At 57.5% G+C, this 113370-nt stretch carries 103 protein-coding genes, 2 tRNA genes, 4 pseudogenes and 1 riboswitch (2 of these 110 running past the window's edge); of the genes and pseudogenes, 44 read left to right on the top strand and 65 right to left on the bottom strand.

The genetic code is table 11. From position 1 onward, the window contains the following. Positions 1 to 728, top strand: partial view of a GMC family oxidoreductase gene (locus tag ACR0NZ_RS14285; protein WP_480519733.1) — the 3' end only. It extends 892 nt beyond the left edge of the window; the window shows 728 of its 1620 coding nt (coding positions 893-1620); its start codon lies beyond the left edge, outside the window; the stop codon is at positions 726 to 728. 5 nt (positions 729 to 733) lie between these two features. Here the strand turns inward: ACR0NZ_RS14285 and ACR0NZ_RS14280 are convergent, their stop codons facing one another. Next, the gene (locus tag ACR0NZ_RS14280) at positions 734 to 1579 is read right to left on the bottom strand and encodes an SDR family oxidoreductase (protein ID WP_480519731.1); all 846 of its coding nucleotides are present in this window, start codon (positions 1577 to 1579) and stop codon (positions 734 to 736) included. Between the two features lie 87 nt (positions 1580 to 1666). Here ACR0NZ_RS14280 and ACR0NZ_RS14275 point away from each other — a divergent pair, with 87 nt between their 5' ends. After that, positions 1667 to 2299 carry a class I SAM-dependent DNA methyltransferase gene (locus tag ACR0NZ_RS14275; RefSeq protein WP_480519745.1) on the top strand — a complete coding sequence of 211 codons (633 nt, stop codon included), beginning with the start codon at positions 1667 to 1669 and terminating at the stop codon, positions 2297 to 2299. 22 nt (positions 2300 to 2321) lie between these two features. Here the strand turns inward: ACR0NZ_RS14275 and ACR0NZ_RS14270 are convergent, their stop codons facing one another. Next, positions 2322 to 3311, bottom strand: coding sequence for a sterol desaturase family protein (locus tag ACR0NZ_RS14270; protein ID WP_480519729.1), 990 nt, complete (start codon positions 3309 to 3311; stop codon positions 2322 to 2324). A 20-nt stretch (positions 3312 to 3331) separates the two neighbouring features. Beyond that, positions 3332 to 4087 carry a class II aldolase and adducin N-terminal domain-containing protein gene (locus ACR0NZ_RS14265; RefSeq protein ID WP_480519727.1) on the bottom strand — a complete coding sequence of 252 codons (756 nt, stop codon included), beginning with the start codon at positions 4085 to 4087 and terminating at the stop codon, positions 3332 to 3334. Between the two features lie 114 nt (positions 4088 to 4201). Between ACR0NZ_RS14265 and ACR0NZ_RS14260 the strand changes: the two genes are divergently transcribed. The 5 genes from ACR0NZ_RS14260 (at position 4202) to ACR0NZ_RS14240 (ending at position 9581) form a co-directional block, all read left to right on the top strand. Then, on the top strand, positions 4202 to 5071 hold the full coding sequence (locus ACR0NZ_RS14260; protein ID WP_480519725.1) for a LysR family transcriptional regulator: 870 nt from the start codon (positions 4202 to 4204) through the stop codon (positions 5069 to 5071). 139 nt (positions 5072 to 5210) lie between these two features. Then, positions 5211 to 7013: an adenine deaminase gene (gene ade, locus ACR0NZ_RS14255; protein ID WP_480519723.1), complete on the top strand. Its 1803-nt coding sequence runs from the start codon at positions 5211 to 5213 to the stop codon at positions 7011 to 7013. After that, a complete protein-coding gene (locus ACR0NZ_RS14250; protein ID WP_480519721.1) occupies positions 7010 to 8473 on the top strand; it encodes an AMP nucleosidase in 1464 nt (487 codons plus the stop codon). Before ade ends, ACR0NZ_RS14250 begins: the two co-directional genes overlap by 4 nt. 130 nt (positions 8474 to 8603) lie before the next feature. After that, a complete protein-coding gene (locus ACR0NZ_RS14245) occupies positions 8604 to 8891 on the top strand; it encodes an HU family DNA-binding protein (protein ID WP_117871130.1) in 288 nt (95 codons plus the stop codon). Between the two features lie 216 nt (positions 8892 to 9107). Beyond that, positions 9108 to 9581: a GNAT family N-acetyltransferase gene (locus tag ACR0NZ_RS14240; protein WP_480519719.1), complete on the top strand. Its 474-nt coding sequence runs from the start codon at positions 9108 to 9110 to the stop codon at positions 9579 to 9581. Between the two features lie 80 nt (positions 9582 to 9661). Here ACR0NZ_RS14240 and ACR0NZ_RS14235 read toward each other — a convergent pair whose 3' ends face one another. Continuing rightward, complete coding sequence (locus tag ACR0NZ_RS14235; protein ID WP_480519743.1) at positions 9662 to 10858, bottom strand: BCCT family transporter; 1197 nt, start codon at positions 10856 to 10858, stop codon at positions 9662 to 9664. A gap of 182 nt (positions 10859 to 11040) precedes the next feature. Between ACR0NZ_RS14235 and ACR0NZ_RS14230 the strand changes: the two genes are divergently transcribed. The 3 genes from ACR0NZ_RS14230 to msrA all read left to right on the top strand — a co-directional run bounded on the left by ACR0NZ_RS14230 (position 11041) and on the right by msrA (position 13009). Then, on the top strand, positions 11041 to 11925 hold the full coding sequence (locus tag ACR0NZ_RS14230) for a DMT family transporter (protein ID WP_480474612.1): 885 nt from the start codon (positions 11041 to 11043) through the stop codon (positions 11923 to 11925). A 125-nt stretch (positions 11926 to 12050) separates the two neighbouring features. Then, on the top strand, positions 12051 to 12500 hold the full coding sequence (gene msrB / locus ACR0NZ_RS14225; RefSeq protein ID WP_480474611.1) for a peptide-methionine (R)-S-oxide reductase MsrB: 450 nt from the start codon (positions 12051 to 12053) through the stop codon (positions 12498 to 12500). Then, on the top strand, positions 12497 to 13009 hold the full coding sequence (msrA, locus tag ACR0NZ_RS14220) for a peptide-methionine (S)-S-oxide reductase MsrA (protein ID WP_480519717.1): 513 nt from the start codon (positions 12497 to 12499) through the stop codon (positions 13007 to 13009). The genes msrB and msrA overlap by 4 nt, the downstream gene beginning before the upstream one ends. A gap of 39 nt (positions 13010 to 13048) precedes the next feature. On the opposite strand, the gene ACR0NZ_RS14215 is transcribed toward msrA, so the two are convergent. From ACR0NZ_RS14215 to ACR0NZ_RS14180, 8 genes are all read right to left on the bottom strand, one after another. After that, positions 13049 to 15052 (bottom strand): hydantoinase/oxoprolinase family protein, encoded by a 2004-nt coding sequence (locus ACR0NZ_RS14215; RefSeq protein ID WP_480519715.1) that lies wholly within the window; start codon positions 15050 to 15052, stop codon positions 13049 to 13051. A gap of 72 nt (positions 15053 to 15124) precedes the next feature. Then, the gene (gene queG / locus ACR0NZ_RS14210; RefSeq protein WP_480519713.1) at positions 15125 to 16162 is read right to left on the bottom strand and encodes a tRNA epoxyqueuosine(34) reductase QueG; all 1038 of its coding nucleotides are present in this window, start codon (positions 16160 to 16162) and stop codon (positions 15125 to 15127) included. Between the two features lie 77 nt (positions 16163 to 16239). Beyond that, positions 16240 to 16905, bottom strand: a complete 666-nt coding sequence (gene fzlA / locus ACR0NZ_RS14205; protein ID WP_480474603.1) for an FtsZ-binding protein FzlA — start codon at positions 16903 to 16905, stop codon at positions 16240 to 16242. A gap of 58 nt (positions 16906 to 16963) precedes the next feature. Then, entirely contained in the window at positions 16964 to 17698 is a 735-nt protein-coding gene (gene mtgA, locus ACR0NZ_RS14200; protein WP_480519711.1) for a monofunctional biosynthetic peptidoglycan transglycosylase, read from the bottom strand. A 39-nt stretch (positions 17699 to 17737) separates the two neighbouring features. Next, complete coding sequence (locus tag ACR0NZ_RS14195) at positions 17738 to 18652, bottom strand: Hint domain-containing protein (RefSeq protein ID WP_480519709.1); 915 nt, start codon at positions 18650 to 18652, stop codon at positions 17738 to 17740. 181 nt (positions 18653 to 18833) lie between these two features. Then, positions 18834 to 23366, bottom strand: a complete 4533-nt coding sequence (gltB, locus tag ACR0NZ_RS14190; protein WP_480519707.1) for a glutamate synthase large subunit — start codon at positions 23364 to 23366, stop codon at positions 18834 to 18836. After that, positions 23363 to 23800: a GFA family protein gene (locus tag ACR0NZ_RS14185; protein WP_480519705.1), complete on the bottom strand. Its 438-nt coding sequence runs from the start codon at positions 23798 to 23800 to the stop codon at positions 23363 to 23365. The genes gltB and ACR0NZ_RS14185 overlap by 4 nt, the downstream gene beginning before the upstream one ends. A gap of 24 nt (positions 23801 to 23824) precedes the next feature. Beyond that, positions 23825 to 25258: an NAD(P)-dependent oxidoreductase gene (locus tag ACR0NZ_RS14180; RefSeq protein ID WP_480519703.1), complete on the bottom strand. Its 1434-nt coding sequence runs from the start codon at positions 25256 to 25258 to the stop codon at positions 23825 to 23827. Between the two features lie 231 nt (positions 25259 to 25489). On the opposite strand from ACR0NZ_RS14180, the gene ACR0NZ_RS14175 reads away from it, so the two are divergent. Next, entirely contained in the window at positions 25490 to 26293 is an 804-nt protein-coding gene (locus tag ACR0NZ_RS14175) for an undecaprenyl-diphosphate phosphatase (RefSeq protein WP_480519701.1), read from the top strand. Here ACR0NZ_RS14175 and ACR0NZ_RS14170 read toward each other — a convergent pair whose 3' ends face one another. Further along, positions 26294 to 27277: a complex I NDUFA9 subunit family protein gene (locus ACR0NZ_RS14170; protein WP_480519699.1), complete on the bottom strand. Its 984-nt coding sequence runs from the start codon at positions 27275 to 27277 to the stop codon at positions 26294 to 26296. 201 nt (positions 27278 to 27478) lie between these two features. On the opposite strand from ACR0NZ_RS14170, the gene ACR0NZ_RS14165 reads away from it, so the two are divergent. Continuing rightward, a tRNA-Leu gene (locus ACR0NZ_RS14165) sits at positions 27479 to 27565 on the top strand. A gap of 229 nt (positions 27566 to 27794) precedes the next feature. On the opposite strand, the gene dxs is transcribed toward ACR0NZ_RS14165, so the two are convergent. The 6 genes from dxs to ACR0NZ_RS14135 form a co-directional block, all read right to left on the bottom strand. After that, positions 27795 to 29723, bottom strand: coding sequence for a 1-deoxy-D-xylulose-5-phosphate synthase (gene dxs, locus ACR0NZ_RS14160; protein ID WP_480474587.1), 1929 nt, complete (start codon positions 29721 to 29723; stop codon positions 27795 to 27797). 16 nt (positions 29724 to 29739) lie between these two features. Further along, positions 29740 to 30606, bottom strand: coding sequence for a polyprenyl synthetase family protein (locus ACR0NZ_RS14155; RefSeq protein ID WP_480519697.1), 867 nt, complete (start codon positions 30604 to 30606; stop codon positions 29740 to 29742). Beyond that, positions 30607 to 30849 (bottom strand): exodeoxyribonuclease VII small subunit, encoded by a 243-nt coding sequence (locus ACR0NZ_RS14150; RefSeq protein WP_120634800.1) that lies wholly within the window; start codon positions 30847 to 30849, stop codon positions 30607 to 30609. Beyond that, positions 30846 to 31772: a histone deacetylase family protein gene (locus ACR0NZ_RS14145; RefSeq protein ID WP_480519695.1), complete on the bottom strand. Its 927-nt coding sequence runs from the start codon at positions 31770 to 31772 to the stop codon at positions 30846 to 30848. Before ACR0NZ_RS14145 ends, ACR0NZ_RS14150 begins: the two co-directional genes overlap by 4 nt. A gap of 67 nt (positions 31773 to 31839) precedes the next feature. After that, complete coding sequence (locus ACR0NZ_RS14140) at positions 31840 to 32541, bottom strand: response regulator (protein WP_480474581.1); 702 nt, start codon at positions 32539 to 32541, stop codon at positions 31840 to 31842. Then, positions 32538 to 33050, bottom strand: coding sequence for a MarR family winged helix-turn-helix transcriptional regulator (locus ACR0NZ_RS14135; RefSeq protein WP_480474579.1), 513 nt, complete (start codon positions 33048 to 33050; stop codon positions 32538 to 32540). The genes ACR0NZ_RS14140 and ACR0NZ_RS14135 overlap by 4 nt, the downstream gene beginning before the upstream one ends. A 159-nt stretch (positions 33051 to 33209) precedes the next feature. Between ACR0NZ_RS14135 and ACR0NZ_RS14130 the strand changes: the two genes are divergently transcribed. The 4 genes from ACR0NZ_RS14130 (at position 33210) to ACR0NZ_RS14115 (ending at position 35992) form a co-directional block, all read left to right on the top strand. After that, positions 33210 to 34076, top strand: coding sequence for a branched-chain amino acid aminotransferase (locus ACR0NZ_RS14130; protein ID WP_480519693.1), 867 nt, complete (start codon positions 33210 to 33212; stop codon positions 34074 to 34076). Positions 34077 to 34185: 109 nt separating this feature from the next. Then, the gene (locus tag ACR0NZ_RS14125; protein ID WP_480519691.1) at positions 34186 to 35136 is read left to right on the top strand and encodes an AraC family transcriptional regulator; all 951 of its coding nucleotides are present in this window, start codon (positions 34186 to 34188) and stop codon (positions 35134 to 35136) included. 111 nt (positions 35137 to 35247) lie between these two features. Next, complete coding sequence (locus ACR0NZ_RS14120) at positions 35248 to 35613, top strand: SPW repeat domain-containing protein (protein ID WP_480519689.1); 366 nt, start codon at positions 35248 to 35250, stop codon at positions 35611 to 35613. Between the two features lie 172 nt (positions 35614 to 35785). Continuing rightward, on the top strand, positions 35786 to 35992 hold the full coding sequence (locus ACR0NZ_RS14115; RefSeq protein WP_480519687.1) for a hypothetical protein: 207 nt from the start codon (positions 35786 to 35788) through the stop codon (positions 35990 to 35992). A 34-nt stretch (positions 35993 to 36026) separates the two neighbouring features. Here ACR0NZ_RS14115 and cobO read toward each other — a convergent pair whose 3' ends face one another. The 5 genes from cobO to ACR0NZ_RS14090 all read right to left on the bottom strand — a co-directional run bounded on the left by cobO (position 36027) and on the right by ACR0NZ_RS14090 (position 39976). Then, positions 36027 to 36626 carry a cob(I)yrinic acid a,c-diamide adenosyltransferase gene (gene cobO / locus ACR0NZ_RS14110; protein ID WP_480519685.1) on the bottom strand — a complete coding sequence of 200 codons (600 nt, stop codon included), beginning with the start codon at positions 36624 to 36626 and terminating at the stop codon, positions 36027 to 36029. A gap of 56 nt (positions 36627 to 36682) precedes the next feature. Continuing rightward, a complete protein-coding gene (locus ACR0NZ_RS14105) occupies positions 36683 to 37618 on the bottom strand; it encodes a DMT family transporter (RefSeq protein ID WP_480474571.1) in 936 nt (311 codons plus the stop codon). Between the two features lie 45 nt (positions 37619 to 37663). Next, complete coding sequence (locus ACR0NZ_RS14100) at positions 37664 to 38326, bottom strand: HD domain-containing protein (protein ID WP_480519682.1); 663 nt, start codon at positions 38324 to 38326, stop codon at positions 37664 to 37666. Next, the gene (gene aroC, locus ACR0NZ_RS14095) at positions 38310 to 39410 is read right to left on the bottom strand and encodes a chorismate synthase (protein WP_480519680.1); all 1101 of its coding nucleotides are present in this window, start codon (positions 39408 to 39410) and stop codon (positions 38310 to 38312) included. The genes ACR0NZ_RS14100 and aroC overlap by 17 nt, the downstream gene beginning before the upstream one ends. 125 nt (positions 39411 to 39535) lie before the next feature. Next, the gene (locus ACR0NZ_RS14090) at positions 39536 to 39976 is read right to left on the bottom strand and encodes a 6,7-dimethyl-8-ribityllumazine synthase (protein WP_480494934.1); all 441 of its coding nucleotides are present in this window, start codon (positions 39974 to 39976) and stop codon (positions 39536 to 39538) included. Between the two features lie 130 nt (positions 39977 to 40106). Continuing rightward, positions 40107 to 40254: riboswitch (FMN riboswitch) on the bottom strand. Between the two features lie 54 nt (positions 40255 to 40308). Between ACR0NZ_RS14090 and ACR0NZ_RS14085 the strand changes: the two genes are divergently transcribed. Beyond that, positions 40309 to 40920, top strand: coding sequence for an FMN-binding negative transcriptional regulator (locus tag ACR0NZ_RS14085; RefSeq protein WP_480519678.1), 612 nt, complete (start codon positions 40309 to 40311; stop codon positions 40918 to 40920). Between the two features lie 19 nt (positions 40921 to 40939). On the opposite strand, the gene ACR0NZ_RS14080 is transcribed toward ACR0NZ_RS14085, so the two are convergent. Continuing rightward, entirely contained in the window at positions 40940 to 41386 is a 447-nt protein-coding gene (locus tag ACR0NZ_RS14080) for a c-type cytochrome (RefSeq protein WP_480519676.1), read from the bottom strand. Between the two features lie 460 nt (positions 41387 to 41846). Here ACR0NZ_RS14080 and petA point away from each other — a divergent pair, with 460 nt between their 5' ends. The 6 genes from petA (at position 41847) to ACR0NZ_RS14050 (ending at position 46161) form a co-directional block, all read left to right on the top strand. Beyond that, positions 41847 to 42431 carry a ubiquinol-cytochrome c reductase iron-sulfur subunit gene (gene petA, locus ACR0NZ_RS14075; RefSeq protein WP_267363183.1) on the top strand — a complete coding sequence of 195 codons (585 nt, stop codon included), beginning with the start codon at positions 41847 to 41849 and terminating at the stop codon, positions 42429 to 42431. A 15-nt stretch (positions 42432 to 42446) separates the two neighbouring features. Next, a complete protein-coding gene (gene petB / locus ACR0NZ_RS14070) occupies positions 42447 to 43778 on the top strand; it encodes a cytochrome b (protein WP_209506969.1) in 1332 nt (443 codons plus the stop codon). Between the two features lie 17 nt (positions 43779 to 43795). Continuing rightward, positions 43796 to 44587, top strand: a complete 792-nt coding sequence (locus ACR0NZ_RS14065) for a cytochrome c1 (RefSeq protein ID WP_480474560.1) — start codon at positions 43796 to 43798, stop codon at positions 44585 to 44587. 199 nt (positions 44588 to 44786) lie between these two features. Further along, the gene (locus ACR0NZ_RS14060; RefSeq protein WP_480519674.1) at positions 44787 to 45038 is read left to right on the top strand and encodes a PepSY domain-containing protein; all 252 of its coding nucleotides are present in this window, start codon (positions 44787 to 44789) and stop codon (positions 45036 to 45038) included. Between the two features lie 5 nt (positions 45039 to 45043). Next, a complete protein-coding gene (locus ACR0NZ_RS14055; protein ID WP_480519672.1) occupies positions 45044 to 45619 on the top strand; it encodes a cytochrome b/b6 domain-containing protein in 576 nt (191 codons plus the stop codon). Then, positions 45616 to 46161 (top strand): helix-turn-helix transcriptional regulator, encoded by a 546-nt coding sequence (locus ACR0NZ_RS14050; protein ID WP_480519670.1) that lies wholly within the window; start codon positions 45616 to 45618, stop codon positions 46159 to 46161. The genes ACR0NZ_RS14055 and ACR0NZ_RS14050 overlap by 4 nt, the downstream gene beginning before the upstream one ends. Here ACR0NZ_RS14050 and mtaB read toward each other — a convergent pair. Together mtaB and dapF are read right to left on the bottom strand one after the other, a co-directional pair. Then, entirely contained in the window at positions 46143 to 47399 is a 1257-nt protein-coding gene (mtaB, locus tag ACR0NZ_RS14045) for a tRNA (N(6)-L-threonylcarbamoyladenosine(37)-C(2))-methylthiotransferase MtaB (RefSeq protein ID WP_480519668.1), read from the bottom strand. The genes ACR0NZ_RS14050 and mtaB overlap by 19 nt on opposite strands. Then, complete coding sequence (gene dapF, locus ACR0NZ_RS14040) at positions 47396 to 48229, bottom strand: diaminopimelate epimerase (protein WP_480519666.1); 834 nt, start codon at positions 48227 to 48229, stop codon at positions 47396 to 47398. Before dapF ends, mtaB begins: the two co-directional genes overlap by 4 nt. Positions 48230 to 48449: 220 nt before the next feature. Here dapF and ACR0NZ_RS14035 point away from each other — a divergent pair. The 3 genes from ACR0NZ_RS14035 to ACR0NZ_RS14025 all read left to right on the top strand — a co-directional run bounded on the left by ACR0NZ_RS14035 (position 48450) and on the right by ACR0NZ_RS14025 (position 51267). After that, positions 48450 to 48525, top strand: a tRNA-Lys gene (locus ACR0NZ_RS14035). A gap of 134 nt (positions 48526 to 48659) precedes the next feature. Continuing rightward, the gene (locus ACR0NZ_RS14030) at positions 48660 to 49439 is read left to right on the top strand and encodes a hypothetical protein (RefSeq protein WP_480519664.1); all 780 of its coding nucleotides are present in this window, start codon (positions 48660 to 48662) and stop codon (positions 49437 to 49439) included. Beyond that, positions 49414 to 51267 (top strand): 7-cyano-7-deazaguanine synthase, encoded by a 1854-nt coding sequence (locus ACR0NZ_RS14025; protein ID WP_480519662.1) that lies wholly within the window; start codon positions 49414 to 49416, stop codon positions 51265 to 51267. The genes ACR0NZ_RS14030 and ACR0NZ_RS14025 overlap by 26 nt, the downstream gene beginning before the upstream one ends. A 239-nt stretch (positions 51268 to 51506) precedes the next feature. On the opposite strand, the gene ACR0NZ_RS14020 is transcribed toward ACR0NZ_RS14025, so the two are convergent. The 8 genes from ACR0NZ_RS14020 to ACR0NZ_RS13985 all read right to left on the bottom strand — a co-directional run bounded on the left by ACR0NZ_RS14020 (position 51507) and on the right by ACR0NZ_RS13985 (position 61122). After that, positions 51507 to 52103, bottom strand: a complete 597-nt coding sequence (locus ACR0NZ_RS14020; protein WP_480519660.1) for a hypothetical protein — start codon at positions 52101 to 52103, stop codon at positions 51507 to 51509. Positions 52104 to 52305: 202 nt separating this feature from the next. After that, positions 52306 to 52812, bottom strand: coding sequence for a helix-turn-helix domain-containing protein (locus ACR0NZ_RS14015; RefSeq protein ID WP_480519658.1), 507 nt, complete (start codon positions 52810 to 52812; stop codon positions 52306 to 52308). Next, positions 52812 to 53015 carry a helix-turn-helix domain-containing protein gene (locus ACR0NZ_RS14010; protein ID WP_480519656.1) on the bottom strand — a complete coding sequence of 68 codons (204 nt, stop codon included), beginning with the start codon at positions 53013 to 53015 and terminating at the stop codon, positions 52812 to 52814. The genes ACR0NZ_RS14015 and ACR0NZ_RS14010 overlap by 1 nt, the downstream gene beginning before the upstream one ends. A gap of 505 nt (positions 53016 to 53520) precedes the next feature. Next, the gene (locus ACR0NZ_RS14005; RefSeq protein WP_234219124.1) at positions 53521 to 54633 is read right to left on the bottom strand and encodes an aminomethyl transferase family protein; all 1113 of its coding nucleotides are present in this window, start codon (positions 54631 to 54633) and stop codon (positions 53521 to 53523) included. Between the two features lie 14 nt (positions 54634 to 54647). Continuing rightward, positions 54648 to 56687, bottom strand: coding sequence for an oxidoreductase (locus tag ACR0NZ_RS14000; protein ID WP_480519654.1), 2040 nt, complete (start codon positions 56685 to 56687; stop codon positions 54648 to 54650). Position 56688: 1 nt separating this feature from the next. Further along, positions 56689 to 57924: a Tm-1-like ATP-binding domain-containing protein gene (locus tag ACR0NZ_RS13995; RefSeq protein WP_480519652.1), complete on the bottom strand. Its 1236-nt coding sequence runs from the start codon at positions 57922 to 57924 to the stop codon at positions 56689 to 56691. 25 nt (positions 57925 to 57949) lie between these two features. Then, a complete protein-coding gene (locus tag ACR0NZ_RS13990) occupies positions 57950 to 60400 on the bottom strand; it encodes an FAD-dependent oxidoreductase (protein WP_480519650.1) in 2451 nt (816 codons plus the stop codon). Beyond that, positions 60397 to 61122 carry a helix-turn-helix domain-containing protein gene (locus ACR0NZ_RS13985; RefSeq protein WP_480519648.1) on the bottom strand — a complete coding sequence of 242 codons (726 nt, stop codon included), beginning with the start codon at positions 61120 to 61122 and terminating at the stop codon, positions 60397 to 60399. Before ACR0NZ_RS13985 ends, ACR0NZ_RS13990 begins: the two co-directional genes overlap by 4 nt. Before the next feature lie 150 nt (positions 61123 to 61272). On the opposite strand from ACR0NZ_RS13985, the gene ACR0NZ_RS13980 reads away from it, so the two are divergent. From ACR0NZ_RS13980 to ACR0NZ_RS13960, 5 genes are all read left to right on the top strand, one after another. Next, positions 61273 to 62214 (top strand): tripartite tricarboxylate transporter substrate-binding protein, encoded by a 942-nt coding sequence (locus ACR0NZ_RS13980; RefSeq protein ID WP_480519646.1) that lies wholly within the window; start codon positions 61273 to 61275, stop codon positions 62212 to 62214. A 67-nt stretch (positions 62215 to 62281) separates the two neighbouring features. Next, positions 62282 to 62818 (top strand): tripartite tricarboxylate transporter TctB family protein, encoded by a 537-nt coding sequence (locus ACR0NZ_RS13975; protein ID WP_480519644.1) that lies wholly within the window; start codon positions 62282 to 62284, stop codon positions 62816 to 62818. Positions 62819 to 62826: 8 nt separating this feature from the next. Beyond that, positions 62827 to 64350 carry a tripartite tricarboxylate transporter permease gene (locus ACR0NZ_RS13970; RefSeq protein WP_480519642.1) on the top strand — a complete coding sequence of 508 codons (1524 nt, stop codon included), beginning with the start codon at positions 62827 to 62829 and terminating at the stop codon, positions 64348 to 64350. A 3-nt stretch (positions 64351 to 64353) separates the two neighbouring features. Then, the gene (locus tag ACR0NZ_RS13965; RefSeq protein WP_480519640.1) at positions 64354 to 65841 is read left to right on the top strand and encodes an aldehyde dehydrogenase; all 1488 of its coding nucleotides are present in this window, start codon (positions 64354 to 64356) and stop codon (positions 65839 to 65841) included. After that, positions 65838 to 66821 (top strand): GlxA family transcriptional regulator, encoded by a 984-nt coding sequence (locus tag ACR0NZ_RS13960; protein ID WP_480519638.1) that lies wholly within the window; start codon positions 65838 to 65840, stop codon positions 66819 to 66821. Before ACR0NZ_RS13965 ends, ACR0NZ_RS13960 begins: the two co-directional genes overlap by 4 nt. A 10-nt stretch (positions 66822 to 66831) precedes the next feature. Here the strand turns inward: ACR0NZ_RS13960 and ACR0NZ_RS13955 are convergent, their stop codons facing one another. Beyond that, entirely contained in the window at positions 66832 to 67575 is a 744-nt protein-coding gene (locus ACR0NZ_RS13955; RefSeq protein ID WP_480519636.1) for an IclR family transcriptional regulator, read from the bottom strand. 486 nt (positions 67576 to 68061) lie between these two features. On the opposite strand from ACR0NZ_RS13955, the pseudogene ACR0NZ_RS13950 reads away from it, so the two are divergent. Next, positions 68062 to 68316 (top strand): annotated as a pseudogene (locus ACR0NZ_RS13950) (IS110 family transposase); the annotation flags it as partial. Beyond that, positions 68295 to 68435, top strand: a pseudogene (locus ACR0NZ_RS13945) (IS481 family transposase); the annotation flags it as partial. The pseudogenes ACR0NZ_RS13950 and ACR0NZ_RS13945, both read left to right, overlap by 22 nt. A 29-nt stretch (positions 68436 to 68464) precedes the next feature. Here the strand turns inward: ACR0NZ_RS13945 and ACR0NZ_RS13940 are convergent. Genes ACR0NZ_RS13940 through ACR0NZ_RS13930 form a run of 3 tightly spaced genes read right to left on the bottom strand, consistent with a single transcriptional unit; the run spans position 68465 to position 72550 of the window. Further along, positions 68465 to 69886 (bottom strand): FGGY family carbohydrate kinase, encoded by a 1422-nt coding sequence (locus tag ACR0NZ_RS13940; RefSeq protein ID WP_480495728.1) that lies wholly within the window; start codon positions 69884 to 69886, stop codon positions 68465 to 68467. Continuing rightward, positions 69883 to 71133 carry an NAD(P)/FAD-dependent oxidoreductase gene (locus ACR0NZ_RS13935; RefSeq protein WP_480519634.1) on the bottom strand — a complete coding sequence of 417 codons (1251 nt, stop codon included), beginning with the start codon at positions 71131 to 71133 and terminating at the stop codon, positions 69883 to 69885. The genes ACR0NZ_RS13940 and ACR0NZ_RS13935 overlap by 4 nt, the downstream gene beginning before the upstream one ends. Beyond that, positions 71123 to 72550 (bottom strand): FAD-dependent oxidoreductase, encoded by a 1428-nt coding sequence (locus tag ACR0NZ_RS13930; protein WP_480519632.1) that lies wholly within the window; start codon positions 72548 to 72550, stop codon positions 71123 to 71125. Before ACR0NZ_RS13930 ends, ACR0NZ_RS13935 begins: the two co-directional genes overlap by 11 nt. A 149-nt stretch (positions 72551 to 72699) precedes the next feature. On the opposite strand from ACR0NZ_RS13930, the gene ACR0NZ_RS13925 reads away from it, so the two are divergent. The 3 genes and pseudogenes from ACR0NZ_RS13925 to ACR0NZ_RS13915 form a co-directional block, all read left to right on the top strand. Beyond that, positions 72700 to 73461 carry a DeoR/GlpR family DNA-binding transcription regulator gene (locus ACR0NZ_RS13925; protein ID WP_480487289.1) on the top strand — a complete coding sequence of 254 codons (762 nt, stop codon included), beginning with the start codon at positions 72700 to 72702 and terminating at the stop codon, positions 73459 to 73461. 76 nt (positions 73462 to 73537) lie between these two features. After that, positions 73538 to 74776 (top strand): NAD(P)/FAD-dependent oxidoreductase, encoded by a 1239-nt coding sequence (locus ACR0NZ_RS13920; protein WP_480519630.1) that lies wholly within the window; start codon positions 73538 to 73540, stop codon positions 74774 to 74776. Positions 74777 to 74892: 116 nt separating this feature from the next. Then, positions 74893 to 75003, top strand: a pseudogene (locus ACR0NZ_RS13915) (tripartite tricarboxylate transporter permease); the annotation flags it as partial. 358 nt (positions 75004 to 75361) lie between these two features. Here ACR0NZ_RS13915 and istB read toward each other — a convergent pair. Further along, on the bottom strand, positions 75362 to 76117 hold the full coding sequence (gene istB, locus ACR0NZ_RS13910) for an IS21-like element helper ATPase IstB (RefSeq protein WP_170434935.1): 756 nt from the start codon (positions 76115 to 76117) through the stop codon (positions 75362 to 75364). Next, positions 76114 to 77601, bottom strand: a complete 1488-nt coding sequence (gene istA, locus ACR0NZ_RS13905; protein WP_480519628.1) for an IS21 family transposase — start codon at positions 77599 to 77601, stop codon at positions 76114 to 76116. Before istA ends, istB begins: the two co-directional genes overlap by 4 nt. Positions 77602 to 77957: 356 nt before the next feature. Here istA and ACR0NZ_RS13900 point away from each other — a divergent pair, with 356 nt between their 5' ends. Next, complete coding sequence (locus ACR0NZ_RS13900; protein ID WP_480519626.1) at positions 77958 to 80156, top strand: adenylate/guanylate cyclase domain-containing protein; 2199 nt, start codon at positions 77958 to 77960, stop codon at positions 80154 to 80156. A gap of 482 nt (positions 80157 to 80638) precedes the next feature. Here ACR0NZ_RS13900 and ACR0NZ_RS13895 read toward each other — a convergent pair whose 3' ends face one another. Further along, positions 80639 to 81517, bottom strand: a complete 879-nt coding sequence (locus ACR0NZ_RS13895) for a LysR family transcriptional regulator (protein ID WP_480519624.1) — start codon at positions 81515 to 81517, stop codon at positions 80639 to 80641. Between the two features lie 109 nt (positions 81518 to 81626). Between ACR0NZ_RS13895 and ACR0NZ_RS13890 the strand changes: the two genes are divergently transcribed. After that, positions 81627 to 81893: a hypothetical protein gene (locus tag ACR0NZ_RS13890; protein ID WP_480519622.1), complete on the top strand. Its 267-nt coding sequence runs from the start codon at positions 81627 to 81629 to the stop codon at positions 81891 to 81893. 46 nt (positions 81894 to 81939) lie between these two features. Further along, positions 81940 to 82665, top strand: coding sequence for a haloacid dehalogenase type II (locus ACR0NZ_RS13885; protein WP_480519620.1), 726 nt, complete (start codon positions 81940 to 81942; stop codon positions 82663 to 82665). 124 nt (positions 82666 to 82789) lie between these two features. Here the strand turns inward: ACR0NZ_RS13885 and ACR0NZ_RS13880 are convergent. The 9 genes and pseudogenes from ACR0NZ_RS13880 to ACR0NZ_RS13840 form a co-directional block, all read right to left on the bottom strand. Then, positions 82790 to 83421, bottom strand: a pseudogene (locus tag ACR0NZ_RS13880) (tyrosine-type recombinase/integrase). A 104-nt stretch (positions 83422 to 83525) separates the two neighbouring features. Further along, positions 83526 to 84689: a tyrosine-type recombinase/integrase gene (locus ACR0NZ_RS13875; RefSeq protein ID WP_480519618.1), complete on the bottom strand. Its 1164-nt coding sequence runs from the start codon at positions 84687 to 84689 to the stop codon at positions 83526 to 83528. Positions 84690 to 85364: 675 nt separating this feature from the next. Then, positions 85365 to 86240, bottom strand: a complete 876-nt coding sequence (locus tag ACR0NZ_RS13870; protein ID WP_480519616.1) for a hypothetical protein — start codon at positions 86238 to 86240, stop codon at positions 85365 to 85367. A gap of 63 nt (positions 86241 to 86303) precedes the next feature. Beyond that, a complete protein-coding gene (locus tag ACR0NZ_RS13865) occupies positions 86304 to 87791 on the bottom strand; it encodes an SIR2 family protein (RefSeq protein WP_480519614.1) in 1488 nt (495 codons plus the stop codon). Positions 87792 to 88251: 460 nt separating this feature from the next. Next, the gene (locus tag ACR0NZ_RS13860) at positions 88252 to 89418 is read right to left on the bottom strand and encodes a tyrosine-type recombinase/integrase (RefSeq protein ID WP_480519612.1); all 1167 of its coding nucleotides are present in this window, start codon (positions 89416 to 89418) and stop codon (positions 88252 to 88254) included. 670 nt (positions 89419 to 90088) lie between these two features. Continuing rightward, complete coding sequence (locus ACR0NZ_RS13855; protein ID WP_480519610.1) at positions 90089 to 91540, bottom strand: aldehyde dehydrogenase family protein; 1452 nt, start codon at positions 91538 to 91540, stop codon at positions 90089 to 90091. 32 nt (positions 91541 to 91572) lie between these two features. Continuing rightward, positions 91573 to 93171 (bottom strand): ABC transporter ATP-binding protein, encoded by a 1599-nt coding sequence (locus tag ACR0NZ_RS13850; protein WP_480519608.1) that lies wholly within the window; start codon positions 93169 to 93171, stop codon positions 91573 to 91575. After that, positions 93168 to 93983 (bottom strand): ABC transporter permease, encoded by an 816-nt coding sequence (locus tag ACR0NZ_RS13845; protein ID WP_480474542.1) that lies wholly within the window; start codon positions 93981 to 93983, stop codon positions 93168 to 93170. Before ACR0NZ_RS13845 ends, ACR0NZ_RS13850 begins: the two co-directional genes overlap by 4 nt. Continuing rightward, a complete protein-coding gene (locus ACR0NZ_RS13840) occupies positions 93980 to 94927 on the bottom strand; it encodes an ABC transporter permease (protein ID WP_480519606.1) in 948 nt (315 codons plus the stop codon). Before ACR0NZ_RS13840 ends, ACR0NZ_RS13845 begins: the two co-directional genes overlap by 4 nt. Before the next feature lie 263 nt (positions 94928 to 95190). Here ACR0NZ_RS13840 and ACR0NZ_RS13835 point away from each other — a divergent pair, with 263 nt between their 5' ends. After that, positions 95191 to 96195, top strand: coding sequence for a GlxA family transcriptional regulator (locus ACR0NZ_RS13835; RefSeq protein WP_480494956.1), 1005 nt, complete (start codon positions 95191 to 95193; stop codon positions 96193 to 96195). 8 nt (positions 96196 to 96203) lie between these two features. Here the strand turns inward: ACR0NZ_RS13835 and ACR0NZ_RS13830 are convergent, their stop codons facing one another. The 6 genes from ACR0NZ_RS13830 to ACR0NZ_RS13805 all read right to left on the bottom strand — a co-directional run bounded on the left by ACR0NZ_RS13830 (position 96204) and on the right by ACR0NZ_RS13805 (position 104111). Beyond that, positions 96204 to 96764: a sarcosine oxidase subunit gamma gene (locus ACR0NZ_RS13830; RefSeq protein ID WP_480519603.1), complete on the bottom strand. Its 561-nt coding sequence runs from the start codon at positions 96762 to 96764 to the stop codon at positions 96204 to 96206. Further along, positions 96757 to 99702, bottom strand: a complete 2946-nt coding sequence (locus ACR0NZ_RS13825; protein WP_480519601.1) for a sarcosine oxidase subunit alpha family protein — start codon at positions 99700 to 99702, stop codon at positions 96757 to 96759. Before ACR0NZ_RS13825 ends, ACR0NZ_RS13830 begins: the two co-directional genes overlap by 8 nt. Then, positions 99699 to 99986 carry a sarcosine oxidase subunit delta gene (locus ACR0NZ_RS13820; protein WP_480474536.1) on the bottom strand — a complete coding sequence of 96 codons (288 nt, stop codon included), beginning with the start codon at positions 99984 to 99986 and terminating at the stop codon, positions 99699 to 99701. Before ACR0NZ_RS13820 ends, ACR0NZ_RS13825 begins: the two co-directional genes overlap by 4 nt. A gap of 13 nt (positions 99987 to 99999) precedes the next feature. Then, on the bottom strand, positions 100000 to 101250 hold the full coding sequence (locus tag ACR0NZ_RS13815; protein ID WP_480519599.1) for a sarcosine oxidase subunit beta family protein: 1251 nt from the start codon (positions 101248 to 101250) through the stop codon (positions 100000 to 100002). Between the two features lie 245 nt (positions 101251 to 101495). Beyond that, a complete protein-coding gene (locus tag ACR0NZ_RS13810; protein WP_480519597.1) occupies positions 101496 to 102455 on the bottom strand; it encodes a ligand-gated ion channel in 960 nt (319 codons plus the stop codon). Between the two features lie 168 nt (positions 102456 to 102623). Continuing rightward, on the bottom strand, positions 102624 to 104111 hold the full coding sequence (locus tag ACR0NZ_RS13805; protein WP_480519595.1) for an ABC transporter substrate-binding protein: 1488 nt from the start codon (positions 104109 to 104111) through the stop codon (positions 102624 to 102626). 168 nt (positions 104112 to 104279) lie between these two features. Here ACR0NZ_RS13805 and panB point away from each other — a divergent pair, with 168 nt between their 5' ends. From panB to glpK, 3 genes are all read left to right on the top strand, one after another. After that, positions 104280 to 105119 carry a 3-methyl-2-oxobutanoate hydroxymethyltransferase gene (gene panB, locus ACR0NZ_RS13800; protein WP_480519593.1) on the top strand — a complete coding sequence of 280 codons (840 nt, stop codon included), beginning with the start codon at positions 104280 to 104282 and terminating at the stop codon, positions 105117 to 105119. Continuing rightward, complete coding sequence (gene panC / locus ACR0NZ_RS13795; protein ID WP_480519591.1) at positions 105116 to 105967, top strand: pantoate--beta-alanine ligase; 852 nt, start codon at positions 105116 to 105118, stop codon at positions 105965 to 105967. Before panB ends, panC begins: the two co-directional genes overlap by 4 nt. 69 nt (positions 105968 to 106036) lie before the next feature. After that, positions 106037 to 107515: a glycerol kinase GlpK gene (gene glpK, locus ACR0NZ_RS13790; RefSeq protein WP_480519589.1), complete on the top strand. Its 1479-nt coding sequence runs from the start codon at positions 106037 to 106039 to the stop codon at positions 107513 to 107515. Here glpK and smpB read toward each other — a convergent pair. From smpB to arfB, 6 genes are all read right to left on the bottom strand, one after another. Next, positions 107512 to 107988, bottom strand: a complete 477-nt coding sequence (gene smpB / locus ACR0NZ_RS13785; protein WP_267365868.1) for an SsrA-binding protein SmpB — start codon at positions 107986 to 107988, stop codon at positions 107512 to 107514. The genes glpK and smpB overlap by 4 nt on opposite strands. 58 nt (positions 107989 to 108046) lie before the next feature. After that, entirely contained in the window at positions 108047 to 108589 is a 543-nt protein-coding gene (idi, locus tag ACR0NZ_RS13780; RefSeq protein ID WP_480519587.1) for an isopentenyl-diphosphate Delta-isomerase, read from the bottom strand. Between the two features lie 200 nt (positions 108590 to 108789). Continuing rightward, on the bottom strand, positions 108790 to 109203 hold the full coding sequence (locus tag ACR0NZ_RS13775) for a c-type cytochrome (RefSeq protein WP_480474528.1): 414 nt from the start codon (positions 109201 to 109203) through the stop codon (positions 108790 to 108792). Positions 109204 to 109316: 113 nt separating this feature from the next. Further along, positions 109317 to 110333 carry a P1 family peptidase gene (locus ACR0NZ_RS13770; protein ID WP_480519741.1) on the bottom strand — a complete coding sequence of 339 codons (1017 nt, stop codon included), beginning with the start codon at positions 110331 to 110333 and terminating at the stop codon, positions 109317 to 109319. 82 nt (positions 110334 to 110415) lie between these two features. Beyond that, on the bottom strand, positions 110416 to 111162 hold the full coding sequence (locus tag ACR0NZ_RS13765) for an SDR family oxidoreductase (RefSeq protein WP_480474526.1): 747 nt from the start codon (positions 111160 to 111162) through the stop codon (positions 110416 to 110418). Positions 111163 to 111222: 60 nt separating this feature from the next. Further along, on the bottom strand, positions 111223 to 111642 hold the full coding sequence (gene arfB / locus ACR0NZ_RS13760) for an alternative ribosome rescue aminoacyl-tRNA hydrolase ArfB (protein ID WP_480474524.1): 420 nt from the start codon (positions 111640 to 111642) through the stop codon (positions 111223 to 111225). A 376-nt stretch (positions 111643 to 112018) separates the two neighbouring features. Here arfB and ACR0NZ_RS13755 point away from each other — a divergent pair, with 376 nt between their 5' ends. After that, entirely contained in the window at positions 112019 to 112390 is a 372-nt protein-coding gene (locus ACR0NZ_RS13755; protein WP_480519585.1) for a YybH family protein, read from the top strand. A 40-nt stretch (positions 112391 to 112430) separates the two neighbouring features. Here ACR0NZ_RS13755 and ACR0NZ_RS13750 read toward each other — a convergent pair whose 3' ends face one another. Further along, positions 112431 to 112880 (bottom strand): CBS domain-containing protein, encoded by a 450-nt coding sequence (locus ACR0NZ_RS13750; RefSeq protein WP_480474520.1) that lies wholly within the window; start codon positions 112878 to 112880, stop codon positions 112431 to 112433. 56 nt (positions 112881 to 112936) lie between these two features. Next, on the bottom strand, positions 112937 to 113370 hold the 3' end of the coding sequence (mgtE, locus tag ACR0NZ_RS13745) for a magnesium transporter (RefSeq protein ID WP_480494967.1). It continues 931 nt past the right edge of the window; 434 of the gene's 1365 nt are visible here — the last part of the coding sequence; the start codon falls outside the window, past its right edge; its stop codon occupies positions 112937 to 112939.

Below are 113370 nucleotides of genomic sequence, written 5' to 3'. Positions count from 1 at the left end.
TGCAGGACCACCTCGATTTTACACTGACCTACCGAACCAAAGACACGAACAACTTTGGGATCGGTGCGACAGCAGCGGTGCGACTGCTGAAGCACATCCGTCAGTGGCGCAAGACCGGTGTGTCAATGGCGGCCACACCGTTTGCCGAAGGGGCGGCGTTTCTGAAAACCTCACCCGAATTGGAACGCCCGGATATCCAGCTGCATTTCACCATCGCAATGGTCGATGATCACGCCCGCAAGCTGCATTACGGTTACGGGTACAGCTGTCATATCTGCAAGCTTCGCCCGGAAAGTCGGGGAACCGTTGGCCTGAGCAGCGCGGACCCAATGGCAATGCCTGTCATCGATCCGGGGTTTCTTTCAGATGCACGAGATCTGGACACCATGATCAAAGGCGCGCGAATGACGCGAGACATCCTGCAAGCGCCGGCTTTGGCCAAATATCGGCACAAAGAGATGTTCGGAACGGATACGGCGAAATCCGACGCCGATTGGGAGGGGCATATCCGCGCCCGTGCCGACACGATCTATCACCCGGCTGGCACCTGTAAGATGGGCACCGACGATCTGGCGGTTGTGGATCCTGAACTACGGGTGCGGGGGATCGAGGGGCTGCGTGTGGTTGATGCGTCGGTGATGCCAACGCTGGTATCGGGAAACACAAACGCGCCAACAATAATGATCGCGGAAAAAGCCTCGGATATGATTAAAGCAGCCGCGCAGTAAAGAACCTACCGGTCCTTCATCAGCGCCTCCAACCCCACCCGGTAGTTTGGATAGATCAATTCGACACCCAACTCATCCTTGATCCGGTCGTTTCGGACGCGTTTGTTCTCGTTATAAAAACTGCGCGCCATCGGTGTCAGGTCAGCCTTGTCAAATGAAACCGCCGGGGGCAGAGGAAGCCCCTGCAATTCGGCGGCATACCCGATGACATCCTGTGGCGGGACAGGTTCATCGTCGCATACGTTGTAAACACTGCCCGGATTCGGCCTTGTCATCGAGGCTTGCAGAACCTGCGCAATGTCATCCACGTGGATACGCGAAAACACTTGCCCCGGCTTGATGATGCGCCGCAGCCCACCGCGTGTGAGCTTGGAGAACGGCCCACGACCTGGGCCGTATATCCCTGCCAGACGGAAGATGTGAACAGGCAGGCCCGGCACAGCCGCCCATTGCTCTTCAGCCAGCATGCGCCACTTTCCACGCTTGGCGGTCGGTGTTGGCGGGGTGTCTTCGTCAACCCAGCCGCCCTGATGATCGCCATAAACAGCCGTTGTCGATAAATAGCCCACCCATGTGAACTGACTTGCCCGTTTTCGGATCTCATCGCCCAGCGCCGCCAGTACCGGATCGCCCGCCTCGCCCGGTGCTGTCGAGATCAGCAAATGCGTCACCCCATCCAGATTTGGGACCTCACCGGGCCAGATCAGCGGGTCCGCGCCAGAGGCACGTATCGCATCTGCGCCTTCGCCATCTCGTGTGGTGCCAAAAATCTGCCAGCCTTTCGGGGCAAGAATTCGGGAAAGGGCCTGCGCAGAATAGCCGTGGCCAAATGAGAAGAGTGTCTTGGTCATGCACCGTTGATGGGCTTCAACGTATCGGGATGCAAGCGCCGCATGGACGCACTTGAATCGAATCTTCTGATGCGCCTTTCTGTGGATATGAGCAAAAAGAAACCAGACCTGCATTCTGCCTACGCGCTGAGCTCTCCGGACGAAAACAAACGCCTTTATGCGGAATGGGCCGGGGATTATGACGACAGCTTTGCCGCGCGTGAGGATTATCAGCTTCATATCCATACCGCGCGGGCGTTTGTGGGCGCGGGCGGTCAGGGGCCGGTTCTGGATGTCGGTGCGGGAACGGGCCTGTGCGGCGCGGTATTGTCTGGGCTTGGCGTTGGGCCGATTGATGCCACGGATATCAGTTCGGAAATGCTGGAACAGGCTATGCGCAAGGATATCTACCGGGACGCGATCGAGGCTGACCTGACCCATGGCATCCCGGTTCCGCCTGACAGCTACTCCGGCATCGTGTCATCTGGCACGTTCACGCATGGCCATCTGGGTCCCGAAGTATTACCCGCCCTGCTTCGCGTCGCACGGTCAGGCGCGACGTTCGCCCTGTCAATAAACGCCCACCATTTCGAAAAGATGGGCTTCAAGGGCAAGCTGCACGAAATGGAACAGGATCAGATTCGCAACCTGACCCTGCCCGAGGTTCGCATCTACGGTGATCTTGCCGCGGGTCCAAACAAGGATGACACGGCCTTCATTGCATTGTTCGAACGGGTTTAGGCCCCGGACAGGTCCAGCCGCGTCAAGTATACATCTGCTTTTTGTAAGCGCGCGTGCGTGTCGTCGCCTCGGCCGAGCCATCGTGATAGGTGCCAAACCACTTGTCGAAAGGAATTTCGGATGTGCCGTAGTTGCACTCGAAATACCGGTGGTGGAGCTGGTGAAAAAAGTCGCCCGCCCGCGCGGCTTCGGTCTCACCGGCCTTTATCTTCTCGAACCCAGAATGGGACAGTATCGGGCTGACCTGCTGGAACGAGCTGTGAAACAACACATGCAGCGGATGGGATGGCACGATCAGGTGGATGAAATACGTCGTGAAATACAGCATGTTTTCATACCAGTGATTCGAAATCCCTGACCACGGCCCGGTATTGACATTGCGGTGATGGACCGCGTGCACATGTTTATAAAGCCTGGGATGATGTTCCAGCCGGTGCACCCAGTAAAAATGCAGGCCGGACCACATGGGAATGAACAGCATCCAAACCACAAACCACACCGGCGCGCTGGCCCAGGTAATCGTCGGAACCCAGCCATTTGCCATCGCCCAAAAGATGACCCACTGGTAAATGGTCGCCACCGTCATGGCGCTGCCCAGCGTCCACCAGATATTATCCCAGACCTGATTGCGGAATGTGAATGTTCCGTTGTCCCGCGTCAGGTCTCTTCGATCGAACTTTTTGTACATCCCCTGCCCTTTGCGCATGTACAGCCACCAGTGCAGGCTTCCTGCTATCAGAGTTTGCGGCACCATGTTCAGCAACCAAATCCTGAACATCCAGCCGGGTGCAAAGCTCTTCATCGTCTCTAACTCAGGGAAAAAGAACGCATAGGCGATGACGGCCAAAGTCATGCACAGGGTCAGGGCGGTGATTTGCAACCACGCTCCGCCGTACCATTTCAGCACGGCGGATGGGCACGGCGGCCAACTGAACAGCGGATTGAGGCCTACTGGCCCGTCGGGGTGGTAATGCCAGCGGGCGGCTTCAGGGTCCTGAGCGGTATCTCGCATGTCGGTCACTCTGTCTTGCATCAGGTTGCGTAATCTGAGCCTTCTGCATCGAGTATTGCCTTGATCTCTCGCAGATGCGCTTCGGCCTGATCGGGGTAGTCGTCCAGTTCCTGCGCTGTTTTCTCGGCAATCTCATCCGACAGCACCCGCAGGGGCAGACCTGTTTGCAGCGCCCGGATGTAAGTTTCGGCAGCGCGCTCGAAATAATAGAGCCTGTTAAAAGTATCTGCAGGGTCGCTACCGGTGATCAGAACCCCGTGGTTGCCCATGATCATGACCTTCTTTTTCGGATCAGCCAGCATCCCGGCGCACCGCTCGCCTTCGCTTTCAAAGGCCAACCCGCCAAATTCTTCGTCAACCACGTAGCGGTTGTAGAAGGTCGCGGTGTTCTGATCGATTGGCGGAAGCGTACTGTCGGCAAGTGAGGCCAGAACCGTTGCGAAAATCGAATGCACATGCATGACGCAACGCGCGTGCGGGCAGTGGCGATGGATCGAGCCGTGCAGGCCCCAGGCCGTGGGATCAGGGGCACCGGGCTGTGACATCACATCCGGATCGTTGGCGTCCAACAACAACAGATCAGACGCGCGAATACGCGAGAAATGCGCCTGATTGGGGTTCATCAGGAACTGCGTCCCGTCTTTGTTCACAGCAAGGCTGAAATGGTTGGCAACGGCTTCATGCATATTCAGCCGGGCTGTCCAGCGAAAGGTCGCGGCCATGTCCACACGTTCTGACCAATGATCGATATTGGGGCGAAGGCTAGTGAGGCTCATGTGTGGAGTCCTTTGACAACTGCGAATGACCAAAGCCTGCATTTGGTCCGGCAATTTGACCAACGAAAAAAACGCAACTATCCCATTAGCTGAACTTATGCCGGAGTTATGTCGATGCAAAACAGGCTTCCCCCGCTGGGCTGGCTGCGCACATTCGAAGCCGCAGCCCGCCATCTGTCATTCACCGACGCGGCGCGGGATCTGAACATGACGCAAAGTGCGGTCAGTCAGCAGATCAAATCGCTGGAAGGTCATCTGGGTCAGCCATTGTTCCTGCGACGCCCGAAGGCGCTTGAGCTGACAGAGGCCGGGATCACCTATTTGCCGGTGGTGCGCGAGGCGTTTCGGACGCTGATACGGGGCACTCAGGCGGTTACTGGCGCGCAACAGAACGCGGTACAGGTTCAGTGCAACATCAGTTTCGCCGTGAACTGGCTGGCCCCGCGCCTGCCGTTATTTCGGACTGAACACCCGGATGTTCAGCTGAACATCTTCACCGAACTGTGGGAGCCGCGCGAGATGGCCGAAGGCGCAGCGGTCGAGATCAGGTTTTCCCTTCGACCCTCTGATACGACCCGGACAGAGATGCTGCGCTCAGAGTATTACTATCCCGTCTGTGCTCCGGGGTATCAGGTGTGCCTGCAAGACCTTCAGGAAAAACCTCTGTTCGACTGTTCCAACCTGTTGACCAACTGGGCGACATGGGCGGAAGATCAGGCTCTGAATTGGCAGAATCCACCTATTACCTACGCGACAACCTATCTGGTTTGTTTGTCAGCCGCGATGGCCGGAGGTGGCCTGTGCCTGGCCCATGACGCCATCGCGGGTCACCTGATCGATCAGGGGCGGCTGATCGCACCATTTGAGCATCGCGCCCCGATGCCCGAGGCATATTATCTGCTGCTCTCCCCTCAGGCTGAGGATACGCCCGGGGCCGTCACCTTTGCGAACTGGATACGGCGAGAATTCGGGTCCGAAACGTAAACTCGACGGGTTCCTGGGCGCTGTCGGCGCCTATGTCAGCTTTCGATGGCCGGGTTGGGCAGATTTGCAGGATTGTGATCCGTCGGCAGTAGTGAAGAACCGGGGTTGCACCCGCGCGCGCATTCGTGAAAGTTGAGCCATGGAAAACGCACCCTTCCCAACTTGGCCCGATGTCGCCCCCCGATTGATCGCAGTTGCTGCCGGACGTGAGGCAGCAGATACGGTAATAAAGGGCGGGACTTGGGTAAATGTGCACAGCCGCGAACTGCTGCCGAACCATTCTGTTGCAATCGCCGCAGGCCGTATTGCATTTGTCGGTCCAGACGCCTCGCATTGTACCGGACCAGAGACACAGGTTATCGACGCGCAATGCCGCTATATCCTGCCCGGCTTATGCGACGCGCATATGCACATCGAATCGGGGATGCTGACCCCCGCCGAGTTTGCTCGCGCGGTGATCCCCCATGGCACAACCAGTATGTTCACCGACCCGCACGAGATCGCCAATGTGTTGGGGCTGGATGGTGTGCGCATGATGCATGACGAAGCAATGATTCAGCCGGTCAACATCTTCACTCAGATGCCCTCCTGCGCACCCTCTGCACCGGGGTTAGAGACGACAGGCTATGAAATCACCCCCGAAGACGTCGCCGAGGCGATGAACTGGCCCGGGATCATCGGCTTGGGTGAAATGATGAACTTCCCCGGCGTGATTCACGGCGATCCCAAAATGCTGGCCGAGATTGCGGCCACGCAGCGGGCAGGAAAGATTGTTGGCGGGCATTACGCATCCCCTGATTTAGGGCCTGATTTTGCGGCTTACGTGGCTGGCGGACCTGCCGATGACCACGAAGGCACCTGCGAAGCGGATGCCATCGCACGGGTCAGACAGGGAATGCGTTCGATGATGCGGTTGGGCTCGGCCTGGTATGACGTTGAAAGCCAGATTACCGCAGTAACCGAAAAAGGTCTGGATGCGCGCAATTTCATCCTGTGCACGGATGACTGCCACTCTGCAACGCTGGTCAATGAAGGGCATATGAATCGCGTCGTGCGCCACGCCGTTGCCTGTGGCTGTGACCCGCTTGTGGCCCTGCAGATGGCCACAATCAACACCGCCACGCATTTCGGTCTGGAACGCGAGATCGGATCGGTCACGCCGGGACGACGGGCGGATATCATCCTCAGCTCTGACCTGACCGAATTGCCGGTCGAACTGGTCATAGCGCGCGGGCAGGTTGTCGCGGAAAACGGGGTGATCAAGGTTGATTGCCCCCATCTAAACTGGCCCGACAAAGCACGTCGCACGGTTCATCTGAAGCATGCGCTGACCTCGACCGATTTTGAGATCACGGCGCCGAAGGGCGCAAACAAGGTAAGGGCCAACGTCATTGGCGTGGTAGAAAACCAGGCCCCCACTAAAGCGCTGAAAGCCGAATTGCCGATTATCGGCGGGCTTGTTGAAGGTGAGGGTGACGTATGTCAGATCTCACTGGTCGAACGACACCGGGCGACAGGGGGCGTCACCAATGCCTTTGTCTCGGGGTTTGGATATCAGGGAAAAATGGCCATGGCCTCGACCGTGGCACATGACAGTCACCACATGATCGTCGTCGGCACGGACCGTGAACAGATGGCGCTGGCCGCGAATCGACTGGCCGAGGTGGGTGGCGGCATCACGATCTTCCGGGACGGCCAGGAACTGGCGATGGTCGAACTTCCCATTGCCGGTCTGATGTCCGACAGCCCGGCCGCTGAAGTTGCGGCCAAGGCGGACAGGATGGTTCAGGCCATGCAGGAATGTGGCTGCAATCTGAACAACGCATATATGCAACATTCGCTGCTGGCGTTGGTCGTCATACCGGAACTCAGGATCTCTGATCTCGGGCTGGTTGACGTGCGCACATTCAAAAAAATTGATCTTCTGGAACCCTTGGCATGACGACACTCCTGACACCTGAAGCCCTTTCGCCAGAACAGTTCACCGATCCCGCAGCCGCAGTTGCGCGACTGGAGGAGCTTTACACTCAAGCAACAGAATTTCTGTGCGACAGCTTCTCGAAGGTACTGCAAAATGGAGCACCAACCGCCAGATACAGGGCCTATTACCCCGAGATTCGCATAAAGACGTCGACCTATGCTCAAGTCGACAGCCGCCTGAGTTTTGGGCATGTGGCGGAACCCGGTGTTCACGCTACAACCGTAACGCGCCCGGATTTATTTCGGTCCTACCTGACCCAGCAGATTGCCCTGTTGATCAAGAATCACGACCAACCGGTGACGATTGCAGCGTCGGACACACCTATTCCGGTGCATTTTGCCGTGGCGAATACGTCAGGTCTGGTTGTGCCGCATCAGGGGGCGGCTGCTTTCACCCTGCGCGATGTGTTTGACGTGCCGGATCTGACCACCACGAATGACGACATCGTTAACGGCGTGCACGATCATGAAGACGCCGTCGGACCCTTGTCATTGTTTACTGCCCAGCGCGTCGATTATTCACTTGCGCGACTGGCACATTACACAGCGACAGATGCCCGGCATTTTCAGAACCACGTTCTGTTCACGAACTATCAGTTCTATGTTTCGGAATTCGAGAACTACGCCCGTGAGCAGTTGGCTGATCCCAGCAGCGGGTATACCAGCTTTGTCTCGACCGGGAATGTTGAGATCACGGAGCCGGACGCAGAAATCGAGCAACCGCTGAAACTGCCGCAAATGCCAACCTATCATCTGAAGCGTGAAGATGGTTCGGGTCTTACTTTGGTGAACATCGGTGTTGGCCCCTCGAATGCGAAAACTGCGACCGACCATATCGCGGTTCTGCGCCCCCACGCGTGGTTGATGGTTGGCCATTGCGCCGGATTGCGCAACACGCAGGCATTGGGTGATTTCGTTCTGGCCCATGCATATCTACGTGATGACAAGGTTCTGGATGATGACCTGCCGGTCTGGGTGCCCATCCCGCCCCTGGCCGAGGTTCAGGTCGCGCTGGAACGCGCCGTGGCCCAAGTGACCGAGCTGGAAGGATATGAACTGAAGCGGATCATGCGGACGGGAACAGTTGCATCGGTCGACAATCGCAACTGGGAACTGCGCGATCAATCCGGACCGGTTCAGCGCCTCAGCCAGTCGCGGGCCATCGCGTTGGATATGGAAAGCGCCACAATCGCCGCGAACGGCTATCGCTTTCGCGTTCCTTACGGCACTTTGCTGTGCGTGTCGGACAAGCCCCTGCACGGCGAACTAAAGCTGCCGGGCATGGCCTCGTCCTTTTATACCACTCAGGTGGGGCGTCATTTGATGATCGGGATACGCGCTATGGAGCACCTGCGCGGCATGCCGTTGGAGCGTCTGCACAGCCGGAAATTGCGTTCCTTCGACGAAACTGCCTTCCTCTGACGCAAAAAAGCAACGTTTTCCCCATATTTTTAGGGGTTTCTGCGCTACTATTCGTTGTGTTTGGCCACAATATCCCGTTACAGTTACGCGGTGAGGCCCTATAGATCGGGCACGTTAAGGAGACCAAGAAATGGCAAAACCTATGACAAAGACTCAGCTGGTTGCTGCTCTCGCTGAGGAAATGGGAACCGATAAGAAATCCGCGAACTCTGCGCTTGAGGCCATCACCGGCCTGATCACGCGCGAAGTTTCCGCAGGTGGTGCAGTGACCCTGCCTGGCGTCGGCAAAATCTACTGCCGCGAACGCCCTGAGCGTCAGGTCCGCAACCCGGCAACCGGTGAAACCTTCACCAAAGAAGCCGACAAGGTTGTGAAAATGACCATCGCGAAAGCACTGAAAGACAGCGTGAACGGCTGATCTCAAGCGCTTGGAACCATATAAAGGGGTGGCGGTTACGCGGCCCCTTTTTTGTGCCTGAGCTTCACAATTTAAAGCCTGCGCACATGTGTCCTAAGGCATCAGCGTTCTTATTCAGACTGTAAATATGGGCTACAATCCAACACCGGATGTCCTTGGCACGTTTTTTACGGACAACCCTTTGATTTCCTGCTTGGCCCGCTAAATCCCAGTTCTATGGAACAGGATATTACATTCACGCGACTGCCCCTCGTCTCAGCACCTGAGATACTGGCGCATATGAGAAATCCAATTCTTGCCGAACACATGCCTCTCCTGACGCAGGATTGGGATGAGGAAACAGTCGCCAGTTTCGTTCATGCGAAAGAGTCGTGTTGGGCGCGGGACGGCCTAGGTCATTGGGCAATTCTGCACCGCGGACAATATGTGGGATGGGGCGGTTTTCAAAAAGAAGGTGAAGAGTGGGATTTCGGGCTGGTCCTGAAGCCCAGTGCATTTGGACTGGGTGCCAAAATAGCGCGTCAGGCCATCGCATTCGCAAAGCAGGACAATCGTATTCTGTTCGTGACATTCTTGCTGCCGCCTTCACGCACGAAACTGCGCGCAATGACTAAACTCGGCGCGTATTTTGTTGGGCAAGTAGACTACTCTGGCCACAGCTTCCTCAAATATCGTCTCGACACGGAATGAGGCGCGAACCGGGCATCGCCAAAACACGGCTGCGGGCCCCGATGTCGAGGCCCGCTTTTGTTTTGGTAGGTTAGAAACAATCAGTGAATCGTCTCAACCTTGTGGAAGTCCAGATCACGATCTTCCGGCATGGCGTCGATACACATCACTTCTTTGCGCTTGGTGACAAGGATATAGACCACACAAGCCAGGTAGAGACCGACTACGACGGCTCCGATCCATTGGATTTGCAGCCACTGGCTCTGGAACAGCAGGGTCAGGACAAACAGCAGCGCGACATTGCCGGCGACATAGGCCGCCTTGCCAAACCGCTCGGCTGTCATGTTCAGGTTGTCCGTGTAGAGCCTAATCAGCGAGTCCAGCGAGTTTATCACAAAGGTCACGCCGACGATTACCATCGCGATATTGGTGATGCCTGCGGTACTGATACCGTTTAGGTGATAGTAGTAGAGAACGGTGAACCAGATCCCCAGCGGGATGGACGGGAAGATCAACAACGCCGCCAACAGCTGCCAGGTCTTCAACCCGCCCACAAAGCGCGAAGTAAACTGGCCAATCATTATTGACCACGCAAACCACCAGAACAGGTAGAAGGCATGGTAGTCAGTCAGCGGCAGGACAAATTTGTGCATATTGGTGAAATAGGCGCCAATGTTACTGCCGGTTTCGACAAACCCGGTCATTCCCATACCAGCGGCCGCCCACATTCCCAGGATCAGGGCCATGAACAGGAAGGTCGAGCCCACCGACAGGATCCGCACATATTTCAGGTCGGTCGACGAGTATGCCGCCGCCAATATGACCACAAACACGATGACGTAGAAGGTGGTAACGACAGATTCGCCATCTCCGACCTCTGGCAGGTAGCCAGGCAGGTAGATCAGGAACAGGCTGGCGGTAAAGGCGCAGGTGCCAATAATGACCACGTTGTTGATCAGTTTGACCAGCGGGATCTCAAAGAAGTTCACGCGCGGTTCGATCACGCAGAAATAGAAGGCTGTCAGGAAGTAAAACGCCCAGATCAGAAAACCCCAGAAACCGAATTCGATCGCCAGTGGATTAGCAAAGGCATATGCCGGATCTTCGGCATACCCACCAAATTCTGTCAACGGGAACATGATCAGGCCAACATCCAGACCGGACGTAAACAGGATCGCGATGAATGTGAAAAGGTGAACAGGTGTCACGCCAACGCAGCGCAGGTTCCACCATTTCACGACGAAGAACGCGACCAGGCCCAACGCCAGTAGGACGCCAAAAGATAGAATGTATTCCAGAAGCACCGACAACCCTCCCTTGATATGTCAGATCCCGGAGCTGATAGCTTTAATTGGTCAGTCAATCAACGAAAACATAAGGGCGACTTTCCTGTCATCACATATGCGTCTTTTATGACGCGCAGCGCTTGCGACCGATCACAAAATCGGGGACAGTCCGCGCAAAGTGACAGGGGGTCTCCATGGATCTGCGCGCCATAGCCATGGGGCTGACATTTGCCCTGATCTGGTCGTCCGCCTTTACCTCGGCGCGGATCATCGTGGCAGACGCCTCTCCTTTGTTTTCGCTGGCTCTGCGGTTTTTGATCTCAGGGGTTCTGGGGGTTCTGATTGCCCGGGCGATGGGGCAAAGCTGGCACCTGACTCGGAACCAATGGCGGGCGACAATTCTGTTCGGTATCTGCCAAAATGCCCTGTATTTGGGTCTGAATTTTTACGCGATGCAAACGGTCGAGGCTTCGGTTGCGGCGATTATCGCGTCCACAATGCCCTTGCTGGTGGCACTGGCAGGGTGGCTTATTTTTGGCGAGAAACTGCGCCCTCTCGGTATTTTGGGTTTGTTTGCCGGATTCACCGGCGTCGCCCTGATCATGAGCAGCCGGATCAGTTCTGGTGTCGACATGTTCGGCGTCGCGCTATGCGGCATCGGAGCTTTGGCGCTGACCTTTGCCACCCTCGCGGTTCGCGGCGCAACCTCAGGCGGCAATTTCATGATGGTCGTGGGCCTGCAGATGCTTGTAGGTTCCGCCACGTTGTTCGTGGCCGCTCCGATCTTTGAGACCATTTACATCCACCCGACGCTGCCACTGGCATTGGCGTTCACTTACACAACCCTGTTTCCTGGGCTGCTGGCCACGCTGATCTGGTTCCTTCTTCTGGATCGCATCGGCGCGATCCGCGCAGCCACGTTCCACTTTTTGAACCCGGTATTTGGTGTCACGATTGCGGCCATATTATTGGGCGAAAAACTGGGCGCGATGGACGCAATTGGCGTTACCGTCACGACGCTGGGTATTCTTGCTGTTCAGCTGTCACGCCAACCTTCTGGCAAAACGGCTTCGGCCTAAAGCAAGGACCCAAATGTTTGCGTCTGACCGACTGCACGACTGTGAGAGCTGTTTGAAATATCGCTTTGCTTTCTACCCTGCAGCCCCCAGATAATGGCTCAAACGTCAAATCAGCCGGAGGATCCATGACACGCTACACCAAAGACCCCACGGTTATCGCGGCGCTTTCGCCCGAAGAGTTTCATGTCACCCAACGCAACGGCACCGAACGACCGGGGACAGGCAAGTATTTGGGGAACAAGGAACCGGGCATCTACGTGGACATCGTGTCAGGCGAGCCGCTGTTTGCTTCGACCCACAAATACGAATCCGGATGTGGCTGGCCCAGCTTCACCAAGCCGATCCTCCACGAGCATGTGGAGGAGTTTCGCGATACGACGTATGGTATGATCCGGACCGAGGTTCGCTCGAAACACGGCGACAGCCATCTGGGGCATGTCTTCCCCGACGGCCCGCGAGAACATGGTGGCCTGCGGTATTGCATCAACTCGGCCTCGCTCAGGTTCATCCATCGGGACGAGATGGAGGCTGAAGGTTACGCCGAATTCCTGATCCACGTGGAGGAAATCCAATGACTGAACAACGTGCTGTACTGGCCGGAGGCTGCTTTTGGGGTATGCAGGACCTGATCCGCAAGCTGCCGGGCGTCTTGCGAACCCGGGTGGGCTACACCGGAGGCGATGTGCCCAACGCAACCTATCGCAACCATGGCACCCACGCCGAAGGGATCGAGATCTGGTTTGACCCGTCGCAGATCAGTTACCGCGACCTGCTGGAATTTTTCTTCCAGATTCACGACCCGACCACGGTGAACCGGCAAGGCAACGACCGAGGCATGAGCTATCGTTCCGCGATTTACCACGTCGATGAAGCCCAAAGAGCAACCGCGCTGGATACTATCGCAGATGTGAATGCCAGCGGCTTGTGGCCGGGAAAAGTCGTAACCGAAGTCGAACCCGTCGGCGATTTCTGGGAGGCCGAACCCGAGCATCAGGATTATCTTGAGCGCATCCCGAACGGATATACCTGCCACTTCCCGCGCCAGGACTGGGTTCTTCCCAAACGTGCCAGCGCCGCAGAATAATGCACCACCTGCCCGGCCCCTCTGTACAAGTCAGAGGGGCTAGCCCGCCGCAACCCGCGGTCGCCCGCTTGCCTCGACCGTGATCATTGCTTCGACAAACACATCATTGGCCTCGACCCGCGCGGTTTTGATGTCGCGATCCACGATCACGCGGATATCTTCTGCACCGGCTTCGCGCACCGCACCTTCAGCTTCCGACCTCAGAACATTTTCCAGCAAAGCCAACGCGTCATCTGATGCGGAAAAATCCTTGGGCCCGCCCTTGAGATGTACACGATACCGCCCTTCGGCAGGGCTTGTCACCGTGCCCGATCGCCGTAAGGTCAACCGTCCCACGACGGCGCCAATCGCATTGGCTACACCCGCATGTTCCGGCAGGATCATCCGGCAGTGCAGCCGTTCACCAACCGCCCGGTAGTAGCTGGGGGCTGATGCCCCAAGCCCCACAACATCAACGTTTAGAGCTGCGGTCAGCGACAACAAACCGCGATGCCGCGCCAATCCGCGCTGTGTCAGGACATGCCGCGCCAACTCCTGTGGCGGCAGCCCGAAACTGTCCGGTTCCTCATCAAAAACAGCCTCTAACAAGATCAAACTGGTCTGTTCCGTCAACTGGTCCACGATCATTTGCGCCAGCGCCTCGGCGGAATTTGCCAACATATCCCCGGACCCGACCCGTTTGCGCGCAACCAGTTCTAGTGCCTTACGGGCGGCTTCAGCATCCCAGGCATCCACCCGCCCCAGTACATGGCTGGCATCCGACGGCGTCACGCCCGAGATCTGAACGATCCCGCGTTCCACCAACCGGGTCAATGCGCCGCTCTCCATTCGGGACCTAAGCAAGGAACCAATCGGCAGAACCTGATCTCCCAACCGCTCCAACAGGGCTTCTTCGCGCACATCTATACCGTCGTCACGTATTCCCGGCACGCGTCGGGCAAAGCGCGTATCGTGCTCACCCACCGTCGTGGCCCGCAATTGCTCGTCCAGAACGGCATGAACGATCTCGGGCGCTTCCGAGGCGATCAGGGACACCGGAAGAACGCGGCGCGGCCCCAGAAAAACACCGCCCTGCAACCCCTCGGTCACGACATGCACCTGACTGTCACCTCCAAGGCCATGGGTGCGCATCGCAACTGCCTCGACCATTGTGCGGAACCCGCCCACCTGTGCCCCTGCCGTGTCGATCGCGGGCTTACCGTCACGGATCAACGCCACGTCAGTTGTCGTACCGCCAATATCCGACACCAACGCATTCTCTGCGCCAGTCAACCAGCGCGCGCCGACAATTGACGCGGCAGGTCCGCTCAGGATCGTTTCAATGGGGCGTTCACGCGCCTGTTCAGCACTCATCAACGCCCCATCACCGCGAACAACCATCATCGGGGCCATAATCCCCAACTCGCGCAGCCGGTCCTGCGCCCGCCCGATCAAACGGTCGATCATCCCGATCAGCCGCGCGTTCAACACTGCCGTCACGGCGCGTTTCGGCCCATTCAGCTTTGCCGACAAGTGATGCGAACATGTTACCGGAGCCCCGGTTCTTTCCGAAACGATTCGCGCGGCTTCAAGTTCATGCGCGGGATTACGGGTGGCAAACTGAGCGGCTATGGCAAAGCCTGAAATCCCCTTGTGAGTGTCTAAAAACTGCTCCAGCGCGGCAACATCCAATGGTGCAGCTTCGCTGCCAGAATGGGAATGCCCACCAGACATAACCAGGGCCGGGTCCCCTTTTAACGCGTCCTTCAAACCGTGCTTTTCAAGGTCGCTGTCTTTGAACCCGATATAGATCAATGCAACGCGCCCGCCCTGCCCTTCGACCAAGGCATTTGTCGCCAATGTAGTGGACAAAGAGGCCATTGAAATCTGATCCGGCGCAACTTTTGCCTGCTCCAAAACGGCAGAAATCGCCTTGCCTACACCAATTGCCAGATCCGCACGTGTGGTCAGGGACTTGGCCGAGGCTATTACCTCTTTTTCATCCCGGATCAGTACCGCATCGGTATAGGTTCCACCCGTATCCACCCCCAAAGCCAGCGCCATCGGGTTCTCCTTACTGTTCGCTGCAGATTGGTGTAGCGATTGGGGCCGACACGTCCAGCCTGTTTGCGGCAATTATGAAAGTTGTTCCACCGCCCAGCGCGCTGCGTCGGCCACGGTTTCATCTGGGTCATCTGTCAAACTTTGGGCCGCGGCCCTCAGTTTCGACTGCCCCGAGTTTCCAATGGCATAAAGCACGTTGCGCACAAACCGGTCGCGCCCGATCCGTTTGATGGGTGAGCCCGAGAATTTCGCTCGGAACGAAGTATCATCAAGCGCCACCAGCTCTTCCAGCGCAGGCGCCGCCAGATCTTCGCGCGCTGCATAGCGCAGGTCGCTTGCGGCAACCGCAAACTTGTTCCACGGGCAAGCCGCAAGGCAATCGTCACAGCCGTAGATTCGATTGCCCAGCTTTCTGCGAAGCTCAGGCTTCACAGGGCCTTTATGCTCGATTGTCAGATAGGAAATGCACCGCCGTGCGTCCAACTGATACGGGCCCGGAAAGGCGTCCGTGGGGCAGCTGTCCAAACAGGCCCGACAAGACCCGCAGCGATCAATCTCAGCGGGATCCGCGGGTATATCCAAAGTTGAAAAAACAGACCCTATAAAGGCCCAATTACCCCACTCCCTGCTGACCAGATTCGTGTGTTTCCCCTGCCAGCCCAACCCGGCGGCCTGCCCCAAGGCTTTCTCCGGCACGGGTGCAGTGTCAACAAACACCTTAACCTCGCCGCCCGCCTCGGCAATCAGCCACCGCGCCAGGCGCTTCAGTCGCTTTTTGACCAGATCATGATAGTCTTTGTTCTGCGCATAGACAGAAATCGCCCCGTGGGCGCGTTGCTTCAAGACGTCTGTAGGATCATGTTCCGGCGTGTAACTCTCGGCCAGCATGATCACTGATCGCGCCTCGGGCCAAAGGGCCGCAGGATCACCGCGCCAATGCGTCCGCTCGGCCATCCATCCCATCTGCCCATGATACCCTGCGTCCAGGAACGCTGCCAAACGCTCGGGAACTTTTGGAACATCCCAGGGGCGGCAGACACGGCACGCAACAAACCCCTCTTCAAGGGCCTGCTGTACCAGCTTTTCCTTCAAATCTGATCCGCTCTTCATCTGGCCAAAAATATCCTCGGGGGGAATCGCGCAGATGCGCGATGGGGGGGGGCAGACAGCCCCCCTGGCACACCCTATCAGAAATCCAGATCCGCGTAATGGGGCGGCGGCCGGAAACCCGGCACCTGATCCGCCAGAATAGAGCGAAAAGCAGGGCGCGATTTGATTTTTGCATACCAGTCCTTGACCACCTGACTGCGGTTCCAATCCACATCCGAGATATAGTCCAGCGACGACAGGTGCGCCGCTGCCGCGAAATCAGCCAGTGTCATCTGATCACCGGCCAACCACCGGCGGTGATCCAACAGCCATGCCATATAATCCAGATGGTACTTGATCGCTTTGGCACCCTGTTTGACGTTCTTGCTGTCAGGATAGCCCTGACCCGTCACTTTTTTGTTCACCCGTTCGTACAGCAGCTTCGACGTCACCTCATGATGGAATTTGTCGTCAAACCAGCCGACAAGGCGCCGTACTTCGTATCGGGCTTCGGGACTTTTTGGCATTAATGATGGTTCGGGGCGGGTTTCCTCAATATATTCGCAGATCGCCGCGCTTTCCGACATCATTTGTCCGTCCAGACGCAATACTGGTACCTTACCCGCAGGGTTTCGGCGCAAAAAGTCGGGATCCTGCTCCCAGTATCGCTCTTCGACAAGCTCAACCTCGATCTTCTTTTCCGCCAAAGACAGCCGAACCTTGCGGCAATACGGAGAGAGGGGAACATGAAACAAACGCGCCATGGGCTTCCAATCGAACCAGTGAGTACCCGACAGATTTAGCCTTGGCAGGCGACGGGTTTCAATCCTCGAAACAATCTGCGCGACCATCTGCGCGGATGGTGGCCGCCCCATCCAGAATAGATGCCGCCCGTCTGCGCGTACGCGCCGTCGGATCTGTGACTGACCTGTTGCGCGGTGACGGCAGAATGGCGGCAATCCGCGCTGCCTGAACTGGGGTCAGTTTCGATGCGCTGGTGTTGAAATACTGTTGCGCGGCAGCCTCGACCCCAAAAACGCCATTCCCGGTTTCGGCAACGTTCAGATAGACCTCAAGGATGCGCCGCTTGCTCCAGAAAATCTCGACCACAGGTGTGATCGAAGTTTCCAGCGCCTTGCGTATCCAACTGCGCCCCTGCCAAAGGAATACGTTCTTTACCACTTGCTGTGTAATGGTCGAGGCACCGCGATTTCCGCCATCCTCAAGCGCATCTCGAATGGCCTCTACATCAAATCCCCAATGCAGGCAGAAATTCGCATCCTCTGCTGCCACAACCGATCGCGCCATGATCGGGGCCATGTCCTCGATCGGTACCCATTCACGCTCAACCTTTCCCAATCGGCGCCATTCTGACCAGATCGTATGGGTTAAAGGTGGGTTCACAACCGAATACAACAGGATTATCGCAAGCAAAGCTCCTGCAATTGCCGCAACCGCACGAGTCAGCCAACGGCGTATCTGACGCACCGTTGGTGATTTCCTGCTGGATGCCTTGTTTTTCTTACCGCTTGATTTGCGGGCTGCTTTCTTCGCCATACTTCAGCTATACGACGCGCGGTCCGGGTTTGAAACGGCCTAAATTGCGAAGGCGCGCGCTTCGCGCGGGTGAACAACCGGGCGTGCGGTTTCTACCGACATCGGATCATGACCTGCCAGTTCAGGGAACAGATGCAGGACCTCGCTCTGCGTTTCGCGGTCCGAGGCCGACAACGCATGCCCCGGATAATAGCTTTCGCTTTTGGCACCATTGGCGATGACGATCTCGTGCTGCTTGAACAAAAGGTGGAAATACTCCACCTCACCGCCTTCCACGCGGGTCACCGTTTTTCCATTGACCAGAGCATGTGCCGGAATCAGCGCTTCAGCGTGCCCGGACAGATACGAGGCTCGCCAGTCTTCAATCAGCATCCTATGCTGAGGCGAAACAAGCAGCGGACGATCCAGGTCGAACACTCCGGCCTCAAACCGGATCGGGGCCAGCTTTCCTTCGGCGGCTACCACTGTACGCCCAACCCAGATCAAAGGCTGAGGGCCATGATCCACGGTCGTGACCAGATCACCGACCTTAAGATCTTCCACCGTGCGTTCCCCATCCGGGGTCATTATCATGGTGCCCGGCGTGAAACAGGGCGGACCCAAATTGCCGACATTCAGCGGCCCCTGTGTGTTGACGAAGGTGGCTGAAACAAACGTTCCCGGCTGCAAGACCTGGCCGTCTGTCGGTGTAAAAACCCGAGATCCATCAGCCAGATAAAACGTGGTGCCGGTATAGGTTACATTCCCGACGCCCGCGACGTTGATGGTAACAGTGTCTCCCGGCCAGGAATTCGTAACGTCCTGGCCATTGACTGTATCACCACTCGGTGCATCAATTTCGTTGTCATCATCTGCATCGATCAAAGTGAAACTGCTAACCGCGACAGCCGTTCCCGCAGGCGGCGGGTTTGCTGGATCGAAAGTATAAAACTGATCCTGATACGGTGTTGGCATCCGGTTGCCCCTGTCTGCTTATCATCTGGTGCCTAGATCGGCCCATGATTATCGCCTGAGTGTGAAGAAAGATTGGCGATTTTCGGATAAACGGGCAAGACCAGCACTGAAACGTCGTTAATATACGAACCCCGCGTGGTGCAAATGACACGCGGGGTTTCGAGAGGCAAAAAGTTTCGGCTTATTCCGCCGGAACTGCTTTGGCTTCAACACTCAGTGGGTGGCTAAGTTTGTTCAGCATTTCCTTCGGGCAAACCTGCAGGAAGTTGCCTTTTTCCACATCCCAATGCTGAAGAATATCAGCAGCCTTGCGGCTTTGTGATTCAGCAGCGTGACGCATGATAAGCGTTTTTAACTGATCTTCCCAGTGATCCACAGTGACCCGGCAAGTGACCAGCGTTTCCCTGTTCATCAGCGCCTCGGCCTTGCCTTCGGGATCATACAGATAGGCCATTCCGCCTGTCATGCCCGCACCAAAGTTGGCTCCGATCGTTCCAAGGATAACGGCGACACCGCCGGTCATGTATTCACACCCGTTGGAACCGCACCCCTCGACAACAACCTTGGCGCCAGAGTTCCGCACCGCGAACCGTTCACCGGCGCGACCGGCGGCAAACAGATACCCATCAGTGGCCCCATAGAGAACCGTGTTACCAATGATCGTATTGTCATCTGCTTTCAGCGGGCTGACTTGCGGTGGGCGCACGACGATCATACCCCCGGACAGGCCCTTACCGACATAGTCATTGGCATCGCCCGACACTTCCAGCTTCAGACCCGGGGCCGCAAAAGCTCCCAGCGATTGCCCGGCAGAGCCTTGCAACTTCACATGCAGATGGTCGTCCTGAAAGGTGTTCCGCATCCCGAAATTCTGCACAATATGGCTGGACACACGGGTTCCAACGGTCCGGTGCGTGTTCTGCACGGCATAAGACAGCTGCATCTTTTCACCATCCTTCAGGAACCGGGCCGCATCACGAACGATTTCGGCGTCCAGCGTATCCGGCACCGCGTTGCGCTCTTTGTCGCGGTTGTAGACGATGTTATGTGCCCCATCGACAGTGATCAGCAGCGGATTGAGGTCCAGATCGTCCAGATTCGCCGATCCCCGGCTGACCTGAGCCAACAGGTCGGCTCGGCCGATGATCTCGTCAACCGAGCGCGCACCGAGGCTGGCCAGCAACTCTCGCACTTCCTGGGCATAGAAAGTGATCAGGTTCACCACTTTATCCGCATTGCCGGTGAACTTGGCGCGCAGGGATTCATCCTGCGTACACACGCCCACCGGACAAGTGTTCGACTGACACTGACGCACCATGATACAACCCATGGCGATCAGCGCGGCGGTACCGATGCCGTATTCCTCGGCCCCCATCATCGCGGCCATGACAATGTCGCGACCGGTACGCAGACCACCGTCGGTCCGCAGGGTGACGCGATCCCGCAGGTTGTTCATCGCAAGAACCTGATGCGCCTCGGTCAGGCCCATCTCCCACGGCAAACCGGCATATTTGATCGAGGTCGCAGGCGACGCGCCTGTACCGCCATTGTGACCCGAAATAAGGATAATATCCGCTTTCGCTTTGGCTACACCGGCAGCAATCGTGCCAACGCCCGAGGACGCTACCAGCTTGACCGTCACCTTGCAGCGCGGGTTGATCTGCTTCAGATCGTAGATCAGCTGCGCCAGATCCTCGATCGAATAGATATCGTGGTGCGGCGGCGGCGAGATCAGCGTCACGCCCTTGGTCGAATGGCGCAGGCGCGCGATCAGGTCGGTGACCTTCATACCTGGCAACTGACCACCTTCGCCGGGTTTTGCACCCTGAGCGACCTTGATCTCAAGCTCTTCACACTGGTTGAGGTATTCCGCAGTCACGCCAAACCGGCCCGAAGCCACCTGTTTGATCTTGGCCGAAGGGTTGTCGCCATTGGGTTCAGGCACGAAATGTGCCGGATCTTCGCCACCTTCGCCACTGTCGGATTTCGCACCGATCCGGTTCATCGCCACGTTCAGTGTTTTATGCGCTTCGGGCGACAATGCACCCAGCGACATACCTGGCGTGACAAAGCGTTTGCGGATCGAGGTGATCGATTCCACCTCTTCGATCGGCACCGGCTTGCCCAACGGTTTGAAATCCATCAGATCGCGCAAATGAATTGGCGGGTTCGACTGCATCTTGGCCGAATACTGTTTCCACAGCTCATACGAAGCCTTGTTGCAGGCCATCTGCATCATGTGCATCGAGGTCGCTTCCCACGCGTGGGTCTCACCTGACTTACGCGCCTTGTAGAAACCACCGATGGGCAGCACATCCAGACCGCTGTTCCAACCCTTGGCATGGATTTCTTCGGCCTTGGCCTGAATACCTTTGATACCGATACCGGAAATCCGGCTCGTCATACCGGGGAAATACTCGGCCACCATGGCACGGCTGAGGCCAACGGCCTCAAAGTTCAGACCACCGCGATAGGACGAAATGACCGAGATGCCCATCTTGGCCATGATCTTCAACAGACCCTGATCGATCGCCTCGCGATAGCGCGCGACGTTTTCTGTCAGGGTTCCGTCCAGCAAACCGCGGTCGATGCGGTCGGCCAAAGAATCTTCGGCCAGGTAGGCGTTCACCACAGTCGCGCCACATCCGATCAGAACGGCAAAGTAATGCGGATCCACACATTCGGCCGAACGAACGTTCAACGAACAGAAGGTCCGCAAACCCTGACGCGTCAAATGGGAATGCACAGCGCTGGTCGCGAGAATCATTGGTATCGCAATCCGATCCTCGCCCGACCGCATATCAGACAGGACAATATGCCCGGCACCAGATCGCACCGCCTCTTCGGATTCGGCTCTGATACAGGCCAAAGCTGCGCTCAATGCGCCTTGACCAGCCTCGAAGCTACAGTCGATTTCCGCCAGCGGCGCATCAAAGTTCTCAACCAGTTTGTCCCATTGCGCGTTGCCGACAAAGGGGCTTTCCAGAACCACGATCTCGGTCTGGCTGCTGTCTTCGTCCAGCACGTTCTTGAGGTTGGCAAACCGGGTTTTCAGCGACATCACGCGGTATTCACGCAGGCTGTCGATCGGCGGGTTGGTCACCTGGCTGAAGTTCTGACGGAAAAAATGGCTCAGCGGGCGGTATTGTTTTGACAAAACAGCCGAGGGCGTATCATCACCCATGGATGCCAAGGCTTCCTTGCCATCCTCCGCCATCGGAGCAAGGATTTGCTCCAACTCTTCTACCGAGTATCCCGCAGCAATCTGGCGCTTGCGCAACTCGCCACCCGCAAAGATCGGAGCTTCGGTCACACCCGCAAGCGTTTCGTCCAGGTCGTTTATCTTGCCAACCCATTCGCCGAATGGAAGCGCGCTGGCCAGTTTGTTCTTGATTTGGGTGTCCCGGTACAGCTTGCCTTTTTTCATGTCGACCGCCAGCATCTGACCCGGCCCCAATGCGCCTTTTTCGGTCACGGTGGCTTCGTTGATCGGCACCATTCCGGCCTCCGACCCTGCGATGACAAGGCCATCACCGGTCACGACGTACCGCATGGGGCGCAGCCCGTTCCGGTCCAGACCAGCGCAAACCCAGCGTCCATCGGTCATCGCCAGCGCGGCCGGACCATCCCATGGCTCCATCACCGAGTTGCAGTAGGAATACATGTCGCACCACGCTTGCGGCAGCTCGACCGCCTGCTTGGACCAGCTTTCCGGAACCAGCATGGTTTTCGCCATCGGGGCCGACCGCCCCGCACGCACCAACACCTCGAAAACCGAGTCTAATGCGGCGGAATCTGACGAACCACCAGCGATGATCGGCTTGATGTCTTCGGCATAGTCACCAAAAGTTCCGCTAGCCATCCGGATTTCATGGCTTTTCATCCAGTTGACGTTGCCCTTGAGGGTGTTGATCTCGCCGTTATGGGCCAGCATGCGGAATGGCTGTGCCAGCCACCATTGCGGGAAGGTGTTCGTGGAATACCGCTGGTGGTAAATCGCAAACGCCGATTCAAAGCGGTCATCCATCAGATCGGGATAGAATACAGCGACCTGTTCAGCCAGCATCATGCCCTTGTAGATGATCGACCGGCAGGACAGCGACGCAAGATAAAGGCCCGAAATGCCCGACGCCAAGGCCGCTTTTTCGATGCGACGACGGATGACATAGAGTTCGCGCTCAAAAGTTTCTTCGTCCACACCCTTGGAGTTCGAGATCAGGATCTGCTCAATCTCGGGGCGGGTCGCGTTGGCCTTTTCCCCCAGGCAAGTCACATCGACAGGCACGTGTCGCCAGCCATAGATGTAATACCCCATACGCAGAACTTCGCTTTCGACGATGGTCCGGCACCGCTCCTGTGCGCCAAAATCGGTGCGGGGCAGGAAGACCTGACCAACTGCAATCAGTTCATTCAACTTGGGTTCGTGGCCTGTGCGGCGGATCTGATCATAGAAGAAGGGAACTGGAATCTGCACGTGGATGCCCGCGCCGTCGCCGGTCTTGCCATCCGCGTCCACGGCTCCGCGATGCCAGATCGCTTTCAGGGCATCAATCCCGGCATCCACCACCTTGCGAGACCGTTTGCCATCAACGGACACAACAAGGCCCACACCGCACGAAGAATGCTCTTCTGCCTCGGAGTAGAGACCATTTTCGGCCATCCACTTGCGTTTTGCTTCTTCTGCCCGCACCCAATCGGCATCATATTTGGTCATTGGCTGTCTCCTTCGTCAGAGGGGGAATACATGGCTTCGACCTCGGCTTTGGTCATTTGCCGACGTTCACCTGCGAACGCGTATCCCTCGGGCTTTTTGTCGATATAAAGTTCAAGTTTCAGCGGGTTGCCTGTTGCATTTTCAAACAGGCCAGCCGCCATTTGTGTCTGTCCGTGCATCTCACCCGGCAGCGTGATCCGGTACCAGAGCGAGGATCCGCATTCGTCGCAAAAGGCACGTTCTGCCCAGTCGGACGAGGTAAATGTCTTGACCGGGCCTAGCGCGGCATAGCCTTCTTTCGCCTGAAACGTCACCAGCATCGAACTGGTCCACCGACGGCATTGGTCACAGTGACACGCCCCCAGCGCATCCCGCGCCGGTGTAGCTGTTACAGTGACCGCACCACACATGCATTGGCCTTGAAGTTCCGACATTTCGAACCCTCCTGAAAGCTGGGGTTATTCCGCTGCGACGGCAGTCTTGGCATTAAACCGGTCGATGATCGCGTCGGCGCAGTCGCGCCCGTCACGGATCGCCCATACAACCAGCGAAGCACCGCGCACGATGTCGCCAATTGCGTACACACCTTCCATTTCGGTTTCCCCGGTCTGGAATGCTGCCCGGACCGTTCCCCATCGGGTGACGGGCAAGTCGGGCTGCCCGAACAGCGTTGGCAGGTCTTCGGGCTCAAAACCCAATGCCTTGATCACCAGATCGGCGTCCTCGACATAATCCGCGCCTTCGATCACTTCGGGGGCCTGGCGACCAGATGCATCGGGTTGCCCCAGGCGCATTTTCTGCACCATCACGCCGGAAACCTTGTCGTCGCCCGTGAACCCCTTGGGTGCACTGAGCCATTCGAATACCACGCCTTCTTCCTCGGCATTCTGTGTCTCGCGCTGCGAACCCGGCATGTTTGCCCGGTCACGACGGTACAGGCATTTGACTGACGTCGCGCCCTGGCGGATCGACGTGCGCACACAATCCATCGCAGTGTCGCCACCACCGATCACGACAACCTTCTTGCCCTCGGCATTCAGCCGTCCGTTGTCGAAATCCTCAACAGCATCACCAAAGCTTTTTCGGTTTGATGCGGTCAGGAAATCGATTGCCTTCTCGATCCCGGCAAGACCACTGCCCGGCATGGACAGATCCCGCGACTTGTAAACGCCCGTCGCGATGATGACCGCGTCATGCTTGGCGTGAATTTCCGCGAATTTGGCAGCGTCCACGTCGCAGTTCAAAACGAACTCGACACCGCCGTCAGCCAACAGGTCGTTGCGCCGCTGGACGACTTCTTTTTCAAGCTTGAAGCCCGGAATGCCATACATCAGCAACCCACCCGCACGGTCGTAGCGGTCATAGACCGTGACCTGAATACCGGCCCGACGCAGCATGTCTGCCGCGGCAAGACCGCCCGGCCCGCCACCGATGATGCCGACGCTTTCACGGCGCTCTGCCGCAGGGACCACTGGCTTGACCCAGCCTTTTTCCCACGCCGTGTCGGTAATGTACTTTTCGATCGTTCCGATGGTAACTGTTCCATGACCGGATTGTTCGATCACGCAATTTCCTTCGCACAAACGGTCCTGCGGGCAGATGCGGCCGCAAATCTCGGGGAAGGTGTTTGTCGCCTGGCTGGTTTCGTAAGCTTCTTCCAATCGTCCGGTTGCAGTCAGCCGCAACCAGTCGGGAATGTTGTTATGTAGCGGGCAGTGCGATTGGCAGTAAGGCACACCGCATTGACTGCAACGGCTGGCCTGTTCTGCTGCTTTCTCGGCAGCGAATTCTGCATAGATCTCGTTAAAGTCTTCTCTGCGGTCATTGGCGGCACGCTTTTCCGGCATGACGCGGTCGATCTGCACAAATTTCAGCATCGGTTGCTTGGCCACGGGTCAGACTCCATGAATTGGCTTGGTTCGGTTTCTTTATGCGATGCGCAAACGGATGAAAAGTCATATATACTGACCTATTATGAGAATTTTTCGCCCTTCCACTCGAAATCGGCAAATTATGGAGGGAATTTTAGGTACGATACGGACCTATATGAAGACTTTCCTTTTCTCCACTGCCCTTATAGCCATACACCACAAGAAAATCGTGGCGACAGCACGGCAGGGCAGATGAGTCTTTTCCACCTGATTCTCGTGGCAATCATTCAGGGAATAACTGAGTTTTTGCCCATTTCGTCTTCGGGTCACCTGATCCTGCTGCCGAATTTGTCAGGCCTTCAGGATCAGGGTCAAGCCATAGACATCGCGGTGCACGTCGGAACCCTCGGAGCGGTCGTTCTGTATTTCTGGACGGATGTGAAGCAGGCCCTTGCCGGGTTGCCGCGCGCCTTGACCGGCCGGACAGATACGCCGCAGGCCCGTTTGGCTCTGGGCCTCATCATTGCAACAATTCCAACCGTGATTGCAGGTCTGATCCTGCATCTGACCGGGTTAAGCGAGGCCATGCGTTCGATCGCTGTAATCGGATGGACAATGCTGGGCTTTGGCCTGCTGCTTTATTGGATTGACCAGAAAAGCCCCCAGACGAAAGGGGCGGCCGATTGGGGTGTGCGCGATGCTTTCATCATGGGGCTGTGGCAGGTTCTTGCGCTGATCCCCGGAACATCGCGATCCGGGATCACCATTACAGGAGCACGTCAACTGGGCTATACCCGAGCAGACGGCGCACGGATTGCCATGCTTATGTCAATCCCAACCATTCTGGCCTCAGGCACACTGCTGGCACTGGATGTGATACGCGACGCTGATGCGCAACTGGCACGGGACGGGGCCATTGCCGCGGCATTTGCTTTTGTCTCGGCACTTCTGGCGCTTAGCCTTATGATGCGACTGCTGCGCAGTGTCAGCTTCACGCCCTATGTGATCTACCGCGTCATACTGGGCGCGGCATTGTTGTTCATGGCCTACAGCTGATCAGATACGCAGGTTCTTCGCCGAGTTCTGAATGTCGTCATACTGCCCCGATGGGCGGAATTTCCAAAGATATTCCGGCAGCACCGATTCCAGAGTGGTCGGCGCAATGCCAAGATCCGCAAAGGACTTGGCCCCGTCAGATACCACGTTGTCATGACGCAGATTCCTGACCTGGTCGCGGGTCAGAATGTTGTTCGGGAACAGCTGGAAGCTGACGAATTTCGCAATATCCAGCACGCCCGCCATAATCCGGGCAGCAAAAAACGGAAGACCGACAATGATGCGCCGCCGGTGGATCACTTCAAGCATCTGTTGCATCAGGGCGCGGAAGGTTTTCACTTCCGGCCCGCCAAGCTCGTACACGCCCGGCTCAGCCTGCCCCAGAATACCTTTGACCGCTGCCTGGGCCACGTCGTCCACGTAGACGGGTTGGAATTTGGTCTCAGCACCAACCACCGGCAGGAACGGACCCATGCGGGTCATCCCGGCAAATCGGTTAAAGAACTGATCCTCGGTACCGAAGATCACAGATGGGCGAAGGATCACTACATCCGGCATGTGCTTCAGCACACCCGCCTCGCCCAGCGCTTTGGTCCGGGCATAATCGCTGGCCGCGTTTGCATCTGCACCTATAGCCGAGATATGCACCATTCGACCAATGCCCTGCTGTGCGGCCAAGCGCGCAATACGCTCGGCCCCTTCGGTCTGAACGGCATCAAACGCGTTCTTGCCCAGTTCATTCAGCACACCCACACAGTTCACCACGACATCGGCGCTCTGCATTGCCAGCGCGACCGAGGCGTCATCGCGGATATTGCACAGCACAGGCTCAACCTGTCCCACGGCGCCGTAGGGTTTCACGAACATGGCTTCGTTCGGGCGTCGTACAGCCACCCGCACACGCCACCCCTCTCTCGCCATGCGCCGCGCGATGTAGCGACCGACAAATCCCGATCCGCCATAAATCGTCACCAGTTTCGACATGAGAGGGCTCCTGCTGAGAAATTGCGCCCTAGAACTAACGCCCGCAGGCCAGCCAAACAAGGCACTAATTCGCCGCGCCGGTCATGAAATATTCAGGCCAAAACTTCAGTTCGAAAACCGAACTTAAAAAACTTTCAAAATTCATTCAGAATCCGGTTGACGCCCCCCGCCAGTCAGCTTAAACGCCGCTCCACGACACCTGCCCAGGTGGCGGAATTGGTAGACGCGCTAGCTTCAGGTGCTAGTGTCCGTATGGACGTGGAGGTTCGAGTCCTCTCCTGGGCACCATTTCTTCCCAAAGAAAATATGGAAGCAGCCGCCTAATGAGCTGGTGATGTCTGAATCGGTGTCTTATCGCTTCAAATCATCTTTGAAACAGCGGCGATTCTGTCATGACAAGATAAACCGCAATAAAGGGTCCTCGTGGCGCTATGTATACCCGCTTGGTTCTGGGTCGCCTATCGCCTCCTGCTTTTGGTAAGCGGCAAAACCAAAGAAGGGTAAGGCAGCACCGGTATTACGCGCGCTTTTCACTGATCGAGGTTACGCCCAGAACATCCAGCACCCTGGCTTCGATCTGCTCGGCATTCATACCCGCAACGGCATACATATCCGCAGGGCTGGCCTGATCGATGAAGATGTCGGGCAAGACCATCGAGCGGTATTTCAAGCCCCGGTCAAAAACACCCTCATCCGCCAGAAGCTGTGCTACATGGCTGCCAAATCCGCCAACAGCGCCTTCTTCGATGGTGATCAACGCCTCATGATCCGCAGCCAGATCCAGGATAAGGTCCCGATCCAGCGGCTTGGCAAAGCGGGCGTCGGCGATGGTTGGGTTGATGCCTTTGGCGGTCAGAGACTCGGCTGCTTTCTGAACTTCAGCCAGCCGCGTGCCAAAAGACAAAAGTGCGACGCGCGCGCCTTTTCGGATCATGCGGCCTTTGCCGATCTCCAGTACCTCACCGCGTTCGGGCAAGTCCACTCCAACACCTTCGCCGCGCGGATAGCGGAAGGCGATCGGCCCTTCATCATGCGCAACAGCGGTTGCCACCATGTGCATCAATTCCGCCTCATCCGCAGCGGCCATGACGACCATGCCCGGTAGATTGGCCAAATAAGCAATATCGAACGACCCGGCATGGGTGGCACCGTCAGCGCCCACCAAACCTGCACGATCAATGGCAAACCGAACGGGCAAGCGCTGAATTGCGACGTCATGCACAACCTGGTCGTAACCCCGCTGCAAAAAGGTCGAATACATGGCGCAGAATGGTTTCATCCCCCCTGCCGCCAGCGCCGCTGAGAAGGTCACGCCGTGCTGCTCGGCAATCGCAACATCGAAACAGCGCGACGGGTACCGTTCGGCAAACAGGCCCAACCCGGTGCCATCGGGCATCGCGGCAGTCACTGCGACGATCTTGTCATCGTGCGTGGCCGCATCCACCAGAGCCTTGCCAAAGACAGACGTGTAAGAAGGCGCGTTTGACGGAGCCTTTTTCTGCTCACCCGTGACCACATCGAATTTGGCAGTCGCGTGGCCTTTGTCGCGGGCCTGTTCGGCTGGTGCGTACCCTTTGCCCTTCTTGGTCAAGACGTGGATCAGGATCGGCCCGGTTGCCCGCGCCTTGACGGTGCGCAGAACCGGCAGCAGCTGATCCAGGTCATGCCCATCAATGGGCCCGAGATAGGAAAACCCAAGCTCTTCAAACAGGGTTCCGCCCACGGCCATACCCTTGAGCATTTCCTTGGCGCGCTTGGCCCCTTCGCGGAACGGTTCGGGCAACAGTGAAACAGCGCCCTTGGCGGCCGCCTTCAGATCGTGGAATGGTGCCTCGGCGTAGATTCGGGACAAATAGCTGGACAAGGCACCAACCGGGGGGGCGATGCTCATTTCATTGTCATTCAGAATGACGATCAGGCGTTTCTTCAGGTGACCGGCATTGTTCATCGCCTCAAAGGCCATGCCTGCCGACATCGATCCATCACCGATCACGGCAATCGCGTCGCCCAACCCTTCCGGAGTTACACCGCCCAGATCACGCGCAACAGCAAAACCCAAAGCGGCGCTGATGGACGTACTGGAATGCGCGGCGCCAAACGGGTCATAGGGGCTTTCGCTGCGCTTGGTGAAACCGCTCAGGCCGTCTTTCATACGCAACGTGCGAATGCGGTCGCGCCGTTCGGTCAGGATTTTATGCGGATAGCACTGATGGCCAACATCCCAGATAATCTTGTCGCGCGGCGTGTCAAAAACTGCGTGCAGCGCGGTCGTCAGTTCCACAACGCCCAGACCCGCGCCCAGATGCCCCCCGGTGACAGAAACCGCCGAAATCGTCTCGGCCCGCAATTCCTGCGCAACCTGATGCAGCTGCGCGTCCGAGAACCGCTTGAGATCGGCGGGGCGGTTCACAAGGTCCAGCAGAGGCGTTTTGGGGCGGTCAGACATTTGGCGCGTTCCTGGCTTAGCTGTCCCGGGCAATAACGAAGCGAGCGGCTTCCTTCAAGGTTTCTGCCGTCGGGCCATACCCGTCCAGTGCGGCACAGGCCTGATCAACAAGTTCACTGGCACGGGTTCTGGCAGCATCCAAACCCAGAAGAGATACGAAAGTGGCCTTTCCCGCATCCGCATCTTTCTGAAGACGTTTGCCTGCCTTTGACGCATCACCTTCAACATCAAGGATGTCGTCTGCAATCTGAAAAGCAAGACCAAGGGCCCGGGCATATTGGCGCAAGGGCTCTGGATCCGCTTTTGCCAGACGCGCACCCGCACAGGCGGACCATTCGATCAAAGCGCCCGTTTTGCCGCCCTGAAGCCGTGTTATCGCATTCAATGTCAGAGGCTCAGAAGCGGTTTCTGCTGCGATATCAAGCGCCTGCCCCAAAACCATACCTTGCGCACCGCTTGCCCTGGCCAGTGTCAGTGCCAGATCAGCGCGAACGTCTGCATCTCCAACCTCGGGCCGGGTGCACAGCTCAAAGGCCAGTGTCTGCAGCGCGTCCCCGGCAAGTACGGCCGTGCCTTCGTCCCATTTCACATGAACCGTGGGGCGTCCGCGCCGAAGATCGTCGTCATCCATACAAGGCAGATCGTCGTGAACCAGAGAATAGGCGTGAAGGGCCTCGATTGCGGTCGCGGGCCAGATCGCGCGGGACTCGTTGATTTGGTGCAGGCGCGCACTTTCCAGAACCAGAAAGCCGCGCAGCCGTTTACCGCCACGGGTGGCATAGGCCATTGCCCGTGTCACATCCAGATCGGCCAGCGCGCCCATTGTCAGGTCAAAATGATCCTGAAGACACGCCGCGTCCTGCGCCAGTCTTTCCTGAAACATTTACTGACCTTCGACAGGTGTTGTCCCGGTCGGTTGGCCATTCGCGTCCAGAGTGATCGCGGCCACTTTTTCCTCGGCCCGCTTCAACTCGTCCTCGCAACGCTTTTTCAAAGCGGCCCCGCGTTCATACAGCGCAATCGACTGATCCAGCGCCACGTCGCCGCGCTCAAGCTGGCCAACCACGGCCTCAAGCTCTTTCATGGCCTGCTCGAATGTCATCTGCTCAACTGGGGTATCGGTCATCGTGCTGCCTTCATCAGTTCTTCCACATGGGCGCGTGCCGCCTCGGCCAGTGCGTTCAGATCATACCCGCCCTCCAGAGTCGAGACGATACGGCGCTGACACACCTCATCGGCTATCCCGCACAGCTCTGCCGTGATCCAGGCGAAATCGCCGGTCGACCAGTTCAGGTTGGCCAGCGGATCGTCCAGGTGCGCATCGAACCCGGCCGAGATGATGATCAGTTCCGGCCGGAACGCCCGCAAGCGTGGAAAGGCCTGCGTTTCATAGGCGGATCGCATCTCAGCCCCGCCGCTGCCCGGGGCCAGCGGGATATTCAGAACGTTATCGTAAGCGCCTGTCTCGTCCGGGCGGCCCGATCCGGGCCATAACGGCATCTGCTGGCTCGTGATCACCAGGGCCCGATCTTCATCCCACAGCAGGTCCTGCGTGCCGTTGCCATGATGTACATCGAAATCGACCACTGCGACCCGCTTCAGCCCGTGGTAATCCAGCGCATGTTTCGCAGCCAGCGCCGCATTGCCAAACAGGCAGAACCCCATGGCTTTCTCGGCTTCGGCGTGGTGCCCCGGTGGACGAATGGCACAAAAGGCGTTCGGCGCCTCACCGCCCAAAACCAGATCAACGGCCCGTACCGCCGCACCAGCCGCACGATAGGCCGCATCCACGGAACCCGGTGACATGAAGGTGTCCCCGTCGATTTGCGCAAACCCGTCAGTAGGGCGCGACGATCTGATGTCTCGGATATGGCTTTCGGGATGAACACGCAGCAAATCATCGTCTGCCGCCAGTGGAGCGGTCACGCGCTTCAGGTCAAGTCCTTCAAGCGCGTGCAGGATATGCTCCAGCCGCGCCACCTGTTCCGGATGACCCTGCGGTGTGACATGTCCAAGGCAATCGGCATGTGTCAAAAGGGCGGTTTTCATCGGGATCCCATCTTCATCTGGCTAAAATATCCTCGCCGAAGGCATAAATCGCCGCACAGCGGCTCATTCAATCGGGCGCCAGCATATAGCCCGCGCCCCGGACTGTCTGCAGATACCGGGGCTGTTTCGGGTCCTGTTCGATCTTCCGGCGCAGGCGGGTGATCTGCACGTCCACCGCACGTTCCTGTGCCTGTCCTTTATCCCGGCCCAGATCTTCCACCAGTTTTGCGCGGCTGATTGGCTCACCAGGTTGGGCCGAAAAGATTTTCATCAGCTGGCTTTCGGTCGCGGTCAGGCGGACTGGCCTTTCGCCCTGCCACATTTCACCGCGTTCAATGTCATACCGGATGGGGCCGAGATGCAGGATCTTCGCCGCTGTTTCCTCGGCCGGGGTTTCCGGCATCCGGCGCAGAATCGCATTGATCCGCAGTAGCAGCTCTTTCGGCTCGAAAGGTTTGGCGAGATAATCATCCGCCCCGGCTTCAAGCCCTGCAATCCGATGCTCGGTCTCGCCCTTGGCGGTTAGTAACAGGATCGGCGTCGTATGAGTGTCACGCAGCGACCTGGTCAGACTGACGCCATCTTCGCCCGGCATCATCACATCCATGACGATCATGTCGAAATCCAACCCCGACAAAACCCGCCGCGCATGGGCCGCATCCCGTGCCGCCGTCACCAGAAACCCGTTTCGCATCAGGAATTTCTTGAGTAGATCGCGAATGCGTTCGTCATCATCAACAATCAGCAAATGTGCATCTATTTCGCTCATGATGTCGTATCCCGCAATTTCGTATAGGCATGACGCATATCAGCATCCATCATTGCTTCAAGCACTTTGCGAAACCCGGCCACGGCCTCCGGACCGGCATCCTTGAAGGCCGCGCGCATTCTTGTTCGTTGCGCATCTGACAACGTGGCCTCCAACGTTTCGCCCTTTTCCGTCAGAAATAGATGCCGTTCGCGTTTGTCCACGGTTCCGACCCGGCTTTCCACCAGACCATCCTCGATCAACGTCCGAAGGACCCTGTTCAGAGACTGTTTTGTAACCCCGAGGATCGCCAGCAAGTTGTTCACCGTGGTGCCCGGGGCGCGATTGATAAAATGGATCGCGCGGTGATGGGCGCGGCCATAGGCCATTTCGGACAGGATACGATCGGGATCCGCGGTAAAGCCGCGATAGGCGAAGAACATTGCCTCGATCCCCTGCCGCAATTGTTCATCCGTCAAAAACAACAGGCTTTCGCCCCCATATCGCGGGGCCGGGCGGATTTCGGACATATCATGCCTCATTCGTTACTCGGGTTCGACTTTATGTCAGCGTTATTGACATTCCAAGGGCAGAGAGGTATCGAATCGCAGTTTTTGCGCAACATTGTGTCCGCATCGGACCTAAGTAGCGCAACAATCGGAAATTTAACCCGGTTCAGGAGGTTTCGCATGGCAGGGTATGATGATCGTGACGGTGTCATCTGGATGGATGGCAAGCTGGTGCCCTGGCGCGATGCCAATGTGCATATTCTGACCCACGCGATGCACTATGCCTCATCCGTGTTCGAGGGGGAACGCGCTTATAGCGGCAAGATCTTCAAAAGCCGCGAACATTCCGAACGTCTTATCGCCAGCGCCGAGGCACTGGACATGCCGATGCCTTATTCTGTCGATCAGATTGAAGCAGCCAAGGAAGAGACCCTGAAAGCCAGTGGCCTTCAGGATGCCTATGTCCGCGCATTGGTCTGGCGCGGGTCTGGCGAAGACATGGGCGTGGCGTCGGCCCGCAACCCGGTACGGATGGCCGTCGCGGTCTGGCCTTGGGGTGCCTACTATGGCGACGCCAAGATGCAGGGCGCAAAACTGGACATCGCCGAATGGAAACGCCCCAGCCCGGAAACCATCCCGGTTCACGCCAAGGCTGCGGGCCTTTACATGATCTGCACCATTTCCAAGCACAAGGCCGAAGCCAAGGGATGCTCGGACGCGCTGTTCATGGACTGGCGTGGTTATGTGGCCGAAGCAACAGGTGCCAACGTGTTCTTCGTCAAGGATGGAGAGGTTCACACCCCGCTGGCGGATTGCTTCTTGAACGGCATTACCCGCCAAACCGTCATTCAGATGATGAAGGATAAAGGCATCACTGTGCATGAGCGACGCATCAAGCCCGAAGAAATGGCTGATTTCGAACAGTGCTGGCTGACCGGAACCGCGGCCGAGGTCACTCCGGTCGGGCAAATCGGCGATTACACTTTCGAAGTCGGCGACCTGACCCGCGAAATCGCAGAAGATTACGAAAAGCTGGTCCGCTCGTAATAACTTGCAAAACCCCGCTTCGGCGGGGTTTTTGTTGCAGATCGTGCAAATTGTCGTGCAAAGCGTTCCGTGATCTGGACGATCGGGTCAATTCCCGTATCTTCGACACATGTTGGATTTACTCAGCGATATTCTCACCCGTCTGTCCCTGCGTGGCACGTTCTACTTCCGCACCTCGTTCACACCACCATTTGGTATTCAGGTGCCGGAATTCGAAAACGTCGCGCGGTTTCATTTTGTCCAACGGGGTGAACTCAAGGTCCATGTCTCATCCACCGGGGAAACGTTGCGGTTGCGGCAGGGGGACCTGATCCTGATCCCTCATGGGGCGCCACATGCGTTGTTGTGTGCCGAGGTCAGGCCACTGGATGCGCTTCCTCTGGAACAGGTACTTGAGATTGCCGGCTACAAGGGCGACGGCGTTCTTGTCTATGGCGGTGCAGACGAGGACCGGGACACACAACTGATCTGCGGTCATTTTTCTTTCACCGGCCCAGCAGGACGAAAAGGCTCTGGGCATATGCTGATCGACCGCCTGCCGCCCTACATTCTGATCGAGAATTATGGCGAAGAGGCCGGATCGTGGATGGAATCGACCCTGCGCATGATCGGATCCGAAGTGTCCGGGGCCCGTATTGGCGGCGATCTGATTGCCCTGAAGCTGTCCGAAGTTCTGTTTGCGCAGGCGATCCGAACCTACCTGGAACGGCAAAGCCCTCAGGACACCGCCCTTGCGGGCTTTGCGGATACACGCATCTCACGCGCATTGACGGCGTTCCACCAAGCGCCAGCGCAAGACTGGAGTGTTGCGACACTGGCGCGTGAATCCGGCATGTCGCGCACGGCCTTTTCTCAGTTGTTTGCCCAGAAGATGGGCACGACGCCGATGCAATACCTCACCGACTGGCGCATGCAGATTGCGTGCCATGGCCTTACAGAGGCACGATGGAACGTCGCAGATGCAGCAGCCGAAGTTGGATATGCCTCTGAGGCCGCGTTTTCCCGCGTTTTCAAGAAGCAGGTCGGCTTGTCACCAGCCGCATACAGGTCCATGCACTAAAACGCCGAATATTCTGTACGATCTGCAAGATTTTTGAAACGATCAAGAATTCAGCGTTCGGGTCAGGCTTTCTATCTTTCTTTCATCACTGATTGAAAAGAGGAAAATCTTATGTCCGTGCGTTTCGTTACCCGCTCTGTCCACGCGTATCTGGACTACCCGGTTGCCATTGCCCTGATGACACTGCCATTCCTGCTGGGATTGGGTCAGTCCAACCCGCTGGCGCTGTGGCTTTCGGTTGTCACTGGCGTCGCCGCCTTTGTCCTGACGGTTCTGACCGACCATCACTTGGGAATTTGGCGCGTTCTACCCTACAAATTTCACTTGGCCGTGGACCTTATTGTCGGCATCACCTTTCTGTTTGCACCTAGTGTACTGGGGTTTTCAGGATTGGATGCGGCGTTCTACTGGCTGAACGGTGCGGCTGTGGTTCTCGTCATCTCGCTCAGCGCGCCCGAGCAGGAAGTCGCTGCCTGAGCGCTGTGCCTCTGCATTGGCAACTTTGTCCAAATACTGCCGAAAAAGCTGAGCTGCCTGTTTTAGAAATCGGCGGCTCAGAGCAGAGAAGTGTATCGACCGGTCGGGCGAATTTACTTGAAAAAGCTGACTGAATTCATCAGATTTATCCCAGTGCGGGGTGAGGTCACAGATGACAGACACGCTTGACGAAATCATGGCCCGACATGATGCGCTGGTTGCGTGCGGGTGCAACTGTTGCGAAGGCGACTATTGCGCCTATGCTGATCGCCAGAACCGGGACACCGCAACCGCTGAAGAAGCCCGGGCACAAGACACCGTCCACCAACGCAAGTCGTTGCGATATATCTTTGAAACTGTGCTAAGCGGCAGAGGATAACTGCGCAGCAATACGGGCTGCGCTGTTGCAAGGTTCAGAAATCCACCCCGCGCTGGGCCTTGATTCTCGCCTGGAACGGATGCTTTTCTTCGGTCATCTCGGTGACCAGATCTGCATAATCACGCAGCGCCAGCGGTGCGTCGCGGCCTGTCAGGAACACACTCGTCTTGTCCGAACGCGCGTTCAGCCCGTCTATCACCTGCTCGACCGAGAGATATTCATAGCGAAGCGCGATGTTGATCTCGTCCAGAACCACCAGATCGTATTCGCCACTTGCCATAAGGGCGCAAGCCTTGTCGAAGGCGGCATTGGCGGCTGCAATGTCACGCTCGCGGTCCTGTGTATCCCAGGTAAACCCCTCGCCCATCGTGTGCCAGGTGACCAGATCACGTTCTTCGAAGAAACGACGCTCGCCGGTTTTCCACTTGCCCTTGATGAACTGAACCACGGCAACCTTCTGACCCCAACCAAGCGCGCGGATGACCACGCCAAAGGCCGCAGACGACTTGCCTTTGCCCTTCCCGGTATTGATCAGAACAAGGCCGCGTTCGGGATCAACGGCCTCGGACACTTTCTTGCGGTGCTGGGCCTGCACCTTTTGCATCTTTTCCTTGTGATCCTGTGCGTCGCTCATTGGGGAACCTCATTGATTGTCCGGCCCAACCTAGGGAAAGAATGCAAAAGGTAAAGTCACGCTTTGGGGTCTGTGACAGAACGCGCCTTGCCACGCTCAAGCCCCAGCTGGTGTTCGCGCCAGATCACAACAACATTGCCTGCGATCACCAATGCGGCCCCGATCAGGATCGCAACGGTAGGCAATTCATCAAACACGAAATAACCGATCACAATCGCAAAGAGCATTGTTGCATAGTCATAAGGTGCCAGCATCGATGCCTGTCCAAAGCGATACGAGGACGTGACCAAAATCTGCGCAACTCCGCCAATCAACCCCATGGTGATCAGTATTAGAGCCTGAGTCAGAGTTGGCATTGTCCATCCCCAGATCGCCGTCAGGGCCGAAAGCAACGTCGCGGTCAGCGAGAAATAGAACACGATTGCAGCAGGGTGATCGACCTTGACCAGTTGGCGGATGTGGATCTGCACAAAGGCCCGGGCAAAAGTCGCGCCCAGTACACACAGAGCTCCGATAGTTGCAGCCGTTTCCATCTGAGTGCTGCCAAGCCGGGGCCAGATCATGATCATCACGCCCAGCAGCCCAAGTGCCACGGCACCGATGCGAATCATGCGGATGCGCTCGCCCAGCATCACGGCGGCCAAAATCAGGGTGAAAATCGGGGTGGCATAACCGATTGCGGTAACTTCGGGCAGAGGCAACAGGCTAAGGCCAGTGAATGTCAACCCCATGGCGCTGGTCCCCAGAACACCGCGCCAGAAATGACCCATGGGTTTCTTGACGACAAAGCCTTGCGCCAGCTCTCGGCGCGCGATCAGCCACAGAATGATGACCGGAATAGCAAATAGGGACCGGAAGAACACCAATTGGCCCGGTGGGAATTCGTCAGATAAGGCTTTGACTAAGGCTGACATCGACGTGAACAGGAACAGCGCGCCAAGCTTCAGCGCTACAGCCAGCAAAGGTCGATGCGATGTTAAGGGTTTTGTCATCGGCGCGACCCTGCGCCTTTGCAGAAAAAAGATCAACGGGGTGGATCAGGTGATGGTCCACGAGTTCGGTACCGATGCGCCGATTTCCGCTGCAAAAGCCTCAAGGAACTGAAACATTCGGCCCGCCCTTGCTTGCGCGATCTGCTTGCCTGCATCCGTCAGCATGTCGTCCGGCAGGGTCAGCAGTTTGACCTTCCAGTGATCAATCGAATACCGCAGATCGTCCAGCGGGCGCGCCTCTGCGAATGGATCAGCCGGATCATAGAGAACACGCCCCAAAGCACCCGATACAGAAAATGTGCGCGCAATCCCGATGGCACCCAAGGCGTCAAGGCGATCCGCATCCCGCAGAATCCGGGCCTCCAGCGTTTCGGGTGGGATGTTGGCCGAGAAGCTATGGGCCGCGATCGCATGTTGCGCGGCCTGAACCTGATCGTCGGAAAAGCCCAGTTTTGCCAGAATAGGCCCTGATTCAGTCGCTGACTGACGTGAGGCAAACTGTCGTTTCGGGTCATTCTTGGGTAGGTTGACCAGATCATGAAGATAACAGGCTGCCAACAGGACGGGGATGTCCGCCTGAGCGCCTGCAATGGCCTGAGCATTGGTCCAAACACGATCCAGATGGGCCAGGTCATGGGCCGGATCAGTTTCCATGCGTTGCGCGACAACAGCACGCAAACGCGCGCGCAGATCAGCCGATCCGTCCACGGTTTTCTCCGATCTGACCACGGTGCAGCAGCAAGTGATCTAGGATAACACAGGCCATCATCGCCTCACCGACAGGGACAGCGCGGATGCCAACACAGGGGTCATGACGGCCCTTTGTGATGATCTCGGTCTCTTCACCGGATTTTGTAATGGTCTTGCGGGTGGTCAGGATCGAAGAGGTCGGCTTGACCGCAAAGCGCACGACAATGTCCTGCCCGGTCGAGATGCCGCCCAGAATCCCGCCTGCGTGGTTTGAACTGTATTGCGGGCCATCCTGACCCATGAAGATTTCGTCGGCATTGGCTTCACCAGTCAGTTCGGCGGCAGCCATGCCTTCGCCGATCTCGACACCTTTGACAGCGTTGATCGACATCATCGCGGCCGCAAGATCAGTGTCTAACTTGGCGTATATCGGCGCCCCAAGCCCTGGCGGGACACCGCGTGCCACAACCTCGACCACGGCCCCGACAGAATTGCCGGATTTGCGCAGGTCATCCAGATAGGTCGCCCAATCCCCGGCCGCCTGTTCATCAGGCACCCAGAACGGGTTCTGTTCAATCTGCGCCCAGTCGAATTTGGCGCGGTCGATCTTGTGCGGACCGATCTGGGTCATGTATCCGGTGATCTGCACATTCGGCGCGATCTGCCGGATGGCCTCGCGCGCCAGTCCACCCGCGGCCACGCGCGACGCGGTTTCCCGGGCTGAACTGCGCCCACCCCCGCGATAATCGCGGATGCCGTATTTCTGCCAGTAGGTGATATCAGCGTGGCCCGGACGGAACTTGTCCATGATATCGCCGTAGTCTTTCGAGCGCTGATCGGTGTTCTCGATCATCAGTTGCACGGGCGTGCCTGTAGTTTGGCCTTCGAACACGCCAGAAAGGATCTTGACCTGATCTGGTTCGCGCCGCTGCGTTGTGAACTTGTTTTGCCCCGGCTTGCGCTTGTCCAGCCAGTGCTGGATCATCGCCTCGTCAATCGCAACGCCCGGCGGGCAACCGTCGACAGTGGCGCCCAAGGCGGGCCCATGGCTTTCACCCCAGGTGGTGACGCGGAAAAGATGGCCAAAGCTGTTCATCGACATGGGGCGTGCTCCTTTGCGGATCGTGATTAGCGGGCAAGGCCCCCGGCCTCAAGCGGATTTGGCCGTTGACGGTTTGAACGCCACCCGTCGGGCGGCGTTTTTGAGTATTTTCGAAAAGATGAAGATCAGGCGGCCTGCGCGACTTTCGCACGGGTTTCCGAGATCATCAGCGCGGCCTGAGCCGCTTCGCGCCCTTTTTGTACGAAATGGTCGCGGTAGATCGCATTGTGATGATCAGTTTCCTGATATTGGTGCGGGGTCAGCGAGACCGAAAGGACAGGAACCCCTGTATCAAGCCCGGCGCGCATCAGGCCATCGACCACGGCCTGCGCAACGAAATCGTGCCTGTAGATGCCGCCATCAACGACAAAGGCAGCGCAGGCGACGGCGGCATAGCGCCCGGTCCGGGCCAGATCACGGGCCAGCAGGGGCATCTCGAACGCGCCGGGGACGTCGTAGACATCGACTTGTTCCGAGGGGACTAGTTCGAGGAAGCCGTCGAGCGCGCGGTCAACAATATCGGAATGCCAGTTGGCTTTGACAAAAGCATAGCGGGTGTGTGTCATCATGATCTCCTTTCAGTTTGGTGGCCTGCTGGCAGTCGCGAGAACCGGTTCCCACTTTTCGCTGCCAGCCCGGCATGACACGTCACCCAAGGCGATCACGAGCAGGCGCGCCGTATTACCGGCGCGGCTTGCACGTTCTCTTTCATCCGGACTGTAACCGTCGGCTCTGGTATCTCACCAGATCTGCTGACACCCCGAAAGCCGGGGCCGCTCGCGGGCTTACGGGCCGTGGCCCGCATACCGCCGGTGGGGAATTCCACCCCGCCCTGAGAACGAGGCGGACCTTGCCAAGAACTGTCCGACGCTGCAAGAGATTTGACAGGAGGACACTCATGCACCCTAACCCCGTTTTTCGCGCCGAGGATCGTGCGCGTCATGTTGAACTCGCCCGCGACCGGGCGTTTGGCGCTCTGGCACTCTCTGCGGAAGAGGGCCCGTTATTAAGTCATGTCCCGTTTTTGTTGTCCGAAGACGGATCAATGGCTGACCTGCATCTTGTGCGCTCGAACCCTATCGTGCGTGCGCTGCACGAACCGCAGCGCGCAAAGATCGCGGTGCAGGGGCCGGATGCATATATTTCGCCCGATTGGTACGGTGTCGAAGATCAGGTTCCGACATGGAATTATGTCGCCGTACACCTGATCGGAAAGCTTGAGCTACGCCCGCAGGACGAGTTGCGTGACGTACTTGACCGCCAATCTGCATTCTACGAAAAGCGGCTGCTGCCCAAGGCCCCATGGGTCACGGGAAAAATGTCCTCGGACGCGCTGAACAAGATGATGCGCATGATCGTTCCGTGCCGCATGCGCGTTGAAGATATTCAGGGCACCTGGAAGCTTGGTCAGAACAAACCTGAAGGTGCGCGAAATGCCGCCGCTGATCAGGTGTCCTCTGGCTTTGGCAGCGAAATCGCCCGGCTGGCCGCCTTGATGCACAAGGCTTAACCAGCATCAGGCGCCGGGTTTACTGGGGGCTGAAGGTCGCCAGATAAGCGGCAATATCGTCTGCACCCGTCTTGAGTTTGACGCTCATGTTCGGACGGGCAGTTTCGTCATCCAGAAATTCCCTGATGAAGTCGATCGGATCCTGCGCATAAGCAACGATGTTTTCCTCGGTCCAGACCAGACCCGCTTCGCCGGCACGGATCATGTCATCCGTGAACATGCCGATCGGCAGGCGCTCGCTGCCATAGCGATAATCGTTTTCGGACCCGGCCACGCGACCGACGACGCCGTACAGATTCGGGCCGGTGATTCCACCTTTGACCAGAACTTCACCATCCTTGATGATCGCATGACACGAAGAACAACGGTTATATATCGCCTCACCTTTCGCGGGGTCGCCCGCGGCAAAGGTCTGAGAGGGCAGGGCCATTGTGCACAAGGCAGCGGCCAGAATGATCTTTGACATTGGGGTCTCCTTGCGGGAGTTCGCACGCCTTTTGCGCTGTCCTTTATTCGCGCGGAAAGTGCAACAGGTGAGGCGCGTGCAATTTGTAACTTAAATCATCTATTTAGCGAGTATGTTTTTGCTGAAAACAATCCCCGTTTGGAAGTCTTGATTATGTACTTTAGGGCGCAAATCAGCGGCACCCAAGACAGGCTCCAGATACCTGATCCAAGTGACGGAAGACAGGGTGGGTAAGCGAATCAATGGCGCATGAATCGAAGTTGCCGATAAAGTCGCACGCAAGATTCACCAAAAAACACCGTCCGCAGCTGCTGGAAACGACACATGCGGCGTATTGCGCGTTTATGAACGCTGGACGAACACTATTCTCCCCGATAGTAAGCGCGGTTAAGACACCGCATTCGTGCGGTGCGCGAGCTATTTGCCCGTCCGCGGGCGCCAGACAATCGGAGATAACCTCGTGTCCCACGCAGAAGACCACGAAGGCACCCGCAGAGATTTCCTGTACTACGTCGCTGGCGGCGCAGGTGTCGTTGCAACGGGTGCAGCCGTATGGCCCCTGATCAACCAAATGAACCCATCGGCAGACGTTCAGGCGCTGTCCTCGATCCGTGTGGATGTGAGCGGTGTTGAGCCGGGTACGCAACTGACCGTCAAATGGTTGGGAAAACCCGTCTTTGTCCGTCACCGCACCGGTGCAGAGATTCAGGAAGCTCAGAAACAGGACGCCGAAGGTGTTGATGCGCTGCCCGATCCGCTGGCCCGCAACTTTAACCTGAGCGCCGATGCCCCTGCGACCGACGCAAACCGGGTGATGCCGTCGCCGGAAGGCGAAGCGCCGGGTGCATGGGTCGTCCAGATGGGTGTTTGTACCCACCTCGGTTGTGTGCCTCTGGGTGATGCAGGCGACTTTGGTGGCTGGTTCTGCCCCTGCCACGGTTCACACTACGACCTTGCCGGTCGTATCCGCAAAGGCCCCGCGCCTGAGAACTTGCCCATTCCGCCCGCAGAGTGGGTGGACAACGGCACAATCAAACTCGGCTAAGGGAGACCCAAACTTATGTCCGGAATTCCCCACGATCATTACGAGCCGAAGACAAACGGCGAGAAATGGCTGAACAGCCGCCTGCCTATTGTTGGCCTGCTGTATGACACCCTCATGATCCCAACCCCCAAGAACCTGAACTGGTGGTGGATCTGGGGCATCGTTCTGGCGTTCTGCCTGGCGCTGCAAATTGTCACCGGTATCATTCTGGTGATGCACTATACGCCGCATGTTGATCTGGCGTTTGCCAGCATCGAACACATCATGCGTAACGTAAATGGCGGTTACTTCATCCGTTACCTGCACATGAACGGCGCATCGCTGTTCTTTGTTGCGGTCTACATCCACATCTTCCGCGGCTTGTTCTATGGCTCATACAAAGCCCCGCGCGAGATCACGTGGATCGTCGGTATGCTGATCTACCTGATGATGATGGGCACGGCCTTTATGGGCTATGTTCTGCCATGGGGTCAGATGTCTTTCTGGGGTGCGACTGTGATCACCGGCCTGTTTGGCGCCATTCCGTTTGTGGGCGATGCCATCCAGACTTGGCTGCTGGGCGGACCTGCGGTGGACAACGCCACGCTGAACCGCTTCTTCTCGCTGCACTATTTGCTGCCGTTCATCATCGCGGCTCTGGTCGTGGTGCACATCTGGGCGTTCCACACTACCGGCAACAACAACCCCACAGGTGTTGAAGTGCGTCGCGGCTCGAAAGACGAGGCGAAGAAAGACACGCTGCCGTTCTGGCCGTATTTCGTGATCAAGGACCTGTTCGCGCTGGCCGTGATCCTGGTCGTGTTCTGGGCTGTTGTCGGTTTCATGCCGAACTATCTGGGTCACCCGGACAACTATATCGAAGCCAACCCGCTGGTTACGCCTGCTCACATCGTGCCTGAATGGTACTTCCTGCCGTTCTACGCGATCCTGCGTGCCTTTACCGGTGAGGTCTGGGTTGTACAGTTCGCGAGCTTCATCACCGGTGGCATCGTTGACGCCAAGTTCTTTGGTGTTCTGGCGATGTTTGGCGCGATCCTGGCCATGGCGCTGGCACCATGGCTGGACACATCAAGCGTGCGTTCCGGCAAGTACCGTCCGATGTTGAAATGGTGGTTCTACCTGCTGATCATCGACTTCTTTGCCCTGATGTGGCTGGGTGCGATGCCTGCGGAAGAACCCTATGCGACCTTCTCGCTGATCGCATCGGCCTACTGGTTCGCCTATTTCTTCGTGATCCTGCCGATCCTCGGCGTGATCGAAAAACCTCTGGCCCAGCCCGAGACCATCGAAGAAGACTTCAACGCGCATTATGGCAAGGCTGACGCCGACGCCACGCCGGCCGAGTAAGAAGAGGGACCGGAAACATGTTCAAGAAACTTGCAATCGGCGCCGCGTTTGCTCTGGCCCTGACCCCTGCTGCTTCCATTGCAGCAGGCGGTGGTGAGCAGCATATCGAAGATTTCGCCTTCTCGTTCGAAGGCCCGTTCGGCACCTGGGACCAGCATCAGCTGCAACGTGGCCTGCAGATCTATACCGAGGTCTGCGCGGCTTGCCACGGTCTGCAATATGTGCCGCTGCGCGATCTGAAAGCGCTGGGTTACTCGGAAGAAGAAGTCATCGCATACGCGGCTGGCAACTTCGAAGTCTTCGACCCCGAGCTGGACGATTTCCGTCCGGCGATCCCCACCGACCACTTCCCGGCCAATACCGGCGTCGGCGCACCTGACCTGAGCCTGATGGCCAAGGCCCGTGCCGGATTCCATGGGCCTTATGGCCTGGGCATCAACCAGCTGGTCAAAGGCATGGGTGGACCGGAATACATCGCGTCTTTGCTGCATGGCTACACCGGTCACGAAAAAGAAGAGGCGGGTGCGGTGCTCTATGAAAACACTGCCTTCCCCGGCGGCTGGATTTCGATGGCGCCTCCGCTGGCTGACGAGCAGGTCGAGTTCGCAGACGGGCACTCGAACACGGTCGAGCATATGGCCGAGGACGTTGCCGCATTCCTGATGTGGGCAGCCGAGCCAAAGCTGACAGACCGCAAGAACGCAGGCTTTGTCGGTGTGATCTTCCTGACCGTTCTGTCGGTGCTGCTGTACCTGGTCAACAAGCGTCTATGGGCGCCGCACAAGGGCAAACTCCGCAAGGAAGATTGATCCGATCCGTCCTACCGGATTTTACTAAATCAGCCCCCGCGCCGTCAGGTTGCGGGGGTTTTCTTTTGCCAAGCCGCCATCAGCGCGCGCTTATTTGGTCGAAATAAGCGCCGGGTCAATGGATTGGACAGCTTCACAGGCGCACATCAGCCACAACGGCTGATCAATTGCCGTTTGTCTGAAACACGGAGTCACGACAATGAAACTTCCTATTCTTTTTGCCTCAATTCTATTTGCAACGCCGGTATTGGCGCTGGATCTTGCACCCAATGCGGAACTTGGAAAATCCGAGGCCGAAATTCGGCAAACGCTGACGGGCATGGGATTCGATGTCCGCAAAATCGAGACGGAAGACGGCAAGATCGAAGCCTATGTCGTCAAGGATGGTCAATTGGCCGAGGTTTATGTCGACCCCGCAAGCGGCAAAGTCGTCAAGATTGAGGACCAGTAACCGGAATGTCTGAAACAGAATTGATGCATCGTGGGCGCACAGGCGCCCACGAAGTTCAGGTTTGGGATCCACTGGTCCGGCTGGTTCACTGGATCGTAGCCCTGTGCGTTCTGATCAATGGGGCGATTTCCAATCCCGAGGGCGCGTTCCACGAGTATGTGGGCTATGTTGTCCTGGCTTTGGTCTTGTTGCGGTTGCTTTGGGGGTTAACGGGTCCGGCTTTTGCCAGGTTCACCGCCTTTCCTTTCAGCCCCCGTGCGGCCCTTAATCACCTGCGGGACATGGGGCGGGGTGATCAAAGCGTGCACCTTTCACACAACCCTCTGGGGGCCCTTATGGTCTATAACCTCTGGGCGACGCTGCTGGCTTTGTGTGTGACAGGAATCATGATGGGAACAGTTCGATTCTTTGGCGTCGAATGGGTCGAAGACCTGCACGAACTGGCCTTCAACTGGCTGATGCTATCTGTTCTGCTGCATGTTGCCGGGGTTGTCATCGATCAGTGGCGAACAGGTGTCGCTTTGGCAAAGGCTATGGTAACAGGGCGGAAGAATATACCTGAGGACTGGTCAATCAAATGATCAAATGGATCAGAAGCTATTGGCGGCCCGGCGATGCAGACGCTCACCGGGCTGTACTTATGTCGATAATGATCGTTGTTCAGGTACTTTGCGTGGTGTTTTACCTTGGCGACGTCGCCCTGGATTTGAAGGAAGGCGAGGGACCTTCTCATGTAAGTCTTGAGGCTTTTGTCGCATTTGTTCTGCTTGCCGGAATTGTTTTTTTCATGATTGAACTTCGACGCCTGCTGGCAAGGGTGGAACAGACCAAGCTTGGCCTACAGGCCGCGCAGGGTGAAATGAGCGTGGTCATCAACACGTTTTTCGACCGTTGGGGGCTCACCGCTGCCGAGCGAGACGTGGGTCTTTTGGTTCTGAAAGGGCTGGATAACGAAAACATCGCGCGCATCCGGGGGCGGGCCGTAGGAACCGTGCGCGCGCAGACCGCCTCGATCTATGCCAAAGCCGGGGTTGATGGGCGTGCGCAACTGATAAGCGTATTCATGGAAGAATTGTTTGCCGCAGATGGTGAGGCTGCAGACCTTCAGACAACCAAACTGTGATCATTCGCCCCGATGGCTCGGGCGGTTACGATCTGACCTTCAGGCTGAGGTGTATTGAACGTAACTTCGGTGAATTGTTCGGTCCGCCCCATATGCGGGTTCTCCATCAGGATCCGATGGGTTTTGCCGATCTGTTCTGACAGGTGTTTCCTGACCTGAACGTCCCCAGCCGCACGCAGGCGGGCGGCGCGATCCTTGATTAGATTCCCGTTCACCTGCTGCGGGATGCGGGCTGCTGGAGTGCCTTCGCGTTTCGAATATGGGAAGACATGCAGCCAGGTCAGTTCGCAATCGGTAACCAGTTTCAGCGAGTTCTCGAAATGCGCTTCGGTCTCGGTCGGGAAACCTGCGATGATGTCGGCACCAAAGGTCATGTCGGGGCGCAGTTTCCGGGCCTCTTCGGTAAATCGAATGGCATCGTCGCGCAGGTGGCGACGTTTCATGCGCTTCAGGATCAGATCGTCGCCATGCTGAAGCGACAGGTGTAGATGCGGCATCAGGCGTGGTTCGGTTGCTATGGCCTGCATCAGATTCTCGTCCACTTCGATCGAGTCGATCGAACTGATCCTCAGGCGAGCCAAGTCCGGCACCAGTTTTAGAATACGCATCACCAGATCGCCCAGTTTCGGCTGCGCAGGCAGATCGGCCCCCCATGAGGTCAGGTCAACGCCGGTTAGCACCACCTCATGATAGCCCCGATCCACCAGCCGCTTGATCTGATCCACCACAACACCGGCAGGCACGCTGCGCGAATTGCCCCGGCCATAGGGAATGATGCAGAAGGTGCAGCGATGGTCACACCCGTTCTGAACCTGCACATAAGCGCGTGAGCGTGTGCCGAACCCGTCGATCAGGTGCCCGGCCGTTTCGGTGACAGACATGATGTCATCGACCTGAACGGCCTCGGTCTCGCCGATAAAGTCGGCGGCCATGCCTTTCCAGGTTTCTGGCCGCATCTTTTCCGTGTTGCCGATCACCGCATCGACCTCGGCCATCTGCGCGAAGGTGTTGGGTTCTGTCTGGGCAGCGCACCCGGTGACAATCAGCCGGGCGTTCGGATTTTCACGTCGAAGTTTCCGGATCTCCTGCCGTGCCTTGCGCACAGCCTCAGCCGTGACGGCACAGGTGTTTATCACCACGGCATCCGTCAGTCCGGCTTGTTGCAACAGCTCTTTCATCGCCTCGGTTTCATAGGCGTTCAGGCGGCAACCCAATGTGGTGAATTTAGGCGGGTTCATCCCAGCGTCCCTAGAAACTCGGGCGACAACGTGCCCGAGAAGACGTGACAGGTTGACCCGGTCATCCAGACGCCATCCTCGCGCCAGTCAACCCAAAGGGTTCCGCCATCAAGATCAATCTGCACCTTTCGCCCTGTCAGCCCACGCCGCGCCGCAGCCACCGCGGTTGCACAGGATGACGACCCTGATGCCAGGGTAATGCCCACGCCACGTTCCCACACCCGCATGCGGATGTGATCCGGACCCACGACCTGAGCCACCTGCACATTGGTGCGCTCGGGATACAAAGGATGGTGTTCATAGCGGGCGCCGAACTCGGCCAGCGGAATCGCCTCGGCGTTTTCAACAAAGAATGTGCAGTGCGGATTGCCCATACCCGTCGCTGTAGGGGCACCCTCGATTGGCAGTTCCAACGTGTCCATCTCTTCAGCCAACGGAATTTCGTGCCATTCCAACTGAGGAAGACCCATATTGACCGAGGTCAGCCCATCACCTGCGTCCTGCGCAACAAGCGTTCCACGTTCGGTTGTCAGCGTCAGTTGGGTTTTGCCCGTCTCATCCATCAACATTCGCGCGATGCATCTTGTGGCGTTGCCACACGCCGCCGAAGTTGATCCATCCGAATTGTAGAACACCAGATGCGCGTCGGCCGCACCGTTTTCGATTACGGCCAGCTGATCGAATCCCACACCAAAATGCCGATGTCCGATTCCTCGGGCCAGTGCCGGGGTAATCAGAGCATCCCGCGCACGCGCATCAATAATGACGAAGTCATTGCCCAACCCGTGCATCTTAACAAATGGCAAACTGATATCGCGTTTCTGTTGCATGGCGGCGATATAACGTCGGTCGGAACATGAATCCACCCTGTCGCGTAGAATCGTGAAAAAAGGGGTTGACCCCCCTGCGCCACCTGCCTAATTAGGCCGCCTATCGGGTCGCTGGAAACACAGATTGTTTCAGCGAAACGAGGCGCAAAATAAGGGCTTGAACCCGGTTGGGAAATTGCCGTAAAGAGCGCCACGGATCGAGAAGATCCAACAAAAGAGTGGGCCGTTAGCTCAGTTGGTAGAGCAACTGACTTTTAATCAGTGGGTCGCAGGTTCGAATCCTGCACGGCTCACCACTGTTTTCAAAGACTTATGAGACGATCTCACGCCTGGCACTCAGTTCGGGTAAGCGTGGGGTAAGCGGGTGCGTCCATTTTTTCCTTTACATTCGCCCGAGGGTTGCATGACTCTGCGGGCAAGGGAGGATCTGATGGGACACATCAGGCTCGGTACTTTGCCTCGGTCCAGGAAGTGGCGCGAGGTCGTTGATCTGATTGCAACCGATGCGTCTGTAGAAGAGATCGCCGAGGCCGCGGCGGATGCATCAAACAAAGATCTCTCACGCGCGAGTGGTGACCCCAGGTTTCAGTTCGTAAGTGATCTTCTTGTGAGGTTGCCTTTGCTTGCGAGGGCTCCTGGCTTCGAAGACGCACTGGCTGATCTTGGTATCGACGTATCGGAGCTTGCCTCTGTGCCAGGGCTGCTCGCAGAGTTGGATCGTGCCGTTGATCGCAAGAGCTTCGATCTCCGAAGTTCCTCAGATGCAGGAGAACTGGCCAAGGCCGCACTCTTGGAAAGCCTTTCCGTTCAGCTGCACGACCGGTTGCCATCCCTGTTTGAACCGACACCGCAAGAAATTCGCCAAGCACTCGCGAGCTTCGCCTCGGGCGATGCTTTTGCGAGACTCGCGCGGGATTTCTTTGCTCGGCTGACATACCGCTCTCTAGACTACTATTTGAGCCGGGAACTGGCCAATCACACTGGCGAGGATCGACGCTTTTCCACCGATGCACAGCGAGTGGCATTTCAACAAGCCCTCGCCCAGCACACATTTGAAGTGTCTAGAATTGTCGAAGAATATGCGGGCGGTTGGTACGGGAAAACCGTTTGGCAGAAGCAGGGGCTTGATCGAGACGCAATAGACAAGTTCACAGCTTACGCGTTCAAAAAGATGCGCTCGGAGTTTGGGCGCCGTCGCGCCGTTGCCTGAAGTTGAAGTCAAATGGCTGCCGTCTCTGACGAAAAGCGGCGGTGATGAAGTCCTGCGCCTCGACATTGCTGGCCGCGAAGTCGCAATGACGCTGCGGATTGGACAATTGAACCGTCAGTTGGTCGAGGGGCTACAGGATCGTGCGCTCGATCTGTTGGAGATTGCCGCGCTTGTTTATTGCGCTGATTCCGCCGTCAGTCGCGGCGGGCTGGCCGATCAGAACATGGGGGAGAAATGGCACAGGCGTTTCGTCGCGAGCATGCCCGTGCGCGATCCTGAGTTCTGGAGCGAAGTTAGAGTGAAGCAGGCGCTGGAAGAAACATTGATGTTTCTCTCGGGAGACCGCTTTGAGTTCTCCTTCTCAACAAAAGACGACCCGGAAGCGGAGCGAACGCGCTTCTTCAAATTTGGTACTGAGAGTTCATGGCAGCCGCAGCGCGTCCTGATGTTCTCCGGCGGACTCGACTCCTTTGCCGGGGCCATTGAGGAAATCGTGGAACAGAAGCATCGGGTGGCTCTAGTCAGTCATGCCTCTTCCACGAAAATTGCGCCGGTCCAGAAACGGCTGATCTCCGAATTGAGCAAAAAGTACGGAGCGGATACGTGCCGCCACATTCCTATGACCGCTCAGTTGAGCGGCCGATCAACTGCGGAGAGAACCCATCGTACACGCTCATTCTTGTTTGCGGTACTTGGGTCGATCACTGCAACGGCCTTCGGACTGGACCGCGTGTCGTTCCATGAAAACGGGGTTGTGAGCCTCAACCTACCGCCCGTTGGCAACGTCATTGGTACACGAGCGACGCGAACGACACACCCAAAGACACTGAAGCTGTTCACGGGACTGCTGCGCCTTGTTTTTGAAGATGACATGCGTGTCGACAATCCGTTCTTCGCGCGGACAAAAGCAGAAGTCGTTGAACGCATTGCGCAACTGGGGATGGCAGACCAGATTGTAAAGACGCGCAGCTGCGCTGATGTACACAACCAAACCCATCAATACTTCCATTGTGGGCGCTGTTCGCAGTGTATCGATCGGCGGTTCGCGATACTTTCAATCGGGCTTGAACGTTTTGACACTGAAGATGCGTATCGCATGGACTTGATGTCGGACGCTCGACTGAAAGGGATCGACCGGGAGATGGCGTTGTCCTATGTGCGCAATGCAGTGTTGTTTGAAAACGCCACGGCAGAAGCACTGATCCGAAATTTCCCCGTTGTGTTGGATGCGGTCAATCACCTCGACAATCCGCCGGGCACAGCCATGTCGATGATCGCAGATTTGCTGAACCGTCATGGAAAGGCTGTCACATCGGTGATGCGCAGAACTCTCGAAAGCAAGTCACCCAGTGAGTTCCCTGAACAGAGTTTGCCAAGGCTATATGGTGAGATGCAGAGTGGCTTAACCTTGCCGGCAGTGCCTGCTGCGTCAGTTAAAAAAAACGAGAAAGAGCAACCACCGCTGACCATAGAAATCGACAAAACCTCCCGCTTAGTTGTGATCGATCAACGTGTTGAGCTTAAGAAAAACGCCACAGTGGATCTATTGATCATTTTGGCTGAAGAGTGGCTCCGTTCTGTTGGTGAAGGGCTCGATCCGATGGACTATCCATGTACCCAAGCGGGAGAACTTGCCAAGAAATTGGGCGTTCAGTCAGATGAAGCCGTGAGGCGACGAGTGCAGAATGCGCATAGAACGCTCGCGAAAAGGTTCGAGTCCTCTGCTGTGGTGGTCGACAAGCCTGAGGAGCTGATCGAAAATCTCCCATGGCATGGCTATCGCCTCGCACCCGACCGTGTGGTTATTCGGGTCCGCACGCACAAGTAATCAGCTTTCACTGTCTTCGTCATCGTCGTGCATTGGTCCGCGTTTACGAAACCGTCCCATCAGTTCGATCTGGCGACCAGGTGAAACAGAGCCGTAGGAGCTGAACGTCGTCATCACACTGTCGTGTCCCATGTTCTGCGACCAGGCTTTGTAATCCTCTGGTGTCCTGCAATGATGCTTTGCCAGTTCAGCGATCGTATCTCGCACGCGGTGCGGCGAAAACGGTGGCAGACCTGCGTTTACAAAAGCCTGCTTGAAGATCCTGGCCGCAGACGACGGGCCGGCCCACGGCTCGCGCGCGATGCCCGCAGCCTCAAAGCGCCTGGATGGACCGACAGCGACCTTTGTCTTGGGGAAGAGAGGATCGCGTCTGAGAAGAGATGCGCTTGGCGAAGCTCCATGATCCAGTCGTGTAGGACCTTTTCGACATCTTTGCCGAAGGGAAAGAAGCTGGTCGTGAACGACTTTCCGAACTTTGTATCGACGGAGCGACCGTCAAACTGCACACATTTGTTGGCAAGATCGACATGACGCAGCCGCACCGTTATGGCCGCACCCTCACGCGAGCCGGTCAGGAACAGGAAGGCGATCAGGGCGCGATCACGGCGCTGGATCACTGTTTCTGCAGGCATGACGAACAACAGGTGTTTGATCTGTTCAGGCGATGGATGCGGCTTCCACAGGGTGCCGCGACGGGCCTGATCCGATTTGCGATCTGGTGTCAGATAGGCAATGTCCGCACGTGAGATCCTGGACTTGTAGCCCGGTTGATCGGCCATCCAGTCAAAGAACTTCATAACATCGCGCAGAACGCCGTTGATCGTAGCGGCCGACAATGGGGCGCCCGTGCGTTCATTGCATAGGCTTTCCAGATGGCGTTTGAAGGCGCGCGCCCTTTCTGAATGGAACGCCCTGTAATCCTTACCTTTGAGCCATTTATCATAGATGGCAATCGACGCTGCGGCTTTGTCGATCGAAGATTGCGACAGCCCCTTTGCGTCCTTCAGCCAGACAAGGTGTTTACGCTTGATGCGCAGGTTATCCGAGGTGTGTTTTGGCGTGGGTCTCTGGCTCCTCTTTCAAGGTGACTTTTGAATGGGGGTCGGTACAGGACACTAATCTTGGGGAGGCTTGTTGGATTGTGACTTCCAGTTTTGCCTGAATGGCCTCCAGATCAGTGCGGCGGATGATCTTGTTCATGACCGCCCCGCAGGTCGGACAGAGGGCCGTCAGGCGGCCGCTGGAAGCCGTCTCCTGGACGTAGTCTGCGATTCTGCCGTCAGGTTCACGCGGTCCTTTGCATCCAAGGCAATAGCAGTGATGCAAAGCCAGCTTGCACCGCGCGCTGTGTTGCTTTTGCCCGAGGAAGTCCTTGAGCACATGCCCTTCGATCAACCACGGTTTGCAGCTGGTATCGGCTGCGAGACCCTTGTGGCGGATCCAACGAATGACGGTCTGGCGGTGACAGCCTAAAACATCCGCCACCTCCCAGACCGTGTAGACAAGATGCGATTTGATTTTTTGTCCGGGGAAAGACTTGGCCATCACGTGTCCTCCCCGGAAATCGGTCCGCATGTGTTCTGGCAAACCTGTGCCTCTTCATAGGCTTCGATCACGCCTTCATCGTACAGAACTCGCGCTCCGATCTTGAGAAACCTGGGGCCCTTTCCGAGCCACCGCCACTGCTCCAGCGTCCGCGGCGACATGTGCCACCGCTCCGCCAGCTGATCTTGTGTCAACTTGGGCATATCAACCTCAACTGCTCACTGCGGCACGAGAAAGTTCGCTCCGCTTCTTCAATTGAGAATCTGAGTGTTCAGAGTTTGGAAGTATGTGGTCACAGCCCCGGAAAGCGTGACGAGTACCAAGGTTAAGCCATTGATACTAAATGCGCCGAGACGAAAAGGTGTGACGCATCCACAAATTGCGTGACCTTGCGATCCAAACCGCATGGAATCAGTGTCTGCCAATGGACGGAAAGCTGACGTTAATCAAAAATACTTCGAAGACGGCTTCGAGCCCAAGGGCGACTTTGGCGGCCGACGCAGCATCCGTCGCGATGGGTAGAAACCGGCCGTTTGCCGCACCATTCGTCAACGCCCGATCTGAACAAAATCTCCTGCCCACCGGAGTTTACCATGACCTGTTTCCGGCCCCAGTGCCGAGTATGGGCATGTCATGGCGTTGACGAAGATGAGCTATCATTCGACGGCCCCGCCGCAAACAGGCGGGGCCTTGGGGCTTGGATCGGCTTCAAATCCGCGACCGGCCGTTCTGTGGGTCGTAGACGGCGCCGGTTCGGATCGTCGCGACCACATCACCTGCCAGTTCAACCATTTCGCCATCACGCGCCAGTTCGGAAGGGACATAGCCCATCGCAAGAGCGCGACCGACGGAATGGCCCATGGCAGATGATGTGACATGGCCAATGGTCGCGCCGTCGACGTGAAGCTCTGCGCCGCCTTCTGGCGGGTTGGCACCTTCGGGCAGTTCAAGCAGAACAAGGCTGCGCGTAGCGCCGTCTGCTTTCAACCCTTCGACGATGCCTTTGCCAGGGTAGTCGACATCCTTCGCGCGCACGGTCCAGCCCAAGCCAGCCTCAACCGGGTTGTGTTCCTCGGTGATGTCACGCCCGAAGATCGGGTATTTCTTTTCGATCCGCAGGCTGACCATCGCGGCCACACCGCAAGGCACCAGGCCCTTGTCGGCACCTGCCTCAAGAATCGCCACATAGATGTCTTCGGCATTTTGGGTGGGGATGAACAGCTCATAGCCCAGCTCGCCCGTGAACCCTGTGCGCGAGATGATCACATCCTCGACTCCAGCCAGAGTGGTCTGCACGATTTCGAAGGGTTTCAGCGCCTCGTTAGACAGATCCGCTGGCGTCATCGGCTGCAGACAGTCGCGCGCGGCCGGGCCTTGCAGCGACAGCGAGGTATAGCGATAGCCAAGCGAGACAACGGTCACGTCCATGCCTGCGCCTTTTTCGTTCAAATGCGCCTCGATCACGCCAACACGATGCGGAGCAGGGCAGACCCAGAACTTGTCCATAGACACGCGCCAGGTGATCACATCATCCAGAAAACAGCCATCGTCCTTCAGGATGCCGCAATAGGTGCCCTTGTTGTCGGGCAGCTTGGCCATATCAGCCACGTGGGTTTCATTCACCAGCCGCAGCGCGTCGCGGCCCGAAACCTGCAACAGGAACTGGCCAAAGATCTCGAACAGCCCGGCCTTTTCACGGGTGGTCAGGTGTTCCGTTTTTGGGTCGGAGAATGCAATGGGGGCGTAGTATCCGGCGGCCGCGCGCACGTCGGCATTGCGCGCCATGAAGACGTGATACAGTGGGGTTTTCTTGGTGGTCATGAGGTGTCCTTCGGTCAGTGAAAGAGCGTCGGGCGCTCGCGTTTGAAGATGCGATCGGCGGGTTCGGAGCCCAGTATCTCGCGGGCATGGCGATGGCCGGAGTAGATCGCGGTCTGGATCGTGCCGGGCACTTCGGCGTCGCCGATCACCCGGTGGGCCGTGCCCCGTGCGGTGAGCGCATCCGACAGGCCGGTGTCGGGCAACCGCCGGGTGACGGCGATCAGGGTAGCGCCCGAGATGGCCATCTGCGGTTCGCCCGTATCGGAACGCACCACCTGCAATGCGTCCTCCTGCCAGCCAATGGCAGAGCTGTTGGGCGACATGCGCACGCCCGCGGCCAGAAGTTCTGCCACCATGCGGGGTTGTTCCAGCGTATTGCCCATCCACCCGGCCAGCGTGGGCATCGGCGTGACGATTTGAACCTCGTGCCCCTTGGCTGCCAGGTCCGCGGCCAGCGCGTTGGCCATGTAATAGTGGTCGTCGTCATAGACCACGACCGGACCCATGATCTCGGCCCCGTCCAACACATCGTCGGGGGTCAGGGCAGCATTCTGAAAACCAGGGATCGGGGACAGGTTCGACCGCCCCTGCCCATCGCGTAGCCAGTGCGATCCGGTGGCCAGGATGATCTGATCCGCCTCGAAATCGGCAATACCATCAGCGTCCAGTTCACTTTCCGGGAACAGATGCACATTGCCCATCTGTTGCAGCTGATACAGGCGATAATCAACCACACGGCCCCACGTGGCGAGGTTCTTGATTGTCGCCTCGCGGCGCACGCGTCCGCCCAACTGATCCGCCTTGTCGGCCACGGTCACCTCATGCCCGGCGCGCGCCAGGGTCAGGGCTGCTTCCAGCCCCGAAGGCCCGCCGCCGACGATCAGCACGTTTTGCGCAGCCGTGGTTGCAGGCACCTTTTCAGGGTGCCAGCCGCGCCGCCATTCCTCGGACATAGTGGGGTTCTGGGTACAGCGCACCGGCACCCCGGCTAGTTCGGTAGAGACACAGATATTGCAGGCAATGCATTCACGAATATCTTCGATCCGGCCTTCGCGGATCTTGTTGGGCAGGAACGGATCGGCAATCGAGGCGCGGGCCGAACCGATCATGTCCAGCACCCCGCGCTTGATCTGGCTGACCATCGTGTCGGGCGATGTGAAGCGGCCCACACCCAGCACGGGTTTGTTGGTGACCTGTTTGACAAAGGATGTGAATTCTTCCTGATACCCCTGCCTTGCGTAGCGCGAGGTGGTGCTGTCGACGCTCCAGCCAGACACGTTCACGTCCCACAGGTCGGGCAGATCGGCCAGGGCCTCGACCACGTGACGTCCTTCACCGTCACAGGTGATGCGTTTGGGACCCGAGGCCTCGTGCACCGCAAAGCGCAAGGCAATGGCCATGTCGCCTGCGGCCTCGTCCCGGGCCTCTTCCAGCACTTCGCGCAGCAGGCGAAGGCGGTTTACGAACGACCCACCGTATTCATCCGTCCGCTGATTGTAATGGGGCGACAGGAAATGCCACAGGATCGAGGCGTCATGGCTGGCATAGACATAGGCCATGTCATAACCCGCCCGTTTCGCCCGCCCGATGGCAGCCCGGAACGAGGCGCGCAGGCGTTTGATGTCCGCCTTGTCCATTGCCTTGGCTGAATAGGGCATTTCCGGCTTCAGGGTCGGCAACGACGATGGGCCCATCGCCGGGTATCCGTTTTCCGCCCCGCGCGATCGAAGCCCGGTATGGGCCAGCTCGATCGAGGCCAGCGCGCCATGGGCATGGATGCGTTCGACCGATTTGGCGTGAACCGCCACATCGCCCTCATCCCACAATCGTTCATAGGGAAGGCCAGACAAGTCTGAAGTCGGGTCAATCTCGCTCAGCTGCATCCCGATGATGCCCCACCCCCCCTCGGCGCGCATCTGGCGAATGCCGATGGCACCATTGGGCATCAGATAGCTGTGGCCATTGGCATAAGGCATCATCACGAACCGGTTGGGTGCGGTGACGGGGCCGATTTTCAGCGGCTCGAACAGGATGTCATATTGGCCGTTCAGCATATCAGCCCACCTTGATCGTGCCGTCCGCCACCCAGGCGTCGAAGACCGCCAGCACTTTGGTGACAAAGGCCTCGTCGTTGATATGGCAGTCCAACTCGCTGAAAATGATCGGGTCGGTCATGACCTTGCGCATCTCGTCGCAGAACTCGGCGAAGGCATCCGGGTCGTGGGCTTCCTGGCCGGGGCGGTCCCATTCCTCGATCCCTTGGTTGGTCAGGATCACATGGGCGGGTGTCTCGCTGGATTTGATCCGCTTGGCCATCTCCCGCGCAGTTTCGCGCCGTTCCTCGGCGTTCAAACCCGAGGATTTGATCAGACGGTTATGCGCATGGAAGGGCCGGTCCAGATAGCGTTCGGGGATTTCCTGCCAGCCCGCGAAATCAACCAGGTCGATACAGCCCGGCGCGATGATCTGCGGAATGCCCGCACGCCCGGCACTGAGCATCCGGTCACGCCCGCCATTGATGACCGAACCCACCATCAGGTTGCCCAGTTCGGGCAGGGCGAAATCCATGACGCAGGCAAAGCCACCCTCGGCGGCGATGCTTTCGAAGGCTGCGCCGCCCATACCGGTGGCGTGGAAAATGGCGACTTCAAAGCCGCGCTCCTCCAGCGCCGGTTTCAGCGCTTTCATGTATTTCAAGCAGGACGACCCAAGCGAGGTCATCCCCACCACCGGCTTGTCCCGGACCGGTGGTTCGACCAGACGCGCCGCGCCCAGCACCGCGCCCGCCGCTTGGGATAGCGAGGATTTGCAGACCGAGTTCAGCCCGTAAAGCCCGCCCGCCCAGAGGATCATCTGGATATCTGCCGACAGGCGTTCGGCGGGGATCAGCGGGCTGAAAGAGACAGTGGACACCACGTATTTCGGCACCCCAAGCGGCAACGCCTGACAGACGTCCAGCGCCAGATCGGTGCCCATCGTGCCACCCAGGATCACAACGCCGTCGAACTTGCCTTCGTCATAAAGCCGCCTGGCCAGTGCGCAGGCGCCGGTCGCCATGATCTGCATGGCCGAGTTTTCATCACCACTGTCGATCGCCTCCTGAATTGACGCGCCCCCCGCCTCGGCCACGTCGTGTTTGGAGTGGTCCGTCGGGTTGGCCGGGTCGCCCAACACGCTGACATCCATGGTCAACACACCGCCCCCGCCTGCGCGGATGCGGCTAGCCATATAGTCCAACTCGTCATTCTTGGTGTCATAGGTGCCGATGACCAGAATTGTCTTGTCAGCCATTTTCTTTCTCCTCCCTGATTGCGCTTCAGCCGCGCATGATGTCTCCCTTGGGGTCATAGAACGGGGCCAGTTGCGCCGTGATCGGATACATCTGCCCCGCGATCTGAACTTCGAAACCGCCTTCGTCGATCCAGGCCTTGGACACGCCTTCGGGGTTTTCCAGCGATGCCAGACCGACCATTTGTTCGATCCGCACGCCCCAATCGCCCGAGGTCACGTGGCCAACGATGGCCCCGCCTTTCCAGATCGGTTCGTTGTGGATCAGATAGGGGCCGTCCTGCGCCGTCAGACTTGGCACGATGATCGAAACCGTGCGGTGCTTGGTGGCGGGGCCTTTGGCCTTTTGCGCCGCCAGAACCTCGCGGCCCAGAAATTCGCCCTTGTCCAACTTCACGGCAAAGCCCAGCCCGGTTTCATAGGGCGTATCATCTTCGCCAATGTCATGGCCAAAGTGGCGGAAGCCCTTTTCCAGCCGGCAGGCATTCATCGCGAATATGCCCATATGACGCAGCCCATGGGGGGCACCGGCCTCGAGCAGGGCGTCATAGACCCCGGCCATGAACTCGGTCGAAACCATCAGCTCAAACCCCAATTCGCCCAGAAACGAGCGGCGAATGGCCCAGCCCCGCGCATAAGCGATGTCGATCTCGCGCGCTGCGCCAAAGGGGAAGGCATCGTTGCTGAGGTCGTCGCCGCTGATCGCTTGCAGGATATCGCGCGATTTCGGGCCATGGATGGACAGCAGGCCATAGGCGGCCGTCGCATCGAAGATCTGGAACTGCCAGTCGTCCTCGGCATGGCATATGATCCAATGTTGGTCGCGCATCTGGCTGGGGTGGCCGGTGACCACCATGAAGGCCTGATCATCGGTACGGGTCACGGTCACATCCGCCTCGATCCCGCCACGGGTGTTCAGAAACTGGGTATAGACCGAGGTGCCGACCGCCACGTCCATTTCGGCGCCGCAGACCCGGTTCAGCGCTTTCACCGCATCCGGCCCCTGGATCAGGATCTTGCCATACATGGATTGATCCAGCACCACCGCGGCATCCCGCGCGGCCTCGCATTCTTCGCGCACATGGTCGGACCAGGGTTTCCAGCGGATCGAGGGGGCATCGCGCCAGTCCGCGCCGTAATACATCGGCACTTCCCAGCCAATCCGCTCGGCGAATTGCGCGCCTGCGGCTTTCAACCGGCCGTGCAAGGGCACCTGCCGCACGCCACGCGCGCTGGTGACCTGCCGCCCGGCCCAGTGAATGCCATAGTGGAACCCCACCGCCTCGGCGGCGCGTTCAGCGTTATAGGCTGTGTTTTTCTGGAAAGGATGCGCGCGCACCGCCAAGAGCGGCAGCATCGAGCGTGAAGGCATCCCGTCGATCATCCATTCCGCCATGGTCAGCCCAACACCGCCCGAGTTCAGAATGCCGTTCGAGTTCATTCCCGTGGCCAGGAACACCCCATCGATTTCTAGGGACGGCCCTAGATAGGGACGCCCATCGGGGGTGAAGCTTTCCGGCCCGTTGAAGAAAGTCTGAATACCCATCTCGGCCAATGCGGGCATCCGGGCGAACATGCGTTCCAGCTCGGGCTCGACATGTTCCATATCAAAAGGCAACTCATCAAACTCGAATTCCGCCGGTATGCCATCACGCCCATAGGGCTTGCCCAGCGCCTCGAACCCGCCGATCAACAGCTTGCCGGCGTCTTCTTTCCAATAGGTGCGCTCTTCGGAAATGTTCAGAATAGTCTGATTGCGGGGCAGGTCGGCCACGGGTTCGGTGACGATATAGAAATGCTCTGCCGCGTGCAGGGGCACGGTGACGCCATGCGCCTTGGCGAACAGGTGGCTCCACATGCCGCCTGCGATCAGAACCTTGTCGGTGGCGATGGTGCCGCGATCGGTCTCAACCCCCGTAACCTTCCCCCCTTGCAGAACCAGGCGCGTGACGGTGGTGTTTTCGAACACCTGCGCGCCTTGTGCCCGCGCGCCCTTGGACAGGGCCACGGTTACATCGAGCGGGTTCACCTGCCCGTTTGAGGGCACGAAGAACGCCGATTTCACATCATCGACTTCGACCTGAGGCCAATGTTCCAACAATTCCTCGCGCGATAGCATCCTTGTGTCGATCCCCATGCGAGCGGCGTGGTCATGGCTGCGCAGCAGCTGTTCGTGACGCACTTCGCCCAAGGCAATGTTGATCGTGCCGTTCTGCTTGTATCCAGTGCCCTGGCCGGTCTCGACCTCCAGCGTCTGGAACAACTTGGCGGTGTATTTCCCCAGCTCGGTCTGTGAAGTGCTGTCGCGCAATTGGCCAACAATACCGGCTGCATGCCAGGTGGTTCCAGACGCCAGTTTCTTACGTTCGATCAGAACCGCGGGCACACCCCGGTGGGCCAGATGATAGAGGGTCGAAACCCCGATGATCCCCCCTCCGAGGATGACAACAGGAGCGCGATTGGGAAGCGGGCGGGTCATTGGAGTCTCCTGCTGGGGTGAAACTGCATGGGCTGGCCGCCGATGGCGACAGTTGCGGCTGTGGCCGTCAGGCAGAGGGCCGTTTCCTGCGTGTCGATGGAGTGGCCATGCGCGTCGGACGCTGGCAGGACAAGAGTGGCGACAAAGGCCAGGTCACCGCTACTGCCAAACACAGGTGCTGAAAGGGATTGCAACGCCCCGGCCTGCGCACCGGGCGTGCGGGCCATTCCCGCATGTCGGCAGTGCAGCACCGCATTCTTCAGAGCCTCGGGTGTGTCAAAACCATTTCCGAAGGCATGGCAGACGATACCCGTGCTGCTGCCTTTCAGGCTCAGGCGGGAGCCGATGGGCACCCGGCCTGCGTCCTCGGCGACGCCTTCGTGATAGAGTGCGACCGGGGTTGCAGACCCATCCGCAGCATCAAAGAGGATGGCCCAGCTGTTCAGCCGAGCGGACAAGGCGGCGACGATCGGCGCGATGACCTCACGTGCGCCCCCCCGCCGCTTGCGCCCTTGTGCAAGCCGCGTCAGGGCAGGTCCGACCCGGTATTTCCGTGTTTCATGATCCTGTTCAACAAAGGCGTTTGATTCGAGTTCGCAGAGGTAACGATAGACCGTCGCCTTGTTCTGGCAGCTGGCGCGGGCCAGGTCGCTCAACCCGATTCCTGCCGCATCCAGGGGAAAATGGTCCAGCATTTTCAGCGCGTTGGATACCGTTCCCATGTCCTTCCTCCCCCTGTGAACCTGGCCTGTTGCCGTCTTGGAATGCCTTGAGTGTTGACAGAAACCGTTCACACGTTCAATGTTTATTTGCACCACTGGTGACAATAATGAACCTATGAACCGCGCAAAGACAGACAGGGAGATATGAAAATGCTGAAGAAGACACTTGCCGCAAGCTTGCTTGCCATGGCCACGATCGCGCCCGGCGCGGCGCTGGCGGAATACCCCGAAAAACCCGTTGAATTTGTCGTGCCCTGGCCTCCGGGCGATCTGGAAGACGTGCTGACGCGCATGATCGCCGAGGATTTCCAGTCCGAATATGGCGTGCCAGCTGCCGTGGTGAACAAACCCGGCGGCGGCGGCGGGCCGTTCCCCGGCGCTGTGGCGGTCGCGGGGGCCGCACCTGATGGCTATACGGTGGGATCGTTCATCCTGGCCGTGCCGGTCGTCGGCCCGCAACTGGGCATTCCCGAGCTGAACCCCAACCCGTTTGAGCCGCTTGGCGCCTTCCTGACCTATCCCTTCGTGATCGTCGCAGGCAAGGATGCGCCCTATGACGACATCGACGGATTGGCCGCTCATGCAAAGGAAAATGACGTGGCGCTTGGCCATTTCGGTGCGCCTCTGGTGCCGACCCAGGTCACCTTGGCCCTGGCCAAGTCCAAGGGGTTCAGCTGGGGCTCGGACGCGGCCTTTGACATGCTCGACTGCAACTCGCTGGCGTCAGGCGACGTGGACGTGATGAACACCACGCTGCAACTGGTGCTGCCGTGCAAGGACGACATCAAGGTGCTGGCATCTATCGGTGGCGAACGCATCAGCCTGACCCCGGACACCCCCACCGTGTCCGAGATCGATCCGGCGCTGGATATTGCCCTGTGGAACGGGCTGTTCGTCCACAAGGACACGCCGCAGGACGTGCGCGACAAGATCATCGCCGTGGCGCAAAAGACCATGGCCACGGAGCGTGCGATCGAACTTGGGGCCCAAACCGGTGCGCTGGTCTATTGGCAGAGCGCCGACGAAACCACGGCCCAGGTCGAAAAAGATATCGCCACGCTCGACGCCATCGGAAAGATGCTGGCCGAGTGATGAGCGATCTCCCTGGAGCGGTCAGGGCTCTGTGCCCCGGCCGTTTTGGTAAGGATTGGAGGCTTCGATGATCCGCGCGAAGACATTGCAAGACCTGTTCAAACGCTATCGGCGCCCCGGCGATCTGGTCTTTGCCGTCGCCTTCTTGGGGTTCAGCCTGTTTCTTGCGCTGAACCTGGGCGACCAGGCGAAATGGGGCAACGGCAAACTGTTTGCCCAACCCGCGTTCTGGCCACATCTGGCTGTGTGGATGATGGTCGGCTTCGGCGGCCTGCATTTGATCGGCTCACTGGTCTCTCCCAAGCTTGATGGCCGCTGGGCCGAGGTTGCCTTCTGGGTCCGCTCGCTTGAATTTGCCGGGTGGTTTTTGGCCTATGTGCTGTTGGTGCCACGTTTGGGCTATCTGCCTTCGACCCTGCTGTTCATGACAGTGCTGGCCTTCCGGCTGGGCTATCGCCGCCCGGTTATGCTGGTTGGGGCTGCGGGTGTAGGGCTTAGTATCGTACTGGTCTTCAAGACCTTCCTGCAAGTCAAGGTGCCTGGCGGGCAGATTTATGAGCTGTTGCCCGATGCGCTGCGCAGCTTCATGCTGACGAATTTCTGAGGATCGATATGGAAGATTTCACCTCTGGCCTGGCCCTGCTGGCCAGTTGGGACGTGCTGGCCGCCCTGTTGATCGGATCAATCGGCGGTGTCGTCATCGGCGCGATCCCGGGGGTTGGCGCGGCAGTGGCGATTGCCATCCTTCTGCCCGCCACCTTCTCGCTTGAACCGTTGGTCGGGCTGACGATCCTGCTCGGGATCTATGGCAGTTCGATGTATGGCGGCGCGCTGCCCGCCATCCTGATTAACACGCCCGGCACCGCGGTCAATGCGCTGACCACTTATGATGGCTATCCGATGACCAAACGGGGCGAGGCGCGCAGGGCCTTGTCGCTGGCCTATTCGGCGTCGTTCTTCGGCGGGGTTTTTGCCATTCTCTGCCTGATCCTGCTGTCGCCACTTCTGGCCATGATCGCCCCCCATTTCGGATCGCGTGAGATCTTTCTGGCGGCCCTTCTTGGTATCATCCTGGTGGTGCTCGCCCACCGCGGGCAGGTGTTGGCCGCAGGCATGTTGGCGGGGTTCGGCATCCTCTTGCACACCATCGGGTTGGAGCCGGTCACCTATACCCGCCGCTTCACTTTCGATCAGACCTGGCTCGCGGGCGGAGTTGACCTGATTGTCGTTGTGCTAGGCCTGTTTGCCCTGTCCCAGGCGTTCCTGCTGCTGGCTGACAAGGATACAACTCCACATCCGCAACCGGTCAAGGGATCGATGTATGGCGGCATGAAAGAGCTTTGGATCTATCGCCGGGTCGCATCGGCCGCTTCAGGCTTTGGTGTGTTGATGGGCATGATCCCGGGCGTGGGTGAGTTCACTGCACAGTTCCTGTCCTATACCTATGCGCAAAAAACCTCCGACACGCCCGAGGCGTTCGGCGAAGGGTCCCCCGAGGGGCTGATTGCATCCGAGGCCGCCAACAACGCCGTGCCGGGAGCGGCGATGATCCCGCTTTTGGCTCTGGGCATTCCGGGCGAGGCACTGACCGCGATGATGCTGTCGGTCTTCTATGTGCACAACGTCATCCCTGGCCCGCAACTGTTCCAGAACCAGATGGATTTCGTCTATGCGCTCTATGCGGCGATGCTGATCCTGAACGTGATCGTCATCGTGTTCCTGCTGTTTTCAACCAACATCCTGACCAAGGTGATCCAGATCCCGACCCGCTTTTTGGGCCTGATCATCCTGACGCTCAGCTTTGTCGGGGTCTATTCGCTGCGAAACTCGGTTGTGGACTGCGTAATTGCCAGCGCCTTCGGCATCCTCGGCCTGATCCTGAAACGGCTGAACCTGCCGCTGGTGCCGATCATCCTGGGTATGGTCCTGGGGGGCATCATGGAGGCCAAGCTGCGCACTTCGATGATGCGAGTGAAAACCCCTTGGGATTTTGTCGACCGTCCGATTGCGGCGATCCTGGCTTTGATGATCTTTTTGGTCATCGGGTTGCACATCCGCACGCTTGTCAAGGAACACCGGCATCGGATCGCCGAAATGGACCACGATCACGATATTCACACGTCACAACAGGGGTAGGCCATGCTGGACCAAGGCGAAATCAATGCGCTGCGCGCTCAGCCCGTGGCCCCGCGCGGCCATTTGATCAACGGTGAAATCTGTCCGTCACAGACCGGCGAGGTTGCCGAGGTTCTGTCACCCATCGACGGTCGGGTGCTGACCACCACGGCGGCGGGTACGGCCGAGGACGCCGCCCGCGCCATCGCCGCCGCGCGCGCGGCATTCGAGGACGGTCGCTGGTCGCGCATGGGCCCGGCGGGCCGCAAGAAGGTCATGCTCCGCTGGGCCGATCTGATCGAGGCGCAGGCGCTTGAACTGGCCGTGCTGGGGGTGCGCGACAACGGCACCGAGATCGCCATGGCCTTCAAGGCCGAGGTCGGGTCCGCCGTGAACACGATCCGCTATTATGCCGAAGCGATCGACAAGGCTTACGGCCAGGTCGCGCCGACCGCGCCCGATATTCTGGGGCTGGTGCATCGCGAGCCGGTCGGCGTGGTCGCCGCCATCGTGCCCTGGAACTTCCCCCTGATGATCGGCACCTGGAAACTGGGGCCAGCCCTTGCGGCGGGCAATTCGGTGGTTCTGAAACCAGCGGAAACGGCCTCGCTGTCACTTTTGCGTATCAGTGAACTGGCGCTTGAGGCCGGGCTTCCCCCCGGTGTGCTGAACGTCGTGACCGGCGCGGGCCGCGTGGTGGGCGAGGCGTTGTCGATGTCGATGGATGTGGACGTGATGGTGTTCACCGGCTCGGGCGGGGTCGGGCGGCGGCTGTTGGAAAACGCGTCGCGTTCGAACATGAAACGCTGTTACCTGGAACTGGGCGGCAAGTCGCCCAACATCGTTTTTGCCGATGCGCCTGACCTGTCCAAGGCAGCCAAGGTCAGCGCCGCCGGGATCTTCCGCAACTCGGGGCAAGTCTGCGTGGCGGGATCGCGCCTGTTGGTGCAACGTTCGATCCACGACGAATTTGTTGCAGAGCTAGCCAAACACGCAGGCGCGATGAAGGTTGGCGATCCACTTGACGTTGCCACTGACGCAGGCGCTATAAACAATCTCACCCAGTTGGAGCAGAACCTACGATTTGTCGAGCTTGCAAGGTCAGAGGGCGCACAACTGTTCCAGGGTGGGCAGCGCATCCTGGAAGACACGGGCGGATATTACATGGAGCCCACTGTGCTGACCGGTGTCAAACCCGACGACAGCGTGGCCCAGCAAGAGGTGTTCGGCCCGGTTCTGGCCGTCACCCCGTTTGAGGACGAGGCCGATGCGATCGCCATCGCCAACAGCACAGACTATGGGCTGGCCGCCGGGGTTTGGACCGCGGATCTGTCGCGCGCGCATCGCATGGTGCGAGCGGTGCGGGCCGGAGTTGTCCATGTGAATACCTACGGCGGCCCGGATATCACTGTTCCGCTGGGCGGCGTCAAGCAATCGGGCAACGGGCATGACAAATCCCTGCACGCGCTTGAGAAATTCCATGACCTCAAGACTGCGTGGATTCAGCTGTGAGGCATGATCGGCATATCGAGTGCCAAACGAAGGCGGCGCAGGATCAGACAATCCGCTTTACCTTTGTCCTGTTTGACGGGTTCTGCCTGATCGACCTGGCCACCGCGATCAGTGCGCTGGGTGCGGCAAACCGTGTGGCAGGACGGGAACGCTATTCCTGGACCATCGCGTCGGCGGATGGCCTGCCGGTCAACTGCTCCAATGGCGTGGCCTATCCGGTCGACATGGTCCTGGCCGATGTGCCGCCCCGGGTCCGTGCCGTTCTGTTCGCCTTTGATGCGCCCCTGCGCCATGACGCGCCCGCCACTTTGGCCTGGCTGCGCAAGGCCGCGCGGGGTGGCGTGATGATAGGGGCGTTCGGTACCGCCGCCGTGATCCTGGCGCGGGCCGGCATTTTGTCGGGACGTGAGTTTACCCTGCACTGGACGGCCCAGCCCCTGTTTGCTGAGCTGTTCCCCGATTTGCGCCCGCAAAACACGTTGTTCACCATCGACGGGCGCGTCTTCAGCTGTGCGGGAGGACAGTCGACCGGGGATATGATGATTGCGATCCTGTCGCAGGATGTGGACCACGCCTTTGGCGTGCGGGTGGCAGACTACCTGCTTGGCCCCGCGCCGCGTCCTGCCGATACACCGCAACGGCAGGCAACGGCCAACCGCTATGGCACACGCAATCCGCATTTCCTGGCCATCATGGATGCCATCCACGCCGATGAAATGTGCGAGTTGACGATCAATGACCTTTTGGAAACACAGCGGGTTTCACGACGCCAGTTGGAACGCCTCTTCCGGCAATACTGTAACTCGACCCCGGCACGGTATCTGAAAGACCTGCGCCTGGATCGGGGGCGTGATCTGCTGGACCAGACCAGCATGAGCGTGCTGGACGTGTCGATTGCCGTCGGCTTTCCGTCGGTGTCGAATTTCTCGAATTCCTTCGCGAAGAAATTTGGCTGTACGCCGTCACGCTACAGGCTCTGACCAGGCGGAATCAACCGCCGGTCAAGGCCAGTTCGATGCGCGCAATCGCTTCGCGCAAGGGTGGCAGCAACTCCGCCAGGCGGGCATCATCCATGTTGGCGTCCGGAACCGCGATGGCCACGGTGCCCGCCGGGTCCGCGCCGCCGGTGAAAAATGCCATCCCGACCGAGGCCACGCCGACTTCCAGCGCGTTACGGCTTTGTGAATACCCGTCGGCGCGGGTCTGTTCCAGCTTGGCCATCAACTCGGGTTTCGAGGTCAGCGTGAAGTCGCTTTCCTTCTTGCGCTTCAACCCCAGAACGTGCTTTCGCGTCGCATCGCTGGCAAAGGCCAGAAACGCGATGCCCGAGGCAGTTGCGTGATACAGCAACACCTGCGAGCGGATGATGTTGATGCAATTGCCCTTGTTGGGTAGCCGGTACCCAACCGTGGTCATGCCTGTTGCGCCCGGTATGGCAACGTGGGCGGTGTCGTTCACTTCCAATGCCAGCCAATCCGCGACTTCCTGTGCGGCGCGCTCCATCGGCACAGTGTCCTCGCGCAGCCGGGCGAGGCGCAGAAAGCCGTGTCCCAAGCGATATTTGCGTGTTTCGGCCACTTGTTCAATAAACCCGTGCTTGGCCAGGGCCAACAGCAGCCGCCGGGTCGCGGCCTTGTCCAACCCGGCCATCAGCGAAAGCTCGGTCAAACCGATCTCCAGATGCTCGGCCGAGAACTGGTCCAGCACGTTCATGGCTTTGTCTACTGTTTTCACGTGCTCACCTATTGCAACGAAGTCATCTGATATCTGTGTCGCACTTAGATCAAGTGGTGACAATAGTGAACCGTCCGTTGCGTGGGGCTGTGAGAAATCAGTGCCTGTCGACTTATTACAAAAACTGCGCATTTGAGGAGCGGCAACACTGGTCTCAGAAGGTTTTAAGTAGCTGCACGCTGAACGTAGGATGAAGGTCAGCTCTGGGCCGGAAGCGCAAGTTGAGACTAATTCGGCCGAGGTCAGCAGTGTCCGCAAAGCAGAACTTCCGGTAGTTTTCCTAAATAACGGCTTTTCACAGAAGCTGACATTCAAGCTGACGAAATCGGGGCGACGCTGCGCGATGTCTGCTTTCACCGAGACCGGACGTTCATCAAAATGGGCTCTATGTCCGAGTCGCGGATGGGGTGGATGGCGTCTGCAGCCAACCGTCGCGCTTTGCGGCAAACTGCAGAAGACATCTTCTGCAAGGAAAGGAGCCCCACCATGGAAGTCACGACAATAGGATTGGATCTCGGTAAAGACGTCTTTCAGGTCCACGGAATCGCTGATGACGGTACGGTTGTCTTCAATCGTTCGATCCGCCGCAGACAATTGCTGAAGTTCTTTGAGACCCTGCCGAGCTGCCTCGTCGGAATTGAGGCGTGTGGGTCGGCACATCACTGGGCGCGTGAGCTGACTGAAATCGGCCATGACGTGCGCCTCATGCCGGCGACTTACGTAAAGCCTACAACTTCGCGCGTCGGCTCAAAACTCTGAGCGGTCTCACTCCCTACGAATGCATCTGCAAAATCTGGACATCAAAACCAGTTCGTTTCATTCTAAATCCGATCCACCAGATGCCGGGACTGAACACCTAGCATGAAGTTGAAATACGTTCTTTGCCAAATCACTCCCTTCCCCATTCCTGCGCGAGGGCAATCGCTTTGGCGAAGGTATTTTGGTGGTTTTGAGTTCTGTCGGGGTTGATTTGGCGGTTTAGTTGCGCCGGGACGTTTTGCATGCCGATGACCTCACCGGCAAGACATGCGGTGCCCAGCGCGGTCACTTCGGCATTCTTCTGAAGGCGCAGGGATTGCTGGAATGCATTTACCAAAACGTGACAAAAATAGGGATTGGCCGTCAAACCCCCATCGATTGAAAACATGCTGCGGGCAGCCGTGGTTTCTGTCATTGCGCGCATCACCTCAGCGGCGCGAAAGGCGATTCCTTCCAGCAAGGCTTGCATCAAATCCTTGGGCCCATCGTCAAGCCCAAGCCCAAGCCATGTTCCACGTGCACGCCTGTTCCAATGGGGGCAGCCAAGCCCGGCAAGTGCCGGAACAAAGGCAAGGCCACGGGAAATGGCACTTGGTTTATCGAAGGCGTTGATTTCGTCGAATTGGTTGAACAATCCCAATCCGCGGGCCCAATTAACGGCGGCTCCAGCCGCAAAGACGCCGCCATCAACGGCATAATTTACCGCTTGCCCTTGTTTGCGCCAGGCAATGGTCGGCAATAGGCCTTTGCTGTGTTCCCGACAGATTGTGTCGCCGGTTAACATCAGCGCAAAAGCACCGGTGCCAAAAGTCACTTTTCCTTTGCCCGGCAGGCGACAGCCAGCGCCGTAAAGCGCCGCCTGTTGATCCACGATCAACGCGGTCAGAGGGGCCGTGGTTTCGCTGCCTTGGATCTGTCCAAAATCACCGGTATTCGAAACAATCTTGGGCAAAGTATCGATCGGGACGCCAAAAAGCGCGCAAAGATCCGGATCCCAATCGCAGGTCTCAAGATTCATCAATGCGGTGCGGGAGGCCGTCGAAACATCGGTGATGCAACGCCCGGCCAGACGATCAACGAAAAATGCATCACTCGTTCCCAACCGCAAGCTACCACGCCTATGGGCCTTTTGCGCCTTTGGTTCGTTTTCAAGGATCCAGCCCAGTTTGCTTGCCGAGAAATAACTATCAAGCGGCAATCCGGATCTGGAAAGTGTAAGGTCTTGGGCGCCGTCGGCCTTCAGCCGGGCCACCACATCATTCGTCCGTTCATCCTGCCAGACAATGACGGGGCTTAGGGCCTCTTTGGTGATGGCATCCCAAGCAAGGCAGCTTTCCCCCTGATTGTCGATCCCGACCGCGTCCAGTGGCCCGGCCGCGTCAAGACAAGCTTGAATATTCCGGATCAACTCTTCCGGATCATGTTCAACCCAGCCAGGTTTTGGCAATATCTGACGATGCCCAATCGCCTTGGCAATATGGGTTTTTCCTGTGCTGTCGTGAACCAGAATGCGGGTGCTTGTAGTGCCCTGATCAATCGCGCCTATTCTCAATCCTGTTCCTCCAGCCCGATAGTGATGCTTGTGGTCGCGCCATGCGCCAGAAGGGGGGCAATCGGCACGAGAATCCGGCGCTCGGGCACGGAATTTATGGATCGCGACCAGATGGTTTTGCCATCCGCCGAAATCACAAGCCGCCCACGCGCGGGGCGGTTCAGGCGAAGTTGTAGATTGGGCATATGCGCCCCGAGACAAGCTGTGGACAGGTGCTGAGGCAGAACATAGCGTATTGCCGGGCTCGTGATCCGAATTGGCGTTTGGCGCCGGGGCTCGGCCCTGTCCGGTTGCCCAAGCGCCTGAACAATAATCCGCGCGGCTTGCCGTCCCTCTTCACCGCACCATCCATGGGTTTCAATGGGTCTAAGCAGATTGCCCGCACATAAATAGCTGGGATCAGAGGTCGTCATGAATTGATCGATCAAGGGCCCGCCCGTTTTCGGGTCAATCGCAAGATGGCCATTGCGCATCAAGCTTGCTTCGGGGCGGAACCGGCCTGTGCAAATGACACCATCGGCATCCAAAACCTTTTTACGGCCATCGGCGCGCTCGATTTCTATGCCCTCGACACGGTTTTTGCCCAAAATCCGCGTCAATTTGGTCTGGGACAGAATGGGAACACCCAAGACAGCAGGCAAAAGGCGGCTGAATGCCCGCGCTGTGATTCGCGGGTTTTCCTCGATCATCGCGACGGGCTGAATGCCCGCATGTCGGCAGGTCAGCAATGCAGAAAAAGACACAAGCTCGGTCCCCAGAATCGCGGGTTTTTTGAAGGGGACAAGACCTTCAATATAGCTGAAAGCCTGAAGCGCGCCGGTGGTGATAACCCCTTGGGGGCGGCTTCCTGAAATGAACCGCTGAGGGCGGCTTGCTTCACGCGCGCCCGTACACAGAACAACGCGCCGCGCTGTGATCGTTGCGGTTCCTGCATGGCTGCTTAGCTCGAGCGTGCCGCCCGGGTGAAGCGCGGTCACGGTTGTGCCGGTGCGCAGATCGACCCCTTTACGTTCGGCATCTTCGACTTTGCACCGCGCATAATCAGGGCCCTTCAGAAGGCGGTTATATTCGGTGATCCCGAACGGATAATGGCCACAATGGCGGGGAATACCCCCGGCCTCGGCCTCGCGTTCAAGGACGATCACCCGCTCGACACCAAGATGCCGCAATTCAGCCGCCAGTGTCAAACCGGCGGGGCCGCCCCCCACGATTGCAACATCACACAGCTCTTTACGCTCAACGGTCATGGGGATTTTGGCCTTCTACGCATATAGGAACATCAAGCACATCACCTGTGGCCGCCGCAACTGCGGCCATGCAATAGAAGCCTTGGCAAGTTCCCATGCATACACGGGTCCGGCGCTTCAATCCGGCAAAACTGCGAGGGGCCAAAGGGCCAGCAAGGGCGTTTTGGATATCGCGATGGGTTACTTTTTCGCAATGGCAAATGATCCCGCCATTACCGGGCCGTTGCCAATCCCGCTGATGATAATCGGACAAATGTTGCAAGGCGATTTTTTCAGGCATAGAAACCGGTGGGTTTGCAAAATGTTGTGCGCCCAAAGCGTCACCATGGGTTTTGATAATATGTTCCGCCAGCCCCAGTGCCGCACTCAGACCGGTCGAGCGGATGCCGCCAATATTGACATAGCCCATATCAGGCCGCGCGATGATACGATATTCCTTACGTTCCGTCGCGGGACGGATGCCCGCATAGACACTTGTCACTTCGCTATCGGCCAAAGCTGGCAGGATATCAATCGCCTGCGCCCGCAAGCTAAGAAGCGTCTCTCGTTCGACCGAGGCATCCTCGCGGCTGTCTTGTTCTTCGGCTGTTGGCCCCACAAGGATATTGCCAAAAATCGTGCGGCACAGAACAACCCCCTTGGTCCGGTCAGTCGGCACCGGAAGAATGATCGAGCGCAAATGACGCGCGGCAGCCTTGTCGAAAATGACAAACTGGCCTTTGCGGGGTTTGATCTTGAACGTCGCCGTGCCCAAAAGCCTTTCTTCGACGATATCGCCATATAAACCGGCGGCATTCACCACCGCTTTCGCCTTGATGCACCCGCGCAAGGTATTCAGCGACCATATGTCATTGTCGCGCCTTGCCGACATGATTTCGGCGCCTGGAATAAATGATGCACCATGGGCCAAGGCTTGCGTCAGATAAGCATAAGGGGTTGTCCAAGGGTCTATTATATGCTCGCCAGGTACCTCGAACCCGGCGATGACCCGATCGGATAAGGCCGGTTCGCGCGCCAAAATATCGTTGCGATCGATCCATGCTGCATCATCGACACCGTTTTCATGGGCTTGTTGCAAAAGACCAGATAATTTTTCGGCCTCTTGATCGCTCCAGGCCAAAACCATCGCGCCGGTTTCATGCAGGGGAAGGCCAAGATCTTCACGTATCGTCAGATAAATCTCGCGCCCCCGGGCAACACATTGCTGTTCGAGCGATCCAACCGGCGCGTCAAAACCCGTATGCAAAATGGCGCTATTGCCCTTCGAGGCCCCGTCCAAAGGGTCCATAGCTTTTTCAAGGACAGCCACGCGCGCCCCTTCCAAAGCCAAGCCACGGGCAATCGCCGCCCCGATAATGCCCGCCCCTATGATGGCAATATCAAAACAGTCCTCGGGCATTTCTTCACGCTTAAGCATTCGCACTACCGTTGCGGTGAACCCAGAAATTACTTGTTTCGGTCATATTTTTCGGTATATTTCGAGTCAATAACACGTATTCGGTCAACTTACTACCGTTTTTTGCAGAAGGGGGCGAGCGTGTTTTTGATATCTGTTCGGACAGGAATTTGACCGCACGCGCAACCGAGCGGCGGAAACACATATCCGCCATGGTGGCCACATTGGGAGAGGTCAGCGTAGAGACATTGGCCCATGAGCTCGGTGCCTCGCCCGAGACTATACGCCGCGATCTATCGGTGCTGGAAGATGCCGGAAAGCTTTTGAAAATCCATGGGGGCGCAAAACAAGTCCCCCAGAATGATGAAGGCCCGTTCTACGCGCGCATGAAGGCCAATTTGGCGGAAAAGCGGGCCATCGCCGATAAGCTTTCCGCATGGTTGCAGGGCGATCAGATGGTCTTTTTGGACACGGGCTCGACAACACTTATTGCCGCCGAAGCGTTGGTCAGGAAAAACTCGTTAAAAATCGTCACGAATTCCCTGAAGATTGCCGGGCTTCTGGCCGCAAAACCTGACGGGCCCAAGGTTTTCATGCTTGGAGGCTGGGTTGAAGGCGATAATAGCGAAACCATTGGCAGCGCGACGGTCACGGAAATCAACCGTTTCAACGCCGATTACGCGATCATCACGGCCGGAACCATCTGTCCAAAAAGTGGGGTTTGCGATTTTAGTTTTGACGAAGCCGAAATTGCACGGGCGATGACACGCAAGGCAAAACGAACCGTCATATTGGCCGATGCGTCAAAGCTCGGGCGGCGTGCCGCCTATCCGGTATGTGCCTTGGCGGAAATCGACATTCTTATATCCAATGCTCTGCCAAGTGCAAAAATGCGTGATGCGCTGTCACAAGCCAGGGTTCAGGTGCTATGACCGGCGCGCCCGAACGCCTTCTTGCACCGCTGCTTCATCCCCGCACAGACCTATTCTCTCCCCTTTCGAGGTTCTAATGGACGTTTTTGATCATATCATTGTTGGCGGCGGTGTGATTGGCGCGTCAATCGCCTATCACTTGGCCTGCAAAGGCGCTGGAAAAATCCTGTTGCTAGAGCGCAATGAGCTTGCAAGCGCAGCATCAAGCCGGGCGGCAGGATTGCTTTTGCAAGCATCAACCAAGCCGGCAAATACACCAATGGCAAAGCAAACCATTGAAACCATACGTAAACTTGAAGACGAGCTGGGCGAAAACGCGGATTTTCATCAGGTCGGCTCGTTGCGTATTGCCGTGTCACAAGCGCGTGTGGCGGAGTTGCAGACCACGGCCAGGGATGCGCTGAAATGGGATATTCCGGTGCAATGGCCCAGCATTGCCGAAATTGGCGAAATGGTGCCGTGGTTGAATACCGATACCATTCTAAAGGCGGCCTTTATGCCTACCGATGGCTATATTGATCCTTATCTTCTGACGATGTTCTATATTCGGGCCGCGCGAGCGCGTGGGGTCGTGATCCGGCCGCGCACCAATGTGAAAGATGTTCTGCGCGACAAAGGAAGGGTTGTGGGTGTCTTGACCGATACCGACAGGATTGCCTGTCGCACCGTTATTGATGCCTGTGGCGCTTGGGCGGCCGTATTTTCGCAACACGCGGGTTTTCCCTTGCCCATGGCCCCGGTACGCAGCCATTATTGGATGACCGAACCCTCGGATATCTATGGCCTAGAACACCCGATAACGATCCTTGCCGATATTGGCGCCTATACACGCCCCGAAGTTGGGGGATTGGTCCTTGGCGTGCAAGAAACCCGTTCCGCAACATTTGACGCTCGCGCGCTGCCAGACGACCCCGCCACATTTTCGCCCACAAAAGGCGAAGAGCATTGGGATGTCCTTGCAGATGCCTATCAGGGCCTTGCGCAATTCTTCCCAGCAATCGAACATGCCGAATTTTCCCATTACATGGCCGGACTATCTTCATATACACCGGATGGAAAAATGCTGCTTGGACCTGTTCCAGAGATCTCTGGCTTTTATGCCGCGGCGGGCGCTTGCGGTCACGGCATCACGCTTTCCGCCGGAATAGGCGACGCGATCAGCGATTTGATCTTAGGGCAACAACCCGCTTTTGATATCGACCCTTTCCGCACGGATCGATTTGGTAAGGTAAACCCTTTTGAGGAAGCCTTTCAATTGCGCTGCGCCGCTGCCCGAGCCTCAAAAACCCGCGCCGATATAGCTAACCCGACATAAATTGATTCAAATTTTGTGCTTGAAGAGTTGTTCTGGTGATTGTCCTGTTTTCCGTCTTAAGACTTTTACCTTTGCCCATTTTTGTTCGATTGGGTTGAGGTCTGGTGAGTATAGGGGAAGGTATCGCGGCGGCGGAATGTGCCAATAATGCTGACGTCGCGGCGACATTGATCCCAACCCTGACATTAGGGGTCCCGGGAAACTCCGTGGCCGCCGTCATTATGGGCCTAACTGGCCTGAAGCTGTAAAATCGGACAGATTTTGGAACATTTGTGAACAAGGCTTGTCTTCTGAAGGGGCCTTGTTGCGTAAATCGCGTAAGGGATTCACTGTGTAAATCCAGCATGATAGCGTGAGGGCATGAGCAGTTGGGCCCCTACGAAGTACAAGACCACGAACTGGTCGGCTTACAATGAAACGCTGAAGCGACGAGGATCGCTGTGTCAACGGCGGTGAGAAAGTCTGCCATTGGGCGGAGCAAAAGTCGTCCACTGTTTGGGTGACCGGCGCCTTGGCAAACGCGCTCCCAAATAGCTGGCGGTTGCCAAGGCGTCTTGGTCCGTCAGGACCAATCTCTTCTGTGCCTTAGGAGTTCTGCCGGGCCCTGCTCTGTGCCAGGCGATAGCTTTCTCCGTTCATCTCCAGAATGCTGACGTGGTGGGTCAGCCGGTCGAGCAAGGCACCAGTGAGGCGCTCCGATCCGAATGTTTCGGTCCATTCATCGAAGGGCAGGTTCGAGGTGATCAGGATCGAGCCGCGCTCGTATCGCTGAGAGATCAGTTCGAACAACAGTTCGGCGCCGGTTTTGCTGAGGGGCACGAAGCCCAACTCGTCGATGATCAGGAGCTTCTGCTTCACGAGTTGCTTTTGAAGGCGCAGGAGCTGGCGCTCGTCGCGGGCTTCCATCAACTCGTGCACGATGGCCGCGGCAGTAGTAAAGCGAACCGCCAGGCCTTTCTGGCAGGCGGCCAGACCGAGGCCGAGCGCCACGTGGGTCTTACCGGTGCCGCTGGGGCCGAGAGCGATGACGTTCTCTCCGCGGTCGATCCATTCACCACGCGCCAACTCCAGGACCTGCATCTTGTTCAAAGAAGGGATCGCGGCAAAATCGAAGCTATCAAGGCTCTTGGTCGCCGGGAATTTCGCGGCCTTGATCCGGCGTTCGATCATCCGCCGCTCCCGGTCGATGAGCTCGAGCTCGATCAGACGGGCCAGGAACTGGACATGGTCGCGGCCCTCGGAGGCACACAGCCGAGCCTGTTTGTCGTATTCCCGCAGGATGGTCGGCAGCTTCAGCTTCTTGAGTTGGTGGTTCAGCAGGATCTGTGGTGTCTCCGTCATGTCGAGGCACCTGTTGTCAGGCACATGTAGCTGGCCGGAGATGTCGTCGCCACCTTGGCCCGCGGCAGGAACGGGTAGACATCCAGATCGAGCCTCGGCGGCCGCCGCTCCACCCGACACAGCACCAGATGCTTCACGGCATCAAAACTGATCGCACCCATCTGGAGAGCCGTCTTCACGGCAGCATGAACCTCCTCCATCTCGAAGCTTTCGAGCAGCCGTAGGACCTGCACGTATTCGCGCCGTCCGGCTTTCAGCATGCGTGCCTCCATTAGCTTCTGAAGAGTATCAAACGCCTTGGGAAGCTCCCATCCGGCCAGCGGAGCTGCCTGTTCGAAAGCGTTTATCTTCTTCTCAATCAGCGGCAGGTAATGAACCGGATCGAAGACCATGTCCTCGCGGTTGTAGCTGCGAACATGCCGCGCGATGACCTCGCCGCCACATCCGATCACCAGTCGGTCGACATAGGCGCGGATCCAGACATCGCGGTGTCCAAAGGCAACCGGTACGGAATAATCATTGGTCTTGTAACGTACCAACGCGAGCGAACTGACCCGACCCGTTGCCTGGTCACAGGCTTCGAAAGACCGGGCGGGAAGCGGCGCCATGATCTCCAGATCGCGTTGAAGTCGCTCTCCAATCGTCTCATTGTGCCCGCGCAGCTTGTCGTTTTGGCGCTTACGGCACTGCTCTTCGAGCCAGTTGTTGAAGGCATCCCAAGTCGGAAAACTCGGGACCGGCACCATGAAGTTGCGCCGGGAATAGCCAACCAGCCCTTCGACGGACCCCTTGTCGTTGCCCTTGCCGGGACGCCCGTAGCGGTCCCGGATCACGTAGTGGGACAGCATCTCGCTGAACAGCCGCGCGCGTCTGCGAGTTCCGTCGGGCTCGATCTTCGCCACAAGGCACCGGTCGTTGTCGTACAGGATCGACTGCGGAGCCGCCCCGAAAAACCCAAAGGCATGGACGTGGCCATCCATCCAGGCCTCTGCGGTCGCCGCCGGATAGGCCCGGACGTAGCAGGCGTCGCTGTGCGGCAGATCCAAGGCAAAGAAGTGGGCCTTCTGTTCAATGCCACCGATCACAACAATCGCTTCGCCGAAGTCGGCCTGAGCATGGCCGGGTGCATGGTTAAGCGGCACGAACATCTCGCGATGCCGTCGACCGTGTTCCCAAACATAATCCTTGATGATGGTGTAACCACCCTCGAAGCCATGCTCATCGCGCAGGCGTTCGAAGATCCGCTTGGCCGTATGCCGCTGTTTGCGCGGTCGCTGCCGATCTTCTGACAGCCATTGATCGATGATCCCGGTGAACCCATCCAGCTTGGGCCGCCGGATCGGTGCTGACCGCCGGTAGCCGGGCGGGACCGAAAACGCCAAGATCTTGCGAACGCTGTCACGTGATATCCCAAAATGCCGGGCCGCTTCTCGCTGGCTCATGCCCTCGGCACAGGCCAGACGCACTTTACGATACAAATCCACGGAAAAGATCCTCCCGCCCCCCCCCCCCGTTACGAAAAGAAGGGCAAAGATGGACGACTTTTACGCCGCCCGCAGCAGGGTTATCCCGCCGCTACCGTGGTCGACTTTCTCACCGCCGTTCTCAAAGCAAGATGCTGCACTCGAAGCCCACCTAGCGGATTTTGGCCGCTCCTGCGCGGTTTTCACGCTGTCAGATGACAGAAGGGCGGGAAAAGCCAGCAGTTCGGCCTTCGCTTACCCATGACTTGTGTTTGCAGCTCGCGACCGGGATGTTTGCGAATATTCGAAAGGGATTGAACGACGCGAACAGCTAGGGCAACCTGAAAGGCATAGCTTGTATCACAGCGGAATTCTGGATGGAGCGGCGCCTAGCAGCCATTCTTGTTGCCGACCTGGTCGATTTTTCGCGCCTCATGCACGAGGACGAGGCTGGCATTCTTGCCCGGCTCGAGGCACTCGACACAGGCATCATCACGCCATTGGTCGAACGCCACGGGGGACGGATCGTTAAGCGGATGGGCGACGGCTATCTGATTGAGTTTGCCAGCGTCGTAGATACGGTGAACTGCGCTTTGGACTGGCAGGACCGGATCAGGCCTCGCGCGGACGAGCCGGACGCCCTGCAATTTCGGATCGGGATAAACCTGGGTGATATCGTTGTCAGGGACAATGATATTTTCGGAGACGGCATCAACGTAGCCGCGCGGCTGGAATCCATCGCTGAGCCGGGTTCGGTGCTGGTATCGCGCACGGTCGTCGATCATGCCAGCGGCAAGCTTGAGGCGGCGTTCGGCGATCTGGGCGACAAGACGCTGAAAAACATCCCCGAGCCTGTCCGTGTTTATCGTGCCACAAGACGCACCGAACCAACCGTCGTTCGGCCATCCCGCGGGCGCTACGGTAAAGCAAGCGCGGTCATAGCCGCGCTTTTTGGCCTTCTGGCCATCAGTGCTGGAGCGGCGTACTGGCTTCAACCCCGTCCGGTGAAGGTCGAACCGGCCTCCATCGAAGCGATGGCATTGCCGTTGCCCGACAAGGCCTCGGTTGCGGTTCTGCCGTTTGACAATCTCAGCGGCGAGTCCGAACAGGAACCTCTGGCCGACGGGATAACTGAGGATCTGATCACCGACCTGTCGAAAGTTTCGGGCTTGTTCGTCATCGCGCGCAATTCGACCTTCATTTACAAGCGCAAGTCAGTGAGCATCAAAGACGTCGCCGAAACCCTGGGCGTGCAATACGTGCTCGAAGGCAGCGTGCGGCGCTCGGGCACCACATTGCGCGTCAACGCTCAGTTGATTGACGCCACTACCGGCAACCACGTCTGGGCTGACCGCTTCGACGGCGACGCCTCGGATGTTTTTGCGGCACAGGACGCGTTTGTACTGAAGATCATCAACGCGCTGAAGGTTGAACTGACCGACGACGAACTCGAGGAGGTGAACCGGGCCGATACTAAAATCGTCGCCGCCCGCGAGGCATTTCAACGTGGCTGGGAGTTGATGTCGAACTTCAACGAACGCGACAATGCCCGAGCTGTGGATCATTTCGAAAGGGCGATTGAAATTGATCCCGACTATGGCCGTGCCCATGCCGCACTGGCGCTGGCCTTTCAACGAGATGGCGTGTTCCGGTGGAACCAGAAAATTCGCGGTAACTCCCGCGCCCACCTCTATACCGTTCTGATCCCCGATCATCTTGAAAAAGCCGGCGACAGAGGCGGGTCGATGGTGCACATTATTCGCGCCATGCGGCAGCTTAACTTCCGTGACCAGAACACTGGCGAAACTGGCGCCGCGCGCTCGGCAAAGGCCATCGAAGAAGCGGCCAGGGCGATCGAGCTTGGCCCAAATGACCCCGAGGCGCATGTCACTATGGCCTGGGCGCTAATCGCTTCGGGCAATCCCGAGCAGGGTCTAGACGAGATTGCGATTGCCAAGCGGCTTGACCCCAGTGTGCCCGCCAATGTCGTTATTGTCGAGGCAGCTGCGTATTATGCGTTAGGGCAGTTGTACAGGGCAGCCGAAATTCTGGACGAGGCGACTGCCAGAACGAAAAAGTCGCTGAACCTGATCATCACCGCGGCGTCGATTCACGCGCAGTTGGGCGACCGCCGGAAAGCCGACGACCTGATGTATGCCTGGGCGCGCGACAAGGATCGGCTGGCGCTTGCCGAAAACTATCTGCTGCCGATGCAATGGGACGGCGATCACGAGGAACTGAACCGAAAGATGGCCGACGGGTTGAAACTCGCAGCGCTCAGGCCGACCACTACCGTGACATCCCTACTGGAAGATCTCAAGACGCAGGAAGGACCAGCTCAGATCGAAACGCTGCGGATGTTGGGCTGGTTCGGTCCCCAGGCGGCCAACGCGGTCTCCGATCTGCTCGGTGTTCTAGAAACTGGCGGTAAGCGCGCACGCCGCGAGGTCGTAATCACGCTCGGAAAGATCGGCGCGCCAGCCAGTGCAGCTTTGCCAGCGCTGGAGGCCGTCACTGAGGAGCCCATAATAGGGCTTCGTGCCAAGAGGGCGATCACGCGCATCTCAGGCGAGTAGAAAGCTGACTCCCAGCCCTGCTGGGAAAGGCATGAACGGTCTGGCTCAGGCCGTCTATCCGCCCGCGATTGTCCGCTTGCCGCACTATTGATCAGTTCGAGCATGCCCCAGAAAATGTCAATGGGGCTCGGAGCCGACTTGCGTTGATGCAGAACTATGCCTGCATGCAGTCCAAATTGAGTGTCAGCTTTTGCTAATGCAGTCCGGTTGGTTCGCGCGTGCGGAGAATGACCGGAATCCGCCCACCTTACTAGTTCATGCGTTCCGCAGCATTTGGCACTTTGGGCTCGACCCGGTCATCCGAGCCTTTTCCTCAGGTGGCTGATTGGAAGCGTATAACTGACGTTCAGGGCGAAAATCTCGAAACTTCGACGAAGAAAGACTGCTTTTCACGGGAGCAGACGTCAGCAAAAATCAAGACTATGACCGGGTCGCGGACAAACCAACCGTAAGGTTGTTTGCTGTGAATGTCCGCAATGCGGTTATTCAGCGGCGCTCAATGAGGCAGGTGCACGAAACTCGCGTGCGATTTCTGAGACCAGTGCCTTGACTGGAGCAGACCTGCTTTTGGGATTGACCCGTGCAACGAATGTAATGCTAGGCGGCGATGGGAACAGGTTTTCGATCACATCCATGTCTTCTGTCACATGCATTCCGTTCAACAAGGCGATGCCAAGCCCTGAACGAACACCCGATTGAATGCCTGCAGCGCTTGGGCACTCAAGGACTTTCTCAAAGGATCGCCCTTTTTGCAGCACCTCCGAAAAACCCCATTTCCGATAAAAGCAATTGGTATCGAAAGACAGAAACGGAATTGGTCGAGCGAGGTCTAGTTCATAGTCTTTCGATTTGACCCAATGAAGGGTGTCATCAAAGAGAGCCTGATCTTGGGGCTCTATGTCTGCTGTGAACACCTGCATCATCGCAAGATCAAGCTCATCTGCTTGCAGCCAGGCTTGAACATTCAGGCTTTGGCTGGTCCGCGTTCGCACACTTACAGAAGGGTACAACCGCGTAAACCGACCAAGGATTCCAGCGATGTCGCTGGTCGTAGCATCTTCGGTCATGCCCAGACGAATGGCTCCATTCAAGTTTTTCTTTCCCAAATCTGAAAGCGCTTCGTCATGCAGATTGATAATACGCAAGGCATAATCATGAAGGCGTTTTCCGGCATCCGTGAACAGTGGTCCTCCGGATTGCCGTGCTAAGAGGGTGCAATCCAACGCACTTTCTAACCGTTTGATTTTGTGACTAACGGCTGACTGCGACACACCCAACTGTCTCGCCGCATTGGTAACACCGCCACTGGTGCCAATGGCGCACAACGCACGCATTGCATCGATTTCCAGCCTCTCAGCCAAGGTTGCTCCTCATATGACAAACTAGCATCAAAATATGACAATCATTCATTTGTGTCATATTGTAGCCTTGGTTATCCATCTTGCAAAGCCAAATTTGCGAGGACACCCAATGACCGACATTAGCCATCAAAACGCTATAACGCGCGACAATCGCAAGCTCACTTCTCTGTTCGAAGTCATCGGCTCCATTCTGGCCATGGTCTATGCGATGTCGATTGCGATGAACATCGGCGCGGAGATGCTTGGGTTTTCCTTGCTCTTGGTGTCGTCGGCACTGTTTGCAGGATGGGCTTTTTTAGACCGGCGTTGGACGTTCCTATTGCTCCAAGTGTTCTACGCTACGTCAGCAATTATTGGGTTGATCCGATGGGCCTGAGAACAATTCAGCGAAATCGTCCATACCGACAAGAAGGAGAGAAACTATGAAACTGATGGACTTCAAGGTTCTGGCATTCGACGTTTATGGCACGCTGATCGACTGGGAAAGCGGCATGGTCACAGCTCTCAAACCCTTGACGGACAAGGTCACTCAAAACCTGACACGCGACGATATTCTTGAAGCGCACGCCTATCATGAATCCACGACGCAACGTTGGACACCCAACAAAAAATACTTTGATCTCCTTGCAGTCGTTTATCGTCGTCTGGCTGAAGAATGGGGTGTCGAAGTGACTTGGGAAGAATGCCAAGCATACGGCCTGTCCGTGCGCCAGTGGCCTGCATTTGACGACAGCCGTGAAGCACTCGCCTATCTCAAACAACACTACAAACTGGTCGTCTTGACCAATACCGACAACACGAGTTTTTCAGGCTCGAACGCTCGGCTCGATGTCCACTTTGATGGTGTTTACACCGCTGAAGACGTTGGCAGCTACAAACCATCTGATCGAAACTTTGACTACATGCTGGAAACGCTTGCGCGGCAAGGTGTCGCCAAAGAGGATATTCTTCATACAGCAGAAAGCATGTTCCACGATCATGGCCCTGCCAACAAATACGGGCTCTCTAATTGCTGGATTTACCGCCGTCACGAAAAAGAAGGATTCGGGGCAACAATGAACCCCGGAGAGATGCCCAGCTACGACTTCTGCTTCAACAGTATGGCGGAGCTGGCTGCTGCACATAAAACGGAACTGTCAGGCGCGTAACTGAGAAGCAGTCATTCGCGGCGGTGCAGAATATCGGAAGGTTGGGCTCTGAGCGGAAGATGAATGAGAGACTTCGAATGTCTGCTTGGGAGCGGCGAGCGGACGGTCCCGCCCGCCTAACACTTTAAAGATCGATACCTTCGGCAATACTAAGAGCGTCTTCAAGCTCGACGCCAAGATAACGGACTGTGCTGTCCACCTTGCTGTGACCGAGCAAAAGTTGAACGGCACGCAGCTTTCCAGTCTTTCTGTATATAATGCCGCCTTAGTGCGCCCTAGCGAATGCGTGCCATAGCTGGACGGATCGAGACCTATCGCTGAAACCCATTCCCGGACAAGCCTAGCGTATTGCCGGGTCGAAAGATGCGGCAAAGCATGCATACGACTTGGAAACAGATACCGTTGTCCACGCATGACCGGCGAAGAGACCCATTGCGACACGACTTCACGTGTATTCTCTGTCACTTCAAACTGGACCGGCTTCGCCGTTTTGCTTTGAACAACGGACACCCGATCGCGCACAGTATTGCCAACAGCCAGATCACTAACCCTCAGACGGACGAGATCGCATCCGCGTAACTTGCTGTCGACGGCAAGATTAAACAGCGCAAGATCTCTCTGCTTGTTTGCGAGTTCGAGCCGGGCGCGAATGGCCCAGACCTGCTTTGGCTGCAATGGCCGCTTCTGTCCGACCAGTCTGCCTTTGTTCCAGGGTGGGCGACGCGTTGCGACAACGGGAAGTAGAGTATTGGACATCTTCGGTCTCCGTCCATTCCCTTCCGTCCCAAACATCGGCACCGTGCCGACAGCTGCAGTCTAATTGTGCTCGCGGACCTGCAGTACTGGAAAGATCGCGTGTTTCAGGAATTAACTCCGCTGATCTTCTTTCCCATTACATCCGCTGCCTGCCGCAACGGGTCGTCTGCAAGATGGGCGTAGCGTTGTGTGGTGGACGGGTTCGTGTGTCCCAAAAGTCTGCCCACTATCGGCAAGCTCAAACCACTGGAAACCAGATGTGACGCGTGCGTATGCCGATTGTCGTGGATACGGTAGTCTTGAAGACCTGCAGATGTGGTGACTGATCTCCAAAATTTCTTCAGATCCTTGTACGGTTGGTCCGAAGAGCGTCCTGGAAACAACCAGCGACTTTTGGGAGATTCCCCTGCGCTCATTGCCGCAAGCAAATCAAGGGTTGCTGACGATATCGGCAAGTGTTCTCTTCGCTTTTGCTTCGTGTGGTGCGACGGCTTTGTCCAGACCGCGCGATCCAAATCAAAGTCTTCCCATTTTGCTGTAAGGACCTCGCCGATCCGTGCACCTGTGAGAAGCTGCAAGCGTATGGCGTTTGCCGCAACCTGATTGGGATGCTCTGACAGAGCCACCAACAGCCTTTGAAGCTCATCATCTGACAACCAGCGGTCACGCTTTTCCTCGGGGAACTTTTCTACGCCACGCGCCGGATTGTCAGAACGCTGACCCCAGCGCACAGACAGTTCGAACATTTTTGACATGAGGGCCAGAGTGCGATTGGCTTGATATGGCGTATCACGCATTTGATTATGCAGCTTCTGAACATGCTGATGCGTCACTTCAATGACTTTGAGGTCCCCAAGCCTGGGGAGAATGTATCGGTCCAGCATCGACTGATCATTCCGAACACTGCCGGGCCTCTTCTTCGGGATGGCATGTTCGGTCATGTATTGCTGGGCAAATGCGTTCACCGTTGGTGAATGCTTGAGCGTTTGAGCATCCGCGACCGGATCTCCGCCACGCACCACGTCAGCAAGGAGTACGCGTGCCATTTCTCGGGCAGCGCCCAAAGACAAAGTCGGCCCATATCGCCCAAGAGTCTTGCGTTTTGACCGACCGGTTTGTTTGTTGCGATATTGAACGACGAAGCTTTTAACACCGGTCGTTTTTACGCGCAGCCCAAAGCCCGGCAAACCGTCGTCCCAATAGATAGTGTCTCGGTTTGTGGGTGAGAGGCGATCGACGCTTGATTTCGTTAATCTGACGTTGGGCATAATGCTTCTAGGTGAGCTGGGTAAGCACAAGGTAAGCAAAATGCAGTGAGTTGGGAAGGGACTTATAGAAATCTCATCACGCAAATACTCCTGTTATTAAAAAGAATAAACTGCCCAATCGAACTGTCTACAATGCTATAGAAAATAGGGTAATAAGACTTTTAATCAGTGGGTCGCAGGTTCGAATCCTGCACGGCTCACCACTTTTTTCAATTAAAACAAGTATTTACACGGAGTCGTTGAGAACGCGATGCGTGACGTGCGGCTTGCCGGAAGCAATACGGAAGCACCGTGACAAAGATTTAAGTCTACCTATTGGATCACTATCGCGCGGCTCGGTTATTGGCAGTGGCTATAGCATGCCGTGACCTTTGGGACGCAGGGACACAACATTTGGGGCAGGTCAAATGGTCACTGAGCTGCCATTCACTATATACGCGGCGTTGGTGGCTAATGACAGCAGCCATGTGCGGGAAGCAGATTTGACAATTTCCCGAGTTCGGCCCAATGCCGCCATCTACTTCACCAAGAACTTGACTGGCCAACTTCCCCAGAGCGATCGTTCATGCATCCTGCAGCATTTTGTGGGTGAAACGTCGGACAGCAGACAACGTAGAGTGAAGCGGTACTTAAGCAGGACAGATCCAGACTCAACGAAAGTTTGGTTGATTCTGTTTAGACGGTTTCGAGGTCCCCAACGACGCGATCAAGAGTGGCTATCGCTTTTTCCATTGAGTCATAAATGAAACCTTCCGGCTGTACCTCTTGCTTCTTGTTCACAGTCGCCTTCAGATCCCGAAGTAACACAAGAACCATAGTCTTGTGTTGTGGGATTAACTTGTTCGAGGCTTTTTCAAAAAACTTATCAAAAGATTTCACTGTTTGATAATTATGTGAGGTTACGGGACCAGTTTTCATTGAGCGATTGAGCAATTCACAGACTTCCTTTGTCGCCCTAAAAAAGTCTGCTGACTTTCCAGAAATCGAAACGGAATCAAGAAGCAGGCCAGCCTTTTGATCGTCGAGGTGAGATGTGTCAAAGTAGTCACGTTCTTTTGCCTGACCGTACGCTTCTTCGAGATACTGCCAAGCCCTAGGCCATTGGCCGTGGTCACGCATTGCCATCGACCATTGTAATTTAAACAAGACATGCTTGTTACAAAACCAAATTTCCGATAGCCGGTCAAAAAAGCGATCTTGTTGATCGAAGTCAGTTACGACCTGTTTTAGCTGAGTGTAGCGCATGAACTCTATGAAAACACGGTTAAACGCCGGTTGGAACCTGACATTCTCAATATTTTTTACAGCCTCCACAATTGTATCTGTTACGAATCTTGGATCGAAGAACTGTCTGAGAGCCTCTCTGGCATTCACACTTGGAAGAACATCGAAGCTTTTCACTTCAGGCTTATATTTTATAAATGCAGCCGAGCTTGGCACTTCGGCAAACACACGTACCGAATCTCGCCCAAGTAGTTCACTTAGAACACTTTCTTGAACATTCTCACCGATGTTCTTTAGGTACAAAGCTAAAACTAGAGCCCTCTCCACTGAAGCCCCTGAAGTACGTATCAGGTCCAGCTCTGACGAAAATCTGTTCTTGATATGAGGCGACTAGAAAATTCCCAAGAGAAAACCAGAAAGCCGCGAGCTGTGGTCCCTTTCCAAAATTTTCCGTTTCTGGCTCAGGCCCGACACATTTGATCCCCAGCCGGAAATTCGGTCGGTACAATCAATTATGGTCAATCCTTCTTCTCGATCCAATATCTCTGTATCGAACACTCTAAAGCGGCTTTGGTCACTAAGTAGCGTTCTTAAATCTTCCTCGGAGTCGTGAGCTAGAGTTCTAGAGGCAAGAAGCAAACGCGTACCAGCTGCTTCAGCTAACTTCACTATCTCACGAAGATCAGAACGAAGTGAATAACAACTATCAATGGCTAAGACCGCGGCCGGGTTGGCCTCGATGATCTTTCGAGCTTCAGACAAAAGATCAGAAAATTTCGACTGCAAACTAAAGACTGTTTCGCCTTCAGTTTGCAGTAGAAGTATGACCTCTTCAAAGAGCATTGTTTTTCCGGAGCAAATTCCTCCTAAAATCAGTGCAATGGAGTTCTCTAGCTTCAAGAAGGAAACAATTTCCGGGGCCAATGTCCGTTCAGCACGGTAGCTGTGCGATCTGTCAACGATATCGCGGAACTGAAGCTCAAGCGATGTTTTCCCTGAGATCATCAGACTTTCTTGCTGCAAAACACTCGCTCTTTCGGGGCTTGCCTCAGGCAACTCTCTGCGGGCAAAACTGTGCAGCCTTAGTTCAGGCACTGGCCCACGAGCTAATATTTCGCGAATCTTCTCCGCGAAATTTTCCTTTCCAATTGCCAAACTTTCACCGAAGTTCTTCTGTTTCGCTTTTAGCTCCCGATCGTTCGCGGAACGTTCACTATTAATAAAGAAAACTTTGTTCTTCGATGCAGCGGCGGAAAAGAGATGTTCCGCAAGATAGAAATCACTATTTGAAAAACCCACGAAAAATACAGCATGTGCTCGAGCATAGTCTTCCCGAAGCGTGCCAGTCCAATTTGAGTTTCCGCTTACTCTCAGATAGCTTTCACGCCCAAGAACGCAACTTGATGAGAAGCTATTAATTTCCCATTTGCGCAATGCCCCATGAAGGTGAACTACTAATTTCTTGCCATTACTATGCTTAGAAATATCGAAAGGTCTTTCGCTATTGTTCGCGACATAGTGCGGAATGCCTTGGTCAGTGAGTGACTGAGAAATCACATCGTCATAGTTGGTGGTATAAATACGGTCCCATGGATACTTAAGCACTTGGTCGACTGCGCGGGTTCTTTTGGAGATCGAGTACTTTTCAGCCAAAAGCTTCATGAGGCCGTGTTCACCAAATTTTTCCAAGTATTCATCCGCGGCTAGCTGCATATCGGAATAGTTATGCCCAACCGCTGTGTTTAGTAACTGGTGCAAGGGAGACGCTGAACCGACTTCTTCTTCATCAAAATTTAGGCAGTCAGCGCTGAATCCAGCTCCGCAAAACAATAGATTTCCTCCTTCAACGCCAAGCTCTAAGAATTTTTCCGCACTCATAGTTTGCACCTTATCAAAATGGCGATCTCAACGAGAGGTCGCTGCCCTCGCGGAAGTCATGCTAGTGCGCTAGTGCGGTTTTTGTTCAGCGGAAAGGGATGTGTTTGTATTTTGCAACCTTCAAAGAATCTGGCCTTGGGTACTTCTAGTTTGCTTGGCCTCCCGAATGGCTGAAAACTCTCGCGGCAAAGGACAGCTGCTCTTGATTGCTGCGTGTCTTCACCCACAGAAAACTCAACTTCCCCAATTAGCCCAATGTCAGCATCCAAGATTCACGCAAGATTTATTGCCCGCGCGGCGAGTTTCCACCGTTCGCCCGAGGCGTGCGGTAATCCTGTCTTCTCTGGGCTGCAAGCAGCCCAATTCGCTCACAGCACAAAGTTTCTAAATGAAGGTTCGGTTGGGGTCCAAACTGCCTAAATGGACTCTGCACAAATGAAGGCGAGTGCTCGTCAGGGATTTACGCAATAAACCGATATCTGTTCTTCGCTTCATGCAGCTTGTTTGCGGCGCGCTCAGCCGCGCGCTGAACGGCATCGTCGGCAAGGTGAGCATAGCGCAGGGTTGTAGTCAGATTCTTGTGACCCATGATTTCTTTCAGGGTGAAAGGGTCGATCCCGTCTTTCATGGCAACAGACGCATAGGTGTGCCGCAAGTCGTGGATGCGGACATCTTCCAACGCGGCAGCCTTACGTATACGCCGCCACGGCTTTTGCAGGTTGTTGAGCGGCCCGGTGTCTGACTCTCCTAGTATTACATAAGTGTTCCCCGGTTGCCGGGGCAACTCCATCAGGATGTCATAGGCTTCCCGCGGCAACGGAATACGGCGACGGCCGGTCTTGCTGTCCGGTAACTCCAAATGGTGCGACGTAACATAGTCCCACCGCAGCGTCAGAATCTCGCTGAGGCGGCATCCAGTGTAAATCAGCAGCAGCAGTGCCGACACCACGTAAACGGTCTCTGTGCCGTCTTCCAGCGCTTCGGCCAGCACTTCACCAAGCCGTATCTGTTCCGCGTCAGACAGGTAGCGTTTCTTTTCTTCTTCGCGAAACTTTTTGATCCTGCGCGCGGGGTTCGATCCCGGTTGCCGCAACCCCCAATCCTCGGCCAGATTGAACAGCTTCGACAGCATCGCCGCCGCCCGGTTTGCCTGATAAGGCGTCTCGCGCAAACCGTGATGAAATGCCACCACGTCGGCACGGGTTAATTCGGCAATTGGGATAGGTCCAAGTTTGGGTCTGATGAATCGGCGGATGACGCTGTGATAATCGCGGGCTGTGGTCGGCTTACAATGCTGATCGACATATTCTTCAAGGAACCGGTCACACAGCCCGGCAACGGTCGGTGCGCGCCGCTTGGCCTGCTTCTCGGCAGATGGGTCCGATCCGCGTGCAACGTCGCCCAGAAGCTGCTTGGCCTGTGTCCGCGCTTCCTCAGCCGTCAGAACGCCATGCTGGCCGATAGTGATCCGCCGCGTCCGGCGACCGGCTCGATACTGGACCAGATAAGTCTTTTTGCCGGACGGATAGACCCGCAGCCCAAAGCCGCGCATGTCCCGGTCCCAGACAAGGTATTCCTTGGTCTCAACGGCAAGCCCCTCAACTGCCCGTTTGGTCAATTTGAACATATCAAGAACGCTCCCTGCTTCCGGCCCGCTTCCGGAAGCTATACGGAAGCAAATGGCGGCGAATTCTGGAGTAATTCATGAATTCAAGGCGCAACGAAGGTCAACGTAAATAATTGTTTTTGCATCGTTTTTGTCAGTGTGGCGAAATCCGGAGAAATACAGCGAAATGGCTCTGGCCGTTCTTTTAATCAGTGGGTCGCAGGTTCGAATCCTGCACGGCTCACCACTTTTTAACAAAAAAATATATTGCGATGCGCATGCCATTGCTTTGCGGATAAGTACGTCCGGTTTTTCGAACTAATCACGTGCGACGCCGATGCGACGGGCCAGTATCACTTTGCTTACCGCTTTCTCCGGTGTCGGTTGGGGCTGCGCAATCCTCCTTGGAATGCTCAGAGCGAACCAGATCCATCCAGTGTTGGGGGTGGGGGTACCTCGTTGGTAGGAGTTCCGTTTACGGATTCATCTCCTATGCCTTCAGACCGTGCGAAACCGTTTCTCAAAATTGCTGTCCTCGTGCTGAGTCACCCGCGCTTTGGTGATTTCACCGCGGGTTACAAACTTGCGCGTAGTCTCGCCACCTTCAGCGGTTCCACACCTTGCGAATTCATCAACAAATCTGGGGCGCGCATGCGCCAAAGAAACGATGATCTGACAGGTCGGGCGCTTGTTACCCGTGATAGGCGGCCACTGTCTTGAGTTGTGAAAAGCCATAAAGCGCCTCAAAGCCTTTCTCGCGGCCGTGGCCGGATTTGCCCACGCCGCCAAAAGGCAGTTCAACGCCGCCACCTGCCCCATAGTTGTTGAGGAAGACTTGACCCGCGTGCAGCCCTTTCGCCAACCGCATCTGCCGCGCACCGTCGCGTGTCCAGACGCTGGCGACAAGGCCGTAGTCTGTGCTGTTGGCGATGGTTAGAGCCTTTTCTTCGGTGTCAAAGGGGATCAGAACCTGGACCGGGCCGAAGATTTCATCGCGGGCGAGCGGGTGATCCGGTGGCACGTCCGCGAACAAGGTGGGCCGGACATATGCCCCGGTTTCCGGCGCGTCCTTTGTGATCGTCCCTTTTGCCGCAATGGTCAGATCGGCACCTTTGTCCAGAAAGCTGTTTACGATATGCTTCTGCCGCTCGGAAATCAGCGGCCCAACGCGAAGATCCTGCATCGCGGGCCCAACGCTAAGCTGTTCATAGGCCGCGGTCATGCGGGATTTGACCTGATCATAGACACCGCGCTGTACCAGTATGCGGGAGGAGGCCGAGCAGGTCTGCCCCGCGTTTTGAATGCCCGCATTTACTAGAAATGGCAGAGCGGCATCCAGATCGGCATCGTCAAACACCAACTGCGGGGATTTTCCGCCCAGCTCCAGCGTCACAGGCACAACGTTTCGCCCCGCAGCCTGTTGCACCAGGCCCCCCGTGGCGACCGAACCAGTGAACGAGATATGGTTGACCCCCGGATGCCCGGACAGTGCGGCTCCGGCCTCGGCCCCCAGACCGGGCACAACATTCAGTGCACCTGCTGGCAGACCCGCTTGCTGTGCGAGATGGGCAAAGGCCAGCGCGGTCAGGCAGGCCTCCTCTGCCGGTTTCAGAACACAGGCGTTGCCCATGGCCAACGCCGCCCCGACCGAACGCCCGATAATCTGCATCGGATAGTTCCACGGCACGATGTGGCCCGTCACCCCATGGGGTTCGCGCAGGGTATAGACGGTATAGCCATCGAGATAGGGGATGGTCTCACCCATCACCTTATCCGCTGCACCGCCGTAGAATTCACAATAGCGCGCCAGCGCAATGGCATCGGCGCGAGCCTGCGTCAGGGGCTTACCCACATCCATCGCCTCAAGCCGCGCCAGATCGTCCACGCGCTCCAACACCAATTGTCCCAGCCGGGTCAGGATGCGACCACGCTCCAAGGCCGCCTTGCGCCCCCAGTCGCCCTTTAACGCAGATCTGGCGGCGGAGACCGCCGCGTCAATATCCGCGCCCGAGCCGCGCGCGATCCGGCAGATCTCGGTCCCGTCTGACGGGTTGGTCAACGGCAATGTTTCGCCCGATGCCGTAGGCGTCCAGTTTCCACCGATCATGCAAAGGGTGGGGTCAAACCAGAGTGGTTGGGTCATTTTGGCCTCCATTCAGGCTCTAACAAAGGGTTTTACGCCGACAACTTCCCGATTTCAGGCAATTGGGGCGCGGCGGCGATCAAGGTTTGCGTGTAGGGATGCTGCGGGTCCGAGAATACCTGTTTGGTCTTGCCTTGTTCGACAATTCGTCCGGATTGCATCACCAGAACATGATCGGTGATGGTACGCACCACACTCAGATCGTGGCTGATGAACAGGTAAGTCAGATCATAAGCCTCGCAGAGTTCGGCAAGCAGATCGAGGATTTGGGCGCGCACCGAAACGTCGAGGGCTGAGACCGCCTCATCGAACAGGATCAGTTCCGGCCGAATGATCAGAGCGCGGGCAATGGCGATCCGCTGGCGTTGCCCGCCCGAGAACTCGTGAATGTATTTGCCCGCATCATCGGGGCCGAGGCCCACTGCCGTCAGCATCTCTGCGATCCGGTCCTGGCGTTCGGAACCCTTTGGTGGCGTTTCCAACAGGTGAAAGGGTTCGGTAATCAGGCGCGCGACACGGTGGCGGGGGTTGAAGCTGCCATAGGGATCCTGAAACACGACCTGCATCTTGCGACGCACCGCAAGGTTGGGCCTGTGGCCGGTGAAAACCGGCTGACTGTCCAGTAGGATCTGACCGGATTGGATCTCTTCCAATCCCAGAATAGCCCGTGTTAGGGTCGATTTTCCGCAACCAGACTCGCCCACCAGCCCCAAACGCTCCCCTCGGTTGAGGGTAAAGCTGACACCATCCACCGCGCGGTGGTGACGCGGCGGTTCCAGCAGACCTTTGCGGGGAAGGCGGTAATCCCGGACGACCTGCGAAACCTCCAGAAGCGGGCGTTGCTGTGTAGGTTCAGGCAGTGTGACCTGATGACCCGAAGCTTCGAACAACATGCGGGTATAGGGGTGCTGCATATCTCGAAACAGGTTTCGGGTCGCGCCACTTTCGACGACCTCGCCGTGACGCATGATGACAATCTGATCGGCCATGTCCGAGACCACAGCCAGATCATGGGTGATCATCAGCAAGCCCATATCATATTCGCGAACCAGCCCTTTCAGCAGATCAAGGATTTGCGCCTGCGTTGTGACATCCAGTGCCGTCGTCGGCTCATCCGCGATCAAAAGCCTAGGGCGCAATGCGATGGCCATTGCAATGACCACACGCTGACGCTGCCCGCCCGACAGCTCATGCGGATACCGCGACAGAGGGAACCTGTCGGGCGGCAGGCCAACCCGAGTCAAAACCTCTGCGGCACGGGTCCGAGCCTGAGCAGGAGGCATTGCCTTGTGGATCAGGATGGTCTCCATCACCTGATCGCCGATGGTTTTCACCGGGTTGAGTGCCGTCATCGGTTCCTGAAACACCATCCCGATAGACGCGCCACGCAAGGCGCACATCTCGGCCTCGGATTGGGTCAGCAGGTCAGTGCCGTCCAGTCGGATCACGCCGTCTGCCGTTGCCCCGTTTGGCAGAAGCTGCATCACAGCCAGTGCTGTCATGGATTTGCCCGAACCACTTTCACCTGTCACCGCCACGATCTGGCCTGGATCGATAGACAGGTTCACCCGTTTCAGGATCGACACCCCGTGGATCGACAGGGACAGGTTTTCGACTTGCAGCAACGTCATGCCCGCGCCACCCTGATCCTTGGATCCAACCAGTCGCGCAGACCATCACCCAGCAGGTTCAAACCCAGCACGGTGACAATGATGGCCATGCCCGGAATCAGAGCCAAATGCGGGGCAAAACTGACCATTGTCTGCGCGTCCGCCAGCATCCGGCCCCAGCTGGGCGTCGGCGGCTGTGCGCCCAGACCGACATAGGACAGGCCCGCCTCGGCCAGTATGCCCAATGAAAATTGGATGGTGCCCTGAACGATCAGCAAGTTAGCGACATTGGGCAGGATATGTTCGGCTGATATCCGTGCTGCGCCTTTGCCCGACACACGGGCGGCAAGGATGAACTCGCGCTCCCACAGCGACAATGCGGCCCCGCGGGTGATGCGGGCGAAGACGGGGATGTTGAAAATACCGATCGCAATGATCGCGTTGATGGCACCGGCACCGAACACAGCCGTTATCAGGATGGCGATGACCAGCGAGGGAAAGGCAAAGACCAGATCGTTGCCACGCATGATCACCTCATCCAACCACGATCCTTTGCGCGCGGCGGCTGTCAGGCCAAGGGGTACGCCCAGCGCCATGCCGATCCCCACAGCCACCAACGCCACCGCAATCGAAGTGCGCGCTCCGACCATGATCATCGAGAACATGTCGCGGCCGAAGTGATCCGTCCCGAACCAGTGCCGTGCATCGGGCGTCTGAAGTTTGTTGGGGATATCCAGCGCGGCATAGTCGTAGGGTGTCCAGACAAACGAGATCAGCGCCGCCAGCACCACCAGCGACGACAGCGCCGCGCCCAGAATCAGGTTGCGGCTCATGACCGGCTCCTTAGCCTTGGGTCAACGGCTGCATAGGCCAGATCCACCAGAAAATTCACGGTGATCACCGCAAAGACCAGCAGCATCACCACCGATTCGACCACGATCAGATCGCGGGCCGAAATGGCCTGAAACACCAACCGCCCGAGGCCGGGCAGGTAAAACACCTGTTCGATGATGATCGACCCGGCCAGCAGGAAAGAAAACTGCAAGCCGATGATCGTCAGCACCGGGATCAGCGCGTTTCGCACCCCATGCCGCCACAGAGCCTGACGACGCGACAACCCTTTGGCTCGCGCGGTGCGCATAAAATCCTCGCCCAGAATATCCAGCAGCGCGGATCGCATGACGCGGGCCAGGATCGCGGCCTGAGGAAGGGCCAACGCAATGGCGGGCAAAGTCAGCGAACGCAGCCCCGCCCAAAGGCCCTCGCCCCAGCCAACAAACCCACCGGCATTGAACCAGCGTAGGTTTATGGCAAAGATCAGCACCAGCATCATCGCGAACCAGAAATTCGGCACCGCGATACCAAGCTGTGTCGCCCCCATCACCGCCAGATCCCCGGGCTTGCCCCGACGTGCGGCGGCATAGATCCCGGCGGGAAAGGCGATCAGTGTGGACAGCGTGAGCGCATATAGCGCCAAAGGCAACGATACCCACAGCCGGTCCGCAATCATCTGCGACACCGGTGTGCGGTAGGTATACGAGGTGCCGAAATCTCCGGCTACCATCCCCCCGACCCAGTTGAGATACCGCTGTACCCTGGATCCGTCCAGACCCAGTTCAGCCCGCAGCGCGGCCAACGTATCCTCCTGCGCGTTGACACCCAGCATGAACGAGGCCGGGTCCCCCGGCGCGACCTCGATCACGGCGAAGATAACCACCGAGGCGACGGCAAGGCTGGCAAGCAATGAGATCAGTCGTTTAAGGGTATAGCGAAGCATTGAGGCCACGTTAGGGTTTCAGCCGTCACGGGTCCAGCATCTACGGCATCGGCAGACCTGCAAATGGACCTGCGAAACCTTTGTCCCTTTCAGCCTGTCAATCCGAATGAGGCCCCTGACCCCGATTTTCGCCATGTTTGTTGCGTGTTTTTTCGATTTCGCACGGTCCGTGTTTTGCTACACTTGTTCGAACCGTTTCCGCAGGCCAGAGCGGCCAAGGACCAATTCGGGCCGAACCAGGATTTACTGATAGTGTAGCGCTCATGCTGACAGAAAATAGAATTGAGATCGGGTTTCTGCTGTTCGATGGCTTTCCGATGGCTTGCCTGACCTCGGTCATCGAACCGCTGCGCGCTGCAAATGAGATCGCCGGGCAAGAGGCATTTCGCTGGTCTCTTGTGGCGGAAAACGGGGGAAAGGTCAGCTCCAGCGCTCATGTGCGATTTGAGGCTGAACGCAACCTCTCAGACTGCCAGCCGATTGATATTCTGTTCCTGCTCAGCAGTCCGACCTCGGACTTCAGAAACCCGACCCAGGGGAATGGTGCGTTGCGGGCCTTGTCACGACACGGGACAATTCTGGGCGGTATCAGCGGCGGCGTTTTCCCGCTCGTGCGCTCGGGGGTCATGACCGGCCATCCGGTATCGGTGCACTGGTGTTACGAGGCTGCATTTCTGGCCGAGTTTCCCCAGATCGATGCGCGGCGCGAAGTGATCGTGTCGGATGCCACGCGGTATACTGCGGCCGGGGCGGCGGCCGCGTTTGATCTGGCCCTGCATCTGATCCAGGACCGGTTGGGCGGCGAAGTCGCACATGAGGTGGCCTGCTGGTTCCAGCATCCGATGATGAGAGGGGAGGGTGTTCAGCAACAGGTGCCCAGTGCAAGCAAACCTGCCACGGGTGAAAAGCTGCCGCCGCTTGTGGCGCGATGTGTCGACCTGTTCGCAAGCCGTATCGGCAATCCGATCTCGATCGCGGACATAGCGGATCAAACGGGCGTCACCTCCCGCCAGGTCGAGCGCGCCTTCAAACAGGCCACGGGGCAAAGCCCCAGCCATTATTTCCGGTCCATGCGGATGAAGGCGGCCCGTCAGATGGTTGTCTATACCAAGGACCCTATTGCCGACATCGCTGCGGCCATCGGATACAGCTCGGTCACGCCTTTGGTGACACACTATCGGTCCGCCTTTGGTTTAAGCCCCAGCGAGGACCGGCGACGGATCAACCGGTTTCGGGTCGAAGACAACGCCCCGCTGCCCTCAAGCTGACCTTGCCTTCAAAGCGCCGATTTCATTGCGGCCACAATCGCATGATGCAATGACCCGGCAGACGATCTTGGCCCGTAGACACTGAACGAACCAGAAGCACGGCACAGGACGAAACATCCCAGGTGATGGATTGACGTGCGGGATGCGGCACCGACCGCCATTTTTCGGCAATCCAGACTGCTTAGCAATTCCAGCACTGCCAACACGCCCTCTCCGTCCAGATCAAACCTGACCCATGCGTCTGTCTGTTCGGAAACCGATGCGTTATCCCCAGTGCTTTCTTTCACCAGATGCGCCAGATCTTCATGCGTCTCAAAGGGCGCTTCTATCATCCATTGATCAGGCCCGGTCCAGAAGGCTACGATCGGCCCGCCGGTAAACTTACCAACGCCAGGCGTTTCCACTCCGATCAATTGAGATACGACGTTTCGGGTCTTGTTTTCCCGACCCAGCCGAGCGGCGACCGAGGCCAGCGCCACACCCGGAGTTTCGGTACAGGTCACGCTTCCGACCCTGTCGATCTTGGGTTCGGTTTCACCCAGCGCGGTTATTGCTTCAAGATCATGCACGGAGCCGTTCTCCCTCGGGGTCGACGAAATGGGCCGAGACGATTTCAACCTCGACCGTCAGATCGGTCACTGGCGACACAAGGCGCACCTTTTCGCCCTGACGTGTGATGCCGTTTTTCAAAAAGCCAAGGCCGATATGGCTGTCCAGCGACGGCGAAAACGCTGCCGATGTGACATAGCCCTGATCATGGGCAGCATCCACGGGACCCGTGGCATTCATCAGATGCCCTCCGGCGGTTACCTTGTCGCCAGCGTTCACAGGCTTGATGCCAACCATCATCAAAGCATCTGGTTCGTTCAGCCCTTCACGCTCGGACAGGACTGAGCCGATGCTGTCTTTCTTCTTGGATACCATCCGACCCATTCCAAGGTTCAGGGCGGTGGTGGTTCCGTTCAACTCGTTGCCTGCGGCGTGACCCTTTTCGATCCGCATGACGCCCAGCGCTTCGGTGCCGTAGGGTACGACATCGAACTCTTCACCTTCCTGCATCAAACGCCGCATCAGCGCGCCGCCGTATCGCGATGGCACCGCGATTTCAAAGGCCAATTCGCCCGAGAAGGAAATACGGAACAACCGCGCGCGCAACCCGCCGCATAAGGTGATGTTGCCGCAAGCCATGAACGGGAAGCCTTCATTCGAGATGTCGAACTCGGGATCCACGATCTTTTGTAGAAGTTTGCGCGAATTGGGCCCGGCTACCGCATATTGTGCCCAGGCTTCGGTGGTCGAGATCAGTTGTACATCCATGTCCGGGAACAGGCATTGCCGGACAAATTCCATATGCTGGTAGACCTTGACCGCATTGGCGGTTGTGGTGGTGACCACGAAATGATCCTCGGCCAGACGCGCGGCGGTACCGTCATCCATCGCAATTCCATCCTCGCGCAACATCAGCCCATAGCGAGTTTTGCCGACGGCCAGTTTGGCAAATCCGTTGCAATATAGCCTATTCAGGAAATCCGCCGCATCCGCACCCTGAACATCAATCTTTCCAAGCGTGGTGCAGTCGCACACCCCGACCGAGGCGCGGGTCTGGCGCACTTCACGGTCCACGGATTCCCGCCAATGGGTTTCACCGGGCAGCGGGAACCACTGTGCACGCAGCCAATTGCCGACCTCGACAAACACCGCGCCGCGTTCCTTGGCCCAGTAATGTGACGGGGTCAGGCGGGTTGGATGAAACTCCTTGCCTTTCACCCGGCCAGCAAAGGTTGCAATCGGAACGGGCGTATAGGGCGGGCGGAAGATCGTTGTGCCGGTTTCCGGAATGGACTTACCCGCAAGCTCGGCCATGATCGCAAGCCCGCCCATGTTCGATGTCTTGCCCTGATCGGTGGCCATGCCCAACGTGGTATAGCGTTTCAAATGCTCGACCGAGCGGAACCCTTCCTGATGGCTGAGCTTCACATCCTTGACGGTCACGTCATTCTGCTGATCCAGCCACGCGCGGCTGCAACCCTGAACATACCAGAACGGTGTCTGCGAGATCGGGGTATCCTCGGCCTTAGGCAGATCGGGCAGCGGACCTTTCAGGCCCAGCGCCTGCGCCGCGCCTTCTGCCCCGGATTGCAGGGCGCCATGGGTGGACATCACACCATTCGCCGCCCCTGCGACGGACAGCCCAGGCGGCAAGTCCGCGCCGGGCACGAAAGCCGCCAGATCTTCGTTCCACGCGGGACGCCCCCGTTGATGGCAGGTCAAATGCACGTTGGGGTTCCAGCCACCCGAGACGCCAAGCGCCCCGCAGTCCAGCGTGCGCGACGACCCGTCTGCCAGCTCGACCTCGACAAAGGTCAGCCCCAGTCGGCCTTTGGTGTCCCTAACCTGCGCGCCGCGCAGAACTTCATAGTCATGGCTGGTCGGGGCGTCGTCACGGACGTCGACGACAGCAGTAATCCTGACACCCTTTGCGTGCAGGTCCGCAGCGGTGCGGTGGCCGTCATCGTTGTTCGTAAATATGGCGACACGTTGCGCCGCCGTGGTTGCAAACCGATTTGCATAGCTGCGCAACGCACTTGCCAGCATGATGCCGGGCCTGTCGTTGTTTTCAAACGCGATGGGCCGCTCGGTCGCGCCAGCGCATAACAAGGCGCGTTTGGCGTAGATGCGCCAGAGGATCTGCCGCGGTTTACCGGAAGGCAGAGAAGCAAGATGATCGCCCGTCCGCTCAACTGCGCCATAAATGCCGTGATCAAAGGCACCGATCACGGTCGTGCGCGACATCATGCGAACGTTGGGCATTGCAGAAAGTTCAGCGACACTCTGTTTAACCCAATCGGTCGCATCGCTGTCGTTCAGCGAAAAGGATTCGCTGTTGAGCCGCCCGCCAAGTGCGAAATCCTCATCCGCAAGAATGATCTCGGAACCGGCCCGGCCCGCCGTCAGTGCCGCCATCAGCCCGGCTGGACCCGCGCCGATAATCAGCAGATCGCAATGTCGAAACCCCTTGTCATACTCATCGGGGTCTTCCTGCATCGACAATGACCCAAGACCTGCGGCGCGACGGATCATCGGCTCGTACAGCTTTTCCCAGAACGCGGCAGGCCACATGAAGGTTTTGTAGTAGAACCCCGCCGTCAGAAAGGTCGAAAACCTGTCGTTGATTGCCAGAGCGTCAAATCTCAGGCTGGGCCATCGGTTTTGGGAATGGGCCTCAAGCCCCTCGAACATCTCAACGGTCGTGGCACGAGTGTTGGGTTCCTGACGGCTGCCCGTGCGCAGCTCGACAATGGCGTTGGGTTCTTCCGAACCGGCAGTCAGCACGCCACGCGGGCGGTGGTACTTGAACGACCGGCCCATCAGGCGCACGCCATTGGCCAGAAGGGCCGAGGCCAGCGTATCGCCCGGATGTGCATGGTAACTGCGATTATCGAATTTGAAATTCAGGGTTTTGGTGCGGTCGATCTGACCGCCACTCAGCCTATTGTCTTGAGTCATTTGGAACGCCCCTGTGCCCGGGCCACGTCACGGGCCAGTTCCACTTTGGAAATCTCATGTGTCGCGGTGTTGCGAGTAACAACCAGCCAAGATCGGTCGCCCCCCTCGTGGAACCACAACTCGCGGTGTTCGCCGGCTGGATTGTCGCGCAGATAGGCGTAGTCATAAAACGCTTCGGCCGCGTCTTCGGCCAGCCAATCTGGCCTGTTGATCAACGAAGCGTCTCCCAGATAGACGAATTCGGAACTGTCGCGCGGGCCCAGCAAGGGATGATGGATGATCATGGTGCTGCTCCCCTCAGTGCAGGTTGGGCTGGTTGCCCATACCTTTTTCGTCGATCATGCGCCCAGTGCGGAACCGGTCGAACCGGTAGGCGGTGGCCGTCGGGTGCGGTTCATCCTTTGCCAGCAGATGCGCAAAGCAATACCCCGACGCCGGAGTTGCCTTGAACCCGCCGTAACACCAGCCGCCATTGAAATAGAGGCCATCGATGCCGGTCCGGTCGATGATGGGCGATCCATCCATGGACATATCCATGATCCCGCCCCACATCCGCAGAAGACGCGCGCGACCGATCATCGGCATCAGGGCCATGCCGCCCTCGCAGACATCTTCGACCACGGGCAGGTTGCCGCGTTGTGCGTACGAATTGTACCCGTCGATATCGCCGCCAAAGACCAGCCCGCCCTTATCGGACTGGCTGACATAGAAATGTCCCGCGCCAAAGGTGATCACGCCGGGCAGAACCGGCTTAAGACCTTCTGAAACGAAGGCTTGCAGGACATGGCTTTCGATTGGCAGCCGCATACCCGCCATGCCCATGACACGCCCCGAATTTCCGGCCACGGCACAGCCAACCTTGCCTGCGCCAATGAACCCTTTCGAGGTCTCAACCCCCAGACATTTTCCGTTTTCGATCCGGAAACCGGTCACTTCGCAGTTTTGGATGATATCGACACCGTGGCTGTCCGCCGACCGGGCATATCCCCAGGCCACCGCGTCGTGCCGAACCGTGCCGCCGCGCCGCTGGGCCAGCCCGCCCTTGATCGGGAACCGGGCATCGTTGAAGTTCAGGAATGGGTATTCCTTGCGCACCTGTTCGGCATCCAGCAGCTCGGCATCCGCGCCGTTCAGGATCATGGCGTTGCCACGTCGCGTAAAGGCGTCGCGCTGGGCGTCTGTGTGGATCAGGTTGATGATCCCGCGCTGGCTGACCATCGCGTTGTAGTTTACGTCCTGCTCAAGACCTTCCCACAGTTTCAGCGAGAACTCGTAGAAAGGTTCGTTGCCGTCCAGCAGGTAATTGGAGCGGATGATGGTTGTATTGCGCCCGACATTGCCGCCACCAATCCAACCTTTTTCAATCACCGCCACATTGCGGAGGCCAAATACCTTGGACAGGTAATGCGCCGTAGATAGGCCATGACCGCCACCGCCGATGACGACGATGTCGTAATGTGGCTTGGGCTCTGGCTCGCGCCAGGCCGGTGTCCACCCTTTGTGCCCGGTAAGAGCCTCTTTGATGACCTTGAAACCAGAGTATCGCATGAATCGGACCTTTTTTTTCAGAATCCGAGAAATAACCGAATTTGGATACTCTTGAATCCGACATCTGTTGTGTTGAATCAGACACCACGACAATCAGCAGGGCCTGCTTAATCTTGCGATTTTTACTGTTGTTGGCAGTGCGCGGTGTCCGCCACGCCGTCCTGCTGCGCCGACAAGGGTCAGAACAGCCGGTAGCCAAAGCTATACACGCGATTTCAGAACCACATAGATGTGGGATTCGGCGCCTAAGACGTCATCAGAAAGACAACGACGGCATAGCCGATGATGGCGGCATATCCCAACGGGTAAATCCATTTGATCGCGTAATTGTCGAGCTTTCTGGCCGTCTCTTCCCGACCGGAAACTTTCAATTTACGCAACATCACGCTGAAGACGATAATCGTTCCTGTCATCAGGAACATGCATTGCAGAATGAAATCCAGAAACGTCAGATAGCCAAGCTTGGGCAAGTCAGCGGAAATGGCCCAGTTGAAGGCCACAAAGACCAACAGGTTGCCGCCTGCGATCTCAATCCGTTTTCGGTATTCATCCAGAAAGAAAAGCGCCCATCCCACCGTGATCAGCACCAGCATCGGCAGGAAAATGCGGATGGTGTAATATGTCAGGTGCCGGGTGCCTTCGAAGACAAGTTCGACCCGGTCGCTTTCGTTGCCCGACAAACCGGTCGTCGTTGAAGTCAGAGCCCTGGCATTGCCAAGTATCCATTCCTCTTCGCCCAGCATGTCACCCAGACCGGAGTATTCATCAAGCGCGTGATAGAGAACGAATTGCGACGGAAACACCGATACGACTTCGAAGTGAAATTCCTGCGTATCGAACGGGTATTTGCGAAAGTTGAAATGCGGAGCCTGCAAGGTTAGCGAGGATTTTTCGACAAAAGTCACGTGACCATCATGACGCACGGCAACTGCGGATTCATGAATCCATCGATTGGACTGTTGGTTGTGGATAACAAAAGCCGGGGTTACCACATCCAGCTCAGCGGCGTATTTCACGAAAGCGGGCGGTTCAAAAACCCGAAAATCACGACCAAGGCTTTCCGCATCAAACGCCAGCTCCGGGTCTGTCCATTCGAACCGCAAAACAACCACGGCACCATAGTTTTCCGATTGCTGATCGACGCTGGTAATCTGGTCGATCTTGATACCAACCCCGACTTGCAGCGGGTTGTCCGGGGTTCCCACAAGCGTGTCCTGCTGCCCTTGGAACAAGCCCTGCGCAAAACCTGCGCCGGGAAGGACAGACGCGAAAAGAAAAAGAAGGATTCCGGCAACAAAGCTATTCATGATCGTTAAGAAACGCATTTCGCAATGGTGAGGCTGGGCCCGTCAAACAGGCCCAGCCAACTGGTATCATTCCGACCAGGAAATGGCAGTCAGGTCGATAGCCGCAGTTGGAGCGTTCTCCCACAGGCCCTGAACACCTGCCTTGGCGACGCCCAGCTTGGCCAGCTGGAACAGGTACCCGTTGACATAATCGTTCGAGATGAGGCGCTGTGCCTCACCCAGAAGACGGGTCCGTGCCTCGGGGTCGGTGGTGGTATTCAGCGTCTCCATCAGCGTCTGAAAGTCGATGCTGTCATACTGGAAGTAATAGTCGGGCCGCGCATAGATGCCGATATCCATCGGTTCGGTGTGACTGACGATGGTCAGGCCAAACTCTTTGCCTTTGAACACCGATTCCAGCCACTGGGCCCATTCCACATTGATGATTTCAGCCGTGATGCCGACCTCGGCCAGCTGTGCGGCGATAATTTCACCGCCCCGGCGCGCATAAGATGGCGGTGGCAAGTGCAGAGTTGTCTCGAACCCGTTTTCAAATCCCGCCTCTGCCAGCAAAGTCCTGGCCTTTTCGGGATCGTAAGAAGACTGGCCCGTCAGATCGACATAAGCGGGGTTGTGTGGCGCGAAGTGTGTCCCGATCGGGGTGCCGTATCCGAACATGGCGCCGTCGATTATGGCCTGCCGGTCAATTGCATGGGCCAACGCCTGCCGGACACGAATATCATTGAATGGCGGCTGTTTGTTGTTGGTGGACAGGATCGTTTCACCCTCGGTCGATCCAACCAGAACCTGAAACCGCGGGTCAGCTTCAAACTGGGGCAGGTTTTCCGGTGCCGGGAAGTTGTCGAACACGTCCACATCTTCGGCCATCATGGCCGCAAAAGCGGCTGTCGGGTCTGAGATGAATTTGAACGTCGCAGTCTCTAAAGCGGGTTGATCGCCCCAATAATTGGGGTTGCGGTTCAGTGTTATGCTGTCGCCCTGAACCCAGTCACCAAAGGTGTAAGCGCCGGTACCAACCGGGCTTGTCTTGATGGTCTCGATGCTTTCAGGCGCGACGATCACCGCGTCACCCCAGGCAAGATTGAACAGGAAGTTACCGTTCGGATCGGCCAGGGTGATCCTGACTGTCAGCGGATCCACGGCCTCGACGCTTTCGATCCCTGCAAACAATGCTTTCTGCGCGTTGGCGCTGTCCTCGGCCGTGGCCCGGTCAAGGCTGAATTTGACATCCTCGGCATCCATGGTCGTGCCGTCATGGAAGGTCACGCCATCGCGCAGTTTGAAGGTATAAGTTTTGCCGTCTTCGGAAATCTCCCAGCTTTCCGCAAGGCCGGGCACGACCGAACCGTCGCCCATGAAACGGGTCAGACCTTCGAAAATGTTGGTGTAGACAACCGAATCGATGGCCTGAGCTGCTGCGCTGGTCGGATCTAGATGCGGGGGTTCCAGCTGCATGGCGATGGTGATGTCGGATTTGGCCAAAACCTGCGTTGCCAACAGGCTGGCGCCGATCGCCACGGTCGACGCGAATGTCCGAAGCACGTGTTTTGTCATGTGAACTCTCCCAACTGAAAATCTGCGCCCATGTTTTCCGGGCCGTTTTATCGGCAGTGTTCCTTTAAACCTGAGGTCAATCAAGGGAATGTTCGCGCAACCGGGGTTTCTTTGGCCCCGGCCGATCTGCTATGCCGCACTGCAACATAAGCCCTGCAGGAGCCAACCATGAGCGCCACCGCCCGCAAAAAGGCCCCGAACGCCGAAGATATTCGAGCCCGAAAAGGCGGCGTGCCTCTGGTCTCGCTGACCGCATACACGACGCCTATGGCGCGCCTGATGGACACGCATTGTGACTTTGTTCTTGTGGGGGACAGCGTCGGGATGGTTTTGCACGGGCTGGAATCCACCCTTGGTGTCACGATGGAGATGATGATCCTGCACGGTCAGGCCGTCGCACGCGGGCTGAGCACGGCGATGATGGTTATCGACATGCCGTTTGGCAGCTATGAGGAAAGCCCGGCACAAGCGTTTCGCAACGCGGCGCGGCTGATGGCGGAAACAGGTGCGGGGGCAGCCAAGCTGGAAGGCGGTGTCGAGATGGCCGAAACCATCCGCTTTCTGGTCAGGCGCGGCATCCCGGTGATGGCCCATATCGGTCTGACGCCGCAATCGATCAACACACTGGGCGGCTACAAGGTGCAGGGGCGTGACGAGCAGGCCGAAACCGTCATGGCAGACGCCCGCGCCGTGACCGAGGCTGGCGCGTTTTCCGTGGTGCTTGAGAAAGTGCCGCAAGGTCTGGCCGACAGGATCACCGAACAGGTTGCCATCCCCACCATCGGAATCGGAGCGTCCGCCGGTTGTGACGGTCAGATTCTGGTCGTCGATGACATGGTCGGCTTTTTCACCGCCTTCAAACCCAAATTCGTCAAACGCTATGCCGAGCTTGGCCCGTTGGCCGAAGCCGCCATCGCAGAATACGCGGCCGAAGTGCGTGCGCGGACATTTCCGGCGGACGAACATGTCTTTGCTGATCAGGCTCCGGCGAAAGGACCAAAGACGTGACCGCGCCGATCCTGCGCTCGCTGGCGGAACTGCGAACCAAGACGACAGAATGGCACCGCGCAGGTGACGTTATCGGCGTTGTACCGACAATGGGCGCGCTGCACGAAGGGCATTTGTCGCTGGCGCAGGCCGCAAAGGAAAACTGTGACCGGGTGATCGTGACGATCTTTGTGAACCCCAAGCAGTTCAACAACCCCGAAGATCTGGCGAACTATCCCCGCACGGAACATGAAGACGCGCAAAAGCTGGCCCCTTATGGCGTGGATGCGATCTATGTGCCGGACCTTCAGGAAATCTATCCCGACGGCTTTTCCACCACGGTATCCGTGGCCGGTTTGACCGACATGATGGAAGGCCCTTTCCGCCCCGGCCATTTCGAAGGCGTGGCAACTGTAGTGGCCAAGCTGTTCCTGCAAACGCAGGCGGATCGAGCCTATTTCGGGGAAAAAGACTACCAGCAGCTGCTGGTGGTGCGCCGCATGGCCCGCGATCTGGACATTCCCATCGAGGTTGTTGGCTGCCCAACCGTGCGCGAGCCTTCGGGGTTGGCGATGTCTTCGCGCAATCTGCTGTTGTCGCCCGAGGGCGTAAAGGTCGCGTCCCGCATGAACGAGGTCATGCGGCGGGTGGCGGATAAGCTTGCCGCTGGCAAGGAATTCACGGTGCTGGCGCAAGACGCAAAAGCCGCATTATTGGACGCTGGTTTTACCGAGGTGGAATATATCGATCTGCGCTGCGCCGAGACGCTGGAAAGCCTGCCCAATGCCTGCAAACCCGCGCGCTTGTTCGTCACGGCCTGGGCCGATGGCGTCCGCCTGATCGACAATATTCCCGTCGATCCGGTCTGATTTCTGCTCTGGCCCCGGCGCCGTTGTTTGCGCTAAAGTCGCGCAAAATGACACCGGGGGAGAGCGGACATGACCTATATTTTAGCAATTGATCAGGGCACCACGTCCTCGCGCGCGATCCTGTTCGACGGGCAGATGAACCGTGTTGGCACCGCTCAGCAGGAGTTCCCCCAGCATTTCCCGCAAGAAGGTTGGGTTGAACACGACCCCGAGGATATCTGGTCCAGCGTTCTGCATGTGTGTCGCGAGGTGATGGAAAGCGCCGGTGTTTCGGCTGACCACATCACCGGTATCGGCATCACCAACCAGCGTGAAACCACCGTGGTCTGGGACAAGCAGACCGGCAAGGCCATCCATAACGCGATTGTCTGGCAGGACCGCCGCACCGCCGAAATCTGCGCCCGATACAAGCAGGCCGGGTGTGAGGATGACGTCACCGCCCAGACCGGCCTGCTGCTGGACCCTTATTTCTCGGGAACCAAGGTCAAATGGCTGCTGGACACCGTTTCAGGCGCACGCGCGCGGGCTGAGGCCGGAGAGTTGCTGTTCGGCACCATCGACAGTTTCCTGATCTGGCGTCTGACCGAAGGTCGTGTCCATGCCACTGACGCCACCAACGCCGCCCGCACCCTGCTGTTCGACATTCACAAAGGCGCCTGGAGCGCTGAAATTTGCGAGTTGCTGGATGTACCCGTTCATATGTTGCCGAACGTGCAGGATTGCGCCTCGGATTTCGGCGCAACCACCTTGCTTGGTGGGAACATCCCCATTCTGGGTGTGGCAGGCGATCAGCAGGCAGCCACCATCGGTCAGGCCTGTTTCCAGCCCGGTATGATGAAATCAACCTATGGCACGGGCTGTTTCGCACTGCTGAACACAGGTGCGCAGCCGGTTGAATCGAAAAACCGTCTTCTGACGACAATCGCTTACCAATTGGACGGTCAGCGCACCTATGCGCTGGAAGGGTCGATCTTTATCGCCGGGGCCGCCGTGCAATGGCTGCGCGATGCGTTGCAGATCATCGATTCGGCCCCGCAAAGCGGCGATCTGGCAGCGCAGGCCGACCCGAACCAGCATGTGATCCTGGTGCCCGCATTCACGGGCCTTGGGGCTCCTTACTGGAAGCCGGATTGCCGCGGTGCGATGTTCGGTCTGACGCGCAATTCCGGCCGGGCCGAGATTGCCCGCGCCACGCTGGAAAGCATCGCCTTTCAGACCCGCGACCTGTGGCACGCCATGCAGGGCGACTGGGGGGCCGAGGCGGATGTCATCCTGCGCGTCGATGGCGGGATGAGTGCATCTGACTGGACAATGCAAGGTCTTTCAGATTGTCTGGGTGCCCCGGTGGATCGCCCGGTTATGCAGGAAACGACCGCCCTTGGCGCCGCATGGCTGGCAGGTATGAAAGCTGGGATATACCCGGATCAGGCCGGTTTTGCCCAAACATGGGCGCTGGACCGCCGGTTCGAGCCCACGCAAGAACAAGCCGAACGCGACGCGGCCTATGATCGCTGGCAACGGGCGGTTCAGGCGGCGATGGCGTTCTAGCTGTGATCTTTCAACAAGCGCTGCTTCTGCCTTGACCAGTCACGCTTGGCCTGAGTTTCGCGCTTGTCGTGGGTTTTCTTACCCTTGGCGATGCCGATTTTAACCTTGGCCAGTCCTCTGTGGTTGAAATACAGAACCAGCGGCACCAGAGTCATGCCCTTGCGCTGCGTCGCGTTCCACAGGTTCGACATCTGCTTGCGGGACACCAGCAGTTTGCGGCGGCGACGTTCTTCGTGCTTGAACATCTTGGCCTGCTCATACGGCGCGATATAGCTGTTGACCAGCCAGAGCTCTCCGTCATCGACCGTGGCATAGCTTTCGGCGATGTTCGAGCCGCCCGCGCGCAGGGATTTGACCTCGGACCCTTGCAGGATGATGCCACATTCAATGTCCTCTTCGATTGCGTAATCGAAGCGGGCGCGCCGGTTTTCGGCGATTACCTTGTAATTCGGGTCTGTCTTCTGCTTGGCCATGACGCGTTGATTTAGGCGGCTTGGGCCGCCCTTGCAAGGCAGGGATTTTCGGAGTGCGTCAGGATTTGGCTGAAATGATCAGGTCCGGGCCGAAAATCGTGTCCGCATGGTTGTGCAGGTAGATCTTGAGCCACGGTGTAAACCGGTCCGGGTGGCGGGCCACTTCGGCCAACAGGTCATGGTAGTCGATCCAGCGGATATCCATGACTTCGTCCGAATTAGGTGCGATTTTCAGCGGTCCGCGCACATGGGCCAGAAAAACGTCGACAACTTCGTTTTCCACCATGCCGTTCCCAACATCGGCGTGGTATTCCAAACGGTGACGGTATTCAGGGTAAAGACCTGTGATCCCCAGCTCTTCGTTCAAGCGGCGCACGGCGCAGGTTGACGAGCTTTCGTCCCAGTCGGGATGCGTGCAGCAAGTGTTCGCCCACAGGCCGGGCGTGTGGTACTTGCCCAGCGCCCGGCGCTGCAACAAAATCTCGGTGCCCCTTACGACAAACACCGACACGGCCTTGTGCTTGAGGCCCTTTTCGTGAGCTTCAAGTTTGTCTACTGGGGTCAATTCACCATCAACCCAAGCCGGGATCATAATGCCCATCTGTCCTCTCCTGTTGCCAATCCGCCTGACGGGCGCTGATGTTGGGTTTAGCTATTGCCGGGTCGGCTTGGCGTTGCGGCACACTCTGCGGTTTGCCGTCAGATACCAAAGTGGCGCTGTTCTACACTGGTATCAATCGCACCAAAGGCCGCAGGGGCTGCGGCCTTTGGTCCTTGTGCGTGGGTGCACAATGTTAGCGTTTATTCGCCTGATACACTGACTATATAGGCAAAGACGTCTTCACTGCCACTTTTCAGCTTGAAGGTCATTTTCGACTTGGCAGCGGTGTCGTCCAAATAAGATTGCAGGAAGCCCTTAGGGTCCTGCGTGTATTCCACAAAGGACGTCTCATCCCAGACCAAACCCTTCTCACCGGCTGCGACGATGCTGTCGCCATATTTGAAGTCTTCATAGGTTCCGGCAGTGCGGCCAGCGACGCCATAGAGGTTGGGGCCGGTTTTTCCGCCTTTGACGATGACTTCTCCGGCCGGATCAGCGATCATGTGGCAGGACTTGCATTTGTTGAAAGCTTTCTCACCGGCTTCGGCATCGCCTTCGGCATGAGCGGGCAGCGCCAGCAGGCCAGCGATTGCGATAGTGAGGATACGATTCATAGCTTGTGCTCCGATACAAATTGGCTGCACCGAATGGACCCCCGGCGCATAAAAGTGTCAACGCGCGGATTGCCGCGCGCATCTACAGTGCCACTGCGACACATGGTGTGTCCTTAACTTAAGTCATGTACAGTGGTCCAGCAGGGCAACAGGTCTCCTTCCGCCGGGGTCGCCAGATAGACCGCCCGCGCAATGGCCCGGGACAGGCACAGCGAAGCCGCGTGCCCGATCAGAGCGAGATCGGCTTCGGATGCGATGGGGCGGGCGCCGGTACTGACGCCAAAAACCAGATCACCGTCGCCGGGTGTGTGTGCGGGAAGGATCGCCCGGGCAATTCCGTCGTGGGCGGCAACGGCCAACCTTTGGCATTGTGGTTTGGTCAATGCGGCATCCGTGGCAACGATGGCGATGGTCGTGTTTGTCCGCTCGGATTGCGCTGGCCTCATGGCCATCGCTTTTCGGCTGGGGCGGATCCGGCTTTGATCCGGCGACATATCGGGGCCCAGCCCGCCAAATTCATCGCCAACTTCGAAGGGGGCTGCCCAGAAATGCCGGTCACCCGGTGTTGTAACACTGCCCAGCGGGTTCGCCGCAACGAGGGCCCCGACCGTGACTCCATCAGGCAGAATGGACGAGGCAGAGCCAAGCCCGCCCTTCTGCATTGCGGCCAACGCCCCGGTGCCCGCCCCGACGGACCCCAAATCAAAATCTTTTGAAGCGCCCAGATAAGCAGCCCGCCCCAGCGCACGATAGGGGTTTTCCGCCCAATCCTTTGCACCGCCATTGAGCAGGTCAAACAGGATCGCGCCGGGAATGATCGGAACCTTCGCTGAACCGACGGGAAACCCACGCCCTTCAGCCCACATCGCATCTGAAACACCCGAGCAGGCGTCCAGTCCAAAGGCCGATCCGCCGGACAGAACCAGCGCGTCCACCCCTGTGACGGTTTTATCAGGCGCAAGCAGATCGGTTTCGCGCGTACCCGGTGCCCCGCCCATCACATGGACCGACGCAACGAACGGTTTATCTGCCGTGAGGACCGTGGTCCCGGACTTCAGCGCATCGTCCTGAGCGTTTCCAACTGCCAGGCCGGGGACATCGGTAATCAGGTTTCTTGGTCCAGGGATCATCTTGAACTCGGGATTGGTGCGGGGAAGCGCGCGGGCGCGCGCTGCCTCCGGCGGGGATATTTTTGGCCAGATGAAGATCGGATCAGATACATCGGCCGCCATCGACCTCGAGCGCGGTGCCGGTGATCATGCTGGCCTCGTCCGAACACAGGAAACAGGCGGCGTTGGCCATATCTTCGGGTGTTGAAAACCGTCCCAGTGGGATGGTCGCCAGGAACTTGGCCCGGATCTCGGGCGTGTCTTCGCCCATGAAAGATTTCAACAGCGGTGTTTCGCCCGCCACTGGGCAGATCGCGTTCACGCGTATGCCGGTTGGGGCCAGTTCGACCGCCATGGTCTTGGTTGCCGTGATCATCCACCCTTTGGATGCGTTGTACCAGTTCAGATTCGGGCGCGGAGACAGGCCCGCCGTCGAGGCTACGTTCAGAATTGCACCCGCGCCGCGCGCCTTCATATGGGGAACAAATGCCCGGGCGGTCAGATACACGGACTTCATGTTCACCTTGAAGACCCGGTCGAAATCATCCTCGGTGACATTTTCCAGAGGGGTTGGCAAGTGGGTGACACCTGCGTTGTTTACCAGAATATCGAGCGCCCCAAAGGCGGCGAGTGCGGTGTCCGCCATCTTTTGAACTGAAGCCCTGTCGCCGACGTCGACCTGGTGCGCCAATACCCCGGCCCCAAGTTGCCCCGCCATATCAGCGGCTGCGTCACCATTGATGTCCGCGATCATGACGCGTGCGCCTTCGGCCAGGAATTTCTGCACGATCCCCGCGCCAAAACCCGATGCACCACCGGTGACGATTGCGGTTTTTCCCTCCAGCCTCATGACGTTGCCCTTTTGCAGCCTTTGCGGGCCAGACTATCAACGCCCCGGCAAGATGCCAGATCAATCTTCAGACACCTTGCCCCGCAGCGCCTTGACGTCGCCACGCGCCTTTTTCGCGGCAAGTCGACGCTTGACCGAACCATAGGTCGGTTTCGTTGCGATCCGCCGTTTGGGTTTGACCAGCGCGCGGGCGATCAGTTCTGCCAGCCTCGCGCGCGCGATTTCACGGTTGCGGGCCTGCGAGCGTGTTTCCTCACATTGAATGATGATTGCGCCATCTTTGGTCCAGCGTCGCCCGGCCAGTCGCTTTAGCCGGGCCTTGACCGGATCGGGCAAGGACGGTGAGCGTACCGCTTCGAAGCGCAGCTCGACTGCGGTCGACACCTTGTTGACATTCTGCCCTCCGGGACCGGACGATCGTACAAAGCTTTCGGTCATTTCCCAGTCTTGCAGAGCAATATCTTCGGTGATGCGCAGCATGTCAGTGTCAGCTTGGTGACTTGGGCGAATGAAAAGGAAGAGTCGCGATCCTGACCCGAGCCGTCGGAAACCCGCAACAAGCGGGCGGGCGTAAGCCATAGCGGCACAGCATTTCAGCAAGTCTCCTCATCCTCGGTGCCTAGCGCAGTGCATATGTGCGATCAAGCCTGCTTTGGCAGTTCGCGCAATGCAGAATCCTGGCGGTGGCTGGGACGTCCGTTCGCATCAGCTGCGTTCGCCGTCAGGTATTCCAAGCCCAGCTCATTTAACGTCAGGTGCCGCCAACGCTGTGGCCATATTGCGTTACTTATGCAGAATCGAATGCGCGAAGGGCTGCAACGATCTTTCGTGAATGTTGGTTGTGAAAGGGATCGTCATGGATATGAGGCGCGTGCTCGAAGACTTTGATGAAGCGTACAATCAGGCATTTAACCGAGGCGATGCTGCTGGCTGCGCTGCGTTCTTTACCGAAGACGTCATGTTGTTGGCGCCCGGAGAACCCCTGCTGCGCGGGCGCGAGGCGTTCATTGCAGCCTATCGGGAAAGAATGAAAGAAAACACCGGTGGAACGCATACAAATGAGTTGATCGATTTCAGTGTGGATGGCGATACCGCCTATCAGGTCGGGTCTTTTGCTATCGCTGATTCTGACCCGCCGGAGAAAGGGAAGTTTGTGAACGTCCTGAAATGCCAGACGGATGGCACCTGGAAAGTCAGCATTTCCATATTTAACAGTGACTTTCCATAGCGGCCCTGAATGTAGAGTGAGCAGACATGGAACCGGGGTGTCAGGCTATTGATTGGCCCTGAGCACCGCGGGCGATGTCACGCAACACATTCAGCTCCAACTCGTCTTCCTCATGCACCCGTGCCAGGATTTCTTTACTGCTGACGATGGCAATTGCTTTTCCATTCTGAGTTACGACAAGATTTCGGATTTTGTGTTTGGCCATCAGATTAAGACCACTGGACAACTTCGAGCCCAGCGCGCAGGTGACAGGTTTTTCCGTCATCCAGTCACCCACTGTCTGCTTGTAGAAAGCTGAGCCGGAATCCGCCAGGCACAGCAGCACGTCATGATCCGTGATTATCCCGACCAGCTTCCCTTCGCTGAGAACCGCCAGCGCGTTCACATCCAGCAACGCAATGGTGACGGCCGCATCGAACACCGTTGTGTCAGTGTCGCAAAATGGCGGCTTTTTAAGGTTCTGCGTTTTGACAATGCTTGAGATCGTCATGTCTTCCTCGTGGTTGAGCGCCCGACCCCTGTGTTGATCGGGGCGCATGAAAAACACTAATTCAGGAGCGGCATCATCGCTGTTGCAAGGCTCAGGACCAGGAAAAACCCTGCCATGTCTGTGATCGTTGTCAGCAAAGGGCCACTGGCGACCGCCGGGTCCTGACCGATGCGCTTTAACAGCAAAGGCAGAACGCCACCGATCGATACCGCGATGATCGTGTTCAAACCCAGCGCGCCGCCAATCACCAAACCCAGAAACGGGTTTCCTTTCCACATCCAGGCAACGAGTCCGATCAGCAGGCCAAGGACACAGCCGTTGATGATGCCGACCGAAACCTCTTTTAGCCAGACCCGCATAGCATCAATGGGCCGGACCAGACCAAGCGACAGCTCGCGCATGCTGACCGCAACGGCCTGATTGCCGGAACAACCGCTCATATCCGAGACCATCGGCAGGAACACAGCCAGAGCGATCACGGCAGAAAGGG

The sequence above is a fragment of the Ruegeria sp. AE3 genome (genome assembly GCF_056542225.1).
This window is presented reverse-complemented; position numbering and strand designations above follow the sequence as displayed.

What these genes read in the sequence shown, in the direction of transcription:
- ACR0NZ_RS14280 (WP_480519731.1), bottom strand. Translation starts at nt 1,579, where the DNA reads ATGACCAAGACACTCTTCTCATTTGGCCACGGCTATTCTGCGCAGGCC.
- ACR0NZ_RS14275 (WP_480519745.1), top strand. Translation starts at nt 1,667, where the DNA reads ATGAGCAAAAAGAAACCAGACCTGCATTCTGCCTACGCGCTGAGCTCT.
- ACR0NZ_RS14270 (WP_480519729.1), bottom strand. Translation starts at nt 3,311, where the DNA reads ATGCGAGATACCGCTCAGGACCCTGAAGCCGCCCGCTGGCATTACCAC.
- ACR0NZ_RS14265 (WP_480519727.1), bottom strand. Translation starts at nt 4,087, where the DNA reads ATGAGCCTCACTAGCCTTCGCCCCAATATCGATCATTGGTCAGAACGT.
- ACR0NZ_RS14260 (WP_480519725.1), top strand. Translation starts at nt 4,202, where the DNA reads ATGCAAAACAGGCTTCCCCCGCTGGGCTGGCTGCGCACATTCGAAGCC.
- ade (WP_480519723.1), top strand. Translation starts at nt 5,211, where the DNA reads ATGGAAAACGCACCCTTCCCAACTTGGCCCGATGTCGCCCCCCGATTG.
- ACR0NZ_RS14250 (WP_480519721.1), top strand. Translation starts at nt 7,010, where the DNA reads ATGACGACACTCCTGACACCTGAAGCCCTTTCGCCAGAACAGTTCACC.
- ACR0NZ_RS14245 (WP_117871130.1), top strand. Translation starts at nt 8,604, where the DNA reads ATGGCAAAACCTATGACAAAGACTCAGCTGGTTGCTGCTCTCGCTGAG.
- ACR0NZ_RS14240 (WP_480519719.1), top strand. Translation starts at nt 9,108, where the DNA reads ATGGAACAGGATATTACATTCACGCGACTGCCCCTCGTCTCAGCACCT.
- ACR0NZ_RS14230 (WP_480474612.1), top strand. Translation starts at nt 11,041, where the DNA reads ATGGATCTGCGCGCCATAGCCATGGGGCTGACATTTGCCCTGATCTGG.
- msrB (WP_480474611.1), top strand. Translation starts at nt 12,051, where the DNA reads ATGACACGCTACACCAAAGACCCCACGGTTATCGCGGCGCTTTCGCCC.
- msrA (WP_480519717.1), top strand. Translation starts at nt 12,497, where the DNA reads ATGACTGAACAACGTGCTGTACTGGCCGGAGGCTGCTTTTGGGGTATG.
- ACR0NZ_RS14215 (WP_480519715.1), bottom strand. Translation starts at nt 15,052, where the DNA reads ATGGCGCTGGCTTTGGGGGTGGATACGGGTGGAACCTATACCGATGCG.
- queG (WP_480519713.1), bottom strand. Translation starts at nt 16,162, where the DNA reads ATGAAGAGCGGATCAGATTTGAAGGAAAAGCTGGTACAGCAGGCCCTT.
- fzlA (WP_480474603.1), bottom strand. Translation starts at nt 16,905, where the DNA reads ATGGCGCGTTTGTTTCATGTTCCCCTCTCTCCGTATTGCCGCAAGGTT.
- mtgA (WP_480519711.1), bottom strand. Translation starts at nt 17,698, where the DNA reads ATGGCGAAGAAAGCAGCCCGCAAATCAAGCGGTAAGAAAAACAAGGCA.
- ACR0NZ_RS14195 (WP_480519709.1), bottom strand. Translation starts at nt 18,652, where the DNA reads ATGCCAACACCGTATCAGGATCAGTTTTATACTTTCGATCCAGCAAAC.
- gltB (WP_480519707.1), bottom strand. Translation starts at nt 23,366, where the DNA reads ATGACCAAATATGATGCCGATTGGGTGCGGGCAGAAGAAGCAAAACGC.
- ACR0NZ_RS14185 (WP_480519705.1), bottom strand. Translation starts at nt 23,800, where the DNA reads ATGTCGGAACTTCAAGGCCAATGCATGTGTGGTGCGGTCACTGTAACA.
- ACR0NZ_RS14175 (WP_480519701.1), top strand. Translation starts at nt 25,490, where the DNA reads ATGAGTCTTTTCCACCTGATTCTCGTGGCAATCATTCAGGGAATAACT.
- ACR0NZ_RS14170 (WP_480519699.1), bottom strand. Translation starts at nt 27,277, where the DNA reads ATGTCGAAACTGGTGACGATTTATGGCGGATCGGGATTTGTCGGTCGC.
- dxs (WP_480474587.1), bottom strand. Translation starts at nt 29,723, where the DNA reads ATGTCTGACCGCCCCAAAACGCCTCTGCTGGACCTTGTGAACCGCCCC.
- ACR0NZ_RS14155 (WP_480519697.1), bottom strand. Translation starts at nt 30,606, where the DNA reads ATGTTTCAGGAAAGACTGGCGCAGGACGCGGCGTGTCTTCAGGATCAT.
- ACR0NZ_RS14150 (WP_120634800.1), bottom strand. Translation starts at nt 30,849, where the DNA reads ATGACCGATACCCCAGTTGAGCAGATGACATTCGAGCAGGCCATGAAA.
- ACR0NZ_RS14145 (WP_480519695.1), bottom strand. Translation starts at nt 31,772, where the DNA reads ATGAAAACCGCCCTTTTGACACATGCCGATTGCCTTGGACATGTCACA.
- ACR0NZ_RS14140 (WP_480474581.1), bottom strand. Translation starts at nt 32,541, where the DNA reads ATGAGCGAAATAGATGCACATTTGCTGATTGTTGATGATGACGAACGC.
- ACR0NZ_RS14135 (WP_480474579.1), bottom strand. Translation starts at nt 33,050, where the DNA reads ATGTCCGAAATCCGCCCGGCCCCGCGATATGGGGGCGAAAGCCTGTTG.
- ACR0NZ_RS14130 (WP_480519693.1), top strand. Translation starts at nt 33,210, where the DNA reads ATGGCAGGGTATGATGATCGTGACGGTGTCATCTGGATGGATGGCAAG.
- ACR0NZ_RS14125 (WP_480519691.1), top strand. Translation starts at nt 34,186, where the DNA reads ATGTTGGATTTACTCAGCGATATTCTCACCCGTCTGTCCCTGCGTGGC.
- ACR0NZ_RS14120 (WP_480519689.1), top strand. Translation starts at nt 35,248, where the DNA reads ATGTCCGTGCGTTTCGTTACCCGCTCTGTCCACGCGTATCTGGACTAC.
- ACR0NZ_RS14115 (WP_480519687.1), top strand. Translation starts at nt 35,786, where the DNA reads ATGACAGACACGCTTGACGAAATCATGGCCCGACATGATGCGCTGGTT.
- cobO (WP_480519685.1), bottom strand. Translation starts at nt 36,626, where the DNA reads ATGAGCGACGCACAGGATCACAAGGAAAAGATGCAAAAGGTGCAGGCC.
- ACR0NZ_RS14105 (WP_480474571.1), bottom strand. Translation starts at nt 37,618, where the DNA reads ATGACAAAACCCTTAACATCGCATCGACCTTTGCTGGCTGTAGCGCTG.
- aroC (WP_480519680.1), bottom strand. Translation starts at nt 39,410, where the DNA reads ATGTCGATGAACAGCTTTGGCCATCTTTTCCGCGTCACCACCTGGGGT.
- ACR0NZ_RS14090 (WP_480494934.1), bottom strand. Translation starts at nt 39,976, where the DNA reads ATGACACACACCCGCTATGCTTTTGTCAAAGCCAACTGGCATTCCGAT.
- ACR0NZ_RS14085 (WP_480519678.1), top strand. Translation starts at nt 40,309, where the DNA reads ATGCACCCTAACCCCGTTTTTCGCGCCGAGGATCGTGCGCGTCATGTT.
- ACR0NZ_RS14080 (WP_480519676.1), bottom strand. Translation starts at nt 41,386, where the DNA reads ATGTCAAAGATCATTCTGGCCGCTGCCTTGTGCACAATGGCCCTGCCC.
- petB (WP_209506969.1), top strand. Translation starts at nt 42,447, where the DNA reads ATGTCCGGAATTCCCCACGATCATTACGAGCCGAAGACAAACGGCGAG.
- ACR0NZ_RS14065 (WP_480474560.1), top strand. Translation starts at nt 43,796, where the DNA reads ATGTTCAAGAAACTTGCAATCGGCGCCGCGTTTGCTCTGGCCCTGACC.
- ACR0NZ_RS14060 (WP_480519674.1), top strand. Translation starts at nt 44,787, where the DNA reads ATGAAACTTCCTATTCTTTTTGCCTCAATTCTATTTGCAACGCCGGTA.
- ACR0NZ_RS14055 (WP_480519672.1), top strand. Translation starts at nt 45,044, where the DNA reads ATGTCTGAAACAGAATTGATGCATCGTGGGCGCACAGGCGCCCACGAA.
- ACR0NZ_RS14050 (WP_480519670.1), top strand. Translation starts at nt 45,616, where the DNA reads ATGATCAAATGGATCAGAAGCTATTGGCGGCCCGGCGATGCAGACGCT.
- mtaB (WP_480519668.1), bottom strand. Translation starts at nt 47,399, where the DNA reads ATGAACCCGCCTAAATTCACCACATTGGGTTGCCGCCTGAACGCCTAT.
- dapF (WP_480519666.1), bottom strand. Translation starts at nt 48,229, where the DNA reads ATGCAACAGAAACGCGATATCAGTTTGCCATTTGTTAAGATGCACGGG.
- ACR0NZ_RS14030 (WP_480519664.1), top strand. Translation starts at nt 48,660, where the DNA reads ATGGGACACATCAGGCTCGGTACTTTGCCTCGGTCCAGGAAGTGGCGC.
- ACR0NZ_RS14015 (WP_480519658.1), bottom strand. Translation starts at nt 52,812, where the DNA reads ATGGCCAAGTCTTTCCCCGGACAAAAAATCAAATCGCATCTTGTCTAC.
- ACR0NZ_RS14010 (WP_480519656.1), bottom strand. Translation starts at nt 53,015, where the DNA reads ATGCCCAAGTTGACACAAGATCAGCTGGCGGAGCGGTGGCACATGTCG.
- ACR0NZ_RS14005 (WP_234219124.1), bottom strand. Translation starts at nt 54,633, where the DNA reads ATGACCACCAAGAAAACCCCACTGTATCACGTCTTCATGGCGCGCAAT.
- ACR0NZ_RS14000 (WP_480519654.1), bottom strand. Translation starts at nt 56,687, where the DNA reads ATGCTGAACGGCCAATATGACATCCTGTTCGAGCCGCTGAAAATCGGC.
- ACR0NZ_RS13995 (WP_480519652.1), bottom strand. Translation starts at nt 57,924, where the DNA reads ATGGCTGACAAGACAATTCTGGTCATCGGCACCTATGACACCAAGAAT.
- ACR0NZ_RS13990 (WP_480519650.1), bottom strand. Translation starts at nt 60,400, where the DNA reads ATGACCCGCCCGCTTCCCAATCGCGCTCCTGTTGTCATCCTCGGAGGG.
- ACR0NZ_RS13985 (WP_480519648.1), bottom strand. Translation starts at nt 61,122, where the DNA reads ATGGGAACGGTATCCAACGCGCTGAAAATGCTGGACCATTTTCCCCTG.
- ACR0NZ_RS13980 (WP_480519646.1), top strand. Translation starts at nt 61,273, where the DNA reads ATGCTGAAGAAGACACTTGCCGCAAGCTTGCTTGCCATGGCCACGATC.
- ACR0NZ_RS13975 (WP_480519644.1), top strand. Translation starts at nt 62,282, where the DNA reads ATGATCCGCGCGAAGACATTGCAAGACCTGTTCAAACGCTATCGGCGC.
- ACR0NZ_RS13970 (WP_480519642.1), top strand. Translation starts at nt 62,827, where the DNA reads ATGGAAGATTTCACCTCTGGCCTGGCCCTGCTGGCCAGTTGGGACGTG.
- ACR0NZ_RS13965 (WP_480519640.1), top strand. Translation starts at nt 64,354, where the DNA reads ATGCTGGACCAAGGCGAAATCAATGCGCTGCGCGCTCAGCCCGTGGCC.
- ACR0NZ_RS13935 (WP_480519634.1), bottom strand. Translation starts at nt 71,133, where the DNA reads ATGACCGTTGAGCGTAAAGAGCTGTGTGATGTTGCAATCGTGGGGGGC.
- ACR0NZ_RS13930 (WP_480519632.1), bottom strand. Translation starts at nt 72,550, where the DNA reads ATGCTTAAGCGTGAAGAAATGCCCGAGGACTGTTTTGATATTGCCATC.
- ACR0NZ_RS13920 (WP_480519630.1), top strand. Translation starts at nt 73,538, where the DNA reads ATGGACGTTTTTGATCATATCATTGTTGGCGGCGGTGTGATTGGCGCG.
- istB (WP_170434935.1), bottom strand. Translation starts at nt 76,117, where the DNA reads ATGACGGAGACACCACAGATCCTGCTGAACCACCAACTCAAGAAGCTG.
- ACR0NZ_RS13900 (WP_480519626.1), top strand. Translation starts at nt 77,958, where the DNA reads ATGGAGCGGCGCCTAGCAGCCATTCTTGTTGCCGACCTGGTCGATTTT.
- ACR0NZ_RS13890 (WP_480519622.1), top strand. Translation starts at nt 81,627, where the DNA reads ATGACCGACATTAGCCATCAAAACGCTATAACGCGCGACAATCGCAAG.
- ACR0NZ_RS13885 (WP_480519620.1), top strand. Translation starts at nt 81,940, where the DNA reads ATGAAACTGATGGACTTCAAGGTTCTGGCATTCGACGTTTATGGCACG.
- ACR0NZ_RS13875 (WP_480519618.1), bottom strand. Translation starts at nt 84,689, where the DNA reads ATGCCCAACGTCAGATTAACGAAATCAAGCGTCGATCGCCTCTCACCC.
- ACR0NZ_RS13865 (WP_480519614.1), bottom strand. Translation starts at nt 87,791, where the DNA reads ATGAGTGCGGAAAAATTCTTAGAGCTTGGCGTTGAAGGAGGAAATCTA.
- ACR0NZ_RS13860 (WP_480519612.1), bottom strand. Translation starts at nt 89,418, where the DNA reads ATGTTCAAATTGACCAAACGGGCAGTTGAGGGGCTTGCCGTTGAGACC.
- ACR0NZ_RS13855 (WP_480519610.1), bottom strand. Translation starts at nt 91,540, where the DNA reads ATGACCCAACCACTCTGGTTTGACCCCACCCTTTGCATGATCGGTGGA.
- ACR0NZ_RS13850 (WP_480519608.1), bottom strand. Translation starts at nt 93,171, where the DNA reads ATGACGTTGCTGCAAGTCGAAAACCTGTCCCTGTCGATCCACGGGGTG.
- ACR0NZ_RS13845 (WP_480474542.1), bottom strand. Translation starts at nt 93,983, where the DNA reads ATGAGCCGCAACCTGATTCTGGGCGCGGCGCTGTCGTCGCTGGTGGTG.
- ACR0NZ_RS13840 (WP_480519606.1), bottom strand. Translation starts at nt 94,927, where the DNA reads ATGCTTCGCTATACCCTTAAACGACTGATCTCATTGCTTGCCAGCCTT.
- ACR0NZ_RS13835 (WP_480494956.1), top strand. Translation starts at nt 95,191, where the DNA reads ATGCTGACAGAAAATAGAATTGAGATCGGGTTTCTGCTGTTCGATGGC.
- ACR0NZ_RS13825 (WP_480519601.1), bottom strand. Translation starts at nt 99,702, where the DNA reads ATGACTCAAGACAATAGGCTGAGTGGCGGTCAGATCGACCGCACCAAA.
- ACR0NZ_RS13820 (WP_480474536.1), bottom strand. Translation starts at nt 99,986, where the DNA reads ATGATCATCCATCATCCCTTGCTGGGCCCGCGCGACAGTTCCGAATTC.
- ACR0NZ_RS13815 (WP_480519599.1), bottom strand. Translation starts at nt 101,250, where the DNA reads ATGCGATACTCTGGTTTCAAGGTCATCAAAGAGGCTCTTACCGGGCAC.
- ACR0NZ_RS13805 (WP_480519595.1), bottom strand. Translation starts at nt 104,111, where the DNA reads ATGACAAAACACGTGCTTCGGACATTCGCGTCGACCGTGGCGATCGGC.
- panB (WP_480519593.1), top strand. Translation starts at nt 104,280, where the DNA reads ATGAGCGCCACCGCCCGCAAAAAGGCCCCGAACGCCGAAGATATTCGA.
- glpK (WP_480519589.1), top strand. Translation starts at nt 106,037, where the DNA reads ATGACCTATATTTTAGCAATTGATCAGGGCACCACGTCCTCGCGCGCG.
- smpB (WP_267365868.1), bottom strand. Translation starts at nt 107,988, where the DNA reads ATGGCCAAGCAGAAGACAGACCCGAATTACAAGGTAATCGCCGAAAAC.
- idi (WP_480519587.1), bottom strand. Translation starts at nt 108,589, where the DNA reads ATGGGCATTATGATCCCGGCTTGGGTTGATGGTGAATTGACCCCAGTA.
- ACR0NZ_RS13775 (WP_480474528.1), bottom strand. Translation starts at nt 109,203, where the DNA reads ATGAATCGTATCCTCACTATCGCAATCGCTGGCCTGCTGGCGCTGCCC.
- ACR0NZ_RS13770 (WP_480519741.1), bottom strand. Translation starts at nt 110,333, where the DNA reads ATGATCCCTGGACCAAGAAACCTGATTACCGATGTCCCCGGCCTGGCA.
- ACR0NZ_RS13765 (WP_480474526.1), bottom strand. Translation starts at nt 111,162, where the DNA reads ATGAGGCTGGAGGGAAAAACCGCAATCGTCACCGGTGGTGCATCGGGT.
- arfB (WP_480474524.1), bottom strand. Translation starts at nt 111,642, where the DNA reads ATGCTGCGCATCACCGAAGATATTGCTCTGCAAGACTGGGAAATGACC.
- ACR0NZ_RS13755 (WP_480519585.1), top strand. Translation starts at nt 112,019, where the DNA reads ATGGATATGAGGCGCGTGCTCGAAGACTTTGATGAAGCGTACAATCAG.
- ACR0NZ_RS13750 (WP_480474520.1), bottom strand. Translation starts at nt 112,880, where the DNA reads ATGACGATCTCAAGCATTGTCAAAACGCAGAACCTTAAAAAGCCGCCA.